Origin of the sequence: Burkholderia sp. BCC0322, assembly GCF_902833045.1 — a bacterium.
Classification (GTDB): domain Bacteria; phylum Pseudomonadota; class Gammaproteobacteria; order Burkholderiales; family Burkholderiaceae; genus Burkholderia.
Genome location: NZ_CADFDU010000012.1, coordinates 56796 through 172138, shown reverse-complemented (window position 1 = coordinate 172138; position 115343 = coordinate 56796). Strand labels below are relative to the sequence as shown.

The 115343-nt window shown below is 64.9% G+C and carries 105 protein-coding genes, 1 tRNA gene, 1 pseudogene and 1 riboswitch (2 of these 108 cut by a window edge); of the genes and pseudogenes, 53 read left to right on the top strand and 54 right to left on the bottom strand.

The genetic code is table 11. From position 1 onward, the window contains the following. From HWX39_RS27835 to pyk, 3 genes are all read right to left on the bottom strand, one after another. Positions 1–38, bottom strand: partial view of a phosphoribosylaminoimidazolesuccinocarboxamide synthase gene (locus HWX39_RS27835; protein WP_175956483.1) — the beginning only. 853 nt of this gene lie to the left of the window's left edge; only the first 38 of its 891 coding nucleotides appear in the window; the start codon lies at positions 36–38; its stop codon lies off the left edge, out of view. 233 nt (positions 39–271) lie between these two features. Then, a complete protein-coding gene (gene fba, locus HWX39_RS27830) occupies positions 272–1336 on the bottom strand; it encodes a class II fructose-bisphosphate aldolase (RefSeq protein ID WP_175970934.1) in 1065 nt (354 codons plus the stop codon). Positions 1337–1649: 313 nt separating this feature from the next. Continuing rightward, positions 1650–3086 carry a pyruvate kinase gene (pyk, locus tag HWX39_RS27825; protein ID WP_175970933.1) on the bottom strand — a complete coding sequence of 479 codons (1437 nt, stop codon included), beginning with the start codon at positions 3084–3086 and terminating at the stop codon, positions 1650–1652. Between pyk and HWX39_RS36700 the strand changes: the two genes are divergently transcribed. Next, positions 3085–3213, top strand: coding sequence for a hypothetical protein (locus tag HWX39_RS36700; protein ID WP_021164118.1), 129 nt, complete (start codon positions 3085–3087; stop codon positions 3211–3213). The two genes, pyk and HWX39_RS36700, sit on opposite strands and share 2 nt — an antisense overlap. Positions 3214–3370: 157 nt before the next feature. Here HWX39_RS36700 and HWX39_RS27820 read toward each other — a convergent pair whose 3' ends face one another. The 3 genes from HWX39_RS27820 to HWX39_RS27810 form a co-directional block, all read right to left on the bottom strand. After that, positions 3371–4567, bottom strand: a complete 1197-nt coding sequence (locus HWX39_RS27820; RefSeq protein WP_175970932.1) for a phosphoglycerate kinase — start codon at positions 4565–4567, stop codon at positions 3371–3373. Positions 4568–4846: 279 nt separating this feature from the next. After that, complete coding sequence (locus tag HWX39_RS27815) at positions 4847–5170, bottom strand: AzlD domain-containing protein (protein ID WP_089426237.1); 324 nt, start codon at positions 5168–5170, stop codon at positions 4847–4849. Next, positions 5167–5922 carry an AzlC family ABC transporter permease gene (locus HWX39_RS27810; protein ID WP_175970931.1) on the bottom strand — a complete coding sequence of 252 codons (756 nt, stop codon included), beginning with the start codon at positions 5920–5922 and terminating at the stop codon, positions 5167–5169. The genes HWX39_RS27815 and HWX39_RS27810 overlap by 4 nt, the downstream gene beginning before the upstream one ends. A 193-nt stretch (positions 5923–6115) precedes the next feature. Here HWX39_RS27810 and HWX39_RS27805 point away from each other — a divergent pair, with 193 nt between their 5' ends. From HWX39_RS27805 to HWX39_RS27780, 6 genes are all read left to right on the top strand, one after another. After that, complete coding sequence (locus tag HWX39_RS27805; RefSeq protein WP_011353071.1) at positions 6116–7039, top strand: branched-chain amino acid transaminase; 924 nt, start codon at positions 6116–6118, stop codon at positions 7037–7039. Positions 7040–7089: 50 nt separating this feature from the next. Then, complete coding sequence (locus tag HWX39_RS27800) at positions 7090–7284, top strand: zinc-finger domain-containing protein (protein ID WP_006749970.1); 195 nt, start codon at positions 7090–7092, stop codon at positions 7282–7284. A 148-nt stretch (positions 7285–7432) separates the two neighbouring features. Continuing rightward, positions 7433–8470, top strand: a complete 1038-nt coding sequence (waaF, locus tag HWX39_RS27795) for a lipopolysaccharide heptosyltransferase II (RefSeq protein ID WP_175970930.1) — start codon at positions 7433–7435, stop codon at positions 8468–8470. Positions 8471–8585: 115 nt separating this feature from the next. Further along, positions 8586–9032: a nuclear transport factor 2 family protein gene (locus HWX39_RS27790; RefSeq protein WP_006749968.1), complete on the top strand. Its 447-nt coding sequence runs from the start codon at positions 8586–8588 to the stop codon at positions 9030–9032. 34 nt (positions 9033–9066) lie between these two features. After that, positions 9067–10104 carry a hydrolase gene (locus HWX39_RS27785; RefSeq protein WP_175970929.1) on the top strand — a complete coding sequence of 346 codons (1038 nt, stop codon included), beginning with the start codon at positions 9067–9069 and terminating at the stop codon, positions 10102–10104. Then, positions 10097–10684: a DUF2946 family protein gene (locus tag HWX39_RS27780; protein ID WP_175970928.1), complete on the top strand. Its 588-nt coding sequence runs from the start codon at positions 10097–10099 to the stop codon at positions 10682–10684. The genes HWX39_RS27785 and HWX39_RS27780 overlap by 8 nt, the downstream gene beginning before the upstream one ends. Before the next feature lie 39 nt (positions 10685–10723). On the opposite strand, the gene HWX39_RS27775 is transcribed toward HWX39_RS27780, so the two are convergent. After that, positions 10724–12418: a M48 family metalloprotease gene (locus HWX39_RS27775; RefSeq protein ID WP_175970927.1), complete on the bottom strand. Its 1695-nt coding sequence runs from the start codon at positions 12416–12418 to the stop codon at positions 10724–10726. A 274-nt stretch (positions 12419–12692) separates the two neighbouring features. Here HWX39_RS27775 and moaC point away from each other — a divergent pair, with 274 nt between their 5' ends. Then, entirely contained in the window at positions 12693–13181 is a 489-nt protein-coding gene (moaC, locus tag HWX39_RS27770) for a cyclic pyranopterin monophosphate synthase MoaC (RefSeq protein ID WP_175970926.1), read from the top strand. A 91-nt stretch (positions 13182–13272) separates the two neighbouring features. After that, on the top strand, positions 13273–14478 hold the full coding sequence (locus HWX39_RS27765; protein ID WP_175970925.1) for a hypothetical protein: 1206 nt from the start codon (positions 13273–13275) through the stop codon (positions 14476–14478). Between the two features lie 119 nt (positions 14479–14597). Here the strand turns inward: HWX39_RS27765 and HWX39_RS27760 are convergent, their stop codons facing one another. From HWX39_RS27760 to recA, 9 genes are all read right to left on the bottom strand, one after another. Then, positions 14598–14948, bottom strand: coding sequence for a TonB family protein (locus HWX39_RS27760; protein WP_175970924.1), 351 nt, complete (start codon positions 14946–14948; stop codon positions 14598–14600). 454 nt (positions 14949–15402) lie between these two features. Further along, a complete protein-coding gene (locus HWX39_RS27755; protein ID WP_175970923.1) occupies positions 15403–17178 on the bottom strand; it encodes a Wzy polymerase domain-containing protein in 1776 nt (591 codons plus the stop codon). Positions 17179–17331: 153 nt separating this feature from the next. Beyond that, on the bottom strand, positions 17332–17928 hold the full coding sequence (locus HWX39_RS27750; RefSeq protein ID WP_175956453.1) for a pilin: 597 nt from the start codon (positions 17926–17928) through the stop codon (positions 17332–17334). Positions 17929–18025: 97 nt separating this feature from the next. Beyond that, entirely contained in the window at positions 18026–18730 is a 705-nt protein-coding gene (locus HWX39_RS27745) for a TerC family protein (protein ID WP_175970922.1), read from the bottom strand. A 156-nt stretch (positions 18731–18886) separates the two neighbouring features. Beyond that, on the bottom strand, positions 18887–19768 hold the full coding sequence (gene sucD, locus HWX39_RS27740) for a succinate--CoA ligase subunit alpha (protein ID WP_006477916.1): 882 nt from the start codon (positions 19766–19768) through the stop codon (positions 18887–18889). Between the two features lie 68 nt (positions 19769–19836). Continuing rightward, a complete protein-coding gene (gene sucC, locus HWX39_RS27735; RefSeq protein WP_175760170.1) occupies positions 19837–21003 on the bottom strand; it encodes an ADP-forming succinate--CoA ligase subunit beta in 1167 nt (388 codons plus the stop codon). Between the two features lie 68 nt (positions 21004–21071). Further along, positions 21072–21677 (bottom strand): DUF2889 domain-containing protein, encoded by a 606-nt coding sequence (locus HWX39_RS27730; RefSeq protein WP_175970921.1) that lies wholly within the window; start codon positions 21675–21677, stop codon positions 21072–21074. A 146-nt stretch (positions 21678–21823) separates the two neighbouring features. Next, the gene (gene recX / locus HWX39_RS27725; RefSeq protein WP_175970920.1) at positions 21824–22693 is read right to left on the bottom strand and encodes a recombination regulator RecX; all 870 of its coding nucleotides are present in this window, start codon (positions 22691–22693) and stop codon (positions 21824–21826) included. Then, positions 22693–23763, bottom strand: a complete 1071-nt coding sequence (gene recA, locus HWX39_RS27720; RefSeq protein ID WP_175970919.1) for a recombinase RecA — start codon at positions 23761–23763, stop codon at positions 22693–22695. Before recA ends, recX begins: the two co-directional genes overlap by 1 nt. 189 nt (positions 23764–23952) lie before the next feature. Between recA and HWX39_RS27715 the strand changes: the two genes are divergently transcribed. The 7 genes from HWX39_RS27715 to HWX39_RS27685 all read left to right on the top strand — a co-directional run bounded on the left by HWX39_RS27715 (position 23953) and on the right by HWX39_RS27685 (position 31737). Next, positions 23953–24681, top strand: coding sequence for a response regulator transcription factor (locus tag HWX39_RS27715; RefSeq protein WP_175970918.1), 729 nt, complete (start codon positions 23953–23955; stop codon positions 24679–24681). Between the two features lie 17 nt (positions 24682–24698). Next, a complete protein-coding gene (locus tag HWX39_RS27710) occupies positions 24699–26246 on the top strand; it encodes a sensor histidine kinase (protein ID WP_175956444.1) in 1548 nt (515 codons plus the stop codon). Positions 26247–26482: 236 nt separating this feature from the next. Continuing rightward, positions 26483–28141 carry an MFS transporter gene (locus tag HWX39_RS27705; RefSeq protein WP_175970917.1) on the top strand — a complete coding sequence of 553 codons (1659 nt, stop codon included), beginning with the start codon at positions 26483–26485 and terminating at the stop codon, positions 28139–28141. A 138-nt stretch (positions 28142–28279) separates the two neighbouring features. Beyond that, positions 28280–28356 (top strand) — tRNA-Met (locus tag HWX39_RS27700). Positions 28357–28545: 189 nt separating this feature from the next. Beyond that, complete coding sequence (locus tag HWX39_RS27695) at positions 28546–30318, top strand: DUF6538 domain-containing protein (RefSeq protein ID WP_175970916.1); 1773 nt, start codon at positions 28546–28548, stop codon at positions 30316–30318. A gap of 92 nt (positions 30319–30410) precedes the next feature. After that, positions 30411–30788: a hypothetical protein gene (locus HWX39_RS27690; RefSeq protein ID WP_175970915.1), complete on the top strand. Its 378-nt coding sequence runs from the start codon at positions 30411–30413 to the stop codon at positions 30786–30788. Between the two features lie 163 nt (positions 30789–30951). Next, positions 30952–31737, top strand: a complete 786-nt coding sequence (locus HWX39_RS27685) for a hypothetical protein (protein ID WP_175970914.1) — start codon at positions 30952–30954, stop codon at positions 31735–31737. 251 nt (positions 31738–31988) lie between these two features. Here the strand turns inward: HWX39_RS27685 and HWX39_RS27680 are convergent, their stop codons facing one another. The 10 genes from HWX39_RS27680 to HWX39_RS27635 form a co-directional block, all read right to left on the bottom strand. Beyond that, a complete protein-coding gene (locus tag HWX39_RS27680) occupies positions 31989–32906 on the bottom strand; it encodes a hypothetical protein (protein WP_175970913.1) in 918 nt (305 codons plus the stop codon). Further along, entirely contained in the window at positions 32903–34639 is a 1737-nt protein-coding gene (locus HWX39_RS27675; protein ID WP_175970912.1) for a zinc ribbon domain-containing protein, read from the bottom strand. The genes HWX39_RS27680 and HWX39_RS27675 overlap by 4 nt, the downstream gene beginning before the upstream one ends. A gap of 6 nt (positions 34640–34645) precedes the next feature. Next, positions 34646–35875 (bottom strand): N-6 DNA methylase, encoded by a 1230-nt coding sequence (locus HWX39_RS27670; protein WP_175970911.1) that lies wholly within the window; start codon positions 35873–35875, stop codon positions 34646–34648. Between the two features lie 157 nt (positions 35876–36032). Further along, complete coding sequence (locus HWX39_RS27665; RefSeq protein WP_175970910.1) at positions 36033–39155, bottom strand: type I restriction endonuclease subunit R; 3123 nt, start codon at positions 39153–39155, stop codon at positions 36033–36035. Then, entirely contained in the window at positions 39152–40099 is a 948-nt protein-coding gene (locus HWX39_RS27660; protein ID WP_175970909.1) for a DUF4268 domain-containing protein, read from the bottom strand. Before HWX39_RS27660 ends, HWX39_RS27665 begins: the two co-directional genes overlap by 4 nt. Then, a complete protein-coding gene (locus tag HWX39_RS27655) occupies positions 40096–41412 on the bottom strand; it encodes a restriction endonuclease subunit S (RefSeq protein ID WP_175970980.1) in 1317 nt (438 codons plus the stop codon). The genes HWX39_RS27660 and HWX39_RS27655 overlap by 4 nt, the downstream gene beginning before the upstream one ends. After that, positions 41402–42988, bottom strand: a complete 1587-nt coding sequence (locus tag HWX39_RS27650) for a class I SAM-dependent DNA methyltransferase (protein WP_175970908.1) — start codon at positions 42986–42988, stop codon at positions 41402–41404. Before HWX39_RS27650 ends, HWX39_RS27655 begins: the two co-directional genes overlap by 11 nt. A gap of 748 nt (positions 42989–43736) precedes the next feature. Beyond that, the gene (gene repC / locus HWX39_RS27645; RefSeq protein WP_175970907.1) at positions 43737–44717 is read right to left on the bottom strand and encodes a replication protein C, IncQ-type; all 981 of its coding nucleotides are present in this window, start codon (positions 44715–44717) and stop codon (positions 43737–43739) included. Next, positions 44714–45670, bottom strand: coding sequence for a helicase RepA family protein (locus HWX39_RS27640; protein WP_175970906.1), 957 nt, complete (start codon positions 45668–45670; stop codon positions 44714–44716). Before HWX39_RS27640 ends, repC begins: the two co-directional genes overlap by 4 nt. Further along, positions 45664–45858, bottom strand: a complete 195-nt coding sequence (locus HWX39_RS27635; RefSeq protein ID WP_175970905.1) for a helix-turn-helix domain-containing protein — start codon at positions 45856–45858, stop codon at positions 45664–45666. Before HWX39_RS27635 ends, HWX39_RS27640 begins: the two co-directional genes overlap by 7 nt. 327 nt (positions 45859–46185) lie before the next feature. Here HWX39_RS27635 and HWX39_RS27630 point away from each other — a divergent pair, with 327 nt between their 5' ends. Genes HWX39_RS27630 through HWX39_RS27620 form a run of 3 tightly spaced genes read left to right on the top strand, consistent with a single transcriptional unit; the run spans position 46186 to position 48557 of the window. Beyond that, positions 46186–47007 carry a hypothetical protein gene (locus HWX39_RS27630; RefSeq protein ID WP_175970904.1) on the top strand — a complete coding sequence of 274 codons (822 nt, stop codon included), beginning with the start codon at positions 46186–46188 and terminating at the stop codon, positions 47005–47007. Beyond that, positions 47004–47609, top strand: a complete 606-nt coding sequence (locus HWX39_RS27625) for a hypothetical protein (RefSeq protein WP_175970903.1) — start codon at positions 47004–47006, stop codon at positions 47607–47609. Before HWX39_RS27630 ends, HWX39_RS27625 begins: the two co-directional genes overlap by 4 nt. Before the next feature lie 57 nt (positions 47610–47666). Beyond that, complete coding sequence (locus tag HWX39_RS27620; RefSeq protein WP_175970902.1) at positions 47667–48557, top strand: hypothetical protein; 891 nt, start codon at positions 47667–47669, stop codon at positions 48555–48557. Between the two features lie 576 nt (positions 48558–49133). On the opposite strand, the gene HWX39_RS27615 is transcribed toward HWX39_RS27620, so the two are convergent. Further along, positions 49134–50909: a DUF6880 family protein gene (locus tag HWX39_RS27615; protein WP_175970901.1), complete on the bottom strand. Its 1776-nt coding sequence runs from the start codon at positions 50907–50909 to the stop codon at positions 49134–49136. Between the two features lie 265 nt (positions 50910–51174). Further along, positions 51175–51807: a hypothetical protein gene (locus HWX39_RS27610; protein ID WP_175970900.1), complete on the bottom strand. Its 633-nt coding sequence runs from the start codon at positions 51805–51807 to the stop codon at positions 51175–51177. A gap of 892 nt (positions 51808–52699) precedes the next feature. On the opposite strand from HWX39_RS27610, the gene HWX39_RS27605 reads away from it, so the two are divergent. From HWX39_RS27605 to HWX39_RS27590, 4 genes are all read left to right on the top strand, one after another. Beyond that, a complete protein-coding gene (locus tag HWX39_RS27605; RefSeq protein WP_244135110.1) occupies positions 52700–53977 on the top strand; it encodes a replication-relaxation family protein in 1278 nt (425 codons plus the stop codon). Positions 53978–54038: 61 nt separating this feature from the next. Continuing rightward, positions 54039–54365: a single-stranded DNA-binding protein gene (locus tag HWX39_RS27600; protein WP_175970899.1), complete on the top strand. Its 327-nt coding sequence runs from the start codon at positions 54039–54041 to the stop codon at positions 54363–54365. Between the two features lie 332 nt (positions 54366–54697). Beyond that, positions 54698–54991 (top strand): hypothetical protein, encoded by a 294-nt coding sequence (locus tag HWX39_RS27595; RefSeq protein ID WP_175970898.1) that lies wholly within the window; start codon positions 54698–54700, stop codon positions 54989–54991. Between the two features lie 445 nt (positions 54992–55436). Next, complete coding sequence (locus HWX39_RS27590) at positions 55437–55943, top strand: hypothetical protein (RefSeq protein ID WP_175970897.1); 507 nt, start codon at positions 55437–55439, stop codon at positions 55941–55943. A 154-nt stretch (positions 55944–56097) separates the two neighbouring features. Here HWX39_RS27590 and HWX39_RS27585 read toward each other — a convergent pair whose 3' ends face one another. Continuing rightward, complete coding sequence (locus HWX39_RS27585; RefSeq protein WP_175970896.1) at positions 56098–56733, bottom strand: hypothetical protein; 636 nt, start codon at positions 56731–56733, stop codon at positions 56098–56100. A 366-nt stretch (positions 56734–57099) separates the two neighbouring features. Here HWX39_RS27585 and HWX39_RS27580 point away from each other — a divergent pair, with 366 nt between their 5' ends. Then, positions 57100–57558, top strand: coding sequence for a DUF6088 family protein (locus tag HWX39_RS27580; protein ID WP_244135109.1), 459 nt, complete (start codon positions 57100–57102; stop codon positions 57556–57558). Positions 57559–58842: 1284 nt separating this feature from the next. Here HWX39_RS27580 and HWX39_RS27575 read toward each other — a convergent pair. Both HWX39_RS27575 and HWX39_RS27570 read right to left on the bottom strand, forming a co-directional pair. After that, positions 58843–59259 (bottom strand): hypothetical protein, encoded by a 417-nt coding sequence (locus HWX39_RS27575; protein ID WP_175970895.1) that lies wholly within the window; start codon positions 59257–59259, stop codon positions 58843–58845. A 467-nt stretch (positions 59260–59726) separates the two neighbouring features. Continuing rightward, positions 59727–60260 (bottom strand): AAA family ATPase, encoded by a 534-nt coding sequence (locus HWX39_RS27570; protein WP_175970894.1) that lies wholly within the window; start codon positions 60258–60260, stop codon positions 59727–59729. 246 nt (positions 60261–60506) lie between these two features. Between HWX39_RS27570 and HWX39_RS27565 the strand changes: the two genes are divergently transcribed. Continuing rightward, positions 60507–60977, top strand: coding sequence for a hypothetical protein (locus tag HWX39_RS27565; protein WP_175970893.1), 471 nt, complete (start codon positions 60507–60509; stop codon positions 60975–60977). A gap of 183 nt (positions 60978–61160) precedes the next feature. Here HWX39_RS27565 and HWX39_RS27560 read toward each other — a convergent pair whose 3' ends face one another. Both HWX39_RS27560 and HWX39_RS27555 read right to left on the bottom strand, forming a co-directional pair. Further along, entirely contained in the window at positions 61161–62042 is an 882-nt protein-coding gene (locus HWX39_RS27560; RefSeq protein WP_175970892.1) for a hypothetical protein, read from the bottom strand. Positions 62043–62049: 7 nt separating this feature from the next. Beyond that, the gene (locus HWX39_RS27555; RefSeq protein WP_175970891.1) at positions 62050–62865 is read right to left on the bottom strand and encodes a HipA family kinase; all 816 of its coding nucleotides are present in this window, start codon (positions 62863–62865) and stop codon (positions 62050–62052) included. Between the two features lie 1061 nt (positions 62866–63926). Between HWX39_RS27555 and HWX39_RS27550 the strand changes: the two genes are divergently transcribed. Beyond that, positions 63927–66119, top strand: a complete 2193-nt coding sequence (locus HWX39_RS27550; protein ID WP_175970890.1) for a hypothetical protein — start codon at positions 63927–63929, stop codon at positions 66117–66119. A gap of 85 nt (positions 66120–66204) precedes the next feature. On the opposite strand, the gene HWX39_RS27545 is transcribed toward HWX39_RS27550, so the two are convergent. After that, positions 66205–67179, bottom strand: a complete 975-nt coding sequence (locus HWX39_RS27545) for a LysR family transcriptional regulator (RefSeq protein WP_175956434.1) — start codon at positions 67177–67179, stop codon at positions 66205–66207. A 179-nt stretch (positions 67180–67358) separates the two neighbouring features. Further along, complete coding sequence (locus tag HWX39_RS27540) at positions 67359–68330, bottom strand: GlxA family transcriptional regulator (RefSeq protein ID WP_175970889.1); 972 nt, start codon at positions 68328–68330, stop codon at positions 67359–67361. A gap of 117 nt (positions 68331–68447) precedes the next feature. Between HWX39_RS27540 and HWX39_RS27535 the strand changes: the two genes are divergently transcribed. After that, positions 68448–69131, top strand: coding sequence for a DJ-1/PfpI family protein (locus HWX39_RS27535; protein WP_175970888.1), 684 nt, complete (start codon positions 68448–68450; stop codon positions 69129–69131). Positions 69132–69198: 67 nt separating this feature from the next. Beyond that, a complete protein-coding gene (locus HWX39_RS27530; RefSeq protein WP_175970887.1) occupies positions 69199–69510 on the top strand; it encodes a cupin domain-containing protein in 312 nt (103 codons plus the stop codon). Between the two features lie 51 nt (positions 69511–69561). Here the strand turns inward: HWX39_RS27530 and HWX39_RS27525 are convergent, their stop codons facing one another. Continuing rightward, positions 69562–69816: a PAAR domain-containing protein gene (locus tag HWX39_RS27525; protein ID WP_244135108.1), complete on the bottom strand. Its 255-nt coding sequence runs from the start codon at positions 69814–69816 to the stop codon at positions 69562–69564. Between the two features lie 25 nt (positions 69817–69841). Next, positions 69842–70234, bottom strand: a complete 393-nt coding sequence (locus HWX39_RS27520; RefSeq protein ID WP_175970886.1) for an MAPEG family protein — start codon at positions 70232–70234, stop codon at positions 69842–69844. Positions 70235–70650: 416 nt separating this feature from the next. Between HWX39_RS27520 and HWX39_RS27515 the strand changes: the two genes are divergently transcribed. Beyond that, positions 70651–73752, top strand: coding sequence for a transglycosylase domain-containing protein (locus tag HWX39_RS27515; protein WP_175970885.1), 3102 nt, complete (start codon positions 70651–70653; stop codon positions 73750–73752). Positions 73753–73797: 45 nt separating this feature from the next. Here HWX39_RS27515 and HWX39_RS27510 read toward each other — a convergent pair whose 3' ends face one another. Continuing rightward, positions 73798–74481, bottom strand: a complete 684-nt coding sequence (locus tag HWX39_RS27510; RefSeq protein WP_175970977.1) for a FadR/GntR family transcriptional regulator — start codon at positions 74479–74481, stop codon at positions 73798–73800. Between the two features lie 163 nt (positions 74482–74644). Here HWX39_RS27510 and dgoD point away from each other — a divergent pair, with 163 nt between their 5' ends. After that, positions 74645–75793, top strand: coding sequence for a galactonate dehydratase (gene dgoD / locus HWX39_RS27505; RefSeq protein WP_072443519.1), 1149 nt, complete (start codon positions 74645–74647; stop codon positions 75791–75793). A gap of 141 nt (positions 75794–75934) precedes the next feature. Here the strand turns inward: dgoD and HWX39_RS27500 are convergent, their stop codons facing one another. Both HWX39_RS27500 and HWX39_RS35960 read right to left on the bottom strand, forming a co-directional pair. Beyond that, positions 75935–76867 carry a CopD family protein gene (locus tag HWX39_RS27500; protein ID WP_175970884.1) on the bottom strand — a complete coding sequence of 311 codons (933 nt, stop codon included), beginning with the start codon at positions 76865–76867 and terminating at the stop codon, positions 75935–75937. Between the two features lie 189 nt (positions 76868–77056). After that, the gene (locus HWX39_RS35960) at positions 77057–77245 is read right to left on the bottom strand and encodes a hypothetical protein (RefSeq protein WP_208458859.1); all 189 of its coding nucleotides are present in this window, start codon (positions 77243–77245) and stop codon (positions 77057–77059) included. Between HWX39_RS35960 and HWX39_RS27495 the strand changes: the two genes are divergently transcribed. From HWX39_RS27495 to HWX39_RS27485, 3 genes are all read left to right on the top strand, one after another. Continuing rightward, positions 77244–78008: a c-type cytochrome gene (locus HWX39_RS27495; RefSeq protein WP_042975501.1), complete on the top strand. Its 765-nt coding sequence runs from the start codon at positions 77244–77246 to the stop codon at positions 78006–78008. The genes HWX39_RS35960 and HWX39_RS27495 overlap by 2 nt on opposite strands. 19 nt (positions 78009–78027) lie before the next feature. Then, positions 78028–79326: a cytochrome c gene (locus tag HWX39_RS27490; protein ID WP_175970883.1), complete on the top strand. Its 1299-nt coding sequence runs from the start codon at positions 78028–78030 to the stop codon at positions 79324–79326. A 127-nt stretch (positions 79327–79453) separates the two neighbouring features. Further along, positions 79454–80917, top strand: coding sequence for a DEAD/DEAH box helicase (locus HWX39_RS27485; RefSeq protein WP_175970882.1), 1464 nt, complete (start codon positions 79454–79456; stop codon positions 80915–80917). Here the strand turns inward: HWX39_RS27485 and HWX39_RS27480 are convergent. From HWX39_RS27480 to HWX39_RS27470, 3 genes are all read right to left on the bottom strand, one after another. Next, positions 80911–81417, bottom strand: a complete 507-nt coding sequence (locus HWX39_RS27480) for a hypothetical protein (RefSeq protein WP_175970881.1) — start codon at positions 81415–81417, stop codon at positions 80911–80913. The two genes, HWX39_RS27485 and HWX39_RS27480, sit on opposite strands and share 7 nt — an antisense overlap. A gap of 70 nt (positions 81418–81487) precedes the next feature. Beyond that, positions 81488–82315, bottom strand: coding sequence for a ferritin-like domain-containing protein (locus HWX39_RS27475; RefSeq protein ID WP_011353107.1), 828 nt, complete (start codon positions 82313–82315; stop codon positions 81488–81490). Positions 82316–82642: 327 nt separating this feature from the next. Further along, positions 82643–84283, bottom strand: a complete 1641-nt coding sequence (locus tag HWX39_RS27470; protein WP_175970880.1) for a gamma-glutamyltransferase family protein — start codon at positions 84281–84283, stop codon at positions 82643–82645. A 222-nt stretch (positions 84284–84505) separates the two neighbouring features. On the opposite strand from HWX39_RS27470, the gene HWX39_RS27465 reads away from it, so the two are divergent. Both HWX39_RS27465 and HWX39_RS27460 read left to right on the top strand, forming a co-directional pair. Continuing rightward, positions 84506–85285 carry a DeoR/GlpR family DNA-binding transcription regulator gene (locus HWX39_RS27465; protein ID WP_006493999.1) on the top strand — a complete coding sequence of 260 codons (780 nt, stop codon included), beginning with the start codon at positions 84506–84508 and terminating at the stop codon, positions 85283–85285. Between the two features lie 303 nt (positions 85286–85588). Beyond that, positions 85589–85786, top strand: a complete 198-nt coding sequence (locus HWX39_RS27460; RefSeq protein WP_006751304.1) for a hypothetical protein — start codon at positions 85589–85591, stop codon at positions 85784–85786. A gap of 93 nt (positions 85787–85879) precedes the next feature. Here HWX39_RS27460 and HWX39_RS27455 read toward each other — a convergent pair whose 3' ends face one another. After that, positions 85880–86248 (bottom strand): hypothetical protein, encoded by a 369-nt coding sequence (locus HWX39_RS27455; protein WP_175970879.1) that lies wholly within the window; start codon positions 86246–86248, stop codon positions 85880–85882. 162 nt (positions 86249–86410) lie between these two features. Between HWX39_RS27455 and glpD the strand changes: the two genes are divergently transcribed. From glpD to HWX39_RS27440, 3 genes are all read left to right on the top strand, one after another. After that, positions 86411–87934, top strand: coding sequence for a glycerol-3-phosphate dehydrogenase (gene glpD, locus HWX39_RS27450; RefSeq protein WP_175970878.1), 1524 nt, complete (start codon positions 86411–86413; stop codon positions 87932–87934). Positions 87935–88040: 106 nt separating this feature from the next. Beyond that, the gene (glpK, locus tag HWX39_RS27445; protein WP_175970877.1) at positions 88041–89543 is read left to right on the top strand and encodes a glycerol kinase GlpK; all 1503 of its coding nucleotides are present in this window, start codon (positions 88041–88043) and stop codon (positions 89541–89543) included. A gap of 81 nt (positions 89544–89624) precedes the next feature. Beyond that, on the top strand, positions 89625–90341 hold the full coding sequence (locus HWX39_RS27440; protein WP_059233266.1) for an MIP/aquaporin family protein: 717 nt from the start codon (positions 89625–89627) through the stop codon (positions 90339–90341). 80 nt (positions 90342–90421) lie between these two features. On the opposite strand, the pseudogene HWX39_RS27435 reads toward HWX39_RS27440, so the two are convergent. Both HWX39_RS27435 and HWX39_RS27430 read right to left on the bottom strand, forming a co-directional pair. Next, positions 90422–90643: pseudogene (locus HWX39_RS27435) on the bottom strand (oxidoreductase C-terminal domain-containing protein); the annotation flags it as partial. Positions 90644–90733: 90 nt separating this feature from the next. After that, positions 90734–90958, bottom strand: coding sequence for a hypothetical protein (locus tag HWX39_RS27430; RefSeq protein ID WP_175970876.1), 225 nt, complete (start codon positions 90956–90958; stop codon positions 90734–90736). Here HWX39_RS27430 and HWX39_RS27425 point away from each other — a divergent pair. Continuing rightward, positions 90957–91643: an HAD-IA family hydrolase gene (locus HWX39_RS27425; protein WP_175970875.1), complete on the top strand. Its 687-nt coding sequence runs from the start codon at positions 90957–90959 to the stop codon at positions 91641–91643. The genes HWX39_RS27430 and HWX39_RS27425 overlap by 2 nt on opposite strands. A gap of 100 nt (positions 91644–91743) precedes the next feature. Here the strand turns inward: HWX39_RS27425 and ribB are convergent, their stop codons facing one another. The 3 genes from ribB to HWX39_RS27410 form a co-directional block, all read right to left on the bottom strand. Continuing rightward, the gene (gene ribB, locus HWX39_RS27420; RefSeq protein ID WP_011353122.1) at positions 91744–92454 is read right to left on the bottom strand and encodes a 3,4-dihydroxy-2-butanone-4-phosphate synthase; all 711 of its coding nucleotides are present in this window, start codon (positions 92452–92454) and stop codon (positions 91744–91746) included. 118 nt (positions 92455–92572) lie between these two features. Continuing rightward, positions 92573–92721, bottom strand: a riboswitch (FMN riboswitch). Between the two features lie 189 nt (positions 92722–92910). Beyond that, positions 92911–93612 (bottom strand): XRE family transcriptional regulator, encoded by a 702-nt coding sequence (locus HWX39_RS27415; RefSeq protein ID WP_175970874.1) that lies wholly within the window; start codon positions 93610–93612, stop codon positions 92911–92913. Between the two features lie 207 nt (positions 93613–93819). Then, positions 93820–94995, bottom strand: a complete 1176-nt coding sequence (locus tag HWX39_RS27410; protein ID WP_175970873.1) for an MFS transporter — start codon at positions 94993–94995, stop codon at positions 93820–93822. A 145-nt stretch (positions 94996–95140) separates the two neighbouring features. Between HWX39_RS27410 and HWX39_RS27405 the strand changes: the two genes are divergently transcribed. The 8 genes from HWX39_RS27405 to lnt all read left to right on the top strand — a co-directional run bounded on the left by HWX39_RS27405 (position 95141) and on the right by lnt (position 103441). After that, positions 95141–96073 (top strand): LysR family transcriptional regulator, encoded by a 933-nt coding sequence (locus HWX39_RS27405; protein ID WP_175970872.1) that lies wholly within the window; start codon positions 95141–95143, stop codon positions 96071–96073. Between the two features lie 214 nt (positions 96074–96287). Then, positions 96288–97661 (top strand): tRNA (N6-isopentenyl adenosine(37)-C2)-methylthiotransferase MiaB, encoded by a 1374-nt coding sequence (gene miaB, locus HWX39_RS27400; protein WP_175970871.1) that lies wholly within the window; start codon positions 96288–96290, stop codon positions 97659–97661. Between the two features lie 29 nt (positions 97662–97690). Beyond that, entirely contained in the window at positions 97691–98737 is a 1047-nt protein-coding gene (locus HWX39_RS27395; RefSeq protein ID WP_175970870.1) for a PhoH family protein, read from the top strand. A gap of 146 nt (positions 98738–98883) precedes the next feature. Next, positions 98884–99660: an rRNA maturation RNase YbeY gene (gene ybeY, locus HWX39_RS27390; RefSeq protein ID WP_175970869.1), complete on the top strand. Its 777-nt coding sequence runs from the start codon at positions 98884–98886 to the stop codon at positions 99658–99660. 12 nt (positions 99661–99672) lie between these two features. Continuing rightward, a complete protein-coding gene (locus HWX39_RS27385; protein WP_175956367.1) occupies positions 99673–100305 on the top strand; it encodes a gamma-glutamylcyclotransferase in 633 nt (210 codons plus the stop codon). Between the two features lie 64 nt (positions 100306–100369). Beyond that, a complete protein-coding gene (locus HWX39_RS27380; RefSeq protein WP_175970868.1) occupies positions 100370–100519 on the top strand; it encodes a hypothetical protein in 150 nt (49 codons plus the stop codon). Between the two features lie 293 nt (positions 100520–100812). Then, positions 100813–101700: a transporter associated domain-containing protein gene (locus HWX39_RS27375; RefSeq protein ID WP_011353131.1), complete on the top strand. Its 888-nt coding sequence runs from the start codon at positions 100813–100815 to the stop codon at positions 101698–101700. 52 nt (positions 101701–101752) lie between these two features. Beyond that, a complete protein-coding gene (lnt, locus tag HWX39_RS27370) occupies positions 101753–103441 on the top strand; it encodes an apolipoprotein N-acyltransferase (protein WP_175970867.1) in 1689 nt (562 codons plus the stop codon). Between the two features lie 88 nt (positions 103442–103529). Here the strand turns inward: lnt and HWX39_RS27365 are convergent, their stop codons facing one another. Next, positions 103530–105185, bottom strand: a complete 1656-nt coding sequence (locus tag HWX39_RS27365) for a hypothetical protein (RefSeq protein WP_175970866.1) — start codon at positions 105183–105185, stop codon at positions 103530–103532. 321 nt (positions 105186–105506) lie between these two features. On the opposite strand from HWX39_RS27365, the gene glyQ reads away from it, so the two are divergent. Genes glyQ through HWX39_RS27340 form a run of 5 tightly spaced genes read left to right on the top strand, consistent with a single transcriptional unit; the run spans position 105507 to position 110949 of the window. Further along, on the top strand, positions 105507–106511 hold the full coding sequence (gene glyQ, locus HWX39_RS27360) for a glycine--tRNA ligase subunit alpha (RefSeq protein WP_076605924.1): 1005 nt from the start codon (positions 105507–105509) through the stop codon (positions 106509–106511). Between the two features lie 22 nt (positions 106512–106533). Beyond that, complete coding sequence (gene glyS, locus HWX39_RS27355; RefSeq protein WP_175970865.1) at positions 106534–108633, top strand: glycine--tRNA ligase subunit beta; 2100 nt, start codon at positions 106534–106536, stop codon at positions 108631–108633. A 10-nt stretch (positions 108634–108643) separates the two neighbouring features. Then, positions 108644–109207, top strand: a complete 564-nt coding sequence (gmhB, locus tag HWX39_RS27350; protein WP_175970864.1) for a D-glycero-beta-D-manno-heptose 1,7-bisphosphate 7-phosphatase — start codon at positions 108644–108646, stop codon at positions 109205–109207. A 43-nt stretch (positions 109208–109250) separates the two neighbouring features. Continuing rightward, positions 109251–110015: a lysophospholipid acyltransferase family protein gene (locus HWX39_RS27345; protein WP_175956354.1), complete on the top strand. Its 765-nt coding sequence runs from the start codon at positions 109251–109253 to the stop codon at positions 110013–110015. 46 nt (positions 110016–110061) lie between these two features. Further along, entirely contained in the window at positions 110062–110949 is an 888-nt protein-coding gene (locus HWX39_RS27340; protein WP_175956352.1) for a SprT family zinc-dependent metalloprotease, read from the top strand. 108 nt (positions 110950–111057) lie between these two features. Here the strand turns inward: HWX39_RS27340 and gloA are convergent, their stop codons facing one another. Further along, the gene (gloA, locus tag HWX39_RS27335; RefSeq protein ID WP_175956350.1) at positions 111058–111447 is read right to left on the bottom strand and encodes a lactoylglutathione lyase; all 390 of its coding nucleotides are present in this window, start codon (positions 111445–111447) and stop codon (positions 111058–111060) included. 382 nt (positions 111448–111829) lie between these two features. Between gloA and HWX39_RS27330 the strand changes: the two genes are divergently transcribed. Beyond that, positions 111830–112762, top strand: coding sequence for a DMT family transporter (locus HWX39_RS27330; RefSeq protein WP_175970863.1), 933 nt, complete (start codon positions 111830–111832; stop codon positions 112760–112762). 95 nt (positions 112763–112857) lie between these two features. Here HWX39_RS27330 and rsmA read toward each other — a convergent pair whose 3' ends face one another. The 3 genes in view from rsmA to HWX39_RS27315 are tightly spaced (at most 49 nt apart) and all read right to left on the bottom strand, a layout consistent with a single transcriptional unit that may run on beyond the window. Then, on the bottom strand, positions 112858–113685 hold the full coding sequence (rsmA, locus tag HWX39_RS27325; RefSeq protein WP_175970862.1) for a 16S rRNA (adenine(1518)-N(6)/adenine(1519)-N(6))-dimethyltransferase RsmA: 828 nt from the start codon (positions 113683–113685) through the stop codon (positions 112858–112860). Positions 113686–113734: 49 nt separating this feature from the next. Further along, positions 113735–114724: a 4-hydroxythreonine-4-phosphate dehydrogenase PdxA gene (gene pdxA, locus HWX39_RS27320; protein WP_175956348.1), complete on the bottom strand. Its 990-nt coding sequence runs from the start codon at positions 114722–114724 to the stop codon at positions 113735–113737. 11 nt (positions 114725–114735) lie between these two features. Beyond that, positions 114736–115343, bottom strand: partial view of a peptidylprolyl isomerase gene (locus HWX39_RS27315; RefSeq protein WP_175970861.1) — the final stretch only. It continues 751 nt past the right edge of the window; only the last 608 of its 1359 coding nucleotides appear in the window; the start codon falls outside the window, past its right edge; the stop codon is at positions 114736–114738.

Here is a 115343-nt window from a genome sequence, read left to right as displayed (position 1 = left end):
GGCAGCGAGCGGAGCGTGGATTCGTAGAGGGTAGACATCGTCTTTTCGCAGATAAGGAGCCAAACCAAAAGGGAAACGCCGTTCCCCGCGGCAGGCGGGAACGGCGGTCTTGCAATACGTCGGCGAACCGGCCGGGCGACGGCGCCCGGGCGATTGCCGGCCGGCCCTCGTTCGGCCGGACGGAGCGGCTGCCCGGGGCCGGATCAGACCCGGCAGGACGGCCTTGCCGTTGCCCGATGCCAGCATCGGGCGCGGCAATCGTACTACAGTCTCAGCGCACGACCTGTGCGAGCGCGCCGGACTTGTACTGCTCGGCGATCTTGTCGAGCGACACCGGCTTGATCTTGCCGGCCTGGCCTTCGCAGCCGAACGCGAGGTAGCGGTCGACGCAGACCTGCTTCGTCGCTTCGCGCGCGGGCTTCAGGTAGTCGCGCGGATCGAACTTGCCCGGGTTCTCGAACAGGTAGCGGCGGATCGCACCGGTGATCGCGAGACGCAGGTCGGTGTCGATGTTGATCTTGCGCACGCCGTGCTTGATGCCTTCCTGGATTTCCTCGACCGGCACGCCGTAGGTTTCCTTCATGTCGCCGCCGAATTCGCGGATCTCGGCCAGCAGTTCCTGCGGCACCGACGACGAACCGTGCATCACGAGGTGGGTATTCGGGATGCGCGCGTGGATTTCCTTGATGCGCTGGATCGACAGGATGTCGCCCGTCGGCTTCTTCGAGAACTTGTACGCGCCGTGCGACGTACCGATCGCGATCGCGAGCGCATCGCACTGCGTGAGCTTCACGAAGTCGGCAGCCTGCTCCGGATCGGTCAGCAGTTGCTCGCGGGTCATCGTGCCTTCCGCGCCGTGACCGTCTTCCTTGTCGCCCTTCATCGTCTCGAGCGAGCCGAGCACGCCGAGTTCGGCTTCGACCGTCACACCGATCGAGTGCGCCATCTCGACGACCTTGCGCGACACGTCGACGTTGTACTCGTACGACGCGACCGTCTTGCCGTCGGCTTCCAGCGAACCGTCCATCATCACGCTGGTGAAGCCGCTGCGGATCGCGGCCATGCAGACCGCCGGCGACTGGCCGTGATCCTGGTGCATCACGACCGGAATGTGCGGGTACGACTCGACGGCTGCTTCGATCAGGTGGCGCAGGAACGGCTCGCCCGCGTACTTACGCGCGCCGGCCGATGCCTGCATGATCACGGGCGCGCCGACCTGGTCCGCCGCCGCCATGATCGCCTGGACCTGCTCCAGGTTGTTCACGTTGAAGGCCGGCAGGCCGTAACCGTGCTCTGCCGCGTGGTCCAGCAATTGACGCATTGATACGAGAGGCATTGTGGAACTCCTTGGAATGAAAACCGGTGCGCCCTGACGCCGGCGCGGCGCTCGCTCCCGGTCGAACCCGGGGTGGCGCGGCGCGGCTGAGCGTCGAATAGCCGCATTTTATCGCGAAGCGCCTCCGATTCCGACCGCCCGGTGGCGCCGACTCGCAATTTGTTACGTTGGCACGGCACAATGCGGGCAAAAAAGAGAAAAAAAGCCGCGCGGGGCTTCGGACCCCACGCGGCTTTCGCGTGAAAAACGGTGTCGGATCGATTCTTCAGCCGATCCGGCCGGCCTGCAGGCCGGCCCGATGCTCAGTCGGCGCTCAATAGTGCTCGCCGACCCGCACGATCTTCAGCGTGTTGGTGCCGCCCGCCTGCCCCATCGGCTCGCCGACGGTCAGCACGACCATGTCGCCGTGCTGCACGTAGCCCTGCTTGACGACGATCTCGAGCGCCGCCTGCAGTGCCGAGTCGCGGTCGCTGTTGAAGTCGACGTGCAGCGGCGTCACGTTCCGGTACAGCGCCATCGTGCGCTCGCTGCCGACGCGGGGCGTCAGCGCGAAGATCGGCACGTGCGTGTAGTGACGCGACATCCACAGCGCGGTCGCGCCCGATTCGGTCAGCGCGATGATCGCTTTCGCGCCCAGGTGATACGCGGTGAACAGCGCGCCCATCGCGATCGACTGGTCGATCCGCGTGAACGTGCGGTCGAGGAAATCCTTGTCCAGCTCGACCTCTTCGGACTTTTCCGCCTCGACGCACACGGCCGCCATCGTCTCGATCGTGACGACCGGGTACTTGCCGGCAGCCGTCTCGGCCGACAGCATCACCGCGTCGGTGCCGTCGAGCACCGCGTTCGCGACGTCCGACACTTCCGCCCGCGTCGGCACCGGTGCGTGGATCATCGATTCCATCATCTGCGTCGCGGTGATCACGAGCTTGTTCGACTCGCGCGCCATCCGGATCATCCGCTTCTGCAGCGCCGGCACGGCCGCGTTACCCACTTCCACCGCGAGGTCGCCGCGCGCGACCATGATGCCGTCGGATGCGTCGAGGATGCTCTGCAACGCCGGGATCGCTTCCGCGCGCTCGATCTTCGCGATCATCTTCGGCTTGATGCCGTACGGCGCACCCGCGATGTTCGCGAGCTGGCGCGCCATTTCCATGTCGGTCGCGTTCTTCGGGAACGACACCGCCACCAGATCCGCGCCGAGCGACATCGCGGTACGGATGTCCTCCATGTCCTTCGCGGTCAGCGCGGGGGCCGACAGGCCGCCGCCCTGGCGGTTGATGCCCTTGTTGTTCGACAGCTCGCCGCCCACCTTGACGATCGTGTGGATCTCGTCACCGAGCACGCGCTCGACGGTCAGCACGATCAGGCCGTCGTTCAGCAGCAGCAGGTCGCCCGTGCGCAGGTCGCGCGGCAGTTCCTTGTAGTCGAGGCCGACACGCTCGTCGTTGCCGAGCTCGCAGCCCGCGTCGAGGATGAAGGACTGGCCCGGCTCGAGCGTCGTCTTGCCGTTCTCGAACTTGCCGACGCGGATCTTCGGGCCCTGGAGGTCGGCCATGATCGCGATCTCGCGGCCGACCTTGCGGGCGGCCTCGCGCACCATCTCGGCGCGCTGGCGGTGATCGTCGGCCGTGCCGTGCGAAAAATTGAGCCGCACGACGTCGAGGCCCGCCTGCATCATCTGCAGCAGAATCTCCGGCGAACTGGAAGCCGGGCCGATCGTGGCGACTATCTTGGTGGCGCGCTGCATGAAACTCCTCATCTGGATCAAGGTGGATGCGCTGGGTGAAACGCTGCGAGAGCCGGAAGCGGCAGGCCCAGCGGCGGCCGTTCCGGGGGGCGTGCCGGTGCTTGCGCCCGGCATCGCTTTGTTCTGAATCTCGTGGTGCTGCTCGGCCGCGTCGCCGGCGGCCGCCGGTGCGCGCGGGGCGGTGTTCGCCCGCGCGGGCGCGCGTTTGCGCTTGCCCGCGCCGGCCGGCTGCTCCGCTGTCGCGGAGCGCGCGGCCTTCGTCACCCCTGCGCGCGCCGCCACGCTCAGGCCGCCCGCGTTTCCAGCACTTCCACCGCCGGCAGCTTCTTCCCCTCGAGGAACTCGAGGAAGGCGCCGCCGCCCGTCGAGATGTAGCTGACCTGGTCATGGATGCCGTACTTCGCGATGGCCGCGAGCGTGTCGCCGCCGCCCGCGATCGAGAACGCGGACGATTTGGCGATCGCTTCGGCGAGCGTCTTGGTGCCGTTGCCGAACTGGTCGAACTCGAACACGCCGACCGGGCCGTTCCACACGATCGTGCCGGCCTTCTCGAGCTGGCTCGCGAGCGCCTTGGCCGTATCGGGGCCGATGTCGAGGATCATGTCGTCCGCTTCGATGTCGGCGACCTGCTTCACCGTGGCCACGGCCGTCGGCGAGAATTCCTTGGCCGTCACGACGTCGGTCGGGATCGGCACCGATGCGCCGCGCTCGCGCGCTTCGTCGATGATCGCCTTCGCCTCGTTGACGAGGTCGGCTTCCGCGAGCGACTTGCCGATCGACAGGCCGGCCGCGAGCATGAACGTGTTCGCGATGCCGCCGCCGACGATCAGCTGGTCGACCTTGCCGGCCAGCGACTTCAGGATCGTGAGCTTGGTCGACACCTTCGAGCCGGCGACGATCGCCACCAGCGGGCGGGCCGGGCTGCCGAGCGCCTTGCCGAGCGCGTCGAGTTCGGCGGCCAGCAGCGGGCCCGCGCACGCGACCGGCGCGTACTTCGCGATCCCGTGCGTGGTCGCTTCCGCGCGGTGCGCGGTGCCGAACGCGTCGTTCACGTACACGTCGCAGAGCTTCGCCATCTTCTGGGCGAGCTCGTCCGAATTCTTCTTCTCGCCCTTGTTCACGCGGCAGTTCTCGAGCAGCACGACCTGGCCCGGCGCGACGTTCACGCCGTTCTCGACCCAGTTCGAGACGAGCGGCACGTCACGGCCGAGCAGCTCGGCGAGACGCGTCGCGACCGGCGCGAGCGAGTCTTCCGGCTTGAATTCGCCTTCGGTCGGACGACCCAGGTGCGACGTGACCATCACGGCCGCGCCGGCGTCGAGCGCAGCCTGGATGGCCGGCACGGACGCACGCACGCGCGTGTCTTCGGTGATGTTGCCCTGGTCGTCCTGCGGGACGTTCAGGTCGGCGCGGATGAATACCCGCTTGCCGGCGAGCTGGCCGGCGGCGATCAGGTCGGTAAGACGCTTGACTTGGCTCATGTTGAACAAATTGAAGTAGTGGATGGGGAAAGGGGAATCACGCTGGACGTGCGCGGGCTGCCGCGAAAGGGCGCCGGATGCGGCCGTGGCTGGCGGTTCGCATGACGCGCACGGGTAAAAAATCTCGAACGGGCATTCTAGCCGATCCACCCGGCAGACTGACCCGCGGGCGGCGAATTCCGCCTATTTGGGATCGCGCGCGGGAACGGACACATTGCGGCAACGCAGCAAAGCCCCCGCACGAGCGGCCGGTACCCGACGGGCCCGAACGGCAGCCCATCAGAAGATCAGGCGCAGCACGGTGAACACGAGCATCCCGACGACGATCGTGCCGAGCATGCTGCGCCGCCACAGGAACCAGCCGAGGCCGGCGAGCGCCGCGTAGAACGGATGGTTGGACAGCGCGAACGACAGCCCGGCCGGCGTTTCGAGCACGTCGGGCAACACGACGGCGACCAAGGCCGCGGCCGGCGCGTAGCGCATGGCGCGCTGCGCGCGCTCGGGCAGCACGGTGCGTTCGCCGCCGATCAGGAACAGCGCGCGCGTGACGGCGGTGACGATCGTCATCCCGATGATGACGATCCAGATTTCCGTCGCGCTCATTCGATCTCCTTCTCGTGCACGGTTTCGGTGCGGATGCGCCGCCAGTCGGCCCGCTCGACGAAGAAATCGGCCGTGCAGCCGGCCGCGAGCGCGGCGAGCACCGCCAGCGGCAGCGCGAGCCGGTACGGCAGGTCGAACGCGACGAGCGACACGACACCGGCGACCGCGACGGCCGCGAGCGTCGAGCGGTTCGCGACCGCCGACACCATGATCGGAATCAGCGCGAGCGTGCCGGCCAGCTCCAGCCCCCAGCTCGCGGGAAAGACGCTCGCGAGCAGGATGCCGGCGAGCGACGACACCTGCCACGACAGCCAGCTCGCGAGCGCCATCCCCCAGAAATACGCCTCCTTGCCGGGCACGTGGCCGTACGCGAAGCCCTGTTTCTGGAACAGCAGGTAGATCACGTCGCCATTGAAATAGCCGATCGCGAGGCGCCGCCACAGCGGCAGGTAGGAAAAATGGGGAGCAAGCCCGGCGCTGAAGATCACGAAGCGCGTGTTGACCATCGCGGCCGTGAGCAGGATGGTCCAGATCGGCAGCTTCGCCGCGAGGAGCGGCAGCACCGCGAGCTGCGACGAGCCCGCGTAGACCAGCAGCGACATCGCGCTCGCCTGCCCGAGGGTCATCACCGACTTGCTCATCGCGATGCCGGTGACGAGCCCCCACGAGAAAATCGCCATCAACGTCGGGGAATAGTCGCGCGCGCCCTGGATCAGCGCGAAGCGGTCGGTGGCGGACAATCGAGCGAGCATGGGAAGCGGGCCGCAGCGGGCGGTTCGTCGGGGCGCCGGCGCCTCCTGCCGGTACGACCCGTCGTTATTGGAATCGGTACCGGGCGATTATAGCGCCGGCCCCGCGCCGACCGACCGGATCGCCTTCAAATGACGCTAAAATGAGCGTCTTTCCGGCTCAACGCTGCATACAACCGCATCCCAGGAGAAATCTATGTCAATGGCCGACCGCGACGGCAAGATCTGGATGGACGGCAAGCTGATCGACTGGCGCGACGCCAAGATCCACGTCCTGACCCACACGCTGCACTACGGCATGGGCGTCTTCGAGGGCGTGCGCGCGTACAAGTCGGCCGACGGCAGCACCGCGATCTTCCGCCTGTACGAGCACACGAAACGTCTGCTGAATTCGGCGAAGATCTTCCAGATGGACGTGCCGTTCGACCGGGAAACGCTCGAAGCCGCGCAGCTCGAAGTCGTGCGCGAGAACAAGCTCGAGTCGTGCTACCTGCGCCCGATCATCTGGGTCGGCTCGGAAAAGCTCGGCGTGGCCGCGAAGGGCAACACGATCCACGTCGCGATCGCCGCATGGCCGTGGGGCGCGTACCTCGGCGAGGAAGGCCTCGCGAAGGGCATCCGCGTGAAGACGTCGTCGTTCACGCGCCACCACGTGAACGTGTCGATGGTGCGCGCGAAGGCGTCGGGCTGGTACGTGAACTCGATCCTGGCGAACCAGGAAGCGACGGCCGACGGCTACGACGAAGCGCTGCTGCTCGACGTCGACGGCTACGTGTCGGAAGGCTCCGGGGAGAACTTCTTCCTGGTGAACAACGGCAAGCTGTACACGCCCGACCTGTCGTCGTGCCTCGACGGCATCACGCGCGATACCGTCATCACGCTCGCGAAGGACGCCGGCATCGAGGTGATCGAGAAGCGCATCACGCGTGACGAGGTCTACACGGCCGACGAAGCGTTCTTCACCGGCACGGCCGCTGAAGTCACGCCGATCCGCGAGCTCGACAACCGCACGATCGGCAGCGGCGCACGCGGCCCCGTCACGGAAAAGCTCCAGTCGGCGTTTTTCGATATCGTGTCGGGCAAGAATGCGAAGTACGCGCACTGGCTGACGAAGGTCTGAGCGCGCCGCGCCACCGACTGCCCCACAAAAGAGTGATAAGAGAAAGTCTCATGAGTGAAATCAAGGAAATGCCGCTGGTCGAGCTGACGGCCAAGGATCTTCCCGCGTACTGCCCGAACCCGGCCATGGCGCGCTGGAGCGCTCACCCGCGCGTCTTCATCGACGTCTCGCACGGCGAAGCACGCTGCCCGTACTGCGGCACGCGCTACAAGCTGCGCGACGGCGAGGTCGTCAAGGGCCACTGAGCCCCGGCGGCCGGTCCTGCAGGTTTGCAGGACCGCCGACCCGCAAGGCGGCGCAGCCGGATTGCCGGCGCGCCGCCCTTCTCCATTCTGGCAACCCGAACGCGGCGCCTGAGCGCCGTGCTTCATTACGACATCGGAAGTCGACCTGATGCGTCGAGCGCTGGTTATCGCACCGAACTGGATCGGTGACGCATTGATGGCGCAGCCGCTTTTTGCGCTGCTGAAGAAAAACCATCCCCGCATCGCGATCGATGCCGTCGCGCCCTCGTGGGTCGCGCCCGTGCTCGAACGCATGCCCGAGATCCACGATGTCTACGCGACCGATCTCGCGCACGGCAAGCTGCAGCTGCTGCGCCGCTGGCAGCTCGCGAGCGACCTGCGCGACGTCGGCTACGACGCAGCGTACGTGCTGCCGAATTCGCTGAAATCCGCGGTGATCCCGTGGCTCGCGAACATCCCGCTGCGGGTCGGCTACACGGGCGAGCACCGCTACGGGCTGCTCAACGTGCGGCACGCGAACCCCGACAAGTCGGGCGAGCGGCCGCCGATGACGGCTCACTACGCGGCGCTCGCGTACGCGCCGGGCGCGAAGCTGCCCGAATCGATGAAGACGCTGCCCGCGCCGCGCCTCGACGCCGACCTGAACGAGACGGCGCGCGTGTCCGCGCGTTTCAATCTCGATACACGCAAGCCGCTCGTCGTGTTCTGCCCCGGCGCAGAGTACGGCCCGGCCAAGCGCTGGCCGCCCGAGCACTTCGCGACGCTCGCCACCATCGTCCATCAGTCGTTCCCGTACACGCAGATCGTTGCGCTCGGCTCGCAGAAGGACGCCGCCGCGGCACAGGCGATCGCCGACCACGCGCCGAACGTGCGCAACCTGTGCGGACAGACTTCGCTGTCGGAAGCGTGCGCGCTGATCGCGCGCGCGAACGCGGTGGTCACCAACGATTCCGGGCTGATGCACGTTGCCGCCGCGCTACGCCGGCCGCTCGTCGCGCTGTACGGATCGACCGATCCGCGCCACACCCCTCCGCTGTCGGACCTGGCGAAGGTACAATGGCTTCATCTCGAATGCAGTCCCTGCTTCGAACGCGAGTGCCCGCTCGGCCACCTGAAGTGCCTGCGCGAACTCGGTCCCGAGCAGGTATTCGGCGATTTGCGCGGCATGCTCGTCGGGCAACGCTGACCCTCGCCGGCAGCGTCGCACGACGCGCCGGGCAATCCGATTCACCGGTGTACGGCGGCTCCATCCGGGCCGCCGTGCTGAATACGACGCGCGACGCGCGCGAGAGATAACCCCGATGCCACGTTTTGCCCGCCTCTTCGAAGCCGCCGCCGATACGCTGAACGCCTACTACCAGGCCGTCGCCGATGCCAATCTCGACGCGCTGCTGGGATTGTGGATCGACGAGGATTTCGCCAGCTGCGTGTGGGCGGACGGTGAGCATCTGCACGGCCTCGACCAGATCCGCAGCGGGCTCGCCAACCGGCTCGCCACGCGCCCCGTGACGATCGAGCCGCTCGACATCCGCGTGTACGACAGCCTCGGCACGGTCGTCTATACGATCGCCGAAGCGCATCAGCAGGCCGACCTGACGGCCGAACCCGACATGGTTTTCGCCACGTACGTGATGATTCACGAACGCGGCGAGTGGCGCATCGCGCATATTCACGCGAGCCCGATTCCCGAACAAGCGGCCGGACAATTCGCCGCGAAGATCCGTCATGGGCAGGGTCCGCTGCACTGACGAAAAGACGAAGCAACGCAAACGCGGGGCGATCATGAGTACGGCTTCTCCGCCCACATCGCCGCTGACCGGGGCTCCGGCCCCCGACGACGACAACCTGCGCTATCGCGCACCACGCTGGCTGCCGAACAGCCATGCGCAAACCATCGTGCCCGCGCTGTTCGCGCGGCGCCCCGTCGTCGCTTACCGACGAGAGCGATGGGAAACCCCCGACCACGACTTCATCGATCTCGACTGGGTCGCGCATCTCGACAGCGCCGCGCCGCCGCCCGATGCGCCGCTGTTCGTGCTGTTCCACGGCCTCGAAGGCAGCTCCGGCTCGCACTATGCACTCGCGATGATGGCCGCCGCGCGCGCGAAGGGCTGGCACGCCGTCGTGCCGCACTTCCGCAGTTGCAGCGGCGAGATCAACCGCCAGCCGCGCTTCTACCATCTCGCCGACAGCGCCGAGGTCGACTGGATCCTGCGCCGGCTTGCCGCGCAGCATCGCGGGCCGCTGGTCGCGGCCGGCGTGTCGCTCGGCGGCAACGTGCTGCTGCGCTGGCTCGGCGAGCATCGCAGCGACACGTCGATCCTGCGCGCGGCCGCCGCGATCTCGACGCCGATCGACGTGCACGCCGGCGGGCGCGCGCTGTCGCAAGGCTTTGCGATGGTCTACACGCGCAGCTTCCTGAAGACGCTCAAGCGCAAGGCGCTCGCGAAGCTCGACCAGTACCCTGGGTTGTTCGACCGCGAAGCCATGCTGCAGGCCGTGACGATGCGCGACTTCGACGAGGTCGTGACCGCGCCGCTGCACGGTTTCGCGGATGCGGACGACTACTGGACCAAGGCGACGACACGGCCGCTGCTGCCTGCGATCGACGTGCCGACGCTGATTCTCAACGCCCGCAACGACCCGTTCCTGCCTGAATCGGCGCTGCCGGGCCCGGCCGACGTATCGCCGGCCGTCGAGCTCGACCAGCCCGCGGCGGGCGGGCACGCGGGATTCATGACCGGGCCGTTCCCCGGCCGCCTCGACTGGCTGTCGGCGCGGGTGTTCGGCTATTGCTCCAAATTCGTCGACCATGGATGACATCGTCAGGCAGGCCCTCGCCAAATGGCCGAACGTGCCGCACTGTACCGGCTGGCTGCTGCTCGACCGGCGCGGCGAATGGCGGCTGCGCGATGACGCCGCGCAGGCGGCCGGCGAACTCGGCTCGCCGATCCGGCATGCGGCGCTGAACGCGTTCATCGGCCGCAACTACGAATGCGACGCGCACGGCCAGTGGTTCTTCCAGAACGGGCCGCAGCGCGTGTACGTCGAGCTCGCCTATACGCCGTGGGTCGTGCGGCTCGCCGAGCGCGACGGACAACTCACGCTCACCGACCAGACCGGCGCGCCGTTCGAACCGGACGAAGCATGGCTCGACGACGCGGGTGGCGTGCTGTTTCGCGCGGCAGGCACGCCGCCGCGCATCGCGGCGCTGCACGACCACGATCTCGGGCTGTTCGCCGATCACGCGGATTTCGATGCCGCGCCGCCGGTGCTGCGCTGGCGCGACGGCCGCACCGTGCCGCTCGGCAACATCGTCTGCGCCGATGTGCCCACACGATTCGGCTACATCGCAAGCCCGGCGCAACGGGCTCACGGTGCGACCGGCGGCGGCAACTGACCCGCAGCGGCTCCGCCCGCCTTTACCGCACGCCGGCCGCTACCCGCGGCCGTTCTTCTCGTCTTCGCGCTCTTCCTTGTAGCGCGCTTCGAATTCCAGCAGCCGCGCGCCGATCATCGACTGCTCGTAAAACGACACGTCCTTCGCGTCGCGCGCTTCCTTCAGCTGGCGAATCGCCGACGGCCACGCGCCGTCGAGCGCGAGCTTCTCCGCGAGCGCGCGGCGCCGCGCCAGCAGGTCGCCCTTGCCGTCGCTCGCCTTCGCAAGATAGTCCCACCAGTCCGGCTGCTCGGGATCGGCCTTCGCCTGCGCGCGTGCCTGCGCCTGCGCTTCGGCGAAACGGCGTGCCGCGATCAGCGCCTGAAGATGCGCGACGATCGCGGCGTGCGATGCCGGCCAGCGACGCTGCGCGAGTGCCGCAAGTCGCACCGCGTCGTCAGCCCGCCCCGCGCGGCGCGCGATGTCGGCGGCCAGCACGTCGAGGCTCGGCGAGCTCGTCGCCGGATCGTCCTCGCGCCGCTCGCGCGCGTCGAACGCGGTGCGCGCCGACGCGAGCGCGTTGCCGGCCGCGTCGTACTCGCCGAGCAACGCCTTCGCGAGCGCGATGCCGTACCAGTTCGCCGCGACGTTCGGCGCGGTGCGATCGTCGATCTCGAATTGCATCCTCCGCGCCTCGGCCGCGATGTCGGTCGGCGCGCGGTTCTGCAGGACGCGCAGCCGCGCGCGCACGAACCCGTATTCGGCCGACTGGCGCGGCTGCCGGTACGGCGCGCGGCGCGCGCGATCCTCCATGTCGGCGATCCGCTCACCGGTCAGCGGGTGCGTGCGCGCATAGGCCGGGACGCCCGCATCGCCCATCGACGCGCGGTCGAGCCGCTCGAAGAAACCCGGCATCCCGTACGGGTCATAGCCCGCGCCCGCGAGCAGCTGAAAGCCGACGCGATCGGCCTCGCGCTCGGCCGAGCGCGAAAAGCGCAGCTGGTTGTCCACCGCATACGCCTGCCCGCCCACCGCGATCGCGCTGCCGAGGTCGCCGCTTCTCGCGAGCACGCCGGCCAGCACGCCGAGCAGCATCGTCGCGAGCGCCGTATAGCCGGTCTTCTCGTTCGCACCGATCATCCGTGCGATGTGCCGCTGCAGCACGTGCCCCATCTCGTGGCCGACCACCGACGCGAGTTCCGATTCCGTCTGTGTCGTGACGACGAGCCCGCTGTTGATCCCGATGAAACCGCCCGGCATCGAGAACGCGTTGATCTGCGGATCGCGAACCGGGAACAGGTCGAAGTCCGGCGTGTAGCCGCCGATGAAGCGCGCGGCCGCCGCGGCCGCGAGCCGCGCCGCCATCGCGTTCAGGTAGTCGCGTACGAGCCAGTCGTCGAGATAGTCGGGATCGCGCCGCACTTCACGCATCACACGCTCGCCGAGCCGGCGCTCGGCCTGCGGCGTCAGCGAACCGCCGGAACCGTCGCCAAGGTCGGGCAACTCGAGCGAGCGAAGCGGCGCACGCAGGCTCGCGGCCGGCGCCGACGCGCCGCCTGCGTCCGAAAATCGGCTCTCCGCGCCGCCGTAGGTGCCGAACACGCCGGCCGCGATACCGGATGGCACGGTGGAAATCGACCGGGCGCCGCCGGCCGCCGATTCGAGCGGCGGCGCGGACGCGCTCTGCGCATGGCTGCTCGGCGGCAATGCGAGCGCCACCGACAGCGACACGGCAAGCAACTGTTTGACACGCATGGCAGGATGAAAACGACGCCGTCCCGCGCGCCGGGCGCGCATCGCGGCGTTTGGTCTGAATATTCGGGTCATTGTACCGGCGGCATCGCGACTGTCCCGTGCGGCATACGCGCCATCTGCGTACCCGGCGCCACGAATGCCACTGCTATGATAGGCGCCCGTTGAAATGTTGGATCGGATCGGGGTGCGGAGACAGGATACGGCGCCCTGCCTGATCGCGAAGCAGGACCGCGGGACGTGCTCGCGCGAGCACGCCGTTCCACTGGAGCATGACATGTCAGGACTCACCCATTTCGACGCCGCCGGCCATGCGCACATGGTCGACGTCGGCGGCAAGCAGGAAACCCAGCGCATCGCGATCGCGCGCGGCACGATCCGGATGTTGCCGGCTACGTTCGCGCTGATTCGCGACGGCAAGGCCAAGAAAGGCGACGTGCTCGGCGTCGCGCGCATCGCGGCCATCCAGGGCGCCAAGCGCACGGCCGACCTGATCCCGCTGTGCCACCCGCTCGCGCTGACGCGCGTGGCCGTCGAGTTCGAACTCGACGACGCGCTGCCGGGCGTCCACTGCGTCGTGCAGGTCGAGACGTTCGGCCGGACCGGCGTCGAGATGGAAGCGCTGACGGCCGTGCAGGTCGGGCTGCTGACCGTCTACGACATGTGCAAGGCCGTCGATCGGGGGATGGTGATCACCGACGTGAGCGTGCGCGAGAAACGCGGCGGGAAGTCGGGGGACTGGAAGGCGGAAGACGCGGCGGGTTAAGCGCCAGCAGCAACAGCAGCCATTCACGGGGCATCGTCGGCCGTAGCGATGCCCCGTTCGAACGATAAAAAGCCAGAAAAACACATCACCAATGAAGAACCTCACGCTGAAATACGGCGCGCCGCTGCTGTGCGCGCTCTCCCTGCTGCCGGCTGCCGCATCGGCCGCCGGCGCCTGCCCCGCTGCCGACACCGCCGCGCGCGCGGCCATCGACGCGCAGCACCGCGTGCAGCAGATCCGAATTCCGCCGAGCGACGGCGGCGGCGTCGACATTTCGCCGCCGCTGCGCGATGCGTTGCGTGCTTACAAGCAGGCGCTCGTCGGCACGATCGATGCGCGGCTCGCTTGCAGCGACGAACAGGTCGATCCGGTCGCGCTGAAACGCACGCTCGCGGCCGCGCTCGGCGTGCCGGCCCGGCCCGTCCAGCCGAAAGACGGCGAATCGGCGTTCGGCCGCAATCCGGACGTCGACGTCGAACGCGGCGGCACATCCCGCCCGTTGCTCTTCGTGCGCGCCGGCTTCGACATCGCATGCGGCGACGACAACCTGCTCACCGCTTACGCATGGGAAAACGGCGGCTGGCGGCGCGTGCTGCGCTGGCAGGCCGACGACTACAAGGACATCGGCGGCGCGTACGGCGCGGGATTCTGGTTCTCGGCGCTGCCCGGCGGGCAGGTCGCGGTCGTCCACGGCACGCCGTGGTGCGCGTCGCGCTGGAGCCAGTTCGCCGCGGACGTGGTCGCACCGGCCAACGGCTCGGCTGCGCAACGCACGGTGTTCCATTCCGCGAACGACTACGTGCTCGACGAAAACCCGATCCGGTTCAAGGTGCGCCCCGACGGCTTCGAGGTGCGCGCGACGGTCGGCTCGATGGACAGCGAAGTGATGACACGGCCGGGCATCTTCCGCTATCGCGTCGACGGCGGCACCGTGCAGCGCGTACAGCCCGTCGCGCTCAACGGCCGCGATTTCGTCGACGAATGGTTGAAGGTCGACGATGCGCTGGCGCGCGAATGGAGCGAGCCCGCCGCCGCAGCGGCCGCACTGAAAGGCCGGCAGGCGTTCGACAAGGCCGGCAAGGCGGCCGGCAGGGGGTTCGCGTACGGCCCAGTGCGCGGCTGCTCGGACAGCAAGGACCGCTTTCAGGTTGAGCTCGATCTGACGGGCACCACCGGCGAAACGGTTGCGCGGCACTATGCGCTGATTCGCCAGGAACGCAACGGGTTCGCGCTGCTCGGGCTGAGCACGGCGGCCGAGCCGGCTTGCCACGGCGCGAACCTGATGCCGCAGCACTGACCGTCGGGCGTGTGCGCTGCGCAGGCCGCGCACCCACTGTCAGTGGCCAAGCGCAACGAAGCGGCCGGCAGGAAAGGAAACCGGACGGCACCCCGCACGCAGGGCGCGCCGCCCGTGCATCACTGGCCGCGCTGCGGCTCGAATACGAACGGTTGGGTCAGCAGGAACGGGTTCGCGGTCGCGCCCGTCTGCACGCACGTCGCGTGCGTCATCGCGTCGACGGCCGCGCGGTCGGCAGCCGCATTGCGGCTGCTGGTCGTCACGGTGACGTTCTGCGCTTCGCCGGACGTCGTCATCAGCGCGCGCACGAGCACGGTCGCCGGGCGCGTGAGCGGCTTCGCGGTATCCGGATAGACGGCGCGCGGAATGTGGCAGGTCAGCTTGCTTTCCTGCGACGACGTCAGCATCGCGCAGCCGGAAAACAGCATCGCGACTGCGGGCAGGATCAGGTAGGTCGAGCGAATAGACATGGTCGAATATCGTTCTTCAGCACTGTTCAGGACGCACGCGCCGCGCACCGGAAAACGTCGCCCGGCCGCATCGCATGCGTCACACTGCGCCGCGGCCATCGGACCGGCGCCCCGTTAAGGCCGCACGGCCGATCGATGCTCGGCCGCGATCCTGCGTGACGGACTTCCCGGCTGGCCGGGTGTTGCCTGTGTTCGCGCTGGCCCTCGGCTTCCACAGAGCGGCACGCGAGCGTTTTCGCGCATTGTGCACGCGCGGCCCGGCGAGCGGCGGCGATTTGACAATGATTGACGCGAATCGCCGCGCCTTCGGCTGGAATCCACGCGATCCGCGAGGTAATCGATACGCGGCCGGATTCGGCGGGTTGGCGCCGAGCTTTAACGCCCGACACGCGCCGCTACTTCCTCACGGCACGGCACATGCCGGAATTCCCCGTTCCGGCACGCGCTGCGCGCATCAATCCGAATCGTCGTCGTCTTCGTCGGCCGCATCGGCCGGAACTTCGCCATATTTCGCGACGACCGCCGCCTTGAACGGCTTCAGCGCCGGCTGCTGGTCGCACAGCTTGTACAGCGCAGCCAGTTGCTGCGGCCAGTCCTTCAACTCCTTCGCAAACACATGCAGGCGCGCGACGGTGTCGAGCGCGTCGGCCTCGCGGCCGGCCAGCGCCTGCAGCACCGCATAGCGGCGCAGCACCGTCTCGCCGGGCAGCAGCGCGATCGCGCGCTCATGCGCGGCGAGCTTGGCCGGCAGGTTATCCGCCGAAATCGTGAGCAGCGTGGCCGCACCGTATTCGCCCCACGCGCCGAACAGCAGCGACGGCGCATCGCGGTACTGCGCGGCCGGATCGCTGCCGTAATACAGCACTTCCGCGCGCTGGTAGTCGCGCAGCACCGGCACCGCCGCCAGTACGCCGCCGACCGACAGCACCGCGAACAACCCGAACGCCGCACGCCCCGGCAGGATGCGCAGCGGCTTCACCTCGAGGAGCCCGATCACGAACATCGCGGGCAACAGGAAGAACATGTACTGCTGCGGATACTCGACCAGCGCGTGCATCAGCAGGATGCCGATCAGCGCGAAGCCGAACACGCGCATGCTCGACTGCGGCGCACGCACCGCACGCACGAACCACGTCACGAGCGCAACGACGAGCACACCGAGGCCGACGAGGCCGGACTTCGCGAGCAGGTCGATGAAGATGTCGTGCGAGTTGTTCGCGATCTCGACGCCGCCCAGCGAGCGTACGAGCGCGAACTGGTGCGACGGGAACTCGCCCCAGCCGACGCCGAGCAGCGGATGCTCGCGGAACATCGCGAGCCCGTACTTCCACAGCGCGAGGCGCGGCGCGATCTGCCCCGCGTCACGCATCCGGTCGGCCGCGGATTCCGCAAGACCCAGATGGAAGTGGACGTTCGCCCAGCGCACCGCGACGTTCACCGCGATGAACGCCACCGCGAGCACGATCGGGATGACCCACGCGCGCGCATTGCCCGGCGCGCGGCGCGATTCGAGCCATGCCATCCAGAAGCCCGCGACGACCATCACCGCGACCTGCAGCCACGGCCCGCGCGACACCGTCAGCGCAAGGCCGACCGACAGCACGATCGACAGCGCGAGCCATGCCCATACCGCGAGCCGGCGCACCTGCACGAGATACAGCGCGCCCGCCAGCGCGAACGCGATGTAGCTGGCCAGATGGTTCGCCTGCGCCATGTTGCCGTACGGACGGCGATCGACCGCGACGTTGTACATCACGACGAACGGTGACACCGCCGACTCGAGGTGGAACAACTGCACGATCTGCGTTCCGACCGCGAACACGCCGCCGATGAGCAGCGCTCCGGCCATCATCCTCGACACGGCCTCGGCCAGCCCGTCGCGTGCGAGCGCATAGCCGGCCTGCATCGCGACCAGCGCGGCGGCAAGATAGCCGACCGCCAGCCAGTTCATCGACGGCACCTTGAGCGGGATCAGCGCGACCTGCGCGACGAGCACCACGGCGAACCCGAGCGGCGCGGCGAACGCGGCCGGCGCCGCAAACGTCTCGGCCGGGCGACCCGTGCGCGCGAGCAGCACGACGGACACCCCTACCAGCAGGTACAGCACCAGCGCGGAAAACTCGGAATAGAAAGTCGGAATCGGATACGTATGATTCGTGATTGCGTACGGCACGATCAGGGCGACAGCCAGCGCAACGAGCGGCAACGAACGGGAAAAAGTAGAAGGCATGAGCGAACCGGATGTCAGCAACCGGCGCACTATACAAAACTTTCCCCCCTCTGTGCGGGGCCTTCGCGCCGCGCCCCGACACCGCGTGACCACCCCGGCCGGCTGAAGCGGCGGCCGGGATGCTGCCCGCACCGCCCTGCCCCGCCGCCATCACTACGCGCGGCACTCCGCTGGCGCATATTTCGCCGGCAACGTCGCGGCGTCGCCGGGCAGCGGCCCGGCCCCCGGTGCCGGCAACGACGACGCATTCTTGCCGGCGGCGAAGCACTCCCACGCGATCGCACCGGCCTGCATCGCGCCCTTTTTGAGCGGCACGCGTGCGGTGGGCGCATCGGCCTTGTCCGGCGCGGACGGCACGAGCACCAGCGTATTGGCGCCGGCCGCGGTGACGCGCGTGGTGAAGGCGACCGTGATCTGGCCAGTCTCGCCGTCGATCGCGACGGATTCGACGTTGCGGGTCGCGGCCGGCGGGCTGTAGCCGCCGTCGAGGCTCGCGCCGCTTGCGGCATTGTCGGCAACGGCAAGCCGCGCGGACGACGCAAGCGCGAGCCCCTCGCCGACGCGCGAGCGCGCAAGGTAATCCTGGTACGCGGGAATCGCATAGGCCGCGATCACGCCGACAATCGCCAGCACGATCATCAGTTCTATCAGCGTGAAGCCGGCCGGCCGCCAGCGCGGCGACGGCCGGTTCGCGCGCCGCAGATCGGCGGCCACGCGACGGAACAGGGAAACGGAAAAGGCTTCGAACATGGCAGGCTCCGGAAACGAAAAACGCCTGCCGATAAAGGCAGGCGTCTCGATCGTAGCCAGCGGGCCATGAATCCGGCAGTCGGCCGGACGGCCAATGTCAGTGCGCGTGCGGCGCGTCGCGGCGCTTCCTGAGCGTGTAACCGATCGCCACGACGAACAGCGCGCCCGCAATGCTCGCGCCGTAGAGGACCTCCGGCGTATCGAGCACCGGCCAGCGGTCGCCGACCGGGTCATTCACGATCAGCCCGCCCGCGATCCAGCCGAGCAGCCCGGCGCCGAGCGCCACGACGATCGGGAAACGGTCGAGCAGCTTCAGCACCAGCGTGCTGCCCCACACGATGATCGGCACGCTGACGACGAGCCCGAAGATCACGAGCGCGATCCGGTGCGACGGGTCGGCCTGTTCGGCCGCGCCCGCGATTGCGATCACGTTGTCGAGGCTCATCACCGCGTCGGCGATCACGATCGTCTTCACGGCGTCCCACAGCCGGCTGGCCGGCTTGATGTCGTCGTGCGCGTCGGCGGCCGGCGCCATCAGCTTGATGCCGATCCACAACAGCAGCAACCCGCCACCGAGCTTCAGGAACGGCACGTCGAGCAGTGCAACCGCGAACGTGATCAGCGCGACGCGCAGCAGAATCGCCCCCGCGGTGCCCCAGACGACTCCGCGCAGCCTCTGGTTCGCGGGCAGGTTGCGGCATGCGAGCGCGATCACGACCGCGTTGTCGCCGCCGAGCAGGATATCGATGATGACAATCTGGAGCACGGCACCCCAGTGCAGCGACGTCAGGAATTCGAGCATGGCGTGACGGGCAGGACGGCGGCCGCCCGCAGGCGACCCGGTTCATCGCCGGCACATGCGCGATGCATGCCCGGTGCTTACGAATTCATTGCGCGAGCATAACAAAAAACGCCGGCAAGGCCGGCGTTTTCTGCAGGACGAACCCAGGTGGAAATATTACAGCGCCTTCTTCAGCAGACGGCCCATTTCCGACGGGTTGCGCGTGACGGTGATGCCGCACGCTTCCATGATTTCCAGCTTCGCTTCGGCCGTATCCGCACCGCCCGAGATCAGCGCGCCGGCGTGGCCCATGCGCTTGCCCGGAGGCGCCGTGACGCCGGCGATGAAGCCGACGACCGGCTTCTTCATGTTGTCCTTGATCCACTCTGCCGCGTTGGCTTCGTCCGGACCACCGATTTCGCCGATCATCACGACCGCGTCCGTATCCGGATCGTCGTTGAACATCTTCATCACGTCGATGTGCTTCAGACCGTTGATCGGGTCGCCGCCGATACCGACTGCCGACGACTGGCCGAGGCCCAGTGCCGTCAGCTGAGCAACCGCTTCATACGTCAGCGTGCCCGAACGCGACACGACGCCGATGCGGCCCTTGCGGTGGATGTGGCCCGGCATGATGCCGATCTTCAGTTCGTCCGGCGTGATCGTGCCCGGGCAGTTCGGCCCGAGCAGCAGCGTCTTGCGGCCTTCGCGGCGCATGCGGTCCTTCACTTCGATCATGTCGCGCACGGGAATGCCTTCCGTGATGCAGATCGCGAGATCCAGGTCGGCTTCGACCGCTTCCCAGATCGCGGCCGCTGCGCCTGCCGGCGGAACGTAGATGACCGACACGGTCGCGCCGGTTTCTGCCTTCGCTTCCTTGACGCTTGCGTAGATCGGAATGCCTTCGAAGTCTTCGCCGGCCTTCTTCGGGTTCACGCCCGCGACGAATGCTTCGCGGCCGTTTGCGTATTCACGGCAGGCGCGCGTATGGAACTGACCGGTTTTGCCGGTAATGCCCTGCGTGATGACCTTCGTGTCCTTGTTGATCAGAATCGACATGTATTTTGACCTCTGTTCGATTGGCGTCGCGAGCGAACCGCGCCGCCATACCTATTCATTGAGCGCGCTTACTTGCCTGCGGCAGCCGCGACGACCTTCTGCGCAGCCTCTTCCATGCTGTCCGCCGAGATGATCGGCAGGCCCGAATCGGCCAGCATCTTCTTGCCGAGGTCCTCGTTCGTGCCCTTCATGCGCACGACGAGCGGCACGTTCAGGTTCACGGCCTTCGAACCGGCGATCACGCCTTCCGCGATCACGTCGCAGCGCATGATGCCGCCGAAGATGTTCACGAGGATCGCCTTCAGATCCGGGTTCTTCAGCATCAGCTTGAACGCTTCCGTGACCTTCTCCGTCGTCGCGCCACCGCCGACGTCCAGGAAGTTCGCCGGCTCGCCGCCGAACAGCTTGATGGTGTCCATCGTCGCCATCGCCAGGCCTGCGCCGTTCACCAGACAGCCGATGTTGCCGTCGAGCGAGATGTATGCGAGGTCGAACTTCGACGCTTCGATTTCAGCCGGATCTTCTTCGTCCAGATCGCGGTACGCGACGATTTCCGGGTGGCGGAACAGCGCGTTCGAGTCGAAGTTGAACTTCGCGTCGAGTGCGATGACCTTGCCGTCGCCGGAGACGTTCAGCGGGTTGATTTCAGCCAGCGATGCGTCGGTTTCCCAGAATGCCTTGTACAGGCCTTGCAGGATCGCGCGTGCTTGCGGAATCGACGCAGCCGGTACGCCGATCTTCGCGGCGAGGTCGTCGGCTTGTGCGTCGAGCAGGCCCGTCGACGGCTCGACGATGACCTTGTGGATCAGTTCCGGGTGCTTTTCGGCAACTTCTTCAATGTCCATGCCGCCTTCGCTCGAACCCATCAGAACGATCTTTTGCGACACGCGATCGACGACGAGGCTGACATACAGCTCCTGCTTGATGTCGGCGCCTTCTTCGATCATCAGGCGGTTGACCTTCTGGCCTTCCGGACCGGTCTGGTGCGTGACGAGCTGCATGCCGAGGATCTGGTTCGCGTATTCGCGAACCTGCTCGATCGACTTCGCCACCTTCACGCCGCCGCCCTTGCCACGGCCACCCGCGTGAATCTGAGCCTTCACGACCCATACCGGGCCGCCGAGCTCTTCTGCCACCTTGACGGCCTCGTCAACCGAGAACGCCGGCTTGCCGCGCGGTACCGCGACTCCGAATTTCCGCAGGATTTCCTTACCCTGGTACTCGTGAATCTTCATGCGTGATTCCCTTCAGTCTGAGAGTTGGATGAAAAGTCGCTTTAGACGCTTCTTCGAATGATTTCCGTTCATTCCTTCGTGCTGCCTTCACCGGGCACGTCCGGCCGCGCGCCATACCAGCGCGGGTAGTACTGCCGCACGACCTCGCCGTCGAACCGCAACGCCCGGCAGCGGCCGAGCTGGAAAGGCGCTTCGTCGTGCGCGTCGCCATGATCCGGCCCTTCGCCCCCCTCCTCGCGCACGTTCCACACATCCCCGGCAAACGCCTGGATCGCCGCCGTCGGCAGCACGGCGCACAGTTCGGTGAGATGGGAGCAGCCTGCGACGCCGGCGAGCAGCCGGTTCGCGTTGCGGCGGAAATTGCGGAAGAGATTGAGCCCGATAAGGGCCCGATAGGCGGGAGAGGCGGATTGACAGTGACCGGGATAGGGAACCCATTCCGAAGACGCTTCAGCGTCGACGACATTGAGGTCACGATCGATAGTCACGCGCAGCCAGAGTTCGTGGATCGGCAGGCCCTGGGGCCGGATGCCCGACGCAAGCGCGACATCGCGCGGCTTGTGGTCGGTCAGGCAGGCTTCGATGTCCCACAAGCCGTCGCCGCGCTCGTAAGCTTCCGCTCGGATTGCGCGTTGATGTCGCAACTGACGGGGCACGGGCTCGGATAGCGGCATGCTGGAGGTTGAGGCCGAAGAGGAAAACCCAAGGATTTTAGCATATTGGGTATTTGAGACAGTTTGACGCGACGGCGGGTATTCCCGCCTGTCCGGAAGTGGTTGCGTTGCAGCAAAATCGCGCGCCACGCGCGCGATCGGTGCGGTCAGTCGTCGATCGGGAAATCGTCGCCGACCTTCAGCAACTTCACGATGGTCGCACTCGAGAAGCCGCGCGCGGCGAGAAAACGTGCCTGCTTCGCACGCTCGGCCGGCGTTTGCGGCAGTGCACCGAATTTCTTGCGCCAAACTGCCTGCGCGCGCGCCCATTCGGTCTCGCGAAGCTGGGCGTTCACCTCCTCGACGAGCGTAGCGCCGACCGCATGACGCTTCAGTTCGCTGACGATGCGCGCGACGCCGACACGCGACGCGCGACGATGCACGAGACTCTCGGCAAAGCGCGCATCGGACAGCCAGCCTTCCTTTTCCAGCGCGTCGAGCACGGGGTCGACGGATTCGTCTTCGCCGACGTAGGGCGCGAGCTTGCGCGCGAGTTCCGCGCGACTGTATTCGCGGCGGGACAGATAGCCGAGCGCGCGGCCCTTCAACGATCGCTGAGGCTTCGACGACTTGCGCTCGGCGGCGCCCGGCGCGTCACCCGACGAGATACTGGAAGAAGCACCCGACGCGCGACGTGTGCGGCGCGGATGTTGGCTGCTGCGCGTATAGACATCTTCGCTGGCCGGCGCCGCCGCATCGGCGGCGCGATCGCCCGGGAAGCTGACACCGGAAACACGACGACGGGAGCGGTCGTGCGCGTCGAACGATTCATCGTCGTCGAACGGATCGTCCGGTGCGGCAATCTCAAACGAAACGAGGGCATCGTCGGATGCCCTCGTCGCGCTGCGGTTCGCGGCATTGCTGCCAGCGACCCGCCGATCGGCGCCCGAGGATCCGGCTCGCCGGCCGGAGCGACCCGCCGTTTCGGGCGCGTCGCTCTCCTCCGGCTCGCCAGCCTGCCCCCGGCGCCCGACCATCACTCTTCTTCGTCCACCGCCTCGGCTTCGTTGACTACGCCATCGGGCATGGCAACGACGCCGAGCGATTCGCGAATACGGTTCTCGATCTCGCGTGCGATTTCCGGATTCTCGCGCAGGAATTCACGCGCGTTGTCCTTGCCCTGGCCGATCTTCTCGCCGTTGTAGCTGTACCAGGCGCCTGCCTTGTCGACGATCTTCGCCTGCACGCCGAGATCGATGATCTCGCCCTGACGCGAGATGCCCTCGCCGTACAGGATGTCGAAGATCGCTTCGCGGAACGGCGGCGACACCTTGTTCTTGACGACCTTCACGCGGGTTTCGTTGCCGATCACCTCGTCGTTCTTCTTGATCGAGCCGATCCGGCGGATGTCGAGACGCACCGATGCGTAGAACTTCAGCGCGTTACCGCCCGTCGTGGTTTCCGGGTTGCCGAACATCACGCCGATCTTCATACGGATCTGGTTGATGAAGATCACCAGGCAATTCGTGCGCTTGATCGTGCCGGTCAGCTTGCGCAGCGCCTGCGACATCAGGCGGGCCTGCAGGCCCGGCAGCGAATCGCCCATCTCGCCTTCGATTTCGGCCTTCGGCACGAGCGCCGCGACCGAGTCGATGACGATCATGTCGATCGAGCCCGAGCGCACCAGCGCATCGGTGATTTCCAGCGCCTGCTCGCCGGTGTCCGGCTGCGAGATCAGCAGCTCCGGCACGTTCACGCCGAGCTTCGACGCGTACTGGACGTCGAGCGCGTGCTCGGCATCGATGAACGCGGCCGTGCCGCCCAGCTTCTGCAGCTCGGCGATCACCTGCAGCGTGAGCGTGGTTTTACCGGACGATTCCGGGCCGTAGATCTCGACCACCCGGCCGCGCGGCAGGCCGCCGACGCCGAGCGCGATGTCGAGCCCCAGCGACCCCGTGGAGACGACCTGGATGTCCTCCGCCGCCTCGCCGTCGCCCATCCGCATGATCGACCCTTTGCCGAACTGCTTCTCGATCTGCGCGAGTGCGGCGGCCAGCGCCTTGCTCTTCTCGGCGGTCATCCCGGAGCCCTTCTTGCTATCTTCCATGAATCGTCCTTTGCTATGATGAGCAGCGTCTGTCAGAGGCGCGCCCGCTTTCAAGCGCTGCCCACGAATGCAGACACTGTATAAAAAAACAGTGTTTTGTGCAAGCCCGCAATGCAGGCTGCGTTGTACACGAATAACTTCGGAGACAGTCGGCCGGCGCGAACGCCCTGCCGGCCATCGGTCAGCACCATGCGAATTCTCATCGCGGAAGATGACAGCATACTCGCGGACGGCCTCACCCGGTCACTCCGCCAATCGGGCTATGCGGTCGATCACGTGAAGAGCGGCGTCGATGCCGATACCGCGCTGTCGATGCAGACGTTCGACCTGCTGATCCTCGACCTCGGGCTCCCGAAAATGCCCGGGCTCGACGTGCTCAAGCGCCTGCGCGCCCGCAATTCCAACCTTCCCGTGCTGATCCTGACGGCCGCCGACAGCGTCGACGAGCGCGTGAAGGGGCTCGACCTCGGCGCCGACGACTACATGGCCAAGCCGTTCGCGCTCAACGAACTCGAGGCGCGCGTGCGCGCGCTGACCCGGCGCGGTGCGGGCGGCGGCCCGACCGTCGTGCGCCACGGCTCGCTCGCATTCGACCAGGTCGGCCGCATCGCGTATGCGAACGATCACGTGCTCGACCTCTCCGCGCGCGAGCTCGGCCTGCTCGAGGTGCTCCTGCAGCGGATCGGGCGGCTCGTGTCGAAGGAGCAGCTCGTCGACCATCTCTGCGAATGGGGCGAGGAAGTCAGCAACAACGCGATCGAAGTCTACGTGCACCGGCTGCGCAAGAAGATCGAACCCAGCGGCGTGCGGATCTCGACCGTGCGCGGTCTCGGCTATTGCCTCGAGAAAGTCGCGCCCGCCGCGCCGGCCGACACGGCAGCGCCCCAGCCTGCGGCGGCCGGCACGCCGCTGCGCTGAAACCGGCCGTCGCCGCGATGGCCACGCCGGCCCCTACCCGCCACCCGACCGGCGCGCCGTCGTCGGCCGCCGACGAGGCGCGCGACGCGCGCTACGAGAACCCGTTCGCGCCGCCCGACGAAACCGATACGCCCGAGGCACCGCGCCCGCGCTCGCTGTTCGGCGAGATCCTCGACTGGATGCTCGCGCCGCTGCTGCTGCTGTGGCCGATGAGCATCGCCGTCACCTATCTCGTCGCGAAGACGATCGCGAACGGCCCGTTCGATCGCGCGCTCGAGACCAACGCGTACGTGCTCGCGCGGCAAATCCATCCGGTGAACGGCGTCGCCGAGCTGACGCTGCCGGAGCAGACGCGTGACTTCCTGCGCGCGGACAACGTCGACAGCGTTTACTTCCAGGTGCTCGGCACACGCGGCGAGCTGGTCGCGGGCGAAGCCGACATGCCGCTGCCGCGCGACGAGGACCGCCCGCCGCCAGGCGTCGTCATGTTTCGCGACGACCTGCTGCGCGGCAACGACGTGCGGGTTGCCTATACGACGGTCGCGCTACCGCAATCGGGCAACCCGCAGCCCGTGCTCGTGCAGGTCGGCGAAACGCTGGACAAGCGCAACGCGCTCGCGAACGACATCATCAAGGGCGTGATCCTGCCGCAGTTCGTGATCCTGCCGCTCGCGATTCTGCTGGTCTGGTTCGGTCTGTCGCGCGGGCTCGCGCCGCTCAACGCGCTGCAGGCGCACATCCGCGCGCGGCGGCCCGACGACCTGTCGCCCGTCGAGGCGCAACGCGCGCCGCCCGAGATCGAGCCGCTCGTCACGTCGTTCAACGACCTGCTCGCCCGTCTCGAACAGAACATGGCGCTGCAAAAGCGCTTCATCGCCGACGCCGCCCACCAGATGAAGACACCGCTCGCAGGCCTGCGCACGCAGGCCGAGTTCGCGCTGCGCCACCCCGTCCCGCCCGACGTGCAGCGCTCGCTCGAGCAGATCGCGACGAGCTCCGAGCAGGCCGCGCGGCTCGTCACCCAGTTGCTCGCCCTTGCGCGCGCCGAGAACCGCGCGAGCGGGCTGACGTTCGAGCCGGTCGAGATCGCCACGCTCGCGCGGCGCGCAGTGCGCGACTGGGTACAGGCCGCGCTCGCGAAACGGATGGATCTCGGCTACGAAGGCCCGCCGGACGACACGCCGCTCGACGTCGACGGCAATCCGGTGATGCTGCGCGAGATGCTCGGCAACCTGATCGACAATGCGATCCGCTACACGCCCGACGGCGGCCGCATCACGGTGCGCGTGCGCGCCGAGCCCGCGGCGCGGCGCGTGCATCTCGAAGTCGAGGATACGGGGCCGGGCATCCCGGCCGCCGAGCGCGAACGCGTCGTCGAGCGCTTCTACCGGATCCTCGGCCGCGAAGGCGACGGCAGCGGCCTCGGGCTCGCGATCGTGCGCGAGATCGCCACTCAGCACGGCGGCACGCTGACGCTCGACGATCACGTCTACCAGCACGCACCGCGCCTCGCCGGCACGCTCGTGCGCGTCAGCCTGCCGCTGACCGAAACCGCCCCGGATTAACCCTGACGCGGGCCGCCCCGGCACGCCGCGATTGCACAAAAATCGGCGATTTACATGACGTTACAAGAACTTCAAGGCACGATGAGCACGCAATACAATCAATTCGACGCAGATTGACGCGCAGCCGTTTTGCACGCGCGAGTCAGTCGGCCGTAAGTTTCCGTACCAATAATCCTCGACAGGCCCGCCCACCCAAGGCGGCCGCATATCTATATCAAGGGACTTGGAGACGACTCATGGCAACGTTAGGCGGGCAAATTTCGCACGCGCCGATGACGGGCGAAGAGAAGAAGGTGATCTTCGCGTCGTCGCTCGGCACCGTGTTCGAGTGGTACGACTTTTACCTGGCCGGCTCGCTCGCGGCCTACATCAGCAAGAGCTTCTTCTCCGGCGTCAATCCGACCGCCGCCTTCATCTTCACGCTGCTCGGCTTCGCCGCCGGCTTCGCGGTGCGGCCGTTCGGCGCGATCGTGTTCGGCCGCCTCGGCGACCTCGTCGGCCGCAAGCACACGTTCCTCGTGACGATCGTGATCATGGGTATCTCGACGTTCGTGGTGGGCTTCCTGCCCGGCTACGCGTCGATCGGCATCGCCGCGCCCGTGATCTTCATCGCGATGCGGCTGTTGCAGGGGCTCGCGCTCGGCGGCGAGTACGGCGGCGCGGCGACCTACGTCGCCGAGCATGCGCCGGCCAACCGTCGCGGCTTCTACACCGCGTGGATCCAGACGACCGCCACGCTGGGCCTGTTCCTGTCGCTGCTCGTGATCCTCGGCGTGCGCACGCTCATCGGCGAGGAATCGTTCGGCAGCTGGGGCTGGCGCGTGCCGTTCGTCGCGTCGATCCTGCTGCTCGCGGTGTCGGTGTGGATCCGGCTGCAGCTGAACGAATCGCCGGTGTTCCTGCGCATCAAGGCGGAAGGCAAGACGTCGAAGGCGCCGCTGACCGAAGCGTTCGGCCAGTGGAAAAACCTGAAGATCGTGATCCTCGCGCTTGTCGGCCTGACTGCCGGCCAGGCCGTCGTGTGGTACACGGGCCAGTTCTACGCACTGTTCTTCCTGACGCAGACGCTGAAGGTGGACGGTGCGAGCGCGAACATCCTGATCGCGATCGCGCTCCTGATCGGCACGCCATTCTTCCTGTTCTTCGGTTCGCTGTCGGACAAGATCGGCCGCAAGCCGATCATCCTCGCGGGCTGCCTGATCGCGGCGCTGACCTACTTCCCGCTGTTCAAGGCGCTCACGCACTACGCGAACCCGCAGCTCGAACTCGCGACGCAGAAGGCGCCGATCTCGGTCGTCGCCGATCCGGCCGCTTGCTCGTTCCAGTTCAACCCGGTGGGCACGTCGAAGTTCACGAACTCGTGCGACATCGCGAAGAGCGCGCTCGCGAAGGCCGGCCTGAACTACGAGAACGTCGCGGCACCGGCCGGCGCGATGGCCGAGATCAAGGTGGGCGACACGGTGATCCCGGCCTATGAAGGCAAGGCAGCCGACGCGAAGGCGCAGGGCGCGGCGTTCGACAAGACGCTCGCGTCGACGCTGAAGGCGGCCGGCTATCCGGCGAAGGCGGACCCGGCGCAGCTCAACTGGCCGATGACGATCGTGATCCTGACGATCCTCGTGATCTACGTGACGATGGTCTACGGCCCGATCGCCGCGATGCTGGTCGAGATGTTCCCGACGCGGATCCGCTACACGTCGATGTCGCTGCCCTATCACATCGGCAACGGCTGGTTCGGCGGCTTCCTGCCGGCAACCGCGTTCGCGATCGTCGCGGCGAAGGGCGACATCTATTCAGGCCTCTGGTATCCGATCGTGATCGCGCTGGCGACTTTCGTGATCGGCCTGCTGTTCGTCAAGGAGACGAAGGACTCGAACATCTACGCGCAGGATTGAGAGCGAGGAGCGGGCGGGTTCCGGTGAACGGCAACCCGCCCCGCGCCCAGGCCGGCATGGGCCGCCGGCAACTTTTTTCACGTAAGATGAAAAAAGGTGTTGACAGCCCGACCGTCGATCTACATAATTCAATTCTTCGGCGAATTAGCTCAGTCGGTTAGAGCGACGGAATCATAATCCGCAGGTCCGGGGTTCGAATCCCTGATTCGCCACCACGCATTACCAAGGCTGCGCGCTTCCGAAAGGAGCGCGCAGTTTTGCTTTGAGCCCTTGAAAATCAAGGACTTGGCGAAGGTATAAACCCGTCTCTCTAGGCTGCCGGGTGCTACATCGAACTGCTACATTGGACGCCCCGGCGTCTGGCTTCGATGGCACAAGGACAACCTTGCCCCTGAGAGGACACCATGCCTTCGCAACACTGCCTGACGACCCGCCGCCAGTCCGCGGTTCCCCAGTTCCGACGTGCCATCCCGGCAGACCTGCAGAAACTTTTCGGCCGATTCGAGCTTGGCGGCTCGCTCCGCACGCGCGAAAAAGCAGAAGCCAAGCGCCGGCGCAATGCACTCGTTGCCGCCACCGACAGCCTGTTCGAAGATGCCCGGATGCTGCGCACGACCGGCTCGGCAAACCGGGACGCCCTCCTGCACGAATTTACCCGGCAACGCGAACTCATCTGCGCCGGTCGGACCGTGCGCAATTCGGCTTCGCCCGAACCAGCAACCGAGCCTCGTGACGTGCCAGCCGAGGACCAGCCATCCTGCTGGCCGGCGGTCTATGACGAAGTCTTCTCCGCAGACGACCGTCCCGCCATCAACGCCCACTTCAGCCTCAAGCCGTCGATGATTCCACGATTGATTGCTCGTCGACGCGCGGTCATGCTCCATGGGGATGACGTGCTGCGCTCCACCGATTCACGCGAGGACGTGCGAGCCATCCGCAAAGGACTAGCGGAGCTCGAACAGGACATTACGGACGACATCGCCCGCGACGACACCTCTGCCATACGTGAAGAAGCGCTCACCCTGCTTGCCTATGAGGGCATCGACCTGTCGCGGACACATGCCGCTCACCTTGCGGAGTACCTGAAGCGGTTCCTCAGCGCAGAACTGGACCTCATCCGGGAGCAACTGGGACGCCTCAATGCCAGCCGCACACTGACGCCCGCGCTCCCCGTCGAACCGCTCGATACTGATGATTGGGAAAACTTCATCGAAAAGTGGGCGTCGGTACGTAAGCCGAAAGAAGGAACCATCGCCAGCGTTCGCGCCGAAATCGCCCGCTTCCGGAAATTCAGCAACGACAAAAGCCCCGTCGACGTCACGGCTGGCGACGTACGCGCCTATGTGAATTTTCTCCAGGAATCCGTTTCGCGAAACCGGATTAAGGTCATCCTCTCGCTCATTCGACCCGTGGTGGGGACAGCAATCGATGAAGAAATTACGTCACTCGTTGAGAATCCGTTCGCGGCGGTAACCGTCCATGTGTCGGAGAAAGATATCCGCTCCTATCAGCCGTTCTCAGCAAGGCAGCTCCAGACATTTTTCGACGGCCCGGTCCACCGCGACGGCGAACGTCCAGGCAAAGGTGGGCGGGACGCAGCCTTCTGGCTGCCGCTTCTCGCCCTCTTTGCCGGCGTGCGCCTCGAAGAGGCGGGGACACTCACCACGGCAAGCGTCTTCCAACGCGCCGGAAGCTACTGGGTAAAAATTGGCGAGAGCAAGTCGGCCAATAGCAGCTTGCGAGAAGTGCCGGTTCACCGCGTCCTCGAGGAGAAAGGCTTCATCGAGTTCGTCGAATGTCAGCGCAGGCAGCGAGGGGCAAACGCAACGCTGTTTCCGAATCTCCGGCCAAAGGCAATTGACGGAAAGAAGACTCGGATGTACTCGACATGGGTCAACGAATATATCGACGCCCACGTCATTGACGACGCGCAATACACATTTCACTCCTTCCGCAACAATTTCGAGGAGGCACTTACCTGTGAAGGCATCCTGGAAGATGTTCGCCGCGCACTGATGGGACAGGCGCAAATTGGCATGACCCGCCGCTATGGAAAAAAGGGAGCCGGCAACCGCCGTGTATTTCCTGACCGCGTTCTGATTGAAGCCATGCATCGGTTGACCTACGAGGGGCTGGACCTGACGTACGTCACGGCGAACGCCAACCCGCCGCGCTGAGGTCCCCGCCGCAGAGTGCCGCCGCAAACCGTGGCGGCGCTTTATGAGACACGGTGGTTACCAGGCCCTTTCAGCAGCACGCGTAGGCCCGGATGACGGAACGCGCGGGCCTCATTGAACTGCACATCCACGACCTGCGGCATGAGGGCATCAGCCGCGTCGCCGAGACGGGACAGTTTTCGCTGGTGGATTTGCAGGCGTTTTCCGGGCACCGCGACACCCGCATGCTGCTGCGCTATGCGCACCTGTGCATCCGGCAGTTGGCCGACCGGCTCGACGCGGCGTTCGGCAGCGCGGCGCCTCACGCGAAGCTGAACGTCATGCACCGCGGGCGCCGGCGCCTGCACGCGGGCAGCGGCCTCACGCTCGCGGCGATTGCGGCGGATATTGAAGTCTCGACGAAGTCGGACGAAGTGCATCCATCTTGCGAACCCGTGCAGCCCAACGTAGTTCTGTTCCGTCGCGCATGACCGCACGACAGGGAGATTCGGCGGGCTCACGTGCAATGAAACTCGGCCTGCCGTTATCCTGTTATCCGCTCCGTGCATCATCGATACCATCGCAGTCGCCGACGGCGGCCACATTTAAGTGCATGGTATGCTAGTTGTTGCTGCCATGGCAAACGGGGGAATAATGCTATCGTTCAAGGAACTCATTGAGGTCGGTCAAGACGCCGCGGGCATCATCGAAGAGAACAATAAGATTGCCAAAGGTTTCTTTACCGTCGGTATTCAGTCATGCTTGGTCACGGTCTATTTCTTCAAGAAAGCGACTGTCCTCATCCATGATTCGGGTCAGTTAAAAATGACTGAAATTCTTGCCCTCGTCAAGAAATACGGGACTGTCGGTAAGCTGATAATTGCGTGGGGCAGTAAAGTAAGTCCACGCCATAAAGAGCGGCTGCAAACGCTCATCAAGTTCGTTGCATTGAGGCAAAAGAACCAGCTTGAACAGGTCCAGGTACCGCACAATGACTTTGCCTTTATATGCGACACCTCCGGTAAATATGAAGTCATCCCTAATTCGATTCCAGCAGAAGCCCCCCGTATTCCTGATAAGGAAAAGCGGCAGGCGGTGTGTGAGGTCAACAACTTCTTCCTTGAACCCAATGCTCAATCGCTTTCACTGGATATTCAGTATCGTGAAGGGGAGTATGCTCCAGTCCGAAGTCTCGACAAGCCGCTGGGTGAATTATTGAAGACTGTCGAGGAACAACCGAAGTTCTTCTTTCGGAACATCGCGGTTCTGCACGGTGCATATAAGCAGGGTTTGCTGACGCTCCCGCCCACATTGGAGAAAGTGGCCGCGCTGTACGATGTTGACCGGCTACGTTATCAGGAGCGTCTGAGCCCACAGGACGAAGCAAACGAGGAGATAGAATTCAAGGCATACATCGACTCGCTCGCACAAGCAAACTGACGGACATCTGAGCTGGCAGCCGCACGCCGCGGCCGCCCGGAATCAGTGGGCGGCCATCCGACCCGCGCTCACGGCGATTGCCAGGGATTTTGACGCAGAAGTGATTCAACCACGTGCAACGTCCGGATGCGTAACCAGTCTAACCCTCGCAGTTGAACGTGATGCTGTTCAAGAGGGGGTAGGAAATACGCCGCTCCCTAGGGCCGTTGGTGGCCCCCCGTTAGCACCGTTACCCCGCGGTCAGTATTTCATCATGAACCTCTTGCGGGCTTCTTCGGAGCTTTTGGCTTCGGCGCAAAGGCCGCCGCAAAACTGTCGTAAATCTGTTTCAGGTCAGGCGATGGCACTGCGTCCGTTGTGCTGGCAAATACTGAATAATATTTGGCAAACTGCTTCCGGTCTCGTCTGTACGTCCATGTCCAGCCAGCCTTGACCGCATCCAAGTCCTTGACCGTCGTCTTGGCGCCGGTCGCCGTACGTTCCAAAATCGCGCGGAATATCAGGTTATTGAGGCTTTTTACGAAATCTCGAAGTATGTCCGCCGCAAGCTCGAGTTCGGCACGACCCAGTTTCAACGGCTTTTCCAAACAACCGTTATGCTTGGATAAGCCGAGGACAACAGCGTTCTTTGTGCCCAGTTTTCCGAAGCGGTGCGTGCAGCAATGGCGAAGCTGGCTGATTTTCTCAAATTCGGTGAAGTACATCTCCATATCGCCGAATGGCGGCTGCATCCCAAGAAACCGGTTCAACGATTTCTTGATGTTATCCGGCCCGGCAAATGAGATTTCTTCGAGCAGCGCTTCGGGCAAGATGTCCTTGTTGTGGTGCATCGCAGCCGCAAAGGAAATCTGCTGGGCTTCGACAACCAACTTTGCCGTGTCATCGATATTGATAATGCTGCGCAAAAGTGCGCGCATGTAGCTTTCGACGGCCGACATATAGCCCAGTAAGGCTATCGAAGCCAGTTCCGGAGAAATATCTGTCAACGGCAGCCAGACAAGATTTACCGCATTGGTGTTCTTGATGAACTGGTCAATGGGCGAAAGATTCCCATCGGCATGGCCCTGGTCAAAGAGCGAAGTCGTGTCAAGCGCTTGCGATAGGGCCTTCGTCTTTGTGATTGCACCGTAATCCGCAAGGACACCAGTTGGAGAGAAGGAACCGGTCATGACAGAAACTCGTCGACAAATCCGTCCAGAACGTCAATGATTTTTGCCGAGCGCTTCTTGCCTATGCCATAGATGGTCAGCAATTCGGCACTCGGGTCCTGCTTTGCGAGGTAGTCGCCGATAGTCTTGAATTTTGGCAAAGATTCAGAAATCTTTTCCTTCTGCCACTCGGTAAGGCCGGGCACCTCTGTAATAGCAATCTTGCAGCATTCCGAAAAGGTTGACGGAGATACAAGCTGGCTGCCGCAGTGATGGCAGAACTTCTGGTCCTCAGCGAGGCGCGGTGAGCCGCATTTTGCGCACTCGGGCAAGTCGACCCTGAGCTGCGAAACTTTATCAGGAGCTAGCAGCGGCAGCCGCTTCCGAATCGGATGCTTGACTGACCTCCGTTGAATTGCTTCGACTATCTGCTTGGGGCTGGTTCCTCCCTGCCCTTGCGAAAACGCGCGGATGCCGAGCAATGCTGCGGTATGGGGAACATACCTAGCGTAAATCCTCGCAGGAGAGCCATGCTTAATCTCGCCTTGTTCATAAACCAGTCCCGCCTCAACCAGTAAATCGAACATACGCTTGACAAGCGGCGTGATATCGTCCTTGAGCACGCCCACGCTGACCTGCTTTTCGCCCTTGACGGCCGCCGCCGCATTGGCATCCTTCACAGCAAGGGTCATCTGCGTGAGAAGTTGCTCGCCCGTCCTAATCACCGTCGCGAACTTGGGAACCTTCTTCGCAAGCGACCGATACTCCGACAGTCTGAGGTCGAGGTACTCCTGGACGATGGCGTTCACGCCCTGCTGGGCGGTCTTGAACTTTCTCCGCTGGTAATCCCAAAGCATTGAAAGAAAAGCCCGTGGAATCCCAAACGCCGCATACTTGAACAGTTCAACAATGTCAGGCGAAATGTTCCCCAGGTTGAGCACCCGCTTCTCTGCGATGGCGCCCATAATCTGCGCATAATTGTCGGAATCAACGGGATGCCAGACCGGCACCGGCAACGCGTCCTGACCTGCATGGAATCTCGGACTGTATTCGGTCGTACCTGGATAAACAGACGCCTTAGGAGCAATGTTGGCGGACTTGAGGGCCCGCACGATGTCTAAAAAATCGACCAGATAGTCAGGCGTCAGTGTCAGCGCCGCGTCATCAAGAAGCAATACCGCATACTTGCGTCCCGTGCTTACTCGAACATTATCTATCAGACTCTTGACATCGTTGACCGACAACTTCTCCGAGATGTTCGCCTCCGCCGTAGACAAAGGCTGCCCACGCTCAAGCCGGGACACCATTGACTGAAGCGTGGCTTTGTCCAATCCGAACTTCTCAAATAAGCCATCGATATCGGAGACAACGGATTTCCAGTTCGACGCCGCTTCATAAGTACCCAGGCAAATCAGCGCCAGCGCCCACGAATGAAACAGCTCTGTCGGATTGGGACGCGACGTTCTGAGGGGCTCGAGCCTAAAATAGCGATTAAATGAGACGTAAATCGCGAACGGCTGGCTGACATCTTCTCGGCACGTGGCCCAGGTGTACCGCATCAAATGGGTTTTGCCGGCGCCACGCGGACCGACCAAGGTGCGCAGTGACTTATTGGTCAGCTCCAACACCGCGTTTTGAAAGCTCTCCCCCTCCGGAGACGTCTCGCCTTGGATATCATCGAATGGAATGTAGTCTGCGCGCTGCTCGAGCGCGTCCTGAAAGGACGGTTCGTCGGCGATGGTTATTGTGGACATAGCAAATCAGATGGGAAACTGAAGAAGGTCGCACTTGGGTAATTGTCGCGCACTGACGCCGTGGGATATGCGCGCCAGCCAGTCCCGGCCCCTTCTCGACGATAATGCCTCGAACACTCGGCGCTCCTCGCCTGGAATCGCGCGAATCACGTAGACGCAGTCAGTCACGACCGCTGTTCCGGCCGTAACCAGGCATACCTTCTTTTCGAGATTTCGGCCGACTCGCGCAAGGAGGATATCTCCCGCATGAGCCACGACACCGCCAGCGACCGTGCTCCCCCTCCCCACACGGAAGCCGCTTGCAAATGAAAAATTGCCCCCGTCACCCTCGCCCGGAAAGTCCGTGGTATGAAACGCAGGAACGGGAAGGTCAAGCCTCTTGCTTGAAGCGACATTCCCGCGCCGGACTGACATGACCAAATCATTCAGCCTGACGCTCCGGGACCTCTTGGCAATGGAGTGGTACCCAACGTCAAACCGGACAACCGCGTCTCGCGGGTCTATCCATATAGGGTCGCTCAGCGTTCCATCGGCGAACATCTCTCGCGTCGCTATGCCCTCCGAGGACGGTCGGTCCTTTGTCAGTGCAAGCACATACCCCTGGGCGTCCGTCCCCGCAAAAGCAGTTCTTGGCAACCGAATGACTGATTCAATCCGGTGACTTGCAAGCAAGCGCTCGCGCAGGGCGGTATGTTTTTTTCCAGCGACGATACTGTCCGGAACAATAATGCCAATATGACCGGCATCGCGCACGAGCCGCAGATTCTGCGCCAAGAAAAGCACCTCAGCCGTCACATCATACTTCGACGTGTAGCACGCATCCAGTCCCGCGCCCTTCAGAACTTCCTCGAATCCTTTCCGCCATTTCGGCTTGATGAAAGGTGGATTGCAAATTGCGACGTCCGCCAGGGCGGCCGAGCCACCAAGAACATCCGGAAGGTCTGGACGGAGCGCATCCACACTGAAATGCCTGAAACGCCCTGCCGTATGAGTTCGAGCAAGGTGACCAAGCGCGCGCTTCGACGCAACATCAATGTCCACGGTCACGATTTCCGCGTGCTCCCAGACCGACCGTGCAGCCAGAGACAGCGCGCCTGCTCCACTCCCCAAATCGAGAACGCGACGCGGATTGCGGGGGCGCAATTGACCGACCAAAACTTCGCTCGCGTGAGCAGTGGTGTAGTATCGCCCGAGAGTGTCAGTTTTGGAGGTTCGGCGCAGGGCGGCGGCGGTCATCGGCGTTTTGAGCTTTTTAGTTGAATGCTTGAGGCTTGGATTATATTGCGTCGAATTGTCGGCGAGCCGGTCAGTTACACAAATCGCTCAAGATGCGGTTCTTCTACCGGCTCACCCTCAATGCACTACGCGACAGAGGGGGAACCATCCGGTACCGCTACACAGCCGCCCACTCGGCAGACAGTGATTCCGCCTGCTGGAGCACGGTGTCAGTCGCTTCGTCCTGCCGGTCTGGCGGGTACTTGTAGCGCTTGAGCAGCGTCTTCACCATCACTCGCAGCTTCGCGCGCACAGTCTCCCGTTTCGCCCAATCTACCGTCACAGAGCTGCGGAGCCTTACGACGAGCTCAACCGCGATTTTCTTCAGGGTTTCGTCGCCAAGTTCCCGCACCGCCGCCTCGTTGGTTGCCAGTGCATCGTAGAAAGCCATCTCGTCGGGGCTCAAGCCCAGTTCCATGCCGCGTTGAGCCTCGGCCTGGAACTTCTTCGCCATTCCGATGAGTTCCTCGATAACCTGGGCGGTCTCGACGGCGCGATTGCGGTAACGTGTAAGGCTTTGCTGCAGCAACTCCGAAAATTTTGCGCTCTGCACGACGTTCGCCTTGAAACGCGACTTGATTTGGTCTTTCAGCAGGCGTTCCAGCAACTCCACGGCCAAGTTGCGTTGCTGCATGTGCCGCACATCTTCCAGAAAACCATCCGATAATACGCTGATGTCGGGACGCCTTAGTCCCGCAGCGGAGAAGATGTCGATGACTTGGTCGCTGACCACGGCCCGGCTGATGATTTGCCGCAGCGCGTGCTCTTTCTGCTCGTCCGTTAGCGCCTTGTCCGCGCCGTCATGCTTGATGAGCGCGGCCTTGACGGCTTGCAGAAAAGCCAGCTCGTCGCGATAGGCAAGCGCTTCCTCAAGTGTGCAGCACAAGGCAAACGCCTTGCTTGCAGCGAGCACTGTGTCGGCGAAGCGCTTCTTGCCGTCGTCCTGGCCGAGTACATGGTTCGCTACGGCTGGCAACAGTTGCCATGCCTGGGTGCGGAAGGCCGTGTAGTCGACGCCATGCAGCATGTCGTGCAGCACGTCCATCTTTTCCGCTAGGACGGCCAGCGCTTCGTGCGCGTCGATGGTCGGTCTGCCGCGCCCGTGGGCTTGGGTGTAAGTGGCGAGTGCGGCTTTCAGCTCGTTCGCGATACCGATGTAATCAACTACCAGGCCGCCAGGCTTGTCTTTGAATACCCGGTTCACGCGCGCGATGGCCTGCATCAAATTGTGACCGCGCATCGGCTTGTCGATGTACATGGTATGCATGCACGGCGCATCGAAGCCGGTCAGCCACATATCGCGAACAATGACGAGCTTGAACGAGTCGGCTGGGTCCTTGAAGCGTTTTTCTAGGTCGTCGCGTACCTTCTTGGGGTAGATGTGCGGCTTGAGCATCACCTTGTCCGACGCCGAGCCGGTCATCACAATCTTGATGGCGCCCTGCGTCGGGTCGTCGCTATGCCATTCCGGGCGAAGCTGCGTAATCGCGTTGTAGAGATGCACGCAGATGTCGCGGCTCATCGCGACAATCATTGCCTTGCCGTCCATCACGGACTGGCGGTTCTCGAAGTGGTCGACGATGTCGGCGGCGATTTTCTGAATGCGCGGAGGGGCGCCGACGATTTTCTCCAGTGCGGCCCAGCGGCGCAACGTGGCGACCTTAGCTTCGTCACTTTCCTCGTCTTCGGTCAGCTCGTCCACCTCGTCATCGAGTGCGCTAGCGTCGTCCTCTTTCAGCTCCAGGCTGGCAAGGCGGCTTTCGTAGTAGATGGGCACTGTGGCGCCATCTTTCACCGCCTGCTCGATGTCGTAGATATGGACGTAGTCGCCGAACACGGCGCGGGTGTCGCGGTCATCGAGCGATACCGGAGTGCCGGTGAACGCGACGAAGGTGGCTTCGGGCAGCGCGTCGCGCAGGTATTGCGCGTAGCCGTAGCGGACAGCCGTGCTTTCGCCCTTGCCGCCCGTATTCGGCAGGCGGGCGTCGAAGCCGTACTGGCTGCGGTGCGCCTCGTCGCAGATGACGACGATATTGCGGCGGTCGGACAGCACGGGGAACGTGTCTTCGTCAGCGCCGGGGGTGAATTTCTGGATAGTCGTGAAAATGATGCCGCCGGATGGGCGGTTTGCCAGAAGCTCGCGCAGCTTGGGCCGGGTGTCGGCCTGCACTGGGGTTTCGCGCAGAAGCTCTTTCGCGCCTGCGAACACCCCGAATAGTTGGTTGTCGAGGTCGTTGCGGTCGGTCACGACCACGACCGTTGGGTTCCCCATGCCTTCGTGCGCCATCAATGCTCCAGCGAGGCAGGTCATTTCGATGCTCTTGCCCGCGCCCTGCGTATGCCAGACCACGCCCCCCTTGCGAGAGCCGCCAGGGGCTGAGGCTTGCAGCACGCTTTGCACGACCGCGCGCACGGCGTGGAACTGGTGATAGGCGGCGACCTTCTTGACGAGCTGGCCGTCGTCCTCGAACAGGATGAAGTGATGCAGATATTCGAGCAGGTAGTCGCGCCGGAACAGACCGCGCGTCAGAGTTTCCAGCTCGCGCATCGCGCCGAGCGGGTCGGTTTCATGGCCGTCGATAGTGCGCCAGGCCAGAAAGCGTTCTCTGTTCGACGTGAGCGAGCCCATGCGGGCAGTGGTGCCGTCCGAGATGACCTCAAGCGCAATTGCGCTGAACAGGTCAGGAATGTCTTGATGGTAGGTCTGGAGCTGGTTCCAGGCGGCCCAGATGTCGGCGTTCTCGTCGCCGGGGTTCTTCAGCTCGACCACGACAATCGGCAGGCCGTTGAGGTACAGCACTACATCGGGACGGCGAGGCTGCTTTGGTCCCTGAATAGCGAGCTGGTTGACGGCGAGCCAGTCGTTCGCGGTGATGTCGGTGAAATCGACCAGGCGCACGCGGTCGCCGCGTGTTTCGCCGTCTTTCTGGAACTCAACTGGCAAGCCATCGACCAGCCAGCGGTAGAGTTGGCGGTTCGCGTTGACGAGGCCGGGCACGTTCGGGTTCAGCACATGGCGTAGCGCGTCATCGCGAGCGACGGGCGGAATGTGTGGGTTTAGCTTCGCGATGGCGGCAGTCAGGCGATGGCGTAGCGCAACGTCGCGATAGGTGTCGCGCTCCGTGCCCGACGTCTTGGCGTCTAGGGGAGAGATGTCCGGACCATGGGCGGTCTGCCAGCCGAGGGCGGCCAGCCATTCGAGCATTGCCTGTTCGACTGCGTCCTCGGAGATGCCGCTCATGCAAGTCCCCTAACAATCGGCCTGAACACCTGGTCGAGTTTTTCTCCTCTGTCCGCGAACCACGCGAAATACTCCGTCCAGCGCGCCTCGTCCGATAGTGGAGATTCGGTTCTGGCGACCCCGATGCGGCACGCGTGCGAATCCGGTAGTTCCTGCCAGTCCAGCGCAAATCCAAGCTGTTGCTCGATTTCGAGCTTGCGCTGATGCAACTGCTGGAAATATGCCTTCGACTGCTCATGCCGGATATAGATGGCAATCGCGAGCTTGCTTTCCCGCACGTTGACAGTCGCGCTGAGCTCGAAACCTGCGCGACCGATGGCGGCATTGAGCCAATGCTGTGGGCGCGGCGTGTGGGGGCGAAGCGTCGACTGCTTGTCTTGCAGGTATGCCACGTAGCCCTGCCAGAAGAGCAACTGCATCTGCTTTACGGGAGTTGCTGTTGTGGCTGCCCGAGCAACCTCGCGACCGGACTTACTCCAGTCGTTTGGCTTGACCACCACATTGAAACTCGGAGCCAGCGGCGACTCCGCAATGCGCCATAACTCGATTTCAGCAGCGAAGAAATTTAGCGCACCCGTAGTGTTCTGATTCAGGAATTCGAGCGCAGCCAGATGTTCCGGCCTGAATGACTCGGCAACCCATATCACTTTCTTCGCGCCCACGCCAGCCGCGTAGGTGACAATCTGGCCCAGATGCCGGTGGTCGGTGGGTTCGAGCTGGTTCTCGATGATGATTTCACCGTCGTCATCCGAGCAAAGAATGTCCACCTTGAAATCGCCGACAGGATGCTCTGTCGCAACCAGTTCGATTTCGGTAAGCCCTAGCGCTTGCGCCAAGAGCTGCAAGTTGTCGTCCTGTGCCAGCCACGGTGTAAATTCACCCGATTCGTGCCGCCAGGCTTCCCGTAAGTTGACGCGTTCCAGACGGGCAAGAGCTGTTTTCATGCGAGGGCCTCATTCATTTGGGCCTCCGCTTCGGGGAGGCGGAGTTTGCCGGAGATTAGACGAGGGAGAAGCGTGTCGCGTATTTCCTCAAGCGCAAGACGCTGCTTTTCCCCTGCCGTAATGCGGTCAAACACACTGCCAGAAAGTATGGAAAAGCACTCGACAATGTCGCGAGGCGGCACAATCAACGGAATCGGGCGAAATGCCGATTTGCTAATCTCCATAAACGTTGAGCCGTTGGCTTTCTGCTTTATGGCATCCATGTTAGCTTTGCACCAGAAATACAGATATGGCGTGGGCAAAACTCCACCCGGAAGCATCGCGATATATCCTTGATTCACTGCAAGAGAAATCTGCGCAACTGCCAAATAGCCGATAGGCGCACGGGATGACATTAGCAAGGTGCCGACTGGTAGTAGTCCGCTGCTAACCTTCGCCAGCCCTGCATCTGATATGCGCCGCTCAGTGTTCAGTAGCACCGGAGATAAGTTGCCGGACAAGTCCTTTGGCGATGTCCAATGATGAATCGCCGGTTCCCAAAAATTGCTTTCTTTCGTGCTGGGCGTCCCGCCGCCAACGCATTGGGCAACTTGACCGATTTCCGATATTTTCCACCCCCTCGGAATCTCCCCCAACGTCGAATCTTCGAACGAATCGGGAAACAGCGAAGCCGTTTCTGCATCCATGCCTTCCGGCTCGCGGCCTTCGACCTTCGCACGCACCGGGTCGAAGTCGATGAACCAGCTCTTGAACAGAGCTTGGGCGATGGATTCGAGCGTAGCGTTGGTTTGGCGCAGGAGCTCAATGCGGTCATCGAGAGCTTCAAGAACATCTGCAATCTCAGCCTGCAGAGTTAGAGATGGCAGATACAGGGGAAATGCCTTTATCAACTGAGCGTTCAAATTCTGCTGAGCACCACCATTTTTTAGGTCGACCAGTGATTGGTAGCGTGAACGCACATAGTAGTAGACAAATCGGTAGTCGGCCTTTGAGGAATCGACAACTAAATTGCAGCATGCTTGATTCGTCGTGAGCGGGACCTTTGCTATCGCCGCGCGACCCGCTGTATCACCGTTTCCATACATCGCGACAATAACGGTGTTGATAGGAACCATCTTGGCCGATGACGCGACAAGACCTGCTTCTGTGATTGTCTGCTCTGTGCTGTGGACCTTGCCATAGTTCACTTCTTTCGTACGCAGCCATGGGATGCCGCCACCGTAAAAGGCGGGATTCGTTGAAGTCGGCGTGCCCCCGGAGAAAACGCGGCTGCAAACGGCACCTATAGTTGTCTCGCGCCACTCACACTGCATAACCCATTCCTGCAAGTTTTTCCCGAATCGCGATATCCAACTCCGCCCCCTTCGCCATCTGCTCGGCGAGCTGTGCCGTCAACCGGTCCATCTTCTCGTCGAACGCCTCGTCGTCATCTTCTGTTTCTTCCGCGCCGACATAGCGGCCCGGGGTCAGCACGTACCCATGCCCGGCAATCTCGGCCAGCTTCACCGCACGACAGAAGCCCGGTACATCGGTATATGTTTCATCGGTTCCATCTTCGCCGTCAGCACGCCAGCGATGCACCGTCGCGGCAATCTTGGCGATGTCCTCGTCATCGAACACCCGCACCACGCGCGATTCCATTCGCCCGAGCTTGCGTGCGTCGATGAACAGCACCTCGCCGCGCCGGTCACGCCCAGGCTTGGCACCAGGCATCGATGCGCCGCTCTTGTCTTTGGCGAGAAACCAAAGGCAAGCTGGAATCTGTGTGTTCAGAAACAGTTGCGGCGGCAGGGCAACCATGACGTCAACCACATCGGCCTCAACCATCGCACGGCGAATCTCGCCTTCGCTGTTCTGATTGCTGCTCATGCTGCCGTTTGCGAGCACTACGCCTGCCTGACCGCGCGGGCTCAGGTGGTGCAGGATATGCTGGAGCCAAGCGTAGTTCGCGTTACCTGCGGGAGGCGTGCCATGTGCCCAGCGCCGGTCATCTGCCAGACGCTCACCGCCCCAGTCGCTGATGTTGAACGGCGGGTTCGCGAGGACGTAATCGGCGCGCAAGTCCGGGTGCTGGTCGCGGTGAAATGTGTCGGCGGGCTCTTTGCCCAGGTCCGCAGCGAAACCTCGAATCGCCAGATTCATGGCAACCAGACGCCAGGTGGTCGGGTTGGCTTCCTGACCATAGATGCTGATGTCGTCCGCGCGCCCGCCGTGTGATTCGATGAACTTCTCGCCCTGCACGAACATGCCGCCCGAACCGCAGCACGGGTCATAGACGCGCCCCTGATGCGGGGCCAGCACCTCGACCAGCACGCGCACGACCGAGGCGGGCGTGTAGAACTGCCCACCCTTCTTGCCTTCGGCGGTAGCGAACTGCCCGAGGAAGTATTCGTACACCTCGCCCAACAGGTCTTTCGCGTGGTGGCCTTCGCCAAAGCCAATCTTCGAAATCAGGTCTACCAGCTCGCCGAGCTTGCCTGGTTCGAGCTGCGTGCGGCCAAAGCGCTTATCGAGGATGCCTTTCAGGCGCGGGTTGTCGGCCTCGATGGCTTCGAGCGCCGCGTCAATCCGCACGCCAATATCGGCCTGCTTGGCCTGCGCGCGCAGCGTCTCCCAGCGTGCCGCCGCAGGCACCCAAAAGACGTTTGCCATCGTGTAATAGTCGCGCTCTTCCAGAGCCTCGGCATGGTCTGCCGCGTCGGGCAAATACAGGTCGTCGTTTTCGTCTGCAAAAGCCGCCGAGAGCTGCGCACGCCGTTCGTCAAACGCGTCCGAAATGTATTTGAGGAAAATCAGGCCGAGCACAATGTGCTTGTACTCGGCCGCGTCCATGGAAGCGCGCAGCTTGTCGGCGGCGGCCCACAGGGTCTTTTTTAGGTCTTGGTTCATGATATGCATTTGGAATAATGCGCGGCCCGGTACCACCGGATGCGAATCGACACAATTCTACTCGCGCCCCCCCGGCCCGTGGCCCCCCAGCCCCCGACTACACTCCCGACCTCTGCCACCGGTCACATGTCGTCGTGACTGGCTTACGTGACCTGCCCTGTTCGTTCGCCGGTTCCACCGCCGTTCGTAGCGCAGCAGGCTATCTGGCCGTAGAACGGCGTCCAGCGGAGGCCTGGCAGCGCCGGCGACTATGGACAAGTTGCCTTGCGACCGCGACAGCCTCGCGGCCATGCCAGGTGCCCAACCCATGCACGTGCGAAAGTCAGAAAGGCATGGCAGGGGTTATCGCCCCATGAAGGAGGCCTTCTACAAAAACCGATGTCCGAACCCGTCGCTCACTGCCAGGTACTCCTGCTCTAGGAGGGCAACGCCCTCCCAGTGCATAACCAGGCCTTCGCTTCCTTATGAAGCTCTTGGCCTGTTTCATCAAGGAGCGCGCTTGAGCGTGAACCCGCCTCAACCTCCGAGCCCCTCAGGGCGAGGCATCGACCTCCTTGAAAGACAAACACTCTTTCAGGTAGATGAGAATAGTACGCAGCTCGCGTCGCCTGAAAAAACCTTACGAATCAATCGACTACGCAGAGCCACCAATCGCAATGTGACGTGGTTACGTACGCAATATGACGTGGTTACGACGCGCCCCTCACGTCATATCATGACCGGCACAGGGCTCGTGTGGGGCAGTCGACTAAACCGAAAATATCCGCCAGATTGCGGCCGCCGGCGCCGGGGCTGCATCAGCCTCGGGCGCACGCGAAATCGACCTCGCACCCGCCGCAATTGGCAACGTCGGTCGCGACAATGGAGAAGCATCCACGTTCACAAGTGGGTGTCGGGTGATTTGCACCGCGCCATTTGCGGTCGTCTTGACGGTCCACGTTGCCAGTGACGCGATTTCCAGAAGAGCGCCTAGCATCTGCTTGCGCCGCCGACGCCTTGCCACGGCGGCGGGCGATTCGGTGCCGGACTGCTCGACTCGGCCGTGCGGCGGTAAGTTAGAGGCGTTGCCCCAGATGTAGGTCGACAGCGTGTCGGGATGAAACGACATTGTCTTCCCCGGCCGAACACGAAGGGACAACGCGCAATGTGCTGCACGTGCGCACTCCGAACGCAGACTTAGCCGCTCCGCGAGGCAAACCGGAGAATATTGTCCGCCGAACAGCACATCTGCCAGACGCCAGTTGAGAACGACGGTCACGCCCTGGTCGTCTCCAACCTCCCACCTCAGCAGCCGCGATTGGAATTCGACCGCGTCTTCCCGCCTCATCCAGACCGTCACTTCGGACAGTCGCTGGAGTTCCGCCCGGCGCTGCTTCATGGCACTGCCACCGGTCGAGCATCCCAAGCGACGACACAGTTCGTAGAAGCTCACGGTAAGTCTTGCGATTCGCGGACGGCCACTTTCACTCAATTCGTACAGCGCCGACTCAATGTGACGTGTTGCACCAGCGTCGCTACTACCCAACTGTTCTGCGGCGAGCTCGAGCAGTACGAGCAAAAGCGTCTGTTCGCCGATGCCGAGTTGTTCCGGTCCGCGCCACCGCCAGACGACTCCACCAAAGTCGAATTTCAGGTTGAGCTTCGGGCGTTCGCCTCTCCATACTGGCTGAAAGACGGGCGCAGCGCACAACGATGGGTCATATCGCACAATCCGCGGTGTGGCCGTCATACCATTGCCCCTGCCGTCCTACGGCTTTTAGCCGATGCCGCTGAGCGAGAACGACTTTTCCGCGTGTCCGCGATGCCCGGTGTCCACACCGCCAACGCACCCGTCGCCGGATTCCTGCGCAGGACAATGGACTCTTTCGTGGCCACGTAGTTCGCCTTCGAGATATCGAGTTGCACATGCAAATGCCGTTCGGCATCCGCAACACGGCAAAGCAACGCCATGCGGTCCGAGATACCGGACAGATTCGCTTGCCAGCGCGCCCCATCCGTCAACGCCGAAGAACCACGTGCCGCTGATGCCTGGTCTCCAGCTCCATTGAAAATCGAGCTTCGGTTAGCATGATGCGACAGGACAACCGCCGCACCGGTTTCCTGTGCCAGTTGCTCGAATGCGGAAACGACCGCCGACATATGACCAGAGTCATTTTCCTCGCCAGCATGAAAGCGCCGAAGAGGGTCAATGATGACCAATCTCGCCCCCTCACACGCCGCAAGCATCCGCTTCACTCCATCACTTGTAGAGCCTACGCCCTCAACACAGTGCAATCGCGGCCCTACCCCGGCTAAAGGGTAGACATGCAAGTTCGTCGCCAGCTGCTCTGCCAGAAAATCCCGACTGTCTTTCGTCTGCAACGCCGGCATCGTTGACACGCCTGCAAGCGCGGCTTGCAAGCGGTGATGCATGATTGCCTTCGATTCCTCCGCGAGAAAGAAGACAACGCGTTCGCCGGACCGGTCGGGCAAACCCGAAGTCAGGATACCTCCGCCCACCGGCATGCCCGCCGCGATATCGCAAGCGAGTTGTGTGAGCAGCGTGGTCTTGCCGGTCGCGCCAGGCGCGACGAGCAGGCCGACCGTGCCTGCCAGCAAACCGGGCAAGACATAATCGAGCGTGGGCGGTGGCATAGTCAGCGTGTACCGGATATCGAGCCTCAGTGCACCGAGATTCAACATTGCGCACCTCCCGCGACATGCTCGGCCAGCCAGGCGTCGACATCGCATTCGCGCCAGCGCAGCAATCTCGTGCCCGGAATATGCAGCCGCGGCGGCACCGCCAGAGGATTGCGGCGGAGGTCTTTCTTTATGGTTTCGGGGCTGCGGCCGAGAAGCGCGGCCAGTTCGTCCAGGTCGAGAAGTTTCATGGTGGTCCCAGAGAAGCAGTTTTTCGGGACACGCGAGGGTCGTTCGATGCCGACACGTGCCGTTACGTGCCAACAGACGACGTAACGGCACGTGTAGAGCGACGCGTTTATATCTCGGTCACGGGAGGGGTCTGTGTTTGTACCTCGTTAGTGTCACAGTCGGCGCCGCCGCGAAGCTGTCCGTCGCCATTTCGTGACTACTCGGGTCGAAGACCGGAATGATTTGGGATGGTAGAGTCAACGCCGCGGCGGCTCGACTTGGCGCAAACCGCCGCGCCCGTTTGCTGAACAAGAAACTCACAAGCGCCCAATGCGCCGAGACACCACATGTTGACCGCAATTTTGCAGGGAAAGCGCAGAGGCTCTGGGTTAGAGGGAATGGCCCAGCAGCTTTCCAACGCTACCGGTTCGGAGGACTTGCTGACCTCTCTTGTGTTTGAGCGGGTTTCATATCTCTCGGACGACGCGCTCTCGGTGTTCTGGACAGCCCTCTTGCCAGAGGACGTCGCCCCTTTCGGGCGAATCGAACGCATCGAGTTTTGGCCGCGCTTCGAACTCGAAGGACGGCTCGTAGAGCCGGACGTGCTTCTTGAGACAGAGAACGCATTGATTGTCGTCGAAGCGAAGCGTTGGGACCAAGCCGACCTGCAATATGCAGCACAGGCAGTTCAAGAGCTACTTGCCGTAGCTGCTGGGGAACCGCGAGCTGACGAATTGCCCCTCGTGCTGCTTCTTGTCGGCGGCCGACAGGACACGTCGCCCGAATCGACGTCGGCGTTCGAAGCAGTAGTGCAGGAACAACTTGTTGGCGAGCGGCTCTTCGCCGAAGCAACGATACGTGCCGTCAAGTGGACGGACATGCTCGAGGCGTTCGGTGTGGTGGCGCTTTTGCATTCGGGATATCAACGAATGCGGGACGATGTGGAGGCCGGACTGAAATTCCACGGGCTTCTCCGCGAGCCGGATTTGCGTCTGCACGAGCTTCACAGTGCCAATCTTGGCGTAGAAGCGTTCGAGCTCGCATTTGCAGTCCCCCAAAATGCTTGTTCCACGGCATCGGCAGACCGGCAGCCTGTTCGCGCCCACCCGCCAATTTCCGCCCTACCGCGGTTGAACATTAACTACGAGAGCTTCTCCTTTCACAAATGACATCGCGCGATGAACTGGTCGACGTCCTGCAGGACGTACGCAAGGCCTATCGTCTCCTCGCGGACTATCAGTCTGCGCTCCTGACGCTCGTGAACGATATCGCCCGGGAGGTCGGTGCGAACTATTACACTGCAAACTATCCAAACTCGCCGCCAAGAAGCTATAACCTCAACCCGTTCGGCAAACGTACGGGAAAGCATTTCCTTCCAATGCTCGGGGCATCGTATCTATTCCTGGCTGTGAGCAGCGACAATCAGGAGCCCGAGAACAATCCGGAAGCAGGCGACTTCCTGCTCGAATTTCGGCTGATATCTGACACGAACGAACTTGAGGGACACACACCGGCTCCAGCCGACACTGCAGAGAGCCTGCTTCTCGTGTACATCTTCCAGACGCGTGAAACGCTTCCACAAGGGACCAACTGGTATCACAAGATTTGGATGAACACCGATTACCCGACGTCTGACGGCGGATGGCATAGGACGTCCTCCTTCGAATCCGTCCGCGTATCGCGGCTTGCTATCAACCTAGCCGAATTCGCTGACCCATCCGCTGCTCGCTCGGTCGCTCGCCGCATTCTTGACCACATAGAAACAAAATAACCATTGCCGTCAATCGGCGAACTGACGCCGCGTTTGCATATCGCTCGGAGAACCACGATGCATACTTGCAAGACCAGTGCGCGCCGCAAAGCGCTCAAGCCGATAACGCCATCAAACCAAACCCTTACGGCCGAGAGCTATGCACGCCTGCGCGACCGGGTACTTCAAAACCCTCTCGTGCAGGACGAGCTCGCTCGTGCGGTCTCCAGTCTACCCAGCGGACCGCTGAGCTTGAGCACGGCCTGGGACGCCTTCGGCTCGAAGCCCCTCTTCTCGAACATGGCGCTGACTACAGCCGGCCTCTATACGCAAGCATGGTCGGCGGGGCTGTTTCCGTCGATGGAAGAGTTCTTGTCGCCCGAGTGGAAGATGAGTTATTTGCCGCGTCAGAAAAGGGGCTGGCGTGCAGACGCATGCTTTCACTACAACCGCCTTACCGTAGATGAATTGCGTCATAAGTTGAAGCTCGCGCGGTACCCGAGCGTCTCCGTGGCACGCCTTTACGCAATGCGAAGTGCGGCTCGCTGGCTCGACCAACGGTCGAAGGAAACCGGTGCCGAGTTCAAAATTGGCATAGACCTCGGAAGGTGTGCGGATGTCAAAGCCTTGCGACAGGAGATTGCCCCGTTGTGCTCGACCTTGGGCATCGGCTGGGGACAGACGACGGTATTTCACGGCCTGGTCGACGCGGGCTTCGAGGTCATTAAGCCCGATATCCACACGACGCGCACTCTTGCCTATTTCAACGCGCTTACAAAGAGCGAGGCCGCATGCCGCAAAACACGCAACTACCTTGCTTCGCCAAACGGTCCCGCGAATGTCGTCCATGCAGCGCGCGAGCTGGCAGCCAAGGTCACCTCACTTCCTAGCAGTAACGGCAAAATCCATCGAGAGGTCGATATCGTCCTCCTCTATGCGAGCGCGCACGACGTCATGCTTTCGTTCTAACTGCTAAGTGGCAAGGGCGCCCCCGCCGCCCGAAATACCGCGAGACCTCGTCGGCCCAATGCCCCCCGTGCGCTCACGTGCGCCGCCGCCACAACGCAGTACGTCGTGAAGAAGATAGACCTCGACTACTTTGGCGAGGAGTGACGGACCGTAACAAGCGATTGAAAGAGAGAGCCCGCCACCAGGCGGGCTCTCTCTTCGTTACTACGTTCAACCCGCCTGCACGGCGGCTAACGGAACGCAGCGACTTCACGGAGACGTCCGGCTGTCCGATGAGCGGGACAAGGGCCACGACGAGACTGCGTATTTTCTAAGCCGCCTATCCGGCGGTTACCACCCGTGCGCTGCGTTCACAAGAGAATAGAGAGGCAATTTATATCCGCGCCGATACCTTCTTAGCTTACCCTCGCACCTTCACCCGGCCGCGCCTGTTAAACGCCAAAAGTCTCACCTGATGCAGCGCGATATCTCCTGCGATGCGTCCCTTCTCAGGAGGAGCTTGCAATGCGTGGCGAGAGGTCTCGCCTTATGGGTTCATTACGGTCGACTTCGGCCCGAAACGACCTGCGAGCGACTTCAGGACAGTTTGGCCAGCAGCTTGATGAAGTTGCGCTTTGCGCGATACGCTGCCCGAATCTCTTCCAGTTCACGGGTGAATTCCGGACGTTCATCCAACCTCGCCCGCAACATGCCGATTGCCCGCACGATTTCAAACGCCTCGTCATATCGGGCGTTGCGCGTACCGCTTTCGGCAGCAACCGGCAGCAGCCTGTGATAGAGGGCAATGGCGTCGTGCGGGTGGGTCTTGCCACGGACAGCGGCCATTTCCGGCCATAGCTGCGTTGCGACCGGTCCGCCGGTAAACGTTTCCCATGCGGCGTCGTTCTCTTGTCCAGCAAGAAAAATCTTGACCAGTTCGGTCCGCGTCGACCGCTGCCAGACATTTCGCTTCGATTTTGCAGCGGCCTCCTCTTCCCTGACCAGCGCCCAAAGGTGCGTAAGAGCGCGCTCCCGCGTCTCATCATGCCAGCCAGTAGCCGTGGCAACCTTCATCAAGGCGGGAAACGCCTCGGCTGTCGGGCGCATTTCGAAGCGGCGCCACGCGAACGCATCGGCCTTGTCGAATTCACTGCGACGCAGATACGCGTCGATACAGAAGTCGAGCAGGCGCTGGTCATGGCTCTTGCCGGACTCCTTGATGCCGCGCTCGGCCCAGGCGAGCCCCTCATCCGGGCGACCGTGCTTGACACAAAGCTCCGCCACCAGCAGAAAGCGGTACGGACTCGACAGGTCCTTCGAGTAAATGCGAATCAACGCATCAACGTCTCCATCGAGTTCGGCCAGCGCCCCCATCGCGCGTTCGAGCTGCATGCGCGGCGAGTCGTATGACCGTCGATATTCCTTGTCCGGCGCGAGCGCGGGCAGCGCTTCCCAAGCCTCGTTGACGAGCTCGCGGTAGCGGCTCAAACCGTTCTTGCCCAGTGGCTCCGCATACGCCGGCAAAACGTTGTAAAAGGTGTCCCACTTGCCTTCTGTCTGAAATCGGAATAGCCGCTCCGCGAGCTTCACTGGGTCGGGGCCCGTCAACTTGCAGGCATCGAGGTGCACAGACGCCAGTTCGAGAATCGCCGGCATCACGTCGCCACCGGAGTCGTCAATCTGTTCGAGGCTTGCTTCGGCGCCCGCAATCGCCAGTTCGGATAGCTCGACTACCTGTGTGGCGTGAGGTCCGTGAAGCCTCCGGCGCAGCATGTCGGCCAGCGACATCAGGCCATCGCCGTATGCGCTAGCCTCCCGCCAGTCCAGTGGCCGGGAAAGGCGTGTCGCCTGCATGACGGCGGCCTTCATGCCGGGCAAGTCGGAGGCCCCCGTCGCACGCGTGGCGAACAGCAGCTTGTCACGAAACGACAGGTCGCGTTCGATGGCTTCGAGCAACAATTCCTGAAGCTCATTTTTGTCGAGCGTCGCGACGTATTCGCGAATCACTTCCTCGTAGGTCTTCCGCTTCTTGCGTGGCTTGCCGAGAGCCGCCTCTTCGGCATGAAACACCTCTTCACCGGAATTCTCGAGCCAGGCGAGCGCAACAGCGACAGCGTGCTTGCAGAAAACGCCATCGTCTCCCACCGGACAGGTACAGTCGTAAGCGAGTTCGCCATCGTCATCGACGGCGAGTTCAACCCGGTAACGATGCCTGCCACGTACAGTGGCGTGAACGACACCGCCACGCTCCTCGAGACGGGAAACCACACCCTCGTGGAAATAGGCTTTTCCGCGCGCAAAGGTCTTCGTGTCGGTAAGCGACCGTACTTCGGCAAAAGTGAGAACCTCGGAGAGCGTTGCAGACTGGGACATCGATTGACCGGGGAAAAACGGAAGAATGCCGACGGGCGACGCACAGGCACGATGATACCCGGGACGCATGCAGTCGACTCACGGCACAGTAATGCGTGGACGATTCCAGACGCTGCCGCAGATGACGTCCATGGTCATCGATGTACTGTCTCCGACGTCCATCAGAATTCGCGCCGCAACGCGAGAGCCAGCGCTCAAGCCGCGCTCTGGGGGAATGATGGAGATGCTCAATTAGACATCGGGCGCCCCCTCCGCGCCCGCGCTATCACTGACCTCGAACAGCGGCCCAGCCTTTTGCCTGCAAGGCCTTGAGCAGGCTGTCATTACCCGATTCGACAACTTCACGGATACGCTGCCAACGCCTATAAACCGGCGTGTCGCGGAATCTCCCGTTTGGTGCGGCGCCGTAGTGACCGGCCTTGACCGCAGCCGTTGCGGACACCACTGCGGTAACGACTGCGTCGAGCGGGTCGCGCTGAACCTTTCCCGCGACGGCCAGCGTCTCGAGAGCCGCGCCGAGGGCGTTAACCTTTGCTGCGTCGATGCCGCGCCCAGCCGCGGAAGCCAGTCTGCCTGCGTCCATGAGCAATTTCAGCGCTTCGTCAAGACGCCACTGCGGGTCGCGTTCCCGGTCTTCTCTCGCGCGGCGCTCTTCCTCCAAAAGCCGACGCGATTGCTCCGCGGCTCGCCGTGCCGGAAGTATGACCTTCCTCTCCACGTATTCAATCTCGTCGTCCGATAGCTTAGCGTGCAGGTCGTCAGGAACTTCGAGGGCGTCGCCGGGCAAGCTGCCAACAAACTCCTGAGTGCTGTAACCGTGCGAGTTGTCCTTCGCGCCCTTGCGGACATATTGCGAGCGGTACAGGGAGAAGCGGCCGTTGCGTTTCTTTGCGTGCATTTTTCGTGTCTCCACGAGTTAGGGGATGCACGGTATAGCGACGCGTGACAAAGCGGTTGGTAACACGGAGGCCGTCTAAAACGCATCCTGCGTGCTTCGCAGTCTCGCCCGCGGGATGAAGCCACGCTCGATTACGAGCGTCACAGAGGTACGCGATGAGAGCACCCTCGGCGTCGGTCAGTGCATCAATCAGGAAACGCCTGGCCTGATGGCGCCAAACATGCGCACGTCGATGGACGAGCGGACGGATGGCGCGGCGTGCAGCCGCGGGCATTGCGGAGGTGTACTGCCGCGTGTATGGGTCGCGATGGCATTGGTGCACGGCTATGGGAGAACATTTGCTCGCGACCGGGACCGGCAAGGCGGGGCGAACCCCGCCGCCGGCCCAGCGCGTGCCGACCTAGGACATGCGTGCAAGCGCGACAGCGCACGGCACCGTATCGGCGCGGGGTCCCCGCGCTGCGTCGATGAGACAGTTGATTACGCAGCGCGGGGCAGCCGGGAACGCACGGCATGCCGAGAGAAGAGTTGGTGTCGCCGACCATGAGGGACATCGGGCATCGAAAAAAACGGTATGGGCGGCGGCGGGGTTCGCACCGGCGCAGCCGGTCGGAAAGCACAGCCGCATTGACGGACGTCGCGACGGAAACATCGGTGCTGCGCGCCCCTGGCGCGCAAGGCTGGACGAGGGGAAGAGACAGTTGCCCCCTGCCCTCGCCCGGCCGGGCGTCGAATCCTTGAAGCGACCAACATCGGCCGGGCGCACATGGTGGGCAGCTTATTGGGGGACGTTTGCGTAGCGTCGCTATAGGAGGCACCGCCCACCATGTGCGCCGACGAGACACGCGATGGAACGGCGGCTTGGAAAACGCCCACCTACTGGAGCACGCCAATGCGACCATCTCACGAAGTACCAAACGCTGTCTCCGACGATACCGACATTGGTATCACGGAGACACCCCCGCCGGTCACCACGGATACGACCTCCGGTAACGCCGTGACATCGTCTCGCGTGTCGAGCGCCACAACGCACGGAAACCACGAGACACCGGCGGCCGCATCCATTGCGACACTTGCCGGCGCCACCGAGATGCTTCCATCGGCATCCACTGGACGGGCGCGCAGTAAACGCGCGCCGCGAAAAATCGACCGCGGCCTTGTTGCCATCATTCCGCCCAACGAACTTCGCGACGCCATCCGCTTCCGCGCCCTTTCGCTGGCAAACCGGTTTCGCGTGATTCGCACCATTGATGTCGCCATCGCCTGTTTCCCGGAGCGTCCGTTCAAGGCAGCGTTGACGGCAGCGCAGCGCGCGATGAGGTCGATGACAAAGGAAAAACTGCTTCTTCGCTACCGCACGGACCGTTTTCAGCATGTCTACGGACTGACCGTCGCCGGCGCGCAATGGCTCGATGAACACGGTGTCGAAGCCGCTCCGTCCGTGCGGCGCGTCGCCGACATGTCGAATCCGGAGCATAGCCTTTGGATGCATTTCATCACGCTCGCGTGCGAGGCACGAGGCCTGATGGCACAAACGGAATCGGAAGCGCTTCAGCATCTGAATCGCGACCGCGCTGAAGAGGCCGCCGTGAAACAAGGTTTCGTTACGGTTGTTGCCGGCAGCAAAAAACGCATTCTCCGCCCCGACGTCATTTGCTACGAACCGGACGGCGTCACTTGGTACGAAATCGACCGCAGCAAGCGCGGCGCGGACCGGGAAGCCGCGCTCGCCGAACTCGTGCGGTGCATTGGAAGCAAGTTGGTAACAGGTGACGTACTACGGCGCGTGGTCGTGCATGCGAAAAATGAACGCATTTTGAAGCGAGCCCTTGCCATCCTGCGAGACCACGTCAAAGAATCGGACCGGCCTCATGCGCCGACCGCCAGAACGTTTCGCGAAGTCGACGAAGGCATCTTCGAGGTGTGGACTGAGCTTGAACAGCAACGGTCTGACGGTCGAATCGGCATGGAAAATCAACGCGTCGGACACGTTGTCTTGCAGCTCATTACCACTTGGCTCCCGAAGGTCCGCCTTGATGCAACGAACAAGCATCCACTGACCGGCTGGCTTCGAGAGAATTACCTCCCCTACCGCCGACCAAGCTCTCTCGGCCCGTGGCCGCGCCCCACCTCGCCACTTCGCACACCGCCCGCCGGGTTCGGCTCATAGCGCTCGCTATATGAGGAGGTGGGGGCCCCCTCACATCATCAATCGCGATTGAGGACATACGATGCAAGCATTTGGAAACGTGGCAACGGCGCCGGTCCGAAAGGAGACGAAGGCGACCGGTCGAGGCTACTGGGAGTTCCGCATGTGCGAAAGTCAGCGCGGTACTGACGCCGAACCCACATGGTATTCGGTCCGCGTAATGCGAGACGCCGACTTAGGCCTCGCGAAGGGCGACTTCGTAAAGGTCACCGGGAAACTCAAGGCAGACTACTATTTGTCGCGCGAAGGCAAGCCGACCGGCACATTGCTCATCATCGCCTTTGAAGCAGCGAAGATTGCGAAGCCGGCACCCCAGGCGGCCACGACAGAAGCAGCGCAGAACGCCTAGACACGAATCGTTCAGTTCGGCCACCCCGTTGGGGTGGCTCTTTTTTGACACCGATGCCCCCTCCTCATCTTCAGTCAGCCTATCGGCACTGCATCTGAATACCAGGTCGTCGAGGCACGCAATGAGGCTTTCTAAAACGATTCGCCCGCCAGTATAAACACCCCGTCGCTATATGCCGTGGACGCAAAGCGAACTGACGAGCTTGCGAGCGCCGCCCGCCCCCTGGCTTGATGGCAAATTGAACTCGCCGACCGAAGCCCGAGCTGCGACTGGCCACTGAAGCGGGAATCCACAGTTTGTCGCTGTAACGCTCAACATACAGAAAACATCTCATGACTACGATTACCCATGCCGAATTTGTCAGACACCTTACAGCCGGCAGCCTACTTCTGAAATATTGTCAAACGGCTGAGCAGTTCGACTATGCCTATGCTTATTGCCACGGCCTCCGTCGTTGTTACCACGGAGAAAAGTACGGGTTCGACGAAAAAGGAGCGAAAATCGTCAAAAAGAATGACCCCTCCCGAGTGGGGTTCGAGGACGGGCTGGCAGGAAATCCATGTGATTTCCAAAGGTTTGAGAAGGAGGCACAGGCCGACGCTCAAAACCGCATCAGCCCCAGGTAGCGAGCGCATAGCCCCCTCCCGATAGAGTCGAGGCAAGATACGCGGGCCGTGCTCCGGCTGACATTCAAGGTTTGGCAGTTGGCGCCGTAAACCTGCGTGTTGGCAAAGTGCCGAGCCTGTGGGCTTCGTAGAGGACGATACAGTTACCTGCCCTTCAATTGCCGATGCCTTGGCTCGGATGGCAGAATTCGAATAGGCGTTAAACGAATGGTTGAGACGAGAGCCACGAACTCAGCGCGTGTCTCTTGTCCCCGACCTTTCTCCTGGAAACATACACGCAATAACGCTCTCACTCATTTGTGGCTTGCTCGTGAATCGAACGTCCTATCTGTCGTTTCCGGTAAACGTTCGCGATGCTTCACAGGTAGTCGCTTTTCCCGACGTTTTTTTCTTGACCGCGTTATCGCCATACGCGTCAACGCACGCCGACTTAGCACCGACGTTAATGGACCCCAAAAAGTTTGAAGAAGCATTGAGACCGTTGAAGCAGGAGCCGTTGCTCGGTTCCCCGCGTGAACCGGAACTCGCCGCCATGCTGGAAATGTTCTTTCCCGAATGCGAGGTCGGTGCCGATGGTTATCCTGCGTTCTTACCGAACGACAAAGAAAAGCTGAACACACTCTTCGAACGCTTCGGACTGCGCCTTCGCGTTGAGCACAACACATTGAGCGTTCTGGTTGAAGCGTACCAGTTCTGCACAATTTACATGGGCGACTTCGTCAACCGTGCAGTGCGTCGTCCCGACGCGTTCGAATACATGACGCGGGAGTGGCCCGATGTATGGAAGAACTACGCGCTTGCAATTGCGCATGGGAAGCGCGAGGACGCAAAAGCTCTGGCGGCGAAACTGATGCCGCTCGCACCCGATTGTCCGTATCCTCCGCTTCTGCGTCCTTACCGCGATAATGGAATTGCTACACCCCGCGTCACCAAGTCGCAGCCTCCCGAATAACGCGACGACGTGAGGAGGAGCCCGACCGTCGAGGTGCTCGCCAGCGTGAGCATCACTGGCATAAGGGGCGGCGCGCCAGGGAAACGGGCTCGCGACAGCGAGCCCTAATCAGATTTCGACGATGCCCTCCAGTGCGCCGGCGCGGCACCGGTTGCTAGTGGACTGCCTTCCCGACTGAAGCCGCGCCGCCGAGCTGCTCGTGCGCGAGCAGCGCCTCTTCGGGCACGACAAACGAAACGCATATTTCCGTCGGGCGCGGCATGTCGGGAAACTCCACAACCGCGTCGGCTGCCCTCGCCTTATCGAGAATTAGGCGACCGCCCGCAAATACATCCGAGACCCGGATGTCGCCCACCCGTTGCGTGAAGCGGAACACTTCCGCAACCAGAGGCCACGGCAGACGCTGCCGAACCAACAGTGCAGCGTCCTCGTTCTGCCTCCCCAGCGACAGTTGGACCGGTTCGTCCCGCAGCGAGCGAAGCAACTCAACTACGCGCGGTTCGTACAGGGGCAGCACGAAGCGATGCTGGAAGCCCTCCACCTGCTGCGTGAAGACGCCATAATTGCCCGACGACGCTCCCCGGAACACGGTCATCTGCATCGTGCAGTGACCTTGACTGCCGACCAGCGCATCGAACATCCCTCGTTGCACGTCCCCGCATAGGTACCAGCCGCCGACCTCCTTTCGCACAGCCGGGCGGTCCGCCAGGCTTTCCTTGACCTGCTCGGGCCGCATGACGCGACCACTGCTCACCAGCACCCCATCAATTACCATCGGTTCAAAAAGCATGTTCTCTGTCCTCACGTATGCGCGATGTCGCGCAATGCGTGTAGCGCCAGGAAGTTCGCTCGCCCTTTACATTGACGTCCACTGGCAATCTCCGGCAATCAATCGGAGACGAGAGCGCGAAATCGTGATTACCAGCGAGGGCCGCCCTGTGCCAAACTTGTGCCGGTGGGTACCGTGCGGAAGTCTACGGCCAGTCAATCGCCGACATCTGTCGTTGCAAGCGATGGTGCACTCGCCAAACGTCCCAGCGAACTTGCGCGATATGGCGGGCATCGGGATGCATACGCTTGCGGCCCGTTGACCACGTCGGCAGTTGCTGGCTTACGAACGCATCCGCGCACGATGTACACGCCAATCGATAAGTCCATGAACGAGAACGAACCTCTGCAAACGCATGTAGACGATGGCACACGGAAAGGAAGGCGAGCAAAAATTGAAGACCGACTCGTGCTCTTTATCGAACGAGGAGCAGGGGTCGTCATTCTGCGCTCAGAGGTCGCCCCGCTTGGCAGTGCCGCCCAGGTTGGCCGGGTGCTCGCAAAAATGGTCAGCGATGGACGCCTTGTGCGTGTCAGCAAGGGCGTATACGCCAAGACGCGTGTCAACAAATTCACGGGCAGGCCGGCACCGGCGGCGCCGTTTGAGAACATCGCGGCCGAGGCGTTCCGTAAGCTCGGCATCGACGTGCAGCCGGGACGACTCGCGCGTGAGTACAACGCGGGGACTACGACTCAAATCCCAATGGACGGCGTCGTGCGCACGGGCAGGCGTCGGATACACCGCAGAATTCAGGTCGGGAGCAAAACAGTAAAGTACGAAAAATAACTGACGAGCGAATGTCTCACACGACGCCATCGGTGCCCGGACATCGAATACGCAAGGGGCACAATTCACGCTGTGAGCTCCCTTCCCTCTCGCGTCACGCCAGCCGCCGGCACGCCGGAGATTTCGCTTCGTGTGCTGGTCTCCCTCGTGGACGTGGGCATTCCCGTCGGACGTAAGCCGAGCCTCTGTATCTGCGATACCGCTGGTAATTAAAGCTTGCAAAAACTTGAACACGAGAAAGGCAGACGCGAAATCTGTACAAAAAAACAGGGTGGACATGCACACATACAGTCCGCGCTGAGCCTTGTCGGACGAGGCTTTCCCGGTACTGCACTTTTGACAAAAAGTGCAGTACATTTGGGGTCAGTCCATCGTTGGATTTTTCTCACTTTCGTTGAGAAAGCGTGAGAAGAACCGCTACCGTCGACTACCCACGAAGTCCTCCCAATCCCACGGATACGCACAATCCATTGGCTCGGGGTCGTCGTCGATGACCGGCCGACTGCTGTATGCGATGCGCTGCCTGAAAAAGGTCTGTGCCGGCTCGGGGATTTCGCTCACCCGCACTTAGCTCAGGCCGTCGCACTTGTGCACCGGCACTTCCGGGAGCACAGGGCGAGGCGGTAGCTCCTCGCGGCCGCTAGACAGGGCAGCAGCAATGCATCTAGCCACGAGGTCCCACATCGACGCTGACCAGCGCGGATACTCCCGCACTGTTGCGACGTCGCCAACATTACCGAGCGGGCTCTCGTCGAGACGCACCTCGTAGTCGGCGTGCGCGCCGTTTTGTATCCGTCCGATGTCCGCCGTTGCAATCACGCGGCACCCGGACTCACGTCCGCTTGGCCATAGCTCCACTGTTATTCTCAACATCAACTGCCCTCAATTGCTTTGTGAAGTCGCTCCGTCAGAGCAATCGCTCGTCCGCCGACATCAGCAGCGGCTCCAGCGGCGCCACATTCAGCGCCCAAGCGGCTAAGCTTACTCAGACGTGCGGTATCTACCGAGTCAGCTCAAGCACCGCCAGCGACTCTAGGTGCGGGTAGCAGGCGCAGGCAGCATCAACCGCGGCATGCACGCGTGTTAACTCCATCAGCAGTTCGCCTCCCGACTAAGTCTTCGTTTCGACGTCGCAAGTGGACTTGTCAAGAAACGCTCGGCGACAGTTTCGACGTCGAAATTTCGGCCATACCATGCCCGTTTCGACCATCAATAATTTCTCTGCCTCATAGCGATTCATGCCGCTATATCTCTCGTGAAACGATTGCGTTCCGTTGCTCTCGCTTACAGACAGAAGACTTCCGCCACCAACCGCGGCCATGCTTTTCTCAGCCTGGCAGGCACGATAAACGGCTCCCTCAGCGGCTCTCCGTCCTCAAATTCGCCGACGGTCGTGGTCGGCTCATGCCACAGGGACCGGTCCAGCAGCACTCGCTCGAACAGCAGCGACCACCGACCATGCAGCAACTCGGGCGAGCAGTTAGCAACGTGGGCAAACAGGTCGGCTGACTGTACCGACCAAGGTGCCGCGCCCTCAGGGTGGTCGTCGGCAATCCGGTCGGCAACGGCCCGGTCAAGCCATTCGCGCAGACTCAATCCGTTCTTTTGCGCCGAAAGAAGTGCTGCGACCATCACGGCCGGTGACAAATGCAGGACTGTACGAACGCCGGGCGATTTTGTGTCAAGCGATGCGTTATCCATATGGACGCGCTCCCTGGTTGATGAAACACAACCAGGATGAATCAGCGTTTGCCGTTTCGCACGCAGTTTCGCTTACCAAATTCCGAGGGGTGACTACACGTGTTGCGTCCGGCCAAAGCCGGTCGGCGCATTCTTGCGAGGTCATCGATGAGGGGAAGAAAAGGCATATCGGCCGCAGATGTCGTGCGCGCGTGCGTGTCGCTGAAGAAGCAACGCAGGAAGCTAGGGCCGACGAACGTCCGGCTTGAACTCGGGAGGGGCAGCTACAGGACGATAGTCCGGCATCTGCGCTTACTCGCCCTCCGGGAAGTCGGCAGACAGGCGGGGGGCAGACTACCGATGTGATTCAGGGGCAGGGTAATAGCCCTGCCCCTTGCTTGTCACGTTTATGCCGAGCGGCTTGCTCGTTTCAAGCTTCTTGCGGTCAGGAACGCGAAGTGCTCGGTTCGCGTTCGGCAGCACGCGCATCAACTTGGCCATTCAGTGAAGCCCTTTGTTTTCAGCTCCTTTGTCTTCTCCACTTTAGTGGACTTGGGAATCGCAAGAATAAGCAAGTCACTAGCCCGCGTAACGGCAACATACCCGATTCGCCCCTCCTCATCGGCGGTGCCCGTCAGCAGACTATTGAGTGACTTCGGATTTGTGACATACAGAACGGCAGGGATACTTTCTCCCTTCACCCTATGGACAGTGGACACGCGGATGTCATGCCCCGTCGCGGCGACCAGACTCACCTGAACGAGCGGGCTCGTCCCTAGCTCCTTGATGGTCACATTCATAGACCAACTGGGGCGCTTACCGTCCGCGGCAACGTGCAGGTCAGACTCGTCAAGGCGCAGCGTGCCCTCCTCGGTAGTCGAGAGCAGCGCGCGCAAAGCGTCTATGACCGCCGTCTTGCCCGCATTGTTTTCTCCAATAACTATGTTGAGTCCCGGACGGAACAGCATCTCCGCCTCTTCAATTTTTCGAAACCCTTTGACCGTTAGCTTCGCCAGATGCATCTGTGGGCTCCCCGTTACTCGCAGTTTTTGCCAACCCTCTCTTGTAAGGCGAGATTTTACTGACTGTCGAGAAAGACGTTACATTTTCGACAACGTGGGGCTATTGTGCAAAAGCAGCCGCCACCTGCAAAAAGCGACTATTATGATTGCCGCCTTCACCTGTGGAGCGTCTTTCACGGCCGATGGAGCTGACGCCACGACATTAGGCAAGCGCTTTTTTACTTCTGCCTGACGAATTGCTTGCAAATGACGCGTCGCGACGAAATTCAAGACCAAATTCGAGACTTGGCCTTCGACTTCTTCTATCGCTTTTCTCGATTTGAGTTCGCGCTGAAGGAGAATGGCAAAGTGAGAAGGGGGCCGCGGGGCTCCGCCCTGCCAGACTGGACTGCGTTCATCAGGGAACACGAGACACGCTACCAAGCGTGCCATGCGGCAAGAGAGCTTCTGGCATCGCCTCCCGACCTTCAGACGTTCAATGGGCCAATGTCCTGGGAGTGGAGCCCACTCAGGTTCGACGAGGAAGATAGCGAGCTGAATAAGGTTCTACTTGCCGTAAAGACGACAAGGAATAATTTGTTTCACGGGGGAAAACACAACGCCGCGGGCTGGGATGAGCCGACGCGCGTTATATTTCTCTTAAGCCAAAGTATTGCGGTTCTAGACGCACTCGCTCGGCTTGCGGGTTACGAGGCCGACTATCAGCGCCAATATTGACGTTGCCGTACGCCAAGGCGGCGCTTTTGTATACCTTGGACGTATGGGCGGCTGCAGTCGCACGAAACCGCAACACTCAAGGGCTTGGGGCGTCGGCCCCGGAATGTACGTGAAGTTCTCCGCAATGAAGGACCCACAGGTCGGGACGCAGGCGGCCCAATCCTTTGCGGAGGCAGAAGTGGCTTAATTCAGCGCTGCAACTTCCTCGGATATCAGCCGGCTCGACGCCGAGTGAATGTCATGCGCGGTGAATACACTAAGGGACTCGCGGCGAGCTTGCTCCCTGAGTTCGGCGACGACATCATTCAGCGCCGCGTATTCGCTTTCTCTGTAAATTGGAAGCCCAGGTGCTGGTACCCACGCAGTGAGTTCAATCTGTTCCGGCGCGGCAAAGCCAAAAGCGTCCCGTGCGCGCGCGAGCCGCCATAGTCCAGCGGACGCGGTATTCAGCCGGACACGGCTACGTCCCTTTGGATTGATAGCAGCGTAGCATGTTGCATAGGCATGACCTACGTAGTCAATCGAGAACTCGCGACTTGCATGCGTCAGACTAAAGGTACGATTGAATCCCACGCCTAAACTAGGATTGCGGTGGAGGACTTCAGCTTTCACCGCTTGAACGAATCGCCGTTCGTCAGTCGAGCGAGGCGCCGCTTCTTCGACGACAGTCCCCACCTGTTCGCCAGGTGGACTGAACAAAGCACAACGCTCAAGTGCGGAGACAATGGCCGACTCCTCGTCGTCGGCCTCCACCAGGAATTCAGGTCCGATTTCGATACCCACCAATGGGGGTTTCCACTCGCTCCCACGCCCTTCGGCCACCAAGCTGGACGACATGTAGTCGGCGACAAGCAAGTTGCCGAAAGCGTGGCAAGCGCGCCCCAAATCACGCGGCAGGCAGCGCAGAATCCTGGACGTGACGGTCCGCGCAAACGGCTTCCCGGATTCGAAACACCCAACGACTGCAATAGCGATTGACTCGCCGGTCGCGCTCATCTGCAGCTTTAGCAGTCGAGCGTTTGCGGTTTCCGCGGGAAGTTCATCAAGGAAAAAATCTGTCTGCATATCCGAATTACAGCACGGATGATGGGCGCGAGGACTCGCGCAATCCTGAGAGGTCCGGGATGCCGAGGACGGCTTCCAGTGTGTCTCGCAGTCTCTCAGCTCGGCGCATCAAATAGTCTTGAACGAGTGCCCGCATCGACGCGTCCTCGACCAACGCTTCAAACGGAGCGGCCCAAACCGCCCTTTCACAATTTGCGCAAAACTCGCGCAGAGGCTTGGCGAGCGCCATGCGGTCACTCGCCGGAAGTTTGCGCACGCGCTCGAGCAGTCGATTGGGTCCGAGCGGCGGGTCGGTCGAGAATAGACCCAAGCCTGTGCCGCCGATAGCACGCTCATGGTCAATAAGGAAAACAGACCCATCGTACGTCAACAGCAAGTTCCCGTCGTGCCTGTCGTCATTGCCGACCAACTCGTCGAACAGGGCGATTTGTCCGAGCATTGTGAGATGCAGGCCATGGCGCGCAAGCACGTCACCCGACTGCGCGTCTAGTCTGAGCGCCATCGCAGACGGTACAGCTTCGGACCCGAAGCACAAGTGCGCCTCCGTACTTCCAAAGGGCCATAGATTCTGCAGCAGGCGCCGATGAACCGTTACCCAAAAAGGTGTAGGGATTGGCAAACCTACGCGAATGGCTAGCCAAGCGCAGACGGACTCGGCGGCGAACGCCTTCGGCCTCAACAGCTTGACATACGCATCGACCGTGCCGATGCGAACTGGTACGTGAATACGCGCTTGAACAACCGGATTGGCAACGCCAGATACCGGGAAAATTGGTGCACGATTAAGGCGCCCTTCCTCGAAAGGGCAGTTCTGACCCGACATCGGCAACCCCTTTAGCGAGCCTGCATCCCGTGACACGACTCGCGGAATGGAAGTTGGCGCCGCAAATCTGAAATATCACACCACGCCGTGTGACTCACACCAAGATTCGGGTTCTAAGCGTTCTGCCAGCGAACCGTTCACGGCAGTCATTTCAGCGCGAAATACACATTATATGCCACCCACAACATGGTGCGACACAAGATATTGCGCCACATAATAGGGTCACAACTTCCATAACGATGTCGGTGTCTCAGCGGCTCCGCGCAGTTCTGGGACTCGTCTCATTAGCATGGTGCCCCTTTATCGGCCATGTATCGTACGAAAGCCTAGCGGTCATCCGGATACTGATGCAAGTTATGGGCAACGGCCTTCGCCGTTCGCCGCAGGGAGACTTGACTGCTACAGTGAGCTGCCCCGATACTGCTGCTACAGCCTGGCGGAGTCACGGTAGCACAAGGGTTTGCGGCCGATGCGGTCGGAGTCCCTGATTCGCCACCAAATGCGAGAGCCGCTGTTTCGAAAGGAACAGCGGCTTTTTCATTTGCCCCACCCGGAAAACACATACCGTCACATCGCATTGACCGTTTGGACCTCCCTGGTCGAATGCGACGATCAATCGGCCATCGCACACTTCCGGTTGAAATCGATCCGCGACTTGAGTTCGCCAACGCGAGCGGTCGCGTTGAATGGCCGCGGTTCTTTCTTTCGGGCTCGTCACGCGTCCCGACACCAGTGTCTGCACATGACCTGCGCCAGCAAGAACGGTTGAACACAGCAGCCATCCGGTGACACGCGCTTTCAGTTCAGCGCTAAGGTACCGGCCCACGCTTTCGTGGCAACAATGATCGAGCCATTGATTTCGAGATCCGAGGGGATACGCAACCGATGCCGGCATCCCTCCGTAAAAAGTCGATCCACGCGCCGATGCCTGTATGCAGTGATACCGAACGGCGCAAAAGTTGATACCCCATGCAACGACGCCCGGCACACCGCAGCATGAGCGCCAAGCCGCGCTTAGAATCGGTACGTCCAAATTTCCGCTGCATCCGGGCATAACGTCGATGAAAAAACGCCTCGCATGCTTCCTGCTGTGTCTGATCGGCCTGGCACTCCCGCTCACGAGCCAGGCCGACCCTCTGCCCGACACCACCGTCGACGGCCTGCATTGGAGATTCGAGCAGTTGCACGATACCGGGCACGACGACGATTACGAAGTCGCCGCCCGCCGAGGCGAACAGGTCCTGATCTGGGACAACGGCAAGAACCGGCAAGCTTATGCGGAAGCCGTGTTCCTGCTGGCCTCCGCCTCCTACGATCAGGTGCAGCCGCTGGTGCAGCGCGTGCTGCAACGGACGAGCCCGGTAGAAGCCAGTGCCAATAGCTGGCCGTTGCAGAATTTGCCGGCCCCCTGGAGCCATGTGCTGTTGTCGCACCGGCCGGACCTGCGCGCGGCCATCGCCGACCACTCTACGCTGCCGAAACTGCAGCAAGCGCTACAACAAGGCGCGATCACCCGACAGGAACTGGACTGGCGCATGGATCAGGCACGGGCACGCGTCGACCGGCTGTTCCTAGGTTCCAACCTGCCAGCGTTGCAGACCACCTATTCCTTCTGGGAGGCCCGCCAAGACCACAGCGATGGCATCACCGGTCAGTACCGGAGTGCGCTGTTCGTCCGGGTGCAGGACGCCAGCGCCATATTCGGGCATCCGGCCACGGTCGTTCAGTTCGGTCGCATCGACTCCCGGCCCAACCCCGACTACAGCCTGTGGAAAGCACTGACACTTCAGGACCTGGACGTGTTCAGCGGCAACCGGACCCAATCCAGCAGGACCGGCATCTCCGTCGTCCCGGGCGACGTGTTCACGGCATTGACCGACGCGTTGTCCGCACTGCCGGCCAAGCTGGAAATCGCCACGTCGCCCGCTGCATGGCAGTTACCGTCGACACCGTCGATGCCGCCGCCCGCGATCAAGCTGGTTGTGCCGGACCAGAGCGCCCCCGTAATCAAGCCCTCGATCATCCGCTGGGACAAGTTCGTGACAGATCCGTCCCAACGCACGTTGCTGTACCCGCACGACATCCTCGGCCTGCCGGATGGCAGCCTGCTATTTAGCGCCCAGGTCGCCGACAACGGCGGCTGGAACGAGTATGTGTGGCGGCTGCACGCGGTCAACGGCGAGTTGCAGGCGGACGAAGTCTGGCACGGCCAGGATGGCCCCCGACGGATGATGATCAACGGCGACGGCAGCGCCGTCTGGTTCGACGGCCAGCCGGACACCAAGAGCAAGCCGTGCCTGTACCGATATGACATCGCGAGCCGCAAGGTCGATCGTCATGAAGTCGTCTGGCCGAGCGAGACCGATTGGCGAGATCATCAGATGAGCGATATGTACTGGATTCTCGACGACGATCTGCCGGCCAATTTCTGGCATGACCTCCGGGATAGCAAGAAGGACGCGAATCCGGTCGGCTCCCAGTTTCTGACCGTACAGCGCCCGGCGTCAGCGCCGCCGGGCACCGACAATCCATGGCCGTTCGTCACCACGCTGTCGTCGGTACGCCAGTCGCTGATGGACGAGATCAGCAACGGCAGCAATGCGCTGATCTGGCCTGTACGCTGGCGGCCTTCCGGAAGCTACTGGACGGAGGACTCGCAAGGGCTCGCCGAGCTGGACGCCCGCACCGGCCGAGCGATGCGTACGATTGCCCTACCCCAGCGCTTCGGCACACCGGATTCCGTCAGCGCCGCCGGCATCGCGCAATGGGTGCCCAAGCCGCTCGGCTCACCGCAGGGTCAATGGATCGCGACAGGCTTTGTGCTGCTGCTCGACGACGACGGCAGCATGCCTCCTGCCATGAAGTACACCGGCACGAAACGGGCGCGCTTCGTCGGCATGCACGTAGTGGATCTCAAGAGCGGGCACGTGCTGTCGGCCCTGCTGGGCACTGCCAACGACCTCAAGGCTGCCGCCCGTTCGGCGAACGGACGCTTCCTTGCGATGGGCACGACCTACCGCACAGGCGGCTGGAAGCATCGCGTGACACTCTGGGACGTCGCACAGGGCCGCACGCCAGTGCAGCTAGACGCATCGTCGCTACCCAAAGACAGCGAGATCAAGGCGCTGGCCTTTTCGTGGGACGGTTCGGCGCTGTGGGCAATCGGCACGCGTGAACTGATGCTGTGGAAATTGCCCGCCGCGCTGCGCGATCGTGCGACGCGAGGCGCTGCTCCGGATCAATCCCACAATTGAAGCCGCGGCATCGACGCTCCGCTTCTCCTGGACGCCAAAACTGCGGGGGCCGGCGCCACGGCGCCCCCGGCCGCGCCCCGGCACTTCACGCCGCTACAGCCCCTCTCTGCAGCTTCGCCGCCTGCGCCTCCACCCGCCCGCGCCAGTTCTCCCCACCTTCCAGCGACGGCGTCGACTCGAACACCTCCGCGATCCAGTCGGCGAACACGCGTACCTTCTGCGACAGATGCCGGTTGTGCGGATAGACGATGGAAATCGGCTTCGGCTTCGGATTGCAGTCCGGCAGCACCTCGACCAGCGAGCCGTCGAGCAGGTTCGGCAGCACCATGAACAGCGTCGGCTGGATCATCCCGAACCCTTCGAGCCCACACGTCACGTAGGCATCCGAATCGTTGACCGTGACGCCCCCGTTCATCCGCACCTCGAACGGCTTGCCGTCGATCATGAACACCCACGGAATCGGCCGCGCGCCGTGGCTCGATCGAAAATTCACCGCATGATGTTCGGCGAGATCGGCAATCTCGTGCGGCTCGCCGTGACGCGCGAGGTAATCGGGCGACGCGCAGGTCACGCGCTTGAGCATCCCGATCCGCCGCGCGACCATCGACGAATCCTCGAGCGGCCCGACCCGGATCATGCAGTCGATGCCTTCCTCGATCGGATCCACGTAACGATCGGAGAGCCCCAGTTCGAGCGTGATGTCCGGGTAGCGCTGCCGGAAAATCGACAGCGACGGCAGCACGACGCGCCGCCCGAGCGAACTCGGCATGTGGACGCGCAGCACGCCGCTCGGCTTGCGGTTGCCGGTCTGGAAACTTGCGTCGGCCTCCGCGATCTCCGAGATGATCTTCATGCAATGCTCGTAGTACGCCGCGCCTTCCGGCGTCAGCGACAGCCTGCGCGTCGTGCGGTGCATCAGGCGCACGCCGAGCAGCGCCTCGAGGTTCTGGATGATGGTCGTCACCGACGCGCGCGGCATCGCGAGCGTGTCGGCCGCGCGCGTGAAGCTGTTCGCGTCGACCACGCGGGTAAAAACTTCCATTGCCTGGATTCGGTCCATGCTGCCCCCCTTCGAATCGCCAACGGGACAGAATAGAGCGCGCGACGGACACGGCACAAGCCCCCACCCATTGTTATCCGATCCCGAATAATTTTGGCGTTTCGGACTGGAAAGCGATCGATTTCCGTTCAGTCCCACACGGCCATCGTTCCGGCCCGATCACGGCTGCACGCCGTGCGTTACCGCACGAATCGCTCGCGATACCCCTGCGGCGACACGCCCAGCACGCGCACGAAACAGCGCCGCAGCGTCTCCTCCGAGCCGAAGCCGCAGCGCGCGGCGATCCGCTTGACGGGCCATGCCGTTTCGCCGAGCAGGCGCTGCGCGGCCTCGACGCGGATCTGCTCGACCGCGCGCGCGGGCGTGCGGCCGGTTCCGGCTCGGTAGTGGCGCACGAAGCTGCGCTCGCTCATGCGCACGCGCTCGGCCAGCGCGGGCACCGACAGGTCGGCCGTCAGGTGCTCGGCCATCCATGCGTGCAGTTCGCCGAACCGGTCGTCGGTGCGCTGCATCGACAGCATCGTGCTGAACTGCGCCTGCCCGCCCGGGCGCTTCAGGAACACGACGAGTTCGCGCGCGACGTCGAGGGCGGTCGCCCGCCCGAGATCCTCCTCGACCAGCGCGAGCGCGAGATCGATGCCGGCCGTCACGCCGGCCGAGGTCCACAACGCGCCTTCGCGGATGAAGATCGGATCGGATTCGACCCGCACGTTCGGATAGCGCGCCGCAAATTCATCGCAGCGCGCCCAGTGCGTGACCGCACGCCGTCCGTCGAGCAGGCCAGCCTCGGCGAGCAGGAACGCGCCCGTGCAGACCGATGCCACGCGCCGTGTGCGCGCCGCCTGCTGCCGCACCCAGCGCACCAGCCGCGCATCCCTGGATGCCGCATGCACGCCCTTGCCGCCGGCGACGATCAGCGTGTCGGGATGGCGCGGAGCCGAGCGCAGCGATTGCGCCATCACGACCAGGCCCGACGACGTCTCGACGGGCCCCGCCTCGGCCGCGATGACGCGCGGCGCATACGGCTCCGGCTGGCCGCGCTCCAGCGCCAGCTCGTTGACGGACGCAAACACCTGCAGCGGCCCCGACACGTCGAGCAGCTGTGTACGAGGGAACGCGAGGACCAGGATCGAACGCGGCGCGGCAGGCATGGCGATTGGCTGAAAACGTGGGCGATATGGCAATTTCGCCAAACACTACGCGCCTAGAATCGATCTGTCCATCCCGTACCGGCTACGGCCCGTTCCCCTTCCAATAGGAGTCTTCGCATGACCGTGCATATCGGCTTTCTCGTGTTTCCGGGCGTCCAGCAACTCGATCTCACCGGCCCGCACGACGTGCTCGCTTCGCTGCCCGACGCAACCGTTCATCTGGTCTGGAAGTCGCGCGACACCGTCGCATCGAGCAGCGGGCTCGCACTCGCGCCGACCTGCACGTTCGACGACTGCCCGCCGCTCGACGTGATCTGCATTCCGGGCGGGATCGGGGTCAACGAGCTGCTGCTCGATGCCGAAACGATCGCGTTCGTGCAGCAGCGCGCGGCCGCCGCGCGCTACGTGACGTCGGTCTGCACGGGTGCGCTGCTGCTGGGCGTTGCCGGCCTGTTGCGCGGGCGGCGCGCGACGACGCACTGGGCGTTCCACTCGCTGCTCGAACCGCTCGGCGCGGTGCCGGTGCGCGAGCGCGTGGTGCGCGACGGCAACCTGATCACGGGCGGCGGCGTCACGGCCGGTATCGATTTCGCATTGACGATCGCCGCGGAGCTGGCGGGCGAAGAAGCAGCGCAGGCGATCCAGCTGCAGCTCGAATACGCACCCGCCCCGCCGTTCGACGCCGGTTCGCCGGACACGGCACCGGCAGCGATCGTGGAGCGCGTCACCGAACGTTCGGCGGCCGGCTTCGCGAAGCGCAAAGCGACGATCGAGCAGGCGCTGCGCGCGATGTCGCATTGAATGCGGACACCGGAAAATCGACTGGAAGACTGGCAGACGACGCGCATCCGCGCCGGAGAACACATCGATGAACATCATTCGCAGCGCCGCGTTCACCGCGGACCGCGCGTGGGGCGCGCTCGACATCGCGAACCTGAACGGCATCACGGTCCGCCTGCACTGGACCGACCAGCCGTATCGGTGGCACGTGAACGACGGCGAGGAAGTGTTCGCGGTGCTCGACGGTCGCGTCGAGATGCGCTATCGCGAAGCAGGCGCCGAGCACGCGACGATGCTCGAAACGGGTGACGTGTTCCACGCGTCGGCCGGTGCCGAGCACGTCGCGCATCCGCTCGGGGAAGCACGCATCCTCGTGATCGAAACCGAGGGCAGCGTCTGACGGCCGGGTGTCGATGCCGCGCGGATGGCAACCGCCTCCGCGCGGCGGGTTTCATCCGGTGATGGTCCCGGTGGCCTGCGACGCGATCAGTTTCGGCTGCGGCGTGCACAGGCACTGGCACAAGTCGTGTTCGAGCGCGACGACCTTGCCCATCACGGTCATCGTCCGCTCGCCGCCGTCGGACACGATCACGCCCGGCGACTTGCAGGCGGCGCAGAACACCGGTGCGCCGAGATAGGCGAGTTCGCGGGCGTCCCGCGAGCATATCACCGCCCGCCGCAGCCGCTCCACCGGATCAGGACCCATGCCGTATGGCGACGCGAGCCGCCGTTCAGACGAACAACGCGATACACAGCGCAGCACCGCACAGATACGTGCCGAGCGCGCCGACGAAACGCACGGGATTCGGGTTGGCCATCGTCGGCCACGCGAGCAAGCCGATCACGAGCAGGCAACGGCACGCGGTCGCCGCGACGATCAGTGCCAGGATCGCGCGCGATGGATCGTGTGTGCCGAAGTAGAGAAACAGCACCGCGAGAAACGGCGCGTATTCGGCCGTGTTGCCGTGCGCGCGCACGATCTTGTGCAACCCGTTCGCCGGATCGGGCGCACATCCGCAACCGGTGGTGCACCGGAAGCGTGTGACGGAGACGACGAGCCCGAGCCCGAACAGCAGCAGCCCAAGGATGGCCGTACAAGCAAGCGCGACGGGATGGATCGGCATGGGACTCCCGGCAAAAGCGGACATACGCGGCACATCCGGCGATCGTACCCGTGGCCGACACGCGCGGCTATCACGGAAACCCGCAGCAGCATCGCGCGGCGGACACAATTTTACGGTCGGGTTCCGATCCCAATTGTCGTGGCGCCGCCCCGCACGAAACCGGTGCATCGCCCGCCCGGCCGTTCGGGCCTGCCCGCCGACATACCCGCCATGCGGGTGACCCGGCACGACACGCGCAAACGTTACGCTGCGACGGCATGCACCACCGCAACGCAACGCGGGTTACAGCGCGTCGCAGGCACGCCCGTTGCGGCGACGCATCTCGGTAGTGAACGCCCTTGGCAGCCCGCTGCGGAGGACTACACTAATCCTTAATGGGGTGCGGCCGGAGCCCGCGCCTTCAGGGAGACGCCGCCATGAATCGGCCGCTGAATCGTATCCTGCCGCGTGTGACCGGTCCCGCATCGGTCTGGACGTGGGTCAAGTGGTCTTTGCTGGCCGCGCTGCTGATCGCCGTGGCGATCGTTGCGCGACTCGTGCAGAGCGAGATCGAAACGTCCCGGCTGCAGGCGCGCTACCTGTCCGAGCTCACCCGCGACGTCGGCTACACGGTCGAGACGGGCCCGAGCGATCACATCCGCTTTCCCGCAAACGGCCCGTACGACCAGCGCCTCGGCTACGCGATGATTCCGGCGTTCCAGGAGCGGCTGCTCGCGCGCGGCTTCGTCGTCGGCAAGCAGGCGCGCGATTCGCAGCGGATGCTGTCGCTCGGCGATCGCGGGCTGTTCCTCCCGTTCGAAGAGAAGGACCAGGCCGGCCTGATGCTGTTCGACTCGACCGGCGCGCCGCTGTTCGCGACCGTGTTCCCGCAGCGCGTCTACGCCGACTTCGACATGGTGCCGCGCGTGGTCACCGATTCGCTGCTGTTCATCGAGGATCGCTACCTGCTCGACGCGAACGAGCCGAACCGCAACCCGGCGATCGACTGGGGGCGTTTCGGCCGCGCGCTGGCCGACCAGGCACTGCACGTCGTCAACCGCCATCAGGCGCGCCCGGGCGGCAGCACGCTCGCGACGCAGATCGAGAAGTTCCGCCATTCGCCCGAGGGCCGCACCGCGACGCCGCCCGAGAAGCTGCGGCAGATCGCGTCCGCGTCGGTGCGCGCGTACCTGAACGGTCCGCAGACGATGCTCGCGCGCCGCACCATCGTCGTGCGCTACCTGAACTCGGTACCGCTCGCCGCGCGGCCGCATATCGGCGAAATCACCGGCATCGGCGACGGTCTCGCCGCGTGGTACGGCCGCGACTTCAACGAAGCGAACCGGATCCTGTCCGCGCCGACGACCGGCGACAACGTCGACGAACAGGGCAAGACGTTCCGCGAAGTGCTGTCGCTGATCATCGCGCAGCGCGCGCCGTCGTACTTCCTCAACCGCGGCTATCCGGCGCTGCAGAGGCTGACCGACAGCTACCTGCGGCTGCTGTCGAACGGCGGCGTGATCTCGCCCGCGCTGCGCGACGCCGCGCTTGACGCGAAGATCGAACGCAGCGCACCGCCGGCCGTCGCGCACGTACAGTCGTTCGTGTCGCGCAAGGCGGTGACGTCCGCTCGCGCGTCGCTGCTGTCGGCGCTCGGCATCAGCGACCTGTACCAGCTCGACCAGTTCGACCTGCAGGCGACCAGCACGCTCGACAACGGCGTGCAGCAGGCGGTTGCCGAACGGCTCGCCCAGGCGTCGACGCGCGCCGGCGCGCAGGCAGCCGGCCTGTACGGTTTCGAGATGCTCGCGCCGAAGGACGACCCGTCGCACCTCACGTACAGCTTCACGCTGTACGAACACCGCAACGGCGCAAACCTGCTGCGCGTGCAGACCGACAGCGTGAACGAGCCGTTCGACGTCAATCGCGGCGGCCGCATCAACCTCGGCTCGACCGCAAAACTGCGTACGCTGATCACCTACCTGCAGATCGTGTCCGACCTGCATGCGCGTTACGCGAACCTGTCGAACACGGAACTGGCCCGCGTGAAGCCCGACCCGATCGACGGGCTGTCGCACTGGGCGCTCGACTACCTGTCTCATACGCGCGACCGCTCGCTGCAGGCGATGCTCGATGCGGCCGTCGAACGCAAGTATTCGGCGAGCCCCGACGTGTTCTACACGGGCGGCGGCGCGCAGGTGTTCTCGAACTTCGAGAAGTCGGACAACGGCCGCATCATGACGCTGCACACGGCGTTCGAGCACTCGGTGAACCTCGTGTTCGTGCGGCTGATGCGCGACATCGTCCACTACGAGATGTTGCAGGCGGCCGGCCCGTCGTCGTCGTGGCTCGGCGATCCCGAGCAGCGCGAGCACTACCTGCGGCAGTTCGTCGACGGCGAAAGCCAGGTCTACGTGAAGCGCTACTACACGCGCTATGCGGGCAAGGCGCCCGACGACGCGCTCGCGCTGATGCTGAAGGACGTGCGCAAGTCGCCGCCGAAGATCGCGACGGTGCTGCGCAGCGTCGCGCCGAACGAATCGCTCGCGTGGTTCGACGCGCAGATGCGCGTGCAACTGAAGGGCACGCCCGCCGCGACGCTGTCCGACGACGACCTCGCCAGGCTTTACGCGAAGTACGCGATCGACCGCTTCAACCTCAACGATCGCGGCTACATCGCGAGCGTGCATCCGCTCGCGCTGTGGACCCTCAACTACCTGCGCGCGCACCCGGCGGCGTCGCTCGCCGACGTCCAGCGCGACAGCCGCGATGCGCGTTTCTACACCTACTCGTGGCTGTACAAGACGCGCTACCACGCGACCCAGGACCGCCGCATTCGCCACATGGTCGAGCTGCGCGCATACGCGGGAATCACGAAGTCGTGGCGCGCGCTCGGCTATCCGTTCGCGGAAGTCACGCCGTCGTACGCGGCCGCGATTGGCGCATCGGGAGACCAGCCCGACGCACTCGCGAAACTGATCGGCCTGATCGCAAACGGTGGCCAGAAAGCGCCGACCGAGACGATCACGCGACTCGACTTCGCGAAGGGCACGCCGTACGAAACGCGCTTCGTGCGCGCGGTCGCCCAGCCGCAGCCGATGCTGTCGCCGGAGATCGTCAACGTGGCGCACACGCTGCTGCGCGACGTCGTGCTCAACGGCACCGCGCGCCGCCTCGCGGGCGGCTTCACGCTGCCCGACGGCAAGACGCTCGACGTGTACGGCAAGACGGGGACCGGCGACCAGCGCTTCAACGTCTATGCGCGCGGCGCGCGGCTGATCGAATCGCGCAAGGTGAACCGCAGCGGCACCTTCGTGTTCGTGCTCGGCGACCGGTTCTTCGGGGTCCTGACCGCAACGGCGCACGAGCCGTATGCGGCGCGCTACGACTTCACGAGCGCGATGGCCGTGCAGTTGCTGAAGTCGATGGCCCCGGCGCTCGCGCCGCTGATCGAACGCCCGGCCGGCGCGCGCACCGCAGGCCCCGCCCCGCAGGCGGGCACGCCCGCGCCGGGTGCCGCTGCCGCGCAACCGTCCTGACGGCCGGGCGTCGGGGCCCTGCCCAAACCAGGGAAAACGCCCCCGTCAGGACATCTCGATCCGTGCGCGCGTCACCGCGAGCAGCGCCGCCATCGCGCGGCGCGCACCCTCCTCGTCGCGCACGCGGATCGCGTCGCTGACGGCGATGTGCTCGGCGAGCGATGCGTTGTATACGTCGGCGCGGCGTGCATTCAAATGCAGTTGCGCCTCGAGCGTGCGATCGATCAGCGTGCCGAGCGGCACCAGCAGCTCGTTGCCGCCGGCCTCGAGCACGCCCAGGTGAAAGCGCAGGTCGGCGCGCACCCATTCGTCGACGTTGCGCGCGGCGGCCATCGCACGCGCCGCGCCGTCGATCGCGTCGAACGTGTCCGGCGTATGCATGCGCGCGGCGAGCGCGGCCGCGTACGGCTCGACCATCTCGCGCATCTCCTGCAGCTTCAGCGCGAACGCGAGCGGCGGCGCAACACGCGCATACCAGTCGAGCAGGTCGGCATCGAGCAGGTTCCATACGCCGCGCGGCCGCACGCGCGTGCCGATCTTCGGCCGCGACTCGACGAGCCCCTTCGACGTGAGCGTACGCAGCGCCTCGCGCATCACCGTGCGGCTCACGCCATACATCTCCATCAGGTCGGGCTCCCTCGGCAGCAGCGAGTCGGGCGGGTAGTCGCCGCGCAGGATCGCCGTGGCGAGCCGGAAGGCCGTCTGTCCATGCAGGTCGCGTCGAATGATCGTTCTCCGTTATGCCGGTACCCGGGCGGGCCGGCTGCCCACTATCTGCACAATAGTGCTATTAATACTATTTTTTATCGGGCTGCGCTAGGATAACCGCGAAAGCACGCGACCGTGCGCCGCGCCCGAGCGCCCGCGCCGGTCAATTCTGGAGACCCGCATCGTGAAAATCACCCGCCTCGAAACCTTCGTCGTCCCGCCGCGCTGGCTGTTCCTCAAGATCGAAACCGACGAGGGCATCGTCGGTTGGGGCGAGCCGATCGTCGAAGGCCGCGCGCACACGGTCGAGGCAGCCGTGCAGGAGCTGGCCGACTACCTCGTCGGCCGCGATCCGCTGCTGATCGAGGATCACTGGCAGGTGATGTACCGTGCGGGCTTCTACCGCGGCGGCCCGATCATGATGAGCGCGATCGCGGGCGTCGACCAGGCGCTGTGGGACATCAAGGGCAAGCATCACGGCGTGCCCGTGCATGCACTGCTCGGCGGCCAGGTGCGCGATCGCATCAAGGTGTATTCGTGGATCGGCGGCGACCGGCCGAGCGACGTCGCGAACAATGCGCGCGCGGTGGTCGAGCGCGGCTTCAAGGCCGTGAAGATGAACGGCTCCGAGGAGCTGCAGATCGTCGACACCTACGACAAGGTCGAGCAGGTGATCGCGAACGTCGCGGCGGTGCGCGACGCGGTCGGCCCGCACGTCGGGATCGGCGTCGACTTCCACGGCCGCGTGCACAAGCCGATGGCGAAGGTGCTCGCGAAGGAGCTCGACCCGTACAAGCTGATGTTCATCGAGGAGCCGGTGCTGTCGGAAAACGCCGAGGCGCTGCGCGACATCGTCAACCAGACCAACACGCCGATCGCGCTCGGCGAGCGGCTCTACTCGCGCTGGGATTTCAAGCACATCCTTGCGGGCGGCTACGTCGACATCATCCAGCCCGACGCGTCGCACGCGGGCGGCATCACCGAGTGCCGCAAGATCGCGACGCTCGCGGAAAGCTACGACGTCGCGCTCGCGCTGCACTGTCCGCTCGGCCCGATCGCGCTTGCCGCGTGCCTGCAGCTCGACGCGGTCAGCTACAACGCGTTCATCCAGGAGCAGAGCCTCGGCATCCACTACAACCAGGGCAACGACCTGCTCGACTATCTGCGCAACCCCGAGGTGTTCCGCTACGAGGACGGCTTCGTCGCGATCCCGCAGGGCCCGGGGCTCGGCATCGACGTGAACGAGGAGAAGGTGCGCGAGATGGCGAAGACGGGGCACCGCTGGCGCAACCCGGTGTGGCGTCACGCGGACGGCAGCGTCGCCGAGTGGTGAACGCGATGCGCGGCGCGCGCGGCAAGTATCGATGCGAGAACGGCTGCCCGACAGGCAGCCGTTTTTACATGCGCGGTGCGATATCCGGCACGTGCCGGGTGCGGAACGGCGGCCTTGCGCCGCGCCGTACGAGCCCTGCCGTCAGCCGAGGGCCGCGAACCCCGGCACGCTGAACGACAGCACGGCGGCCGCGACGAACACGCCGATCATCGTCAGCGCTTCGAGATGCAGGATGTTGCGGAACGTGTGCGCATCCTCGGTCGACGCGGTGCGGCGCAGGCGCGGCAGCGCCGCGAAGCGGTTCAGGCCGCCGAGCACGAGCGCGAGCGCGACGAGCAGCAACTTCAGCAGCAACACGCGCCCCCATGTGCTGCCGTCGAGCGGCGCGAGCGAACCGCCGAGCCCGCGGATCGCGTTGAGCGCGCCGGTGCCGAGCACGAAGACGACCGCGACGATCGACGTACGCGACAGGTGCTGGCCGATGCGGATCAGCGCACCACGCGCGACCGACGAACCGAGCGCCGGCAGCACCGCGAGCCCGCCCGCGAGCACGAGGCCGCCCCACACGGCCGTCGCGAGCAGGTGCAGCGTCTGCACGCCGACCGCTGCGGACAGCGCACCCGTATCGGCCGCGTGGCCGAGCGACGCCTTGCCGGCCGCGACCACGATCACCGCGAGCCACAGCACCGCGTGTGCAACCGGGCCCTCCGGCTTCGCCAGCGAGACGATCGCGAGCATCACGGCGCCGGCGAACGCGACGCTCCATGCGAAGCCCGTATGCGTCTGCGTCAGCATGACGGGAATCGCGGCGAACGCGCCGCCGAGCCCTGCCCCGCTCATCGTCGCGGCCTCGTAGACGAGCCAGCCGAGATCCGCGAGCACCAGCGCCAGCGCCGCCGCGACCAGCGAATGTTGCGCGCGCAGCCACGCGGGATGCGACGGCGCGACGACCGGACGTGCACCGTCCTTGCCGAGCCATGCCTTGAGCAGCGCCGAGCCGACCGCCATCGCGAACGCGGCGTCCATCAGCGCCGCGAGCGCGACCTGACCGATCCACAAGCTGTCGAACTTCATCGCGCACCCCCTCCCGATAGCGGCAGGCCGACGAGGCGGCAACGGGACGGACAGCGTGAGGAAGGCAACGGCACGGTAGAAAACGTCATCGATGAATCCGGAAACGGGAGAAATGACTGGACCTGCGGCGGAGGCGGCGCCGCGCAACCCGCGAGTGTACGGTCTTCGATGGTGAAAACGCACGCCGGTTCACACCGACGCGTCGCAATGCGCGTCAAATTGTCGCAAGTCGCAAACGGACAGGAACCGATGTCCTTTTGCCAAATAGCCGTCATTACCCATCGATGATAGAATGCCGCGTCGCAGCAGCCCGGCTGCCTTGCCGTCATGCGCCGAGCCGATCGTAGCCCGGACAACAGGTCCCCGTCGAATAAACATGGAGTCTCGTGTGTCTTCAAGACGCCTCTTCCGTCCGCTGCTCGCCGTTCTGATGTTCGGCGGCGCGGGCCTTATGAGCGCTGCCCAAGCGCAGACCAAGCCCACGGAGCAAGCGCACGCCCAGCAGGCGCCGCTCAAGGCACCCGATACGATGGCCGAGCGCGTGCGCGGCTGTACGGCCTGCCATGGCGTCCATGGCCAGGGCACCGACAACGACTACTTCCCGCGTCTTGCCGGCAAGCCGGCCGAGTACCTGTACAACCAGCTCGTCAACTTCCGTGACGGCCGGCGCAAGTACCCGCCGATGAACTACCTGCTGACGTACCTGAACGACGACTACCTGCGCGAGATGGCCGAGCACTTCTCGGCCGAACGCCCGCCGTACCCGGCGCCGGCGAAGCCGACGCTGCCGGCCGCGACGCTCGCGCGCGGCAAGCAGCTCGTCACGCAAGGCGACCCGTCCCGCAAGCTGCCGGCCTGCGTGGCCTGCCACGGTGCGACGCTGACCGGCATGCAGCCGGCGATCCCGGGTCTGGTCGGCCTGCACGCCGATTACCTGAGCGCGCAGATCGGTGCATGGCGTTCGGGCAACCGTCACGCGAAGGCGCCTGACTGCATGCATGAAGTCGCTTCGAAGCTTTCCGACGAAGACGTGACCGCCGTAACCGCATGGCTCGCCGCGCAACCGGCGCCCGCCAACCCCGTGCCGGCTCCGGCGCGTTCGATGAAGACTCCGCTCGCCTGCGGCAGCGAACCGCAATAAGGCAAGGGAGACAGACACAATGAAACGCAAGTCCCTGTTTGCACTCTCGGCCGTCGCGATCGTCGCGGCTGCCGCCCTCGTGCCGGTCCTGTGGCCGGGCAACGACACGCTGCACGGCGCCTCCGCCGTCGCGGCCACGCCGGCCGACCAAGCCGCGCTGGTCAAGAAGGGCGAATACCTCGCGCGCGTCGGCGACTGTATCGCGTGCCACACCGTGCGCGGCGGCAAGCCGTTCGCGGGCGGCCTGCCGATGGCGACGCCGTTCGGCACGATGTACACGCCGAACATCACGCCGGACGACAAGGACGGCATCGGCAAGTGGACGTCGGACGACTTCTACCGGGCGATGCACACCGGTCGTTCGAAGGACGGCAGCCTGCTCTACCCGGGCTTCCCGTTCGCGAGCTACACGAAGGTCACGCGTGCGGATTCGGACGCGATCTACGCCTACCTGCGCTCGGTCGCGCCGGTGTCGGTGCCGAGCCGTCCGCATGAACTGAAGTTCCCGTTCAACAACCGCAACCTGCTGATCGGCTGGCGCACGCTGTTCTTCAAGGAAGGCGAGTACAAGCCGGATCCGACCAAGTCGGTCGAATGGAACCGCGGCGCGTACCTCGTCGAAGGCCTCGGCCACTGCTCGATGTGCCACACGTCGATCAACATGATGGGCGGCCCGGTGAACTCGTCGGCGTTCGCCGGCGGCCTGATCCCGCTGCAGAACTGGTACGCGCCGTCGCTGACGAACGACAAGGAACTCGGCCTCGGCGACTGGCACGTGCAGGAGCTGTCCGACCTGCTGCAGGCTGGCGTGTCGCAGAAGGGCGCGGTGTTCGGCCCGATGGCGGACGTGGTCCACAACAGCCTGCAGTACATGACCGACGAAGATACGCGCGCGATGTCGACGTACCTGAAGTCGATCCCGCAGAAGGCTGAAGCGCCGAAGAACATGCAATACGAGCCGTCGAAGCAGTTCGGCAATGCGCTGTTCGAGCAAGGCAAGAAGATCTACGCCGACAACTGCGCGACCTGCCACGCCGAAACCGGTGCGGGCAAGCCGCCGGCGTATCCGCCGCTCGCGGGCAACCACTCGATCGTGATGGAATCGGCGGTCAACCCGATCCGCATGGTGCTGAATGGTGGCTATCCGCCGAGCACGTTCAAGAATCCACGTCCGTACGGGATGCCGCCGTTCGCACAGTCGCTGTCGAACCAGGAAGTCGCAGCCGTAGTAACGTATATCCGGATGTCGTGGGGCAACAACGGTACGCCGATCTCGCCGCAACAGGTGAGCGACCTGCGTTCCGCGCCGCTTGACTAAATAACGCGTGATGCAAACGGGGCGCGGCTGCGGGAAACCGCAGCCGCGCCCCTTTGCTTTTTGCGACGCCAGTCCCCGCGCGGGCCGCGCGAGGTGTCGCCGATCATAAAACTGAAGAGTGGTATCTATGTCTTTCGAATCTCTCGGCCTGGCCGAACCGCTTGTCAAGGCGGTCAACGAGCTCGGCTATACGTCGCCGACCCCGATCCAGCAGCAGGCCATCCCGGCCGTCCTCGGCGGCGGCGACCTGCTCGCCGGCGCGCAGACCGGCACCGGCAAGACCGCCGGCTTCACGCTGCCGATCCTGCAACGCCTGCATACTTTTTACGCGGAGCATCGCGGCGCGAAGCGCGCGGTGCGCGCGCTGATCCTCACGCCGACGCGCGAACTCGCCGCCCAGGTCGAGGAAAGCGTGCGTGCGTACAGCAAGTACCTGAAGCTGCGCTCCACCGTGATGTTCGGCGGCGTCAGCATCAATCCGCAGATCGATGCGCTCAAGCGCGGGGTCGACATCGTCGTCGCGACGCCGGGCCGCCTGCTCGATCACATGCAGCAGAAGACGATCGACCTGTCGGATCTCGACATCCTCGTGCTCGACGAAGCCGACCGGATGCTCGACATGGGCTTCATCCACGACATCAAGCGCGTGCTCGCGAAGCTGCCGCCGCAGCGCCAGAACCTGCTGTTCTCGGCCACCTTCTCCGATGAGATCAAGGCGCTCGCCGACAGCCTGCTCGACTCGCCCGCGCTGATCGAGGTCGCACGCCGCAACACGACCGCCGAAAGCGTCGCGCAGAAGATCCACCCGGTCGACCGCGACCGCAAGCGCGAACTGCTCACGCACCTGATCCGCGAACACAACTGGTTCCAGGTGCTCGTGTTCACGCGCACGAAGCACGGCGCGAACCGGCTTGCCGAGCAGCTGACGAAGGACGGCATCAGCGCGATGGCGATCCACGGCAACAAGAGCCAGTCGGCCCGCACGCGCGCGCTGGCGGAGTTCAAGAACAGCACGCTGCAGGTGCTCGTCGCGACCGATATCGCCGCGCGCGGGATCGACATCGACCAGTTGCCGCACGTCGTCAACTTCGACCTGCCGAACGTGCCGGAAGACTACGTGCACCGGATCGGCCGCACGGGCCGCGCGGGTGCAACCGGCGAAGCCGTGTCGCTCGTGTGCGTCGACGAAAAGCAGCTGCTGCGCGATATCGAGCGGCTGATCAAGCGCGAGATTCCGCAGGAAGTGATCGCGGGCTTCGAACCCGATCCGAACGCGAAGCCGGAGCCGATCCAGCAGCGCCGCGGGCAGCAGCAGCCGCGCGGCGGCGGCGGTGGTGGCGGCAATCGCCAGCCGCGCGCAGGCGGCTCAGGCCAGCCGGCCGCGAAACGCGACGGCAACGCGCAACCGAAGGCGTCTCAACCGAAGGCATCGCAGCAGAAGGCCGCGAAGCCACGCACGCAGGGGCAAGGCGGCGCCGGCGGCAGCGGCGGGCGTCCGGCTGGCGGCGGCAACAGCGCCCGCCCGGCAAACGGCAACGCCGCGCACGCGAACCGCAACCGTTCGTCGCGCAGCGGCCAGCGCGGTCACTGAAGCCGCGCGGCTGCGCGCCGCAGGTGCTCGACCTGGCGTTGCCAGCGCGCGAGCACCGCGGCGCGCTCCCCCTCCAGCGTGAACGTGACCCCTGTCGCGAGACGCGCATAGCCCACCCGCTGCGCATCGCCGTGCGCGATCGTCGCAGCGAATCCGGCCAGTCCGCCGAAGTCTCCGTCGAGCGACTCCATCCTCAATTGCGCCTGAAAGAACGCGCCGTCCGCGACGAGCGTCAACGCGGCCGTACGCCGTTGCGCAATCGCGCGCGCCGCGCGCGATTGCGGCCAGAGCGCCAGCAGCAGCGTGCGCGCATCGTGTGCATAGATTTCGCCGACGCCGAGCAGCGTCGTGCGCAACTGGCCGTCGTCGGTCGCGACGATCAGCGATGCGGCGAAGTCGGCATGTCGCTCGAGCGCAGTGCCGTCGAACAACGCAACGACGGCCGGCGGCCACGCATCGAACGTCCATTGTTCGAGCGCGTGGCGATGGGTATCGGTCATGATGGCGGGGCCCCGGTGGAGAGCGGATGAAGAAGCCGCAGCATACGCGCGACGGGCCGCGCCGCGGCGGTCAGCGCAGGAACACGTGCCGCGTGATCTTCGTCAGCGGATAGTGGACGCCCGGCTGGATCTTCGCGGGCAGGTCGAGCGGCTTGAGCAGCATCTTCACGCACATGTCGGCCGACAGGTTGCGCCGCACCAGCGTGCTGATGCGCGCGGCGCGCTCACGGTTGTACTGGCTGTCGCCGACACGATCCGGATAGCGGACCGCGAACACGTGGCGCAGCGCGATCTCGGAATCCTCGTTCTTGATTTCCATCACGCGGCGCGCCAGCGCGCCGAGCACCGCGAGCCGGCCATTGCCTTCGAGCTGGTTGTACTTCTTGAAGAACTTGAAGAAGTGCTTGTAGTGGCGCACTTCGTCCGTGCGGATGTTGTCGGTGATTTCCTTCAGCACGGGCTCGTCCGAGCACTCGTTGATCGCACGATAGAGCGTGGCCGTGCCCGTCTCGACGACGCAGCGCGCGACCATCTCGAGCGCGCGGGTCTTCTCGAACGCCTCGACCTTGCAGGTCTTCGAATACTCGGCGAAGAAATTCGCGAACGCGGTATCCCAGTCGAACTCCGGCCACACGTGCGCGATGTACGCCTTCAGCGCGCGCCCGTGCTGCAATTCTTCGTGCTCCCATGCATTGTTGAGCCATGCGGAGACTTCCGGATCGTCGTTGAAGAACTGGCTCAGATTGCTCGTGTAGAGATCCGAGCCGCTTTCGATGAACGACGACGCGCACAGCAGCAGCAACAGATCCTCGTTCGCGGCGGCACGCTGACGATCGATCCGGTTCAGGTCGATGTCCTCGATGCGCCACGGCATCACATGCGTCGTTTTGGTGTCCATGGTAGTGCGCTCCCAGTCGTCGCGCGGGGGCCGGCCCATGCCTTCGGCACAGGCGCCAAGCGACCCGCAGGCGGCGCTTTACTTGCGTTTATAGTGGATTGGTCCGGCCGAACCATGCTGGCATCTTAGCCGGACTTTGACGTTCGTGCTCCAGAGCACTGACCATACCCGACAAGCGCAGTTCCACGGCGTCTGTTGCCGTTCGTTAGACGAGTCCTTCAAACCGCTTGCGCCCGCTCGGTGATACGGGCTGCCGCAAACGCAACGGGCGGCCATTCGGCCGCCCGCGAAGCGCACGAAATGCCGGCGAAAGCCGGCGGCAATCCATCAGAAACCGGCCGCCAGACCGTCACGCCGGCTGTCGCTCGCGGCCACGTAGCCGCGCTCGCGATCGTCGCGATCGAGACGCCAGATGAACTGCCCCGAACCGAAATCCATGTAAGGATCGTCGATCGACTTGATCGTATGGCCGCGTGCGGCCAGCGCATCGACGGTCGCGCGATTCATCGTTGCCTCGACGTCGAGCGTGAAGTCGCGATTGACCTTCCAGCGCGGCGCATCGCAGGCCGCCTGCGGTTGCTGCCCGTAGCCGAGCATCCGCACGACAGTCTGCAGATGCCCTTGCGGCTGCATGTCGCCGCCCATCACGCCGAAGCTCATCACGGCCTCGGTGCGGCCATCGACCTCCTCGGTGACGAACGCCGGGATGATCGTGTGGAACGGCCGCTTGCCGCCTGCGACGACGTTCGGCGAGGCCGGATCCATCGAGAAGCCGTGCCCGCGGTTCTGCAGCGCGATGCCGGTGCCGGGCACGACGAGCCCCGAACCGAAGCCCATGTAGTTCGACTGGATGAAGCTCACCATCATCCCGCGCTCGTCGGCCGCCGACAGGTAGACCGTGCCGCCCGAATGCGGCCGGCCGGCGCCGAAATGCGTCGCGCGCGCGGGATCGATCAGCTTCGCGCGTTCGGCGAGATACGCATCGTCGAGCATCTGTTCGGGCGTGACTTCCATCGCGCGCGGATCGGCAACGTAGCGATAGACATCGGCGAACGCGAGCTTCATCGCCTCGATCTGCCGATGCTGCGAGTCGGCCGAGTCGACTGGCCATTCGGTCACGCCCGCGTGCTCGGCGATACCGAGAGCGATCAGCGCGGCGATGCCCTGCCCGTTCGGCGGAATCTCGTGGATCGTGTGACGGCCGAAGCGCCTGCCGATCGGGTCGACCCATTCGGGCCGGTACGCATGCAGGTCGGCTGCGGTCAGCGCGCCACCGCCTTCGCGGGAGAACGCAGCGATGCGCTCGGCGAGCGCACCTTCGTAGAACGCGCGCGCACCTTCTTTCTGCAGCGTGCGCAACGTCTGCGCATGGCCCGGCAGGCACATGCGCTCGCCCACCTGCGGTGCGCGGCCGTGCGGCATGAAGGTGTCCGCGAAACCCGGCAGCCCCTCGAGTTCCGGCACCGCGGCCGCCCACTTGTGCGCGACGATCGGCGGCACCGCGTAACCGCGCTCCGCGATCTCGATCGCCGGTTCGAGCAGGTCCGCGAACGGCAGCGAACCGAACTTCGCATGCAGCGCTTCCCAGCCCGCGATCACGCCCGGCACGGTGACGGTGTCCCAGCCGCGCGTCGGCTTGTTCGCGATGCCGTTGCCCGCCTCGCCGTGGCGCTTGCGGAAATAGTCGACGTTCCATGCGGCCGGCGCGACGCCCGACGCGTTCAGCCCGGACAGCCGCTCGCCGTCCCACACGAGCGCGAACGCGTCGCCGCCGAGCCCGCATGACACGGGCTCGACGACCGTGATCGCGGCGGCAGCGGCCAGCGCCGCGTCGACCGCGTTGCCGCCCTTCCACAGCATCCGCAGCCCGGCCTGCGCGGCGAGCGGGTGCGACGTCGACACGACGTTGCGCGCGAACACCGGAATGCGGGTCGTCGGATACGGGTTGTGCCAGTTGAAGCCAGTCATCGATTCCACCTCGTCGAAAGCTGAATGAACGCGCCGGACGCGCGCCCGCGTGCGCGGGCAAGCCGCCATTGCAGCGCGATCGGCGCAATCGCACAAATTCATTTATCACATGAATCAATGCCATTTCCGCATGAATAACGGGCGACCATGCGGGCCGGGCCGGCCTAACGCCGTTGCCGCCCTTACAATACCCGCTCCGTCTCACGACACGACCATCGAGCCATGACCCGAGATCCCCGCCTCACCCTCAACGCGCGCCAGCAGGAATTGCTCGAATGGGTGCAGCGCGACGGCTTCGTGACCGTCGACGATCTCGCCGCACACTTCGCGGTGACGCCGCAGACGATCCGCCGCGACGTGAACTGGCTCGCCGACCTGAACCTGCTGCGCCGCTACCACGGCGGCGCCAGCCTGCCGACCAGTTCGGAGAACGTGTCGTACACGGCACGCCAGCGGATGTTCCACGACGAGAAGCGGCGCATCGCGGCGCTCGCGGCGTCGCACATTCCCGACCAGGCATCGCTGTTCATCAACCTCGGCACGACCACCGAGGAAGTCGCGCGCGCGCTGAACCGCCACCACGGGCTGCACGTGATCACGAACAACCTGAACGTCGCGTCGATGATGAGCGGCTACCCCGACTGCGAGGTGCTGATCACGGGCGGCATCGTGCGGCCGTGGGACAAGGGCATCGTCGGCGAACTCGCGATCGACTTCATTCGCCAGTTCAAGGTCGACTACGCGATCATCGGCACGTCGGCGATCGAGGCCGACGGCACGCTGCGCGACTTCGATACGCGCGAAGTACGCGTGGCCGAGGCGATCATGCAGCATGCACGCACCGTCTATCTCGTGACCGATCATTCGAAGGTCGGCCGCCCCGCGCTGGTGCGCCAGGGCCACCTGAGCCAGGTTCACGCGCTGTTCACCGACAAGCCGCTGCCGCCCGAGATGGCCGACACCGTGGCGGCCGCCGGCACCCAGGTGTACGTCGCGGAGTGACGGCGCCGATGCTGCGCCGCACCCTAAACTTCAAGTGAAATCAAGAAGTTGGCGTCGCGAGCAAACCGCTTGCGCGCGGCCCGGCTGTCAAAGGGAAAATTAACGGGGCACGATTTGTCGTTGGCTGCGTGCTCGACTAGACTCCAGTTCCCCGGCCCATTCGACCGTTCCGCCTGTGCCAGGGCGCGGACGAATGGCATGGCCGGCGAATGCAGCTTTTCCCCCCAAGCCATACCCCGATGGGTATCGCGCACCGGCTTTCGCGCCGGCCGCGCGGGCTGACTGGTCGCCATGGAGAGAACGATGCTGAGTCCGCATGAATTCGCCACGCTATTGCTTGTGAAGGACGCCCCCGATCAAACCAACATGGATCGGGACGAAATCGACGCACTGCTCGAACAGCAGCTCGTTCGTCTGGAAGGACTCGGGTCGGGGCGCAAATACTGCGTGACCGAAACCGGCGACGCCGCGCTGCGATCCATCAAATACCGCTATTCGTAAAAGACCACACCGCTCGTAACCTGACCGCGCCGCCCGGATTCCGGGCGGCGCGTCCATTCCTGCTTCCCGCTCGCCGCCCCGCCGCAGCCTGCTTCAGCCGCCGCGCAGCGTCGGATCGACCGCCGCCCGCCAACTGATGGCCTGCGCACGCGCGCCGTTGAAATACGTGATCCAGTCGGCGCGCGTCGCCGCGCCAGGCGCCGCGTAGTGCGTCGAAAGTTCGTTTACGAACGCACAATAGTTCGCGTCGGTCAGCCCGCGATACCGCTTCGCCACATACGCGTCGACCAGCGTCGAGTAGACCGGCTGCGCGTCCGCGCCCCAGTCCCGTGCCGCACCGCCGCACGACGTCTGCAGGTCGACGAACGACGGCGTGCGCCAGTTGCCGACGAGCGGCGGCATGCCGGCGCTGCACCCCGCCAGAAGGACGGCGCATACGCCGGCCCACATCCCAATACGCATGATTCACCTCGTGAAACGGTCGATTCCGCCAGTATCGTCCGGGATCGCGCCGCGCGCTACTGGCCCCGCTTTTTCGAACTTTACTTTTTCGATTTCGTTCGTTAAATTTCGAATTCGAACATTTTCTGTTCAGCCATTTCCATCAGACGATAAGGACAGCAGGTGACCCAACCGAATCGCTACGATCTGCTCGTCGTCGGCGGCGGCATCAACGGCGCGGGCATCGCGCGCGATGCGGCCGGCCGCGGCCTGTCGGTCATGCTCTGCGAGCAGGACGATCTCGCGTCGCACACGTCGTCGTCCAGCACGAAGCTGATTCACGGCGGCCTGCGCTACCTCGAGTACAACGAGTTCGGGCTCGTGCGCAAGGCGCTGCAGGAGCGCGAGACGCTGCTGCGCGCGGCGCCGCACATCATGTGGCCGCTGCGCTTCGTGATGCCGCACATGCCGAACCTGCGTCCGGCCTGGCTGATCCGCATCGGCCTGTTCCTTTACGATCACCTCGCGAAACGCGAACTGCTGCCCGGCTCGCGCGGCATCGACATGCGCCGCCATGCGGCCGGCGCACCGCTGATCGATTCGATCAAGCGCGGCTTCGTCTATTCGGACGGCTGGGTCGACGACGCGCGCCTCGTCGTGCTGAACGCGATGGATGCGAAGGAGCGCGGCGCCGAGATCCTGACGCGCACGAAGCTCGTCAGTGCCGAACGTCGCGGCGACGAATGGGAAGCGCGACTGCAGCACGCCGACGGCTCGATCCGCGTCGTGCATGCGCGCGCGATCGCGAACGCGGCCGGCCCGTGGGTCGGCGAAGTGCTGAAAGGCGCGCTCGGCCGCGGTGCGCACCACAGCGTGCGCCTCGTGAAGGGCAGCCACATCATCACGCGCCGGCTGTTCGATCACGACCACGCATACATCTTCCAGAACCCGGACAAGCGGATCATCTTCGCGATTCCGTACGAGCACGATTTCACGCTGATCGGCACGACCGACGTCGAATACACGAACGATCCCGCGAAGGTCGCGATCGATCGCGACGAGACGCAGTACCTGTGCGACTCGATCAACCGCTACTTCAAGCGCAAGATCTCGCCGGCCGACGTGCACTGGACCTACTCGGGCGTGCGCCCGCTGCTGGAAGACGAGAACGCCGCGAACGCATCGGCCGTCACGCGCGACTACCGCCTCGAGCTGGACGACGGCGCGGGCGCCCCGCTGCTGTCGGTGTTCGGAGGCAAGATCACGACGTTCCGCAAGCTCGCGGAAGAAGCCGGCGACATGCTGTGCCGCGCACTCGGCCGCGACGCAAAGACCTGGACGGCCGGCGTCCCGCTGCCGGGCGGCGACATCGCGAACGCGAAGTTCGACGCGTTCGCCGATACGTTCGCCAAACGCCACGCGTGGCTGCCCGCCCCGCTCGCCCGCCGCTATGCGCGTGCATACGGCACGCGCGCGGAGCGCGTGATCGACGGCGCGAAGTCGCTCGCCGATCTCGGCACCGAAATCGCACCGGGCATCTACGACGCCGAACTGCGCTACCTGCGCGACGCCGAATGGGCGACCCGCGCGCAGGACGTGCTGTGGCGCCGCTCGAAGCTCGGCCTGCACGTGGCGCCCGGCACGCTCGACGCGGTGACCGCCGCGGTCGACGCGTGGTTCGCCGCCGCGCACGCGCCGCAGGCCTGATCGGAATGCAGTTGCAGTTGCCGTACCGACGTTGACTCACCGACGCGCCGCCCCACATGCGGCGCGCATCACAACTAAGCCAAATCCACGGATGGAGATGAGAGACATGCAGGATCAGTACATCCTCGCGCTTGACCAGGGCACCACGAGTTCCCGCGCGATGCTGTTCGATCGCCAGGGCAATATCGTTTCGATCGCCCAGAAGGAATTCGAGCAGATCTACCCGCAACCCGGCTGGGTCGAGCACGACCCTCAGGAAATCTGGTCGACGCAAGCCGGCGTCGCCGCCGAAGCCGTCACGCGCACGGGCCTGAACGGCACGTCGATCGCGGCGATCGGCATCACCAACCAGCGTGAAACGACGATCGTCTGGGACCGCGAGACGGGCCAGCCGGTCTACAACGCGATCGTCTGGCAGGATCGCCGCACGGCCGACTTCTGCGATTCGCTGAAAGCACAGGGCCTCGAGGCGAAGGTGCGCGCGAAGACCGGCCTGCCGATCGATTCGTACTTCTCAGGGACCAAGATCCGCTGGATTCTCGACAACGTGCCGGGCGCACGCGAGAAGGCCAGGCAGGGCAAGCTCGCGTTCGGCACCGTCGACAGCTGGCTCGTGTGGAACTTCACGAAGCACGAACTGCACGTGACCGACGTGACGAACGCGTCGCGTACGATGCTGTTCAACATCCACACGCGCGAGTGGGACAACGAACTGCTCGAGCTGCTCGACATCCCGCGCAGCATGCTGCCGGAAGTGAAGGCATCGTCGGAAATCTACGGCCACACGAAGACCACCGTGTTCGCGTCGAAGATCCCGCTCGCGGGCATCGCGGGCGACCAGCAGGCGGCACTGTTCGGCCAGATGTGCACGCAGTCCGGCATGGTGAAGAACACCTACGGCACCGGCTGCTTCCTGATGATGAACACCGGCGACAAGCCGATCGAATCGAAGAACAACCTCGTCACGACGATCGCCTGGCAGATCGGCGACAACGTGCAGTACGCGCTGGAAGGCAGCATCTTCATCGCGGGCGCGGTCGTGCAGTGGCTGCGCGACGGCGTCGGCATCATCAAGTCGGCCGCTGAAATCGAGGCGCTCGCCGCGAGCGTGCCGCACACCGACGGCGTCTACCTGGTGCCCGCCTTCGCTGGCCTCGGCGCACCGCACTGGAACCCGCGGGCGCGCGGCTCGGTGTTCGGCGTCACGCGCGGCACGACCTCCGCACACCTCGCGCGCGCGGCGCTCGATTCGATCGCGTACCAGTCGCTCGACGTGCTGGCCGCGATGGAAGCCGATTCAGGCATCAGCATCGGCGAGCTGCGTGTCGACGGCGGCGCGAGCGCGAACGACCTGCTGATGCAGTTCCAGGCGGACCTGCTCGGCGTCGACGCGGTGCGTCCGCAGATCACCGAGACGACCGCACTCGGCGCGGCCTACCTCGCGGGCCTCGCGATCGGCTACTGGAAGAACCTCGACGAAGTGCGCGACCAGTGGCAGCTCGATCGCCGCTTCTCGCCGTCGATGCCGAAGGAGCAGGTCGAACGCTGCATGTCGGGCTGGCAGCGAGCGGTGCGTGCCGCGAAGGCATGGGCCGACGACGCCCAGTAACCCCGAGACTTCCAGACGAAATACAACAACACCGGCGGACCGCGCAACGCGCGAGTCCGCGATGACATACGAGAGACAACCATGTCACCTTATATTGCAGAGTTCATCGGCACAGCGATCCTCGTGCTGCTCGGCAACGGCGCGGTCGCAAACGTGCTGCTTGCAAAGACCAAGGGCAAAGGCGCGGACCTGATCGTGATCGTGATGGGCTGGGCGATGGCCGTATTCGTCGCCGTCTACGTGACCGCGTCGTTCAGCGGCGCGCACCTGAACCCGATCGTCACCATCAGTCTCGCGCTCGCGGGCAAGTTCGCGTGGTCGAAAGTCGGCGGCTACATCCTCGCGCAAATGCTCGGCGGGATGGCGGGCGCGTTGCTCGTGTGGCTCGCGTATCGCCAGCACTTCGCGAAGGAAGCCGATGCGGACCTGAAGCTCGCGGTGTTCTGCACGGCGCCGGCGATCCGCAGCGTCACGCACAACGTGCTGACCGAAGCGATCTGCACGTTCGTGCTGATCCTCGGCGTGCTGTACCTCGCGTCGCCCCAGGTCGGCCTCGGCGCGCTCGACGCACTGCCCGTCGGCCTGCTCGTGCTCGGCATCGGCATCTCGCTCGGCGGCCCGACCGGCTATGCGATGAGCCCCGCACGCGACCTGTCGCCGCGCATCATGCACGCGCTGCTGCCGATCCCCGGCAAGCGCGACAGCGACTGGCGCTATGCATGGGTGCCCGTCGTCGGTCCGCTGCTCGGCGGCGCCGCGGCGGCCGGCCTGTACCTGCACCTGCACACGACGATCTGATCGTCGCTTGAGCGAAGCGCGCGGCATTCATCGCCGCGCGTTTCCCTCCCCTTCTCTCGCGCTTCGCCGCTTCGTTTCCGCTACCGGTCGCCCTCGGCCGATATCAGCGACTTCAGCTTCACCCCCCTATCCGCCACGGCCGCCGGGCTCACGTCGATCCCGCGCTCGACCAGCGCTCTCGCCACGCGCATGTCCTTGACGAACTCCGACGCGCGGCCGAAACCGCTCGCAGCGACGAGCCGCGCACCGGCGTCGAAATGGAAATGGATTTCCGCGTCGTCGCCGAGCACGCGCGCGACCGACACGCGCACCTCACGTGCGCACGGATCGATTCGCTCGACCGTCGCGACGACGGGCTCGCCGCGCTCGAACTGGCCGAGGCCACGATGACCTCATGGAAAACGGGGCGCGTAATCGCGCTGTAACATCACCGGTCGCAAGTGGCGGCGAACCGCGCAAGCGGGCCGCCGCCGGACGATCGGCAGCCCGCCTCGACGAGGCGCGGCGAGCGCGGCCGCGTCGGGAAAATTTGCCGAAGCGGCGCGCGGCATGCGCGTGAAAGCACGTATGATGACGAATTGATCTGCGTCGCCGACATCCCGCTTTTTCACCACCATGCTCGATCACCTCATCTGCGACTGCGACGGCGTGCTCGTCGACAGCGAAGTCATCGCCGACCGCGTACTGCTCGACACGCTGTCCGCCACATTCCCGAATCTCGATTTCGAAGCCGCCGCCAAGTCGGCGTTCGGCCAGCAGACGTCGCGCTTCCTGGCGGGAATCGAATCCCGCTTCGGGATCGAGATGCCCGCCGACTTCATCGAGACCATCGAGCACAACATCGAGAGCGCGCTGGCCCAGTCGCTCGCGCCGATCTCCGGCGTGCGCGACGCGCTGCTGAAGGTAAGCCTGCCGGCGGCCGTCGTGTCGAACAGCCGGCTCGTGCGCGTGCGCAGCTCGCTGAAGCGCGCGTCGCTCACCGAGATCTTCGGCGATCGCGTGTTCAGCTCCGAGCAGGTGGCGCGGCCGAAGCCCTACCCCGACGTCTACCTGCATGCGGCGCACACGCTCGGCGTCGCGCCGGAGCGCTGCATCGTCGTCGAGGACAGCGTGTCGGGGTTGAATGCCGCGCGTGCGGCGGGCATGAAGACGATCGCATTCGTCGGCGCGAGCCACATCCCCGACAACTACGCGGACGCGCTGCGCGCGATGGGCATCACGCGAATCATGCGCAAGATGGACGAACTGCCGGCGTTCGTCGAAGCCGGCATACGCGGTGAATTCGGGGACGTGCAGTCCTGACGGTCGCACCGGCCCGATCGGGCTGATCGGGCCAATCCGGCGTGCGCCGGTTCACGCACGCCGTGCCACGGGCGCGCGAACGCGCCCGCCTTCCCTTCCCTCAAGCCGGTTCGCAGCAGCGCTCGCGCGCGGCGGCCAGCGCCTCGCGGAACTCGACGAGTTCCGCGATCGTCAGCATCGGCAGCCCGTGCTGTTGCGCGAAACGCTCGACATCGTCGCCACGCGTCATCGTGCCGTCCGGATTCATCAGCTCGCAGAGCACGCCGGCCGGCTTCAGGCCCGCGAGGATCGACAGGTCGACCGTGCCTTCGGTGTGACCGCGGCGCGCCAGCACGCCGCCCGGTTGCGCACGCAACGGAAACACGTGGCCGGGACGCACGATGTCGTGCGGCTTCGCCCCTTCCGCGATCGCCGCGCGGATCGTCGTGACGCGATCGGCCGCCGATACGCCCGTATGCACGCCTTCGCGTGCCTCGATCGAGACAGTGAACGCGGTGCCGTTGCGGCTCTCGTTGGTCTGCACCATCGGCGGCAGCTCGAGCGCACGCACCGTGTCGTCGGTCAGGCACAGGCACACGATGCCGCTGCATTCGCGGATCAGCAGCGCCATCGTCTCGGGCGTGATGCGCTCGGCGGCAACGATCAGGTCGGCTTCGTTCTCGCGGTCGTGGTCGTCCTGCAACACGACCGCGCGGCCTGCGCGCATCGCTTCGAGCGCGGCGGCGATGCGCGGCGGCACCGGTTCGGAATCCAGCAACGGGAGATCGGCAAAGGCGTCGGCGGGTGCCGACGAAATGGACATCAAGGACATGTGAAACGCTCCTCGCTAATACGATTTGGGCGAAAAACGTTTCAGGGCATTGCAAACAGACAGAACGACAATCCGCTTCGCACACATGGCGAAGCGGCCCTGGCGGACATGACTATCTGCACATCTTCTCTCATCCGGACTATGACCGTCGGCTCTGGCATTCGACCAGATCTGCTGACCCCGCGCGAATGCGCGGGCGCTCGCGGGCTCGCCGGCTTACGCCAGCCTACCGCCGGTGGGGAATTTCGCCCCGCCCTGAAGACGCACTGATTGCCGGATGGGCCAACCCCATCAACGGCGGGCCAAGCATACAACAGCTGCGCGCGCGGCGCAGCGAACCCGACCTAAAACCTTACCGACAACCCCGTCTAACGGCATCGTCCAAACAGCCGATAAACGCGCCGCGATCTCGCCCGAACGACGGGAAAGCGGCCCGCTTTCGCAACGCCTGCACGCTCAGCCGGCCGCGTGCGCTGCATGTGCGGCGTGCGCCGCATCGGGCACGAGCCAGCGCGGCGGCACCTCGGGGCTCACCGTCACGCGAAACGCACGCGCCTCGCTGTCACCCGGGTTGCGCAGGCTGTACGGCTGGTCGGCATCGAACACGATCGCATCGCCGGTCGCGAGCAACTGGCGGCGCTCATGCACGCTGACTTCGAGCGTGCCCTCGCTGACCACGAGGTTGACCGTCGTGCCGGGCGCGCGGCGGGCGCCGGGCTCCGTATGCAGCGGCGCGATCCGCAGCTCGTGGAACTCGGCCGCGGCCGGCTCGCCTTCCGGATACAGCGCGCGCGCCGAGAAGCGGCCATTCGAGCTGACGACACGCGACGCGCGCTCGGCCGCCAGGTGTTCGAAGCCGTTCACCGCATGGCGGCGCAGGAATGCGGCGACCGACACCTTCAGCGCCGCGGCGATCTTGCAAAGCACCTTGATCGACGGCACGCTGCGCGCCGACTCGATCTGCGCGAGCATCGCACGCGACACGCCGGACAGCCGCGCGAGCGCATCGAGCGACAACTGCCGCTCGGCGCGCAGCCGTGCGAGGTTCACGCCGACGACCTGCTCGAGAACGTCGAGCGACGCGGACGCCCGCGCATCGGCGCCATTGCCGGACTCGAAGGAAGACACGTCGCGCACGAGCGTCAGGGATGAAGACATAGCATTGCCTCCGGGCCGCTGTGCAGCCCTGCGTATGGGGTAAGCCGGGATCGGAATCGGGTTGCGCCAGCAACGGCGCGTATCGAGACGCTATCACCCGGCCTCGCGCCGGCAAACGAAGTTATCTTCACACCGTTATCAGCATCGCGGAGGAATGCGTTCCTCGCGAACCTTTTCCCGCCGCTATCGCGTCGCTCATTGCACAGCTCATTGCGCCGCCGACGCCGCGCCGCGTGCCGGCCCGCGCGCGTCGAGCCGCATCGCGAACCACGTGACGACGAGCGCCGCGAACGTCACTGCGACGGCGACCCACGGCAGCGCATCGAGCGCGAAGCCGTGGTCGAGCGCCAGGCCGCCGAGCCACGCGCCGAGGGCATTGCCGACGTTGAACGCGCCGATGTTCAGCGTCGATGCGAGATGCGGCGCGCTCGCGGCCTTCTCGACCACGTGCGCCTGCAGCGGCGGCACCGTCGCGAACGCGGCGATCCCCCATACGAACACGGTGGCGGCCGCCGCGACCGGATGGTGGCTAGTCTTGGCGAACACGACCATCACGGCCATCAACGCGACGAGGATCGCGATCAACGACGGCATCAGCGCGCGGTCGGCGAGCTTGCCGCCAAGCGTGTTGCCGATCGTCAGGCCCACGCCGAACAGCACGAGGATCAGTGCAACCGCGCGCGGCGAATAGCCCGACACGGACTGGAGAATCGGCGCGATGTACGTGAACACGACGAATACGCCGCCGAAGCCGAGCACGGTCATCAGCAGCGCGAGCCACACCTGCGGCTCCTTCAGCACGCGCACTTCGTGGCCAAGCCCGACCGGCCCGCTGTCGTGACGGTTCGGCACGAGCGCGGCGACGCCGCCGAGCGCCAGCACGCCGAGCGCGGCGACGATCCAGAACGACGCGCGCCAGCCGAGCAGCTGGCCGACGAACGTGCCGAACGGCACGCCGAGCACGTTCGCCAGCGTGAGCCCCGTGAACATCAGCGCGATCGCGCTCGCGCGCTTGTCGGCCCGCACCAGCGACGCGGCGACCACCGCGCCGATCCCGAAAAACGAGCCGTGCGCGAACGACGTGACGACCCGCGCGACCATCAGCATCGCGTAGCCGGACGCGGTCGCGCACAGCACGTTGCCGACGATGAAGATCGCCATCAGCAGCTGCAGTGCGGCCTTGCGCGGCATGCGGCTCGTCAGCACCGCGAGGAGCGGCGCGCCGGCCGCGACGCCGAGCGCGTAGCCCGTGACCAGCAGGCCGGCCGACGGCAGCGACACGGCCAGGTCGTGCGCGACTTCGGGCAGCAGGCCCATGATGACGAACTCGGTGGTACCGATGGAGAAGGCGCTGATCGCAAGCGCCAGCAATGGAATGGGCATGACGGTCTCCGGAAGGCGGCGGACGCGGCGCCCGGTCGGTGCCGCACCGCACAAGAGTGCAGGATCTGCGCATTGTCCCGAAGATGCCTATATTTGATAATTGGCGTGGCATTTGAACCATTTTCAAATATTTCTGAAAAATCCCATGGATCGACTGGGCGATATCCGGCTGTTCGTCGAGGCGGCCGAACTGGGCAGCCTGTCCGCCGCCGGGCGCAAGCTGAACCTCACGCCGGCCGCCGCGAGCGCGCGCCTCGCGAAGCTCGAGGCGGCGGTCGCCACCCGGTTGTTCGACCGTTCGACCCGGCAGTTGCGGCTCACCGACGAGGGCCGCCTGTACCTGACCGGCTGCCGGCAGGCGCTGCAGGCGCTCGACGACGCGAACGCGCTGCTGCAGGCCGGCCGCAACGTCGTCGGCGGCCGGGTGCGGCTGTCGGCGACGTCGGATTTCGGCCGCCGGCGGCTGCTCGACTGGCTCGACGAATTCACCGCGCGCTACCCGGACGTGACGTTCTCGCTGACGGCATCCGACTCGACGGTCAACCTGTGGCAGGACGAGATCGATCTGGCGATCCGCTTCGCGGCGCCGCCCGACGGCGCGCTGATCGCGCGACGGCTCGCCGCGGACCGGCGCGTGCCGTGTGCGGCGCCGTCTTTCATCGAACGCCACGGCGTGCCGCGCGATCCACACGATCTGGCCGGCTTTCCGTGCAACGTGATCACGGTGGCGTCCGGGCCGATGAACACGTGGCGTTTCACGCGCGGCGACGACGCGCAGACCTGCACGGTACCGCTCGCCACCGCGTTCGAGACCAACGACGGCGGCCTCGCCCGCGAGTGGGCGCTGCGCGGCCGCGGCATCGTGCTGAACTCGATCTGGGATGTCGCCGACGACATCCGCGCCGGGCGGCTCAAGGTCCTGCTGCCCGACTGGCGGCACCAGAGCGCGCCGCTGCACGCGATCTATCCCGGCAAGCGCTACATGGCGCCACGCGTGCGCGTGCTGCTCGACTTTCTCGCCGAGCGCTTCGCGCGCGAGGAAGCCGCGCACGACGACCTGCTGAACGCGTGCCACTGACGGCCAGCGCGCCGCCGTTCAGGGGTCGGAACCGGGCACGTGGCGTCGCGCGGCCACAACCCGCCGCGCGTCCCGGGCGGCATGAAAAGCTATAATGGAAGGCTTTCCCGACGGCTTTTCAGGGTGGCTGCGCGCCATCTGCGTGCAGCGCACGGCCGTCCCGATTCACTCTTGACGACGCCCCCAGGTCAACCACTGCGAACGGCGAACCCCCATGACCAAGAAAGTTTACGTAAAGACCTTCGGCTGCCAGATGAACGAGTACGACTCGGACAAGATGGTGGACGTGCTCAATGCCGCCGAAGGCCTCGAAAAGACCGATACGCCGGAAGACGCGGACATCATCCTGTTCAACACGTGCTCGGTGCGTGAAAAGGCGCAGGAGAAGGTGTTCTCCGATCTCGGCCGCGTGCGCGAGCTGAAGGAAGCGAAGCCCGGCCTGCTGATCGGCGTCGGCGGCTGCGTCGCGAGCCAGGAAGGCGCATCGATCGTGTCGCGCGCGCCGTACGTCGACCTCGTGTTCGGCCCGCAAACCCTGCACCGCCTGCCGCAGATGATCGACGCGCGCCGCGAGAGCGGCCGTGCGCAGGTCGACATCTCGTTCCCCGAAATCGAGAAGTTCGACCACCTGCCGCCCGCTCGGGTCGAGGGGCCGAGCGCATTCGTGTCGATCATGGAAGGCTGCTCGAAGTACTGCAGCTACTGCGTGGTGCCGTACACGCGCGGCGATGAAGTGTCGCGCCCGCTCGACGACGTGCTGACCGAAGTGGCCGGCCTCGCCGATCAGGGCGTGCGCGAAGTCACGCTGCTCGGCCAGAACGTCAATGCCTATCGCGGCGCGCTGACGGCCGGCTCGTCCGAAATCGCCGATTTCGCGACGCTGATCGAATACGTCGCCGACATCCCCGGCATCGAGCGGATCCGCTATACGACGTCCCACCCGAAGGAATTCACGCAGCGCCTGATCGACACCTACGCGAAGGTGCCGAAGCTCGTGAGCCACCTGCACCTGCCCGTCCAGCACGGTTCCGACCGCATCCTGATGGCGATGAAGCGCGGCTACACGGTGCTCGAATACAAGTCGGTGATCCGCAAGCTGCGCGCGATCCGCCCCGACCTGTCGCTGTCGACCGACATGATCGTCGGCTTCCCCGGCGAGACCGAGGAGGATTTCGACAAGATGATGGCGCTCGTGCACGAGATGCGCTACGACACCAGCTTCTCGTTCATCTACAGCCCGCGCCCCGGCACGCCGGCCGCGAACCTGCACGACGACACGCCGCGCGAGGTGAAGCTCAAACGCCTGCAACATCTGCAGGCGACCATCGAGGAAAACGTCGCGCGCATCAGCCAGTCGATGGTCGGGAAGGTCGAGCGGATCCTCGTCGAGGGCCCGTCGCGCAAGGACCCGAACGAACTCGCAGGCCGCACCGAGAACAACCGGGTCGTGAATTTCCCGGCGCCGCTCGCGTCGCACCCGCGCCTGATCGGCCAGATGATCGACGTGAAGATCAACCACGCGTACCCGCATTCGCTGCGCGGCGAGCTCGTGCTCGTGAGCGACGACGCGAGCGCGGCCACCCACTGACTGACGCTCAACAGGAACCCGACGCCACTTTGAAGCCGACCCAAGCACTGGAATTCGTCGCGCCGCGCGACGACAACGCGCGCCTCGCCAATCTCTGCGGCCCGCTCGACGAGAACCTGCGGCAGATCGAACAGGCGCTCGACGTCACGCTGGCGCGACGCGGCCACCGGATCGCGATCCGCGGGCGCGGCGCCAAGCTCGCGCTCACCGCGCTCGAGAATTTCTACAACCGCGCGCGCGATGCGCTGTCGGTCGACGACATCCAGCTCGCGCTGGTCGAAGTGCGCCACACGTCCGGCAACGGCCGCCAGGACACGCTCGATGTGCGCTTTCGCGGCGACCCCGACCATCCGTTCGACGACCCGGTCGTGCAGCTCGACGCCAGCGAGCCGGACGAGGAGCCCGCGCCGAAGCTCTACACGCGGCGCGCCGACCTGCGCGGCCGCACGCCGGCGCAGCGCGAGTACCTGAAGCAGATCCTGTCGCACGACGTGACGTTCGGCATCGGGCCGGCCGGCACCGGCAAGACCTACCTCGCGGTCGCATGCGCGGTCGACGCGCTCGAGCGCGATCAGGTCAAGCGGATCGTGCTGACGCGCCCGGCCGTCGAGGCCGGCGAGCGGCTCGGCTTCCTGCCGGGCGATCTCGCGCAGAAGGTCGACCCGTACCTGCGTCCGCTGTACGACGCGCTGTACGACCTGCTCGGCTTCGACAAGACGGCGAAGATGTTCGAGCGCCAGATGATCGAGATCGCGCCGCTCGCGTACATGCGCGGCCGCACGCTGAACCACGCGTTCATCATCCTCGACGAGGCGCAGAACACGACGCCCGAGCAGATGAAGATGTTCCTCACGCGGATCGGCTTCGGCTCGAAAGCGGTGGTGACCGGCGACACAAGCCAGGTCGACCTGCCACGCGGCCACAAGAGCGGCCTCGTCGAGGCGCAGCAGGTGCTCGGCGGCGTGCGCGGCATCGCGCTCACGCGCTTCACGAGCGCGGACGTCGTGCGCCATCCGCTCGTCGCGCGCATCGTCGAGGCGTACGACGAATTCCACGCGCAGCACCAGGACGGCTGAGCGGCCAGCGGCACCTGCACGCCGCCCCGGCCAGACATCCCGGCCCGGCCCGCCAGACGGCGCGCCGGGCTTTTTTCGCCTGCGTGAATTCGGGTGCGATCGGCCGTTTGGTGTATCCTCAACGCGTCCTAATCGCCGCACGCGTCATGAAATCCTCCCGTTCTCGCAAGTCCGGGCGCGCCCAGTCCGCCGCGCCCGCCTCCCCCCGCCTTTCACTGTTCGATGCGAAGGGCAAGGCCCGGACCGTCAACGCGCAAGGGTTGCGAATCGACTTCCCGGATGGCCGCAGCCTGATGTTCGACCTGTCGGGCAGTTCGGGGGAAGCAGCCGTCGCGATCGTCGCGCAGCACAATGATCCGGCCATGCGCGCGAAGCTCGCGCTGCAGCCCGAGCATTACGACAGCGTGACGCTGCACGTGGGCGCCGAGCCCGCACCGCGCGAAGACGACACCGAAGACGCGCTGCGCGAGCCGGAGCTCGACCTCTCCGTGCAATACGGTGACGAAATCACGACCGACGTGCGCAAGACGCTGCCCAAACGCAAGCTGATCGCAGAATGGATCGAGCCGGCGCTGTTCGCCAGCGCGCAGCTCACCGTGCGCTTCGTCGGCGAAGAAGAAGGCCGCACGCTGAACGCCGGCTACCGCCACAAGGACTACCCGACCAACGTGCTGACCTTCGCGTACGACGCGGCGCCCGACGGCACCGTGATCGGCGACCTCGTGCTGTGCTGCCCGGTCATCGAGAAGGAAGCGCACGACCAGGGCAAGCCGCTCACGGCCCACTACGCGCACCTGCTGGTGCACGGCGCGCTGCACGCGCAGGGCTACGACCACGAGACGAGCGACGAGGACGCGGCCGAAATGGAAGCGCTCGAAGTCGACATCCTCGCGAAGCTGGGCTTCCCGAACCCGTACCAGTAAGTCCGCCGCACGATGCGCAACGCCGCAATGCTCCCGCCTGCCTACCCGCCGTCGATCGGCGACGGGCGACTGCTGACGGAAGACGAGCTCGCGGCGTCGCTCGCGCATACGATGCGCGACTGGGACGGCCGGCAGGACCTCTGGCTGTTCGGCTATGGCTCGCTGATCTGGAACCCCGGGTTGCCGACCGTCGCCGCCGTGCGCGGCAAGGTACATGGCTACCATCGCGGGCTCTATCTGTGGTCGCGCGTGAACCGCGGCACGCCCGAACGCCCGGGCCTCGTGCTCGCGCTCGATCGCGGCGGCTCGTGCTCGGGCATCGCGTTCCGGCTTGCCGGCCCGACCGCGCAGCCGCACCTCGAGACGCTGTGGAAGCGCGAGATGCCGATGGGTTCGTACCGGCCCGCGTGGCTGCCGTGCTCGCTCGAGAACGGCGAACGCGTGAACGCGCTCGCGTTCGTGATGCGCCGCGACGCGCCGACCTATACGGGCAAGCTGCCCGACGCCGTCGTGAAGGAAGTGTTCGGCTGCGCGGCCGGCCGCTACGGCACGACGCTCGACTACGTGAGCCGCACCGTCGACGCGCTGCGCGCGAGCGGCATTCCCGACCGCGCGCTGGAAGGGCTGCTCGCGCGATGCCGATGACGCAACGCGGCGCCCGGCTTGCCGCGCGCCGCGCCACTCGCCCGTTCGAACGAGGAGATGACCGATGAAACCGTCCAACTGGTCGCGCTGCAAGGTCGCCGCGCTACTCGTCGCCGCGAGCGTCGCGCTGTCCGGCTGCGGAATCATCGGTTGCGGTGGCGCCGCGACCAACGGCGCGGCTGCCGGCGGCTGCTCGACCGGCCTGCGGTTCTGATCCGCGGCCCGACGGCGCCCGCATGCGGCAGAATGCCGCCGTCACGCCGCCCCATTGGCCGACCGCCTCCCCGCGCTTCCCGCACCCGTTTTTTGGCCACTGGTGCGCCGCCGCCCTTTTCTGGGATAGGATGGACGCGAGGACGACGTCGCCCGGTGCGGCCGTCCGCAAGCGGGCCCGCGCGAGCTGCCCACCCTGGCCGTACGGCCGGTGTGACACGGGCGCGTCGTGCCCTTGGTGTATCCTTGCCTACTCCGTGACAGCGCGCTCCGGCATGACCCGGGCGCACCACCATGAACGATTCGTATCCCAGTCGTAAGCCAACCGACAAACCGCAAGAAAAGCGTTCGCTGCTCGAACGCCTGACCGACTTCATCTCGCCCGAGCCCGAATCCCGCGGCGAGCTGCTGGAAATCCTCCAGGACGCCCACGAGCGCAACCTGATCGACGCCGATTCGCTGTCGATGATCGAAGGCGTTTTCCAGGTATCCGACCTGTGCGCACGCGACATCATGGTGCCGCGCGCACAGATGGACGCGATCAACATCGCCGACAAGCCTGAAGATTTCATCCCGTTCGTCCTCGAGAAGGCGCACTCGCGCTACCCCGTGTACGAGGAGAACCGCGACAACGTCATCGGCGTGCTGCTCGCGAAGGATCTGCTGCGTTTCTATGCCGAAGAGGAATTCGACGTGCGCGGGATGCTGCGCCCGGCCGTGTTCATTCCCGAGTCGAAGCGCCTGAACGTGCTGTTGCACGACTTCCGCGTGAACCGCAATCACCTCGCGATCGTCGTCGACGAATACGGCGGCGTCGCGGGCCTGATCACGATCGAGGACGTGCTCGAACAGATCGTCGGCGACATCGAGGACGAATACGACTTCGACGAGGAAGCCGGCAACATCATCTCGGGGCCAGATGGCCGCTACCGCGTGCGTGCGCTCACCGAGATCGAACAGTTCAACGAGACGTTCGGCACCGATTTCCCCGACGACGAAGTCGACACGATCGGCGGGCTGATCACGCATCATTTCGGCCGCGTCCCGCATCGCGGCGAAAAGCTGCAGCTCGGCAACCTCGTGTTCGAGATCCAGCGCGGCGATGCGCGCCAGGTCCACGTGCTGCTGGTGCGCCGCAATCCGCTCGCCAGCCGTCGCGCCGAAGCCTCGCACGAGGACTGACCGTCGCGCGCCAGCCGCGCGTTCCACAACCGCTCGCCCACTTTCGCTTCACATGGACGATCCGATCCTGTCCCGCCCGGCTGGCGGCCTTTTCGCGCCGGCACCCGGCCGCGCGCTGCCGCGCTGGCACTACCCGGCCGCGCTGCTCGCCGGCGCAGCCAATACGCTCAGCTTCGCACCGACGCCGCATGGCGGCTGGCTGCAACTCGTCGTATTCGTCTGGTTTTTCGCGCAGCTCACGCGCACCGCAAGCTGGCGCGGCGCCGCGCTCACCGGTGGCGCGTTCGGCTTCGGCAACTTCATCACCGGCATCTGGTGGCTCTACATCAGCATGCACGTGTACGGCGAGATGGCCGCGCCGCTCGCGGGCGGCGCGCTCGTGCTGTTCTCGCTGTACCTGTCGCTATACCCGGCGTTCTCCGCCGGGCTGTGGTCGTTCTGCGCGGGCCATGCGTGGCATCGCCGCACGCCCGACCCGCGGCCGTTCTCGCCGACCTGGCACGGCGCATTCGCGTTCGCGAGTGCATGGGCACTCGGCGAATGGCTGCGCGGCACCATGTTCACCGGCTTTCCGTGGCTCGCCAGCGGCTATCCACAGGTCGACGGCCCGTTCGCGGGCTTCGCGCCGGTCGCCGGCGTGTACGGGATCGCTTGGGTGCTCGCGCTGTTCACCGCGCTCGTCGTGCAGGCGCTCGCCGCCGCCCGGCCGTCGCCGCTTGCCGAACCCCACGCCGGCAATGCGCGCATGCGCATCGCCGCGCCGGCCGGCATCGCGGTCGCGCTGATCGCGGCCGGTCTCGGCCTGTCGCAGGTCACGTGGACGGTGCCCGCAAACAAGCCGCTCACCGTGCGGCTGCTGCAAGGCAACGTGAAGCAGGACATCAAGTTCGAGGAAGCGGGCATCGACGCGGCGATCAAGATGTACACGCAGATGATCGTCGAGAAGCCGGCCGACCTGATCGTCACACCCGAAACCGCGATCGCGGTGATGATCCAGGAGCTGCCCGAGCCGTTCGCCGTCGCGATCCGCAAGTTCAGCGACACGACGGGCTCGGCCGTGCTGTTCGGCGCGGTCGGCGCATCGGTGACCGAGGACGGCCACTACGTCGACTATACGAACAGCCTGTACGGCGTGACGCCGAACTCGCGCGACATCTATCACTACGACAAGCACCATCTCGTGCCCTTCGGCGAATTCATCCCGTGGGGCTTCCGGTGGTTCGTCGACCTGATGAAGATGCCGCTCGGCGACTTCGCGCGCGGCGCCCCCGTGCAGAAGCCGTTCCTCGTGCACAACCAGCCCGTGATGGCCGACATCTGCTACGAGGACTTGTTCGGCGAGGAGATCGCCGCGACGATCCGAGACAATCCGCAGCCGCCGGGCGTGCTCGTCAACGTGACGAACCTCGCGTGGTTCGGCGACACGATCGCGCTCGACCAGCACCTGCAGATCGCGCGGATGCGCTCGCTCGAGACGGGCCGGCCGATGCTGCGCTCGACCAACACGGGGATGACGGCCGCGATCGATGCGCACGGCCGCGTGCTCGGCCAGTTGAAGCCGTTCACGATCGGCTCGCTCGACGTGCGGATCGAAGGCACGAGCGGCTTCACGCCCTACGTGACGAGCGGCAACAACCTCGTGCTCGCGGTGTCGCTCGTGCTGCTTGCGTTCGGCTTCACGTTCGGCCCCGGGCTGCGCCGCCGCAACGGCAAAAAGAACGGCGACGGCGAGCCGGAATGACGTGACGGGCGGCCGCTGCGCAGTGCGTGGCGGCCGCCGCCCAATGCAGCATGCAGCGGCGGCCCCCGGCCGCGAACCGGCCGGCCGCTCAGGCCTGGCGGGACGACTCCACCGATTGAGCCGGCTGCGCGGCCAGGCGTCGCAGGTCGCGGCCCACGGCCTCCATCACCGGCTCCCATGCGCCGAACACGGGTTGCCGGTACAGCGTCGCCGTCGGGTACCACGGGCTGTCGTTGCGTTCGAGCAGCCACGGCCAGTGCGGATTCACGTCGAGCAGCACCCAGGTGCGCGCGCCGAGCGCACCCGCCAGGTGCGCGACCGACGTGCACACGGTGATCACGAGATCCAGCGCGCCGATGAACGCGGCCGTATCGTCGAAGCTCGTTAGTTCCGCCGTGAAATCCTCGATCGCGAAGCCGGCCGCGCGCGCCGCCGCGACATCCGCCTGCGCACCCGGTTGCAACGAATAGAACGCCACGCCGTCGATTCCGCGGAACGCGTCGGTATAGCGCTCGAGCCCGACGCGCCGGAACGGATTGCGCTGGTGCCCCGCGCTGCCCGTCCACACGAGCCCGACCTTCAGCCGGCGCTCGCCCGCGAGTCGCGCGCGCCACGCATCGCGCGCGGACGGATCGGCCCGCAGGTACGGCACCGACGACGCGAGCGTCGACGCCTCCATGCCGAGCATCAGCGGCAGGCCGATCAGCGGTACTTCGTAGTCGAAGGCGGGCAGCAATTCGACGCCGCCGCCCGCACTGAACGCATCCGCATGCGCGCCGAGGCTGCGCTGCATCAGCGTGCCCACCAGCGGGAACGTATTCCAGATGAGCCGGCCGCCCTCGCGATGCACGCGCTCGGCGAGCGGCGCGACGAAGCGGCAGAACTGCAGCACGTCGCCGAGCCCCTGCTCGCCCCACACGAGCAGCGTCTTGCCGGCGAGCGGCTCGCCCTGCCAGCGCGGGCCAGGCAGCACCGGCCGGCGGCCGCGCAACTCGCCCGCGCCGTCCCAGCGCGCCTCGTGGCCGCGCCAGCCGGCTGCGAAGTTGCCGCGCACGAGCTGGATGATCGCCAGGTTGAAACGGTACGACGCGTCGTCGGGCGCCAGCTCGCACGCGCGCGCCGCGTAGCGCTCGGCGTCGTCCCAGCGCTGCGCCTCCTTCATCGCCAGCGCGACGTTGTTCATCGCGAGCGCGTTGTCGGGCGCGAGCTCGACGAGCCGCGCCGTGCACGCGAGTGCGGCGTCCAGGTCGTGGGTCGCGATCCGCGCGACGACGAGGTTGATCCACGCCTGCACGTCGCGTGGATCGAAGCGCACGGCCGCTTCGAGCAGCGCAACCTCCTCCGCGCGGTCACTGCCCGACAGCCGCAGCGCGATGGCGAGGTTGTTGCGCAGCGATGGCCGGTCGGCATCGAGCGCCAGTGCTGCGCGATACGGCGCCACGGCATCCGCGTGCCGGCCCGCCATCTGCAGCGCGTAGCCGTGATTGAAGTGCGCGGTCGCGCCCGGCTGGACACGCGCCGCGCATTCGGCGAGCGCGATCGCATCGGCCGTACGCTGCCGCGCGACGAGCGCGCCGGTGAGTTGCGCGAGCGCATCGGCGTCGACCGCATGCAGGTGCGCGGCGGCGGCAAGCCACAGATCGTGCGCGGCGTGCTCGCCGCGCGCCTGCGCATCGGCGGCCTGCCCGAGCATTGCGAGGAACGGCGGGAGGAGCGGAATGAGGATGTCGGTCGAATCGTCCATGCAGTCGAGATCGGCTAGCGGTGGCGCGGCACGCGTCGCGCGCACCGCAATACGCGCATCTTAACGCCCGCGCGAAGCCGCGCGGCATGCGCGTCTCGACAGGCCGCGCGCGGCCGCCCGGCGCGCGCCGGTCACGCCCGTGCAGGCCGCCGGAACGGTGCCGGCGGTGCGCCCGCCCGCGTTCCGGCCGCATCCGCTCGCCGATCCGGTAAAATTACGCGTTTCAGCACACTAACAAGCCGCGCCGCCGCGCGAGCCGACCCTCCGGGCCCCGCCCGGAGCGCCGCCCGCAACGGAGCGCCAGCGCCACGAAGGCTCTTCATGCTTACGTTTCAGCAAATCATCCTGACGCTGCAGTCCTACTGGGACAAGCAGGGTTGCGCCCTGCTCCAGCCCATCGACATGGAAGTCGGCGCGGGCACGTCGCACGTCCACACGTTCCTGCGCGCGGTCGGCCCCGAGCCGTGGCGCGCCGCGTACGTGCAGCCGTCGCGCCGCCCGAAGGACGGCCGCTACGGCGAGAACCCGAACCGCCTGCAGCACTACTACCAGTACCAGGTCGTGCTCAAGCCGGCGCCGGAAAACATCCTCGACCTGTACCTCGGCTCGCTCGAAGCGCTCGGCTTCGACCTGAAGCAGAACGACGTGCGCTTTGTCGAGGACGACTGGGAAAACCCGACGCTCGGCGCGTGGGGCCTCGGTTGGGAAGTGTGGCTGAACGGGATGGAAGTCACGCAGTTCACGTATTTCCAGGAGGTCGGCGGCCTCGAATGCAAACCCGTGCTCGGCGAAATCACGTACGGCCTCGAGCGCCTCGCGATGTACCTGCAGAAGGTCGAGAACGTGTACGACCTCGTGTGGACCGAGTGGGAAGAGCACGGCCCGAACGGCCCCGAGCTGCGCCGCCTGTCGTACGGCGACGTCTACCACCAGAACGAGGTCGAGCAGTCGACCTACAACTTCGAGCACGCGAACGTCGACCTGCTGTTCACGTTCTTCAACAGCTACGAGGCGGAAGCGAAGAAGATGATCGACGCGCAGCTCGCGCTGCCCGCGTACGAGCTCGTGCTGAAGGCCGGCCACACGTTCAACCTGCTCGATGCGCGCGGCGCGATCTCGGTGACCGAGCGCGCGGCATACATCGGCCGCATCCGCGCGCTGTCGCGTCTCGTCGCGCAGGCCTACTACGACTCGCGCGAGAAGCTCGGCTTCCCGATGCTCGGCAACCCGCCGGGCGTGCCGGGCCTCACCACCGACGCCCAGGACGCCGCGCAACCGGCGTGGGTGCCGCCGCTCAAGGTCGAACGCAACATCGACCAGGTCTGACGAGACGAGATTTCCTCCAAACATGACGCACAATCATCCCGCCCCCCTGCTCGTCGAGCTGCTGACCGAAGAACTGCCGCCGAAGGCCCTCGCGCGCCTCGGCGACGCATTCGCCGAAGGTCTTGCGCAACGCCTCGCGGCGCGCGACCTCGTCGAAGGCGAACTCGTGTTCGAACGCTACGCCACACCGCGCCGCCTCGCCGTCGTCGTGCAGAACGTGCGCGCCGTCGCGCCTGACAAGCAGGTCCGCGAAAAGGTCCTGCCCGTGTCGGTCGCGCTCGACGCCGAAGGCAAGCCCACGGCCCCGCTCGCGAAGAAGCTCGCGGCGCTCGGCCACCCGAACCTGTCGATCGCCGATCTCGAGCGCGCGCAGGACGGCAAGGCCGAAGCGTTCTTCATCAACTATTCGGCAGCCGGTGCGACGCTCGCCGACGGGCTGCAGGCTGCGCTCGACGAAACGCTCGCGAAGCTGCCGATCCCGAAGTTCATGACCTACCAGCGCCCGGACGGCTCCGACGTGAAGTTCGTGCGCCCGGTGCATCGCCTGACGGTGCTGCACGACGATCGCATCGTGCCCGTCACCGCATTCGGCGTCGATGCCGGCGACACCACGCTCGGCCACCGCTTCCTGTCCGACGGCCTCGTCGTGATCCAGCATGCGCGCGCGTACGCCGACACGCTGCGCGACAAGGGCCGCGTGATCGCGCACTTCGCCGATCGCCGCGAAACGATCCGCACGCAACTGAACGAACACGCGAACGGCGATACCGTCGTGATGCCCGAGTCGCTGCTCGACGAAGTGACGTCGCTGGTCGAATGGCCGGTCGTCTACCCGTGCCGCTTCGAGGACGAATTCCTGCAGGTCCCGCAGGAATGCCTGATCCTCACGATGCAGACGAACCAGAAGTACTTCGCGCTGACCGACGTCGGCGGCAAGCTGCGCTCGCGCTTCCTGATCGTGTCGAACATCGAGACGAAGACGCCGGGCGAGATCATCGAAGGCAACGAGCGCGTCGTGCGCCCGCGCCTCGCCGATGCGAAGTTCTTCTTCGAGCAGGACAAGAAGAAGCCGCTCGCCGACCGCGTGCCGCAGCTTGCAAACGTCGTGTATCACAACAAGCTCGGATCGGCGCTCGCACGCGTCGAGCGCCTCGAAGCGCTGGCCGGCGAGATCGCGCCCGCGATCGGCGCCGACGCCACGCTCGCGAAGCGCGCCGCGCGCCTCGCGAAGGCCGACCTGCTGACCGACATGGTCGGCGAGTTCCCGGAGCTGCAGGGCACGATGGGCACGTACTACGCGCGCCACGACGGCGAAGCCGACGACGTCGCGCTCGCGTGCGCCGAGCACTACCAGCCGCGCTTCTCCGGCGACGCACTGCCGACCACGCCCGTGTCGACCGCCGTCGCGCTCGCCGACAAGCTCGAGACGATCGTCGGCATCTGGGGCATCGGCCTCGCGCCGACCGGCGAGAAGGATCCGTTCGCACTGCGCCGTCACGCGCTCGGCGTGCTGCGCCTGCTGCTCGAGAAGCAGCTGCCGCTCGATCTCGTGTCGCTGCTGCGCACGGCCCACGCGCGCTTCGAAGGCGTGCCGGGCGTGGCCGAATCGACCGATGCGATTCTCGCGTTCTTCATGGACCGCCTGCGCGGCCTGCTGCGCGAGCGCGGCTATTCGGCCGGTGAAATCGACGCGGTGCTGAGCTTGAACCCGACGCGCATCGACGATCTCGTCGCACGCCTCGACGCGGTGCGCGAATTCACGCACCTCGTGGAAGCGGAAGCGCTCGCGGCCGCGAACAAGCGGATCTCGAACATCCTGAAGAAGTCGGAAGGCGGCGCGAACGGCGCGGTGCAGCCGGCGCTGCTCGTCGAAGCCGCCGAGAAGGCGCTGCACGAGCAACTCGCGGCCGTGACGCCGCACGTGCAGTCGCAGCTCGAGGCGCGTGCGTACACGGGCGCGCTGTCGGCGCTCGCCGCGCTGCGCGTGCCGGTCGACACGTTCTTCAACGACGTGATGGTCAACGCGGAAGATCCGGCACTGCGCGCGAACCGTCTCGCACTGCTGTCCGCGCTGCACCAGCAGATGAACTGCGTCGCCGACATCTCGAAGCTCGCCGCATAAGGGCCTCACGATGCCGACCAGCCCCAACCGAAAGCTCGTCGTCCTCGACCGGGACGGCGTGATCAACGTCGATTCGGATGCGTTCATCAAGACGCCCGACGAATGGATCGCGCTGCCCGGCGCCCTCGAGGCGATCGCCCGGCTCAACCACGCGGGTTATCGCGTGGTCGTCGCGACCAACCAGTCCGGCATCGGTCGCGGGCTGTTCGACATGGCCGCGCTCAACGAGATGCATCTGAAGATGCATCGCGCGGCGGCCTCGGTCGGCGCACGTGTCGACGCGGTGTTCTTCTGCCCGCACACGGCCGAGGATCACTGCGACTGCCGCAAGCCGAAACCCGGCATGATGCAGATGATCGCCGAGCGCTTCGAGATCGATCCCGGTCACACGCCGGTCGTCGGCGATTCGCTGCGCGACCTGCAGGCCGGCGTCGCGGTCGGCTTCCAGCCGCACCTCGTGCTCACCGGCAAGGGCAAGAAGACGCTCGCCGCCGGCAACCTGCCGCCCGGCACGAAGGTCCATGACGACCTGCGCGCGTTCGCGCTCGATTTCCTTTCACACGAACACGAGTGATGCAGCCGCCGCGCGCATCCTCCCTAACGCCAGACTTACGCCGATGCGCTTCGTCCGCTCCCTGCTGCTGCTGATCTATTTCATCCTGTATACGGTGCCGTACGCCACCGCGTGCTTCATCGCCTTTCCGTTCATGCGCCCCGACGCGCGCTACTGGATGGCGGCCGGCTGGTGCAAGTCGACGCTGTGGGTCGTGCGCTGGCTGAACGGCATCCGCTACCGGATCGAAGGGTTCGAGAACCTGCCCGACGGCCCGGCCGTGCTGCTGTCGAAGCACCAGTCCGCGTGGGAGACGCTCGCGTTTCCCGCGCTGATGCCGAAGCCGCTCTGCTACGTGTTCAAGCGCGAGCTGCTGTACGTGCCGTTCTTCGGCTGGGCGCTCGGGCTGCTGCACATGGTCAACATCAACCGCAAGGAAGGCAAGAACGCGTTCGCTTCGGTGATCCGCCAGGGCAAGAAGCGCCTGTCGGAGGGCGCATGGATGATCATGTTCCCGGAAGGCACGCGCACGCCGGTCGGCAAGCAGGGCAAGTACAAGACGGGCGGCGCGCGCTTCGCGATCGAAACCGGCGCACCCGTCGTGCCGATCGCGCACAATGCAGGTCGGGTGTGGCCGCGCAACTCGTTCACGAAATTCCCGGGCGTCGTCACCGTGTCGATCGGCAAGCCGATCCCCAGCGAGGGGCTGACGCCCGATGCATTGAACTCGCAGGTCGAAGCATGGATCGAAGCGGAAATGCGCCGGATCGATCCGGATTCGTATCGCCAGGCGGGCAATGCCGGCACGCGCGATGCCGCGCGAGTCTGACGCCTCCAGGTTGCAGCCGTTGCGTACGACAAAAAGAAGCGAACTGATGAAACAGCGTCCGCGGCCACGGCCTGCCGTCGTGGCCCTCGATCATCGCCAGATGGATCTGCCGCTCTTCGACGGGCCGGCCGCCGCACCGTCGGCGCCTGCGACGCCGCCGGCGCCGCCCGAAGCGGCACCCGCCGCGCCGCTCGATCCCGGCCCGGCACCCGACCGCTCGCGCGTGCGCACGTTCGCACTCGACAGCCGCGTGCTCGAATACCGCCTGAAGCGCTCCGCGCGCCGTACGATCGGCTTCACGATCGACGGCAGCGGGCTGTCGATCACCGCGCCGCGCTGGGTCACGCTCGCCGACATCGAAGCCGCAATTTCCGAGAAACAGCGCTGGATCTTCGCGAAGCTCGCGGAGTGGAAGACGCGCACCGAGCAGCGCGCGCTGCCGCAGATCGACTGGCGCGACGGCGCGCAGCTTCCGTATCTCGGCAAGACGGTGACGATCGCGCTCGGCGCGGGCGCCGTCTCGTTCGATGCCGATGCGCTGCGGCTCTCGTTGCCGCTGTCCGTGCAGGCCGACATGCAGCAGATCAAGGATCGCGTGCAGGGCTGGCTGCAGGGCGAAGCCAAGCGGATCTTCGGTGAACGCCTCGCGGTCTACGCGGAGAAGCTCGGCGTCACGTATTCGGTGTACGCGCTGTCGTCGGCGGCGACGCGCTGGGGCAGTTGCTCGAGCGACGGCAAGATCCGCCTGAACTGGCGGCTGATCCATTTCCCGATGTCGATCATCGACTACGTCGTCGCGCACGAGCTGTCGCACCTGCGCGAGATGAACCACAGCCCGGCCTTCTGGCAGACCGTCGAATCGATCTTCCCCGAGTTCCGCGAGGCGCGGCACACGCTCAAGCATCATCCTCCCGAGCTGCTGCCGTCGCTTTGACGCGCGTGGCTTCACCGCCAACGAAAAAGGGCGACGCGGGTCACCCCGTATCGCCCTTTTTTGCTGCTGCGGCGCACATCGCGCGCCGCAGCCCGGTTCATCCGGCGCTCAGTGCGCCTTCTTCTGGATGAACTCGATCTTGTAGCCGTCCGGATCCTCGACGAACGCGATCACGGTCGTGCCGTGCTTCATCGGGCCCGCTTCACGCGTGACCTTGCCGCCTTGCGCCTTGATCTTGTCGCAGGCCGCATACGCGTCGTCGACTTCCAGTGCGAGGTGACCGAAACCCGTGCCGAGGTCGTAGGACGGCGTATCCCAGTTGTGGGTCAGTTCGATCACCGTGTTATCGCTTTCATCGCCGTAGCCGACGAATGCGAGCGTGAACCTGCCTTCCGGATAGTCGTCGCGGCGCAGCACCTTCATGCCGAGCAATTCGGTGTAGAACTTGATCGAGCGGTCGAGATCGCCGACTCGCAGCATCGTATGCAGCAATCGCATGTGTTGTACTCCTGTGGGGACTTTCCAGAACCGGGAACTCTACCAGAGTCGGATGAACTTCGCCGGGGGCGCCTAGCCGGGGGCGCCTAGCCTGGGACAGCCAACCGTGGCGCTTGCCCGGAGCGCGGCCGATACGCCGATCGGCGCCGTGCGGCGCGAGTACGACGGCGGAAACCGGCACGATCCGGCTCACCCGGCTACCGTACCGATCGGGTAACATCCTTCCACCTCGCACCCCAAACGGGCATGCGACCCGCCGCCCGAACGCAACCACCACTCTCCGCTACAGCCACACTGCCGTGCGAAACCGCCGATTCGAGCGCGCCGGATGCGCCGCTCTCCCGATCCTGCAGCCGCCATACCGAACCGGCGAGGTTCGCCGATGACCACCCTCGCCGCCCCCGTGCGCCGCGCGCTCGACACGCGCGCCGTCGGCCTGATGCTGCTGCTGTGCGCGATCTGGGGCTTCCAGCAGGTCGCGATCAAGAGCACGAACGCCGCGATCGCGCCGATGTTCCAGGCCGGGCTGCGCTCGGTGATCGCGGCAGTGCTGCTGTGGGCCTGGGCCCGCTCGCGCGGCACGCCGCTGTTCCGGGCGGACGGCACGTTCGGCGCGGGTCTTGCGGCCGGGGCGCTGTTCGCCGGCGAATTCATCTGCGTGTTCTTCGGGCTGACGCTGACGAGTGCGTCGCACATGGCGATCTTTCTGTATACGGCGCCGTGCTTCACCGCGCTCGGCCTGCACCTGTTCGCACCGGGCGAACGGCTGCAGCGCACGCAATGGGCCGGCGTCGGCCTGGCATTCGCCGGCATCGCACTCGCGTTCGCGGACGGCTTCCTGAAGCCACGGGCGCCCGGCGCCTCGGTACTGGCCGGGCTGGCTGGCGACGCGCTCGGGATACTCGGCGGCGCGATGTGGGCTGCAACGACGGTCGTCGTACGCTCGACGGCACTCGCACGGGCGAGCGCAAGCAAGACGCTGTTCTACCAGCTCGCGGTATCGGCGGTCGTGCTGGTCGCGCTTGCCGCGCTGTTCGGCCAGGTGTCGTTCGCGCGCGTCACGCCGGTTGCGGTGGCAAGCCTCGCGTACCAGTCGGTGATCGTCGCGTTCGTGAGCTACCTGTCATGGTTCTGGCTGCTGACGCGCTACAGTGCGTCGCGGTTGTCCGTCTTCACGTTCCTGTCGCCGCTGTTCGGCGTCGCGTTCGGCGTGCTGCTGCTCGGCGAATCGGTCGGCTGGCGCTTCATGTCCGCTGCCACGCTCGTGCTGACCGGCATCGCGCTCGTCAACGCGCCGCCACGCTGGCGGACATGACGACCGTGCACAACACGCGCGCATCCACGCAATAAAAAGGCTGCCCGCGGGGCAGCCTCTTCGGCACACGTCCGATCCAGCTCGCGTGGCCGGCCTCAACCGCCCTTGCGCACCGCCGCGAGCGCCTGCGCGATGCCGACGTATTCGGCCACGCTCACGTCTTCCGCGCGGCGCGCGAGATCGAAACCGAGCGCATCGAAATCGATCGTCTCGCGATAGTCGCCGAGCGTATTGCGCAGCATCTTGCGGCGCTGCGAGAACGCGGCGGTGACGATTTCGCCGAGCAGCACGGGATCGACGTCCGGCAGTTCGTGCGGCTCGTATGGAATCATCCGGACGATCGCCGAATCGACCTTCGGCGGCGGCTGGAACGATTCCGGCGGCACGTCGAGCATCTTCTCCATCACGTAGCGGTACTGCAGCATCACCGACAGACGCGAAAACGCCTTCGTGCCCGGCTCCGCCACCATCCGCTCGACGACTTCGTTCTGCAGCATGAAATGCTGGTCGATGACCGCATCGGCGAACGTCATCAGGTGAAACAGCAGCGGGCTGGAAATGTTGTACGGCAGGTTGCCGACGATCCGCAGCGACGGCTTGTCGCCGGGCGCCGCGAGCGAACGGAAATCGAACGCGAGCGCGTCGCCCGCGTGCAGTTCGAGCAGCGCGCCGAAGCGTTGCTGCAGGCGCCCGATCAGGTCGCGGTCGAGCTCGACCGCATGCAGCGGCGACTCGGGCGTCGCGAGCCGCTCGATCAGCGGCTCGGTCAGCGCGCCGAGCCCGGGGCCGATCTCGACCATGCGCTGGCCGCGCGCGGGGCCGATCGTCGAGACGATCGAGTCGATCACGCCGTGATCGACGAGGAAGTTCTGCCCGAAGCGCTTGCGCGCGAAATGGCCTTGGTGCTGTCTGCTGTTCGACATCGACTGAGTAAAACGAAAAAAACGACGAAAGAGGGGAAGCCGGGCCGCGTCAGGCCGTACGGCGATGGCGCGCCATCGTGACGGCGGTGTCGAGCGCGGCGATCATGCTGCCCGGATCCGCGCGGCCCGTGCCGGCCAGATCGAGTGCCGTGCCGTGATCGACCGACGTCCGGATGATCGGCAGCCCGAGCGTCACGTTGATGCCCTCGCCGAACGTCGCGTACTTCAGCACGGGCAGACCCTGGTCATGGAACATCGCGAGCACGCAATCGGCGTCGGCAAGGTGGCGCGGCTGGAACAGCGTGTCGGCCGGGTACGGGCCGCGCGCGTCGATGCCCTGCGCGTTCGCGCGGGCCAGCGCCGGCGAGATCACGTCGATCTCCTCGCGGCCGAGATAACCGTTCTCGCCCGCGTGCGGGTTCAGGCCCGTCACGAGGATGCGCGGCGCGGCAAGGCCGAAGTCGCGCCGCAGGTCGCGATCGATGATCGCAAGCGTCTCGACGAGCCCGTCGATCGTGAGTGCGGCCGACACGTCCTTCAGCGGCAGGTGCGTGGTCGCGAGCGCGACGCGCAGCGGCTTGTGCCCGGTACCGGCCAGCATCATCACGACGCGCGGCGTATGCGTGCGCTCCGCCAGGTATTCGGTATGGCCGGTGAACGGCACGCCTGCATCGTTGATCGTGCTCTTCTGCAGCGGCGCGGTGACGATCGCGTCGTACCGACCTGCCAGCGCGCCGTCGATCGCCGCGTCGAGCAGCCCGAGCACGTACGGGCCGTTCGCTGCGTCCAGCTTGCCCGCCTGCACGGGCACGGCGAGCGCGTGATGTGCGACCGACACCGGCCCGCCGCCGGCCAGCGTGGCCAGCTCGGCGCCGACGGCCGCCGCGCGCGCGTCGAGCAGCGCCGCATCGCCGAGCACGGTGAAATGCGCATCCGGCCAGCGCTGCGCAGCGTCACGCAGCGCCTGCACGGTCAGCTCCGGGCCGACCCCCGCGGGTTCGCCGGTCGTGATCGCGATCTGCAGCGCGGGCGTGGTCATCCGAAGCTCGCTCAGTTCGCCGGGCCGACGCCGCCGATCTTGTACTGCACGTACGACGAATCGCGCAGCTCGCGCAGCCAGTCGGCATAAGCCTGCTCGGCCTTGCGCTGGCCGATCGCCTGGCGCGCGATATCCATCTGCTGCTGCACCGAACCTTCCGCTTCGCGGCGGTTCAGCACCTGGATCAGGTGATAGCCGTACTCGGTACGGATCGGCTGGCTGATCTGGCCGTCCTGCAGGTTGTTCATCGCACGCTCGAACTCCGGCACGGTCTCGCCCGGGCTGATCCAGCCGAGATCGCCGCCTTGCGACGCCGAACCGTCCTGCGAGTAGGTGCGCGCGAACTTCGCGAAATCGCCGCCGGCCTCGACCTGGTTGCGGATGTCGACCAGTTGCTGGCGCGCCTGGCCTTCCGACTTGCCTTCGCCCACGCGCAGCAGGATGTGGCGCACGTGTGTCTGGACGATCTTCGGTGCGGCGGCAGTCGCGCCCTGGCTCTGGCGGCGATCGACGAGACGCACGATCTCGAAGCCGTCCGGCACGCGGATCAGCGTCGGGTTGACCTCACCTGGGCGCAGCTTCGATGCAGCCGCGACGACGTCGGCCGGCAGTGCGCTCG

Bases quoted from the DNA above. Each gene is read 5' to 3' on its own strand.
- fba (WP_175970934.1), bottom strand. From the start codon at position 1,336: ATGCCTCTCGTATCAATGCGTCAATTGCTGGACCACGCGGCAGAGCAC.
- HWX39_RS36700 (WP_021164118.1), top strand. From the start codon at position 3,085: ATGAAACTCCTCATCTGGATCAAGGTGGATGCGCTGGGTGAAACGCTG.
- pyk (WP_175970933.1), bottom strand. From the start codon at position 3,086: ATGCAGCGCGCCACCAAGATAGTCGCCACGATCGGCCCGGCTTCCAGT.
- HWX39_RS27820 (WP_175970932.1), bottom strand. From the start codon at position 4,567: ATGAGCCAAGTCAAGCGTCTTACCGACCTGATCGCCGCCGGCCAGCTC.
- HWX39_RS27815 (WP_089426237.1), bottom strand. From the start codon at position 5,170: ATGAGCGCGACGGAAATCTGGATCGTCATCATCGGGATGACGATCGTC.
- HWX39_RS27810 (WP_175970931.1), bottom strand. From the start codon at position 5,922: ATGCTCGCTCGATTGTCCGCCACCGACCGCTTCGCGCTGATCCAGGGC.
- HWX39_RS27805 (WP_011353071.1), top strand. From the start codon at position 6,116: ATGTCAATGGCCGACCGCGACGGCAAGATCTGGATGGACGGCAAGCTG.
- HWX39_RS27800 (WP_006749970.1), top strand. From the start codon at position 7,090: ATGAGTGAAATCAAGGAAATGCCGCTGGTCGAGCTGACGGCCAAGGAT.
- waaF (WP_175970930.1), top strand. From the start codon at position 7,433: ATGCGTCGAGCGCTGGTTATCGCACCGAACTGGATCGGTGACGCATTG.
- HWX39_RS27790 (WP_006749968.1), top strand. From the start codon at position 8,586: ATGCCACGTTTTGCCCGCCTCTTCGAAGCCGCCGCCGATACGCTGAAC.
- HWX39_RS27785 (WP_175970929.1), top strand. From the start codon at position 9,067: ATGAGTACGGCTTCTCCGCCCACATCGCCGCTGACCGGGGCTCCGGCC.
- HWX39_RS27780 (WP_175970928.1), top strand. From the start codon at position 10,097: ATGGATGACATCGTCAGGCAGGCCCTCGCCAAATGGCCGAACGTGCCG.
- HWX39_RS27775 (WP_175970927.1), bottom strand. From the start codon at position 12,418: ATGCGTGTCAAACAGTTGCTTGCCGTGTCGCTGTCGGTGGCGCTCGCA.
- moaC (WP_175970926.1), top strand. From the start codon at position 12,693: ATGTCAGGACTCACCCATTTCGACGCCGCCGGCCATGCGCACATGGTC.
- HWX39_RS27765 (WP_175970925.1), top strand. From the start codon at position 13,273: ATGAAGAACCTCACGCTGAAATACGGCGCGCCGCTGCTGTGCGCGCTC.
- HWX39_RS27760 (WP_175970924.1), bottom strand. From the start codon at position 14,948: ATGTCTATTCGCTCGACCTACCTGATCCTGCCCGCAGTCGCGATGCTG.
- HWX39_RS27755 (WP_175970923.1), bottom strand. From the start codon at position 17,178: ATGCCTTCTACTTTTTCCCGTTCGTTGCCGCTCGTTGCGCTGGCTGTC.
- HWX39_RS27750 (WP_175956453.1), bottom strand. From the start codon at position 17,928: ATGTTCGAAGCCTTTTCCGTTTCCCTGTTCCGTCGCGTGGCCGCCGAT.
- HWX39_RS27745 (WP_175970922.1), bottom strand. From the start codon at position 18,730: ATGCTCGAATTCCTGACGTCGCTGCACTGGGGTGCCGTGCTCCAGATT.
- sucD (WP_006477916.1), bottom strand. From the start codon at position 19,768: ATGTCGATTCTGATCAACAAGGACACGAAGGTCATCACGCAGGGCATT.
- sucC (WP_175760170.1), bottom strand. From the start codon at position 21,003: ATGAAGATTCACGAGTACCAGGGTAAGGAAATCCTGCGGAAATTCGGA.
- HWX39_RS27730 (WP_175970921.1), bottom strand. From the start codon at position 21,677: ATGCCGCTATCCGAGCCCGTGCCCCGTCAGTTGCGACATCAACGCGCA.
- recX (WP_175970920.1), bottom strand. From the start codon at position 22,693: ATGGTCGGGCGCCGGGGGCAGGCTGGCGAGCCGGAGGAGAGCGACGCG.
- recA (WP_175970919.1), bottom strand. From the start codon at position 23,763: ATGGAAGATAGCAAGAAGGGCTCCGGGATGACCGCCGAGAAGAGCAAG.
- HWX39_RS27715 (WP_175970918.1), top strand. From the start codon at position 23,953: ATGCGAATTCTCATCGCGGAAGATGACAGCATACTCGCGGACGGCCTC.
- HWX39_RS27710 (WP_175956444.1), top strand. From the start codon at position 24,699: ATGGCCACGCCGGCCCCTACCCGCCACCCGACCGGCGCGCCGTCGTCG.
- HWX39_RS27705 (WP_175970917.1), top strand. From the start codon at position 26,483: ATGGCAACGTTAGGCGGGCAAATTTCGCACGCGCCGATGACGGGCGAA.
- HWX39_RS27695 (WP_175970916.1), top strand. From the start codon at position 28,546: ATGCCTTCGCAACACTGCCTGACGACCCGCCGCCAGTCCGCGGTTCCC.
- HWX39_RS27690 (WP_175970915.1), top strand. From the start codon at position 30,411: ATGACGGAACGCGCGGGCCTCATTGAACTGCACATCCACGACCTGCGG.
- HWX39_RS27685 (WP_175970914.1), top strand. From the start codon at position 30,952: ATGCTATCGTTCAAGGAACTCATTGAGGTCGGTCAAGACGCCGCGGGC.
- HWX39_RS27680 (WP_175970913.1), bottom strand. From the start codon at position 32,906: ATGACCGGTTCCTTCTCTCCAACTGGTGTCCTTGCGGATTACGGTGCA.
- HWX39_RS27675 (WP_175970912.1), bottom strand. From the start codon at position 34,639: ATGTCCACAATAACCATCGCCGACGAACCGTCCTTTCAGGACGCGCTC.
- HWX39_RS27670 (WP_175970911.1), bottom strand. From the start codon at position 35,875: ATGACCGCCGCCGCCCTGCGCCGAACCTCCAAAACTGACACTCTCGGG.
- HWX39_RS27665 (WP_175970910.1), bottom strand. From the start codon at position 39,155: ATGAGCGGCATCTCCGAGGACGCAGTCGAACAGGCAATGCTCGAATGG.
- HWX39_RS27660 (WP_175970909.1), bottom strand. From the start codon at position 40,099: ATGAAAACAGCTCTTGCCCGTCTGGAACGCGTCAACTTACGGGAAGCC.
- HWX39_RS27655 (WP_175970980.1), bottom strand. From the start codon at position 41,412: ATGCAGTGTGAGTGGCGCGAGACAACTATAGGTGCCGTTTGCAGCCGC.
- HWX39_RS27650 (WP_175970908.1), bottom strand. From the start codon at position 42,988: ATGAACCAAGACCTAAAAAAGACCCTGTGGGCCGCCGCCGACAAGCTG.
- repC (WP_175970907.1), bottom strand. From the start codon at position 44,717: ATGACGGCCACACCGCGGATTGTGCGATATGACCCATCGTTGTGCGCT.
- HWX39_RS27640 (WP_175970906.1), bottom strand. From the start codon at position 45,670: ATGTTGAATCTCGGTGCACTGAGGCTCGATATCCGGTACACGCTGACT.
- HWX39_RS27635 (WP_175970905.1), bottom strand. From the start codon at position 45,858: ATGAAACTTCTCGACCTGGACGAACTGGCCGCGCTTCTCGGCCGCAGC.
- HWX39_RS27630 (WP_175970904.1), top strand. From the start codon at position 46,186: ATGTTGACCGCAATTTTGCAGGGAAAGCGCAGAGGCTCTGGGTTAGAG.
- HWX39_RS27625 (WP_175970903.1), top strand. From the start codon at position 47,004: ATGACATCGCGCGATGAACTGGTCGACGTCCTGCAGGACGTACGCAAG.
- HWX39_RS27620 (WP_175970902.1), top strand. From the start codon at position 47,667: ATGCATACTTGCAAGACCAGTGCGCGCCGCAAAGCGCTCAAGCCGATA.
- HWX39_RS27615 (WP_175970901.1), bottom strand. From the start codon at position 50,909: ATGTCCCAGTCTGCAACGCTCTCCGAGGTTCTCACTTTTGCCGAAGTA.
- HWX39_RS27610 (WP_175970900.1), bottom strand. From the start codon at position 51,807: ATGCACGCAAAGAAACGCAACGGCCGCTTCTCCCTGTACCGCTCGCAA.
- HWX39_RS27605 (WP_244135110.1), top strand. From the start codon at position 52,700: ATGCGACCATCTCACGAAGTACCAAACGCTGTCTCCGACGATACCGAC.
- HWX39_RS27600 (WP_175970899.1), top strand. From the start codon at position 54,039: ATGCAAGCATTTGGAAACGTGGCAACGGCGCCGGTCCGAAAGGAGACG.
- HWX39_RS27595 (WP_175970898.1), top strand. From the start codon at position 54,698: ATGACTACGATTACCCATGCCGAATTTGTCAGACACCTTACAGCCGGC.
- HWX39_RS27590 (WP_175970897.1), top strand. From the start codon at position 55,437: ATGGACCCCAAAAAGTTTGAAGAAGCATTGAGACCGTTGAAGCAGGAG.
- HWX39_RS27585 (WP_175970896.1), bottom strand. From the start codon at position 56,733: ATGCTTTTTGAACCGATGGTAATTGATGGGGTGCTGGTGAGCAGTGGT.
- HWX39_RS27580 (WP_244135109.1), top strand. From the start codon at position 57,100: ATGAACGAGAACGAACCTCTGCAAACGCATGTAGACGATGGCACACGG.
- HWX39_RS27575 (WP_175970895.1), bottom strand. From the start codon at position 59,259: ATGGATAACGCATCGCTTGACACAAAATCGCCCGGCGTTCGTACAGTC.
- HWX39_RS27570 (WP_175970894.1), bottom strand. From the start codon at position 60,260: ATGCATCTGGCGAAGCTAACGGTCAAAGGGTTTCGAAAAATTGAAGAG.
- HWX39_RS27565 (WP_175970893.1), top strand. From the start codon at position 60,507: ATGACGCGTCGCGACGAAATTCAAGACCAAATTCGAGACTTGGCCTTC.
- HWX39_RS27560 (WP_175970892.1), bottom strand. From the start codon at position 62,042: ATGCAGACAGATTTTTTCCTTGATGAACTTCCCGCGGAAACCGCAAAC.
- HWX39_RS27555 (WP_175970891.1), bottom strand. From the start codon at position 62,865: ATGTCGGGTCAGAACTGCCCTTTCGAGGAAGGGCGCCTTAATCGTGCA.
- HWX39_RS27550 (WP_175970890.1), top strand. From the start codon at position 63,927: ATGAAAAAACGCCTCGCATGCTTCCTGCTGTGTCTGATCGGCCTGGCA.
- HWX39_RS27545 (WP_175956434.1), bottom strand. From the start codon at position 67,179: ATGGACCGAATCCAGGCAATGGAAGTTTTTACCCGCGTGGTCGACGCG.
- HWX39_RS27540 (WP_175970889.1), bottom strand. From the start codon at position 68,330: ATGCCTGCCGCGCCGCGTTCGATCCTGGTCCTCGCGTTCCCTCGTACA.
- HWX39_RS27535 (WP_175970888.1), top strand. From the start codon at position 68,448: ATGACCGTGCATATCGGCTTTCTCGTGTTTCCGGGCGTCCAGCAACTC.
- HWX39_RS27530 (WP_175970887.1), top strand. From the start codon at position 69,199: ATGAACATCATTCGCAGCGCCGCGTTCACCGCGGACCGCGCGTGGGGC.
- HWX39_RS27525 (WP_244135108.1), bottom strand. From the start codon at position 69,816: ATGGGTCCTGATCCGGTGGAGCGGCTGCGGCGGGCGGTGATATGCTCG.
- HWX39_RS27520 (WP_175970886.1), bottom strand. From the start codon at position 70,234: ATGCCGATCCATCCCGTCGCGCTTGCTTGTACGGCCATCCTTGGGCTG.
- HWX39_RS27515 (WP_175970885.1), top strand. From the start codon at position 70,651: ATGAATCGGCCGCTGAATCGTATCCTGCCGCGTGTGACCGGTCCCGCA.
- HWX39_RS27500 (WP_175970884.1), bottom strand. From the start codon at position 76,867: ATGAAGTTCGACAGCTTGTGGATCGGTCAGGTCGCGCTCGCGGCGCTG.
- HWX39_RS27495 (WP_042975501.1), top strand. From the start codon at position 77,244: ATGGAGTCTCGTGTGTCTTCAAGACGCCTCTTCCGTCCGCTGCTCGCC.
- HWX39_RS35960 (WP_208458859.1), bottom strand. From the start codon at position 77,245: ATGTTTATTCGACGGGGACCTGTTGTCCGGGCTACGATCGGCTCGGCG.
- HWX39_RS27490 (WP_175970883.1), top strand. From the start codon at position 78,028: ATGAAACGCAAGTCCCTGTTTGCACTCTCGGCCGTCGCGATCGTCGCG.
- HWX39_RS27485 (WP_175970882.1), top strand. From the start codon at position 79,454: ATGTCTTTCGAATCTCTCGGCCTGGCCGAACCGCTTGTCAAGGCGGTC.
- HWX39_RS27480 (WP_175970881.1), bottom strand. From the start codon at position 81,417: ATGACCGATACCCATCGCCACGCGCTCGAACAATGGACGTTCGATGCG.
- HWX39_RS27475 (WP_011353107.1), bottom strand. From the start codon at position 82,315: ATGGACACCAAAACGACGCATGTGATGCCGTGGCGCATCGAGGACATC.
- HWX39_RS27470 (WP_175970880.1), bottom strand. From the start codon at position 84,283: ATGACTGGCTTCAACTGGCACAACCCGTATCCGACGACCCGCATTCCG.
- HWX39_RS27465 (WP_006493999.1), top strand. From the start codon at position 84,506: ATGACCCGAGATCCCCGCCTCACCCTCAACGCGCGCCAGCAGGAATTG.
- HWX39_RS27460 (WP_006751304.1), top strand. From the start codon at position 85,589: ATGCTGAGTCCGCATGAATTCGCCACGCTATTGCTTGTGAAGGACGCC.
- HWX39_RS27455 (WP_175970879.1), bottom strand. From the start codon at position 86,248: ATGCGTATTGGGATGTGGGCCGGCGTATGCGCCGTCCTTCTGGCGGGG.
- glpK (WP_175970877.1), top strand. From the start codon at position 88,041: ATGCAGGATCAGTACATCCTCGCGCTTGACCAGGGCACCACGAGTTCC.
- HWX39_RS27440 (WP_059233266.1), top strand. From the start codon at position 89,625: ATGTCACCTTATATTGCAGAGTTCATCGGCACAGCGATCCTCGTGCTG.
- HWX39_RS27425 (WP_175970875.1), top strand. From the start codon at position 90,957: ATGCTCGATCACCTCATCTGCGACTGCGACGGCGTGCTCGTCGACAGC.
- HWX39_RS27430 (WP_175970876.1), bottom strand. From the start codon at position 90,958: ATGGTGGTGAAAAAGCGGGATGTCGGCGACGCAGATCAATTCGTCATC.
- ribB (WP_011353122.1), bottom strand. From the start codon at position 92,454: ATGTCCTTGATGTCCATTTCGTCGGCACCCGCCGACGCCTTTGCCGAT.
- HWX39_RS27415 (WP_175970874.1), bottom strand. From the start codon at position 93,612: ATGTCTTCATCCCTGACGCTCGTGCGCGACGTGTCTTCCTTCGAGTCC.
- HWX39_RS27410 (WP_175970873.1), bottom strand. From the start codon at position 94,995: ATGCCCATTCCATTGCTGGCGCTTGCGATCAGCGCCTTCTCCATCGGT.
- HWX39_RS27405 (WP_175970872.1), top strand. From the start codon at position 95,141: ATGGATCGACTGGGCGATATCCGGCTGTTCGTCGAGGCGGCCGAACTG.
- miaB (WP_175970871.1), top strand. From the start codon at position 96,288: ATGACCAAGAAAGTTTACGTAAAGACCTTCGGCTGCCAGATGAACGAG.
- ybeY (WP_175970869.1), top strand. From the start codon at position 98,884: ATGAAATCCTCCCGTTCTCGCAAGTCCGGGCGCGCCCAGTCCGCCGCG.
- HWX39_RS27385 (WP_175956367.1), top strand. From the start codon at position 99,673: ATGCGCAACGCCGCAATGCTCCCGCCTGCCTACCCGCCGTCGATCGGC.
- HWX39_RS27380 (WP_175970868.1), top strand. From the start codon at position 100,370: ATGAAACCGTCCAACTGGTCGCGCTGCAAGGTCGCCGCGCTACTCGTC.
- HWX39_RS27375 (WP_011353131.1), top strand. From the start codon at position 100,813: ATGAACGATTCGTATCCCAGTCGTAAGCCAACCGACAAACCGCAAGAA.
- lnt (WP_175970867.1), top strand. From the start codon at position 101,753: ATGGACGATCCGATCCTGTCCCGCCCGGCTGGCGGCCTTTTCGCGCCG.
- HWX39_RS27365 (WP_175970866.1), bottom strand. From the start codon at position 105,185: ATGGACGATTCGACCGACATCCTCATTCCGCTCCTCCCGCCGTTCCTC.
- glyQ (WP_076605924.1), top strand. From the start codon at position 105,507: ATGCTTACGTTTCAGCAAATCATCCTGACGCTGCAGTCCTACTGGGAC.
- glyS (WP_175970865.1), top strand. From the start codon at position 106,534: ATGACGCACAATCATCCCGCCCCCCTGCTCGTCGAGCTGCTGACCGAA.
- gmhB (WP_175970864.1), top strand. From the start codon at position 108,644: ATGCCGACCAGCCCCAACCGAAAGCTCGTCGTCCTCGACCGGGACGGC.
- HWX39_RS27345 (WP_175956354.1), top strand. From the start codon at position 109,251: ATGCGCTTCGTCCGCTCCCTGCTGCTGCTGATCTATTTCATCCTGTAT.
- HWX39_RS27340 (WP_175956352.1), top strand. From the start codon at position 110,062: ATGAAACAGCGTCCGCGGCCACGGCCTGCCGTCGTGGCCCTCGATCAT.
- gloA (WP_175956350.1), bottom strand. From the start codon at position 111,447: ATGCGATTGCTGCATACGATGCTGCGAGTCGGCGATCTCGACCGCTCG.
- HWX39_RS27330 (WP_175970863.1), top strand. From the start codon at position 111,830: ATGACCACCCTCGCCGCCCCCGTGCGCCGCGCGCTCGACACGCGCGCC.
- rsmA (WP_175970862.1), bottom strand. From the start codon at position 113,685: ATGTCGAACAGCAGACAGCACCAAGGCCATTTCGCGCGCAAGCGCTTC.
- pdxA (WP_175956348.1), bottom strand. From the start codon at position 114,724: ATGACCACGCCCGCGCTGCAGATCGCGATCACGACCGGCGAACCCGCG.